This is a genomic window from Bradyrhizobium sp. BRP56 (assembly GCF_020194035.1).
Classification (GTDB): domain Bacteria; phylum Pseudomonadota; class Alphaproteobacteria; order Rhizobiales; family Xanthobacteraceae; genus Bradyrhizobium; species Bradyrhizobium australafricanum.
Genome location: NZ_JADYVV010000007.1, coordinates 56770 through 170827, shown reverse-complemented (window position 1 = coordinate 170827; position 114058 = coordinate 56770). Strand labels below are relative to the sequence as shown.

General features: G+C 60.2%; 94 protein-coding genes, 1 tRNA gene and 3 pseudogenes (1 of these 98 cut by a window edge). 37 read left to right on the top strand and 61 right to left on the bottom strand.

Features of this window, described 5'->3' with window-relative positions:
- Window positions 1-320: 320 nt before the first annotated feature.
- The 23 genes and pseudogenes from I6F38_RS07780 to I6F38_RS07670 form a co-directional block, all read right to left on the bottom strand.
- Window positions 321-515, bottom strand: a complete 195-nt coding sequence (locus tag I6F38_RS07780) for a 4Fe-4S binding protein (protein WP_075968854.1) — start codon at window positions 513-515, stop codon at window positions 321-323.
- 558 nt (window positions 516-1073) lie between these two features.
- The gene (gene ald, locus I6F38_RS07775) at window positions 1074-2186 is read right to left on the bottom strand and encodes an alanine dehydrogenase (RefSeq protein WP_018269904.1); all 1113 of its coding nucleotides are present in this window, start codon (window positions 2184-2186) and stop codon (window positions 1074-1076) included.
- A 205-nt stretch (window positions 2187-2391) separates the two neighbouring features.
- Window positions 2392-3438 (bottom strand): hydrogenase expression/formation protein HypE, encoded by a 1047-nt coding sequence (gene hypE / locus I6F38_RS07770; protein ID WP_016846853.1) that lies wholly within the window; start codon window positions 3436-3438, stop codon window positions 2392-2394.
- On the bottom strand, window positions 3435-4577 hold the full coding sequence (gene hypD, locus I6F38_RS07765) for a hydrogenase formation protein HypD (protein WP_225159794.1): 1143 nt from the start codon (window positions 4575-4577) through the stop codon (window positions 3435-3437). Before hypD ends, hypE begins: the two co-directional genes overlap by 4 nt.
- Window positions 4574-4810: a HypC/HybG/HupF family hydrogenase formation chaperone gene (locus I6F38_RS07760; RefSeq protein WP_075968855.1), complete on the bottom strand. Its 237-nt coding sequence runs from the start codon at window positions 4808-4810 to the stop codon at window positions 4574-4576. Before I6F38_RS07760 ends, hypD begins: the two co-directional genes overlap by 4 nt.
- A 1-nt stretch (window position 4811) precedes the next feature.
- Window positions 4812-7070 (bottom strand): carbamoyltransferase HypF, encoded by a 2259-nt coding sequence (gene hypF / locus I6F38_RS07755; protein WP_016846850.1) that lies wholly within the window; start codon window positions 7068-7070, stop codon window positions 4812-4814.
- Window positions 7067-8026 (bottom strand): hydrogenase nickel incorporation protein HypB, encoded by a 960-nt coding sequence (gene hypB, locus I6F38_RS07750; RefSeq protein ID WP_026192296.1) that lies wholly within the window; start codon window positions 8024-8026, stop codon window positions 7067-7069. The genes hypF and hypB overlap by 4 nt, the downstream gene beginning before the upstream one ends.
- Window positions 8026-8367, bottom strand: a complete 342-nt coding sequence (gene hypA, locus I6F38_RS07745; protein WP_016846846.1) for a hydrogenase maturation nickel metallochaperone HypA — start codon at window positions 8365-8367, stop codon at window positions 8026-8028. The genes hypB and hypA overlap by 1 nt, the downstream gene beginning before the upstream one ends.
- Window positions 8360-9451: a nickel-dependent hydrogenase large subunit gene (locus tag I6F38_RS07740; protein ID WP_016846845.1), complete on the bottom strand. Its 1092-nt coding sequence runs from the start codon at window positions 9449-9451 to the stop codon at window positions 8360-8362. Before I6F38_RS07740 ends, hypA begins: the two co-directional genes overlap by 8 nt.
- Window positions 9448-9843: a [NiFe]-hydrogenase assembly chaperone HybE gene (hybE, locus tag I6F38_RS07735; RefSeq protein ID WP_075968856.1), complete on the bottom strand. Its 396-nt coding sequence runs from the start codon at window positions 9841-9843 to the stop codon at window positions 9448-9450. Before hybE ends, I6F38_RS07740 begins: the two co-directional genes overlap by 4 nt.
- A 322-nt stretch (window positions 9844-10165) precedes the next feature.
- Window positions 10166-11029 carry a hydrogenase expression/formation protein gene (locus tag I6F38_RS07730; RefSeq protein ID WP_225159792.1) on the bottom strand — a complete coding sequence of 288 codons (864 nt, stop codon included), beginning with the start codon at window positions 11027-11029 and terminating at the stop codon, window positions 10166-10168.
- Window positions 11026-11472 (bottom strand): hypothetical protein, encoded by a 447-nt coding sequence (locus I6F38_RS07725; protein WP_225159790.1) that lies wholly within the window; start codon window positions 11470-11472, stop codon window positions 11026-11028. Before I6F38_RS07725 ends, I6F38_RS07730 begins: the two co-directional genes overlap by 4 nt.
- 199 nt (window positions 11473-11671) lie before the next feature.
- Entirely contained in the window at window positions 11672-11962 is a 291-nt protein-coding gene (locus tag I6F38_RS07720; RefSeq protein ID WP_225159788.1) for a HypC/HybG/HupF family hydrogenase formation chaperone, read from the bottom strand.
- Between the two features lie 16 nt (window positions 11963-11978).
- Window positions 11979-12560, bottom strand: coding sequence for a HyaD/HybD family hydrogenase maturation endopeptidase (locus I6F38_RS07715; RefSeq protein ID WP_016846840.1), 582 nt, complete (start codon window positions 12558-12560; stop codon window positions 11979-11981).
- Between the two features lie 11 nt (window positions 12561-12571).
- Complete coding sequence (gene cybH, locus I6F38_RS07710) at window positions 12572-13291, bottom strand: Ni/Fe-hydrogenase, b-type cytochrome subunit (protein ID WP_016846839.1); 720 nt, start codon at window positions 13289-13291, stop codon at window positions 12572-12574.
- A 4-nt stretch (window positions 13292-13295) separates the two neighbouring features.
- On the bottom strand, window positions 13296-15086 hold the full coding sequence (locus I6F38_RS07705) for a nickel-dependent hydrogenase large subunit (protein ID WP_028344288.1): 1791 nt from the start codon (window positions 15084-15086) through the stop codon (window positions 13296-13298).
- Window positions 15087-15097: 11 nt separating this feature from the next.
- Window positions 15098-16198 carry a hydrogenase small subunit gene (locus tag I6F38_RS07700; RefSeq protein WP_225159786.1) on the bottom strand — a complete coding sequence of 367 codons (1101 nt, stop codon included), beginning with the start codon at window positions 16196-16198 and terminating at the stop codon, window positions 15098-15100.
- Window positions 16199-17042: 844 nt separating this feature from the next.
- Window positions 17043-18305: a serine hydrolase domain-containing protein gene (locus tag I6F38_RS07695; protein WP_016846836.1), complete on the bottom strand. Its 1263-nt coding sequence runs from the start codon at window positions 18303-18305 to the stop codon at window positions 17043-17045.
- Window positions 18306-18419: 114 nt separating this feature from the next.
- Window positions 18420-19106 carry a hypothetical protein gene (locus I6F38_RS07690; RefSeq protein WP_016846835.1) on the bottom strand — a complete coding sequence of 229 codons (687 nt, stop codon included), beginning with the start codon at window positions 19104-19106 and terminating at the stop codon, window positions 18420-18422.
- A 646-nt stretch (window positions 19107-19752) separates the two neighbouring features.
- The gene (locus I6F38_RS07685) at window positions 19753-20733 is read right to left on the bottom strand and encodes a PDR/VanB family oxidoreductase (protein ID WP_028344265.1); all 981 of its coding nucleotides are present in this window, start codon (window positions 20731-20733) and stop codon (window positions 19753-19755) included.
- A gap of 11 nt (window positions 20734-20744) precedes the next feature.
- Window positions 20745-21497, bottom strand: coding sequence for a GntR family transcriptional regulator (locus I6F38_RS07680; RefSeq protein WP_016839803.1), 753 nt, complete (start codon window positions 21495-21497; stop codon window positions 20745-20747).
- 3 nt (window positions 21498-21500) lie between these two features.
- Window positions 21501-22550: an aromatic ring-hydroxylating dioxygenase subunit alpha gene (locus I6F38_RS07675; protein WP_018269897.1), complete on the bottom strand. Its 1050-nt coding sequence runs from the start codon at window positions 22548-22550 to the stop codon at window positions 21501-21503.
- A 237-nt stretch (window positions 22551-22787) separates the two neighbouring features.
- Window positions 22788-23065, bottom strand: a pseudogene (locus I6F38_RS07670) (DNA-binding protein).
- Between the two features lie 954 nt (window positions 23066-24019).
- Between I6F38_RS07670 and I6F38_RS07665 the strand changes: the two are divergent.
- The gene (locus I6F38_RS07665; protein ID WP_016839801.1) at window positions 24020-25336 is read left to right on the top strand and encodes a dicarboxylate/amino acid:cation symporter; all 1317 of its coding nucleotides are present in this window, start codon (window positions 24020-24022) and stop codon (window positions 25334-25336) included.
- 195 nt (window positions 25337-25531) lie between these two features.
- On the opposite strand, the gene I6F38_RS07660 is transcribed toward I6F38_RS07665, so the two are convergent.
- Window positions 25532-25777, bottom strand: coding sequence for a hypothetical protein (locus tag I6F38_RS07660; protein ID WP_225159784.1), 246 nt, complete (start codon window positions 25775-25777; stop codon window positions 25532-25534).
- Window positions 25778-26123: 346 nt separating this feature from the next.
- Between I6F38_RS07660 and I6F38_RS07655 the strand changes: the two genes are divergently transcribed.
- Genes I6F38_RS07655 through I6F38_RS07645 form a run of 3 tightly spaced genes read left to right on the top strand, consistent with a single transcriptional unit; the run spans window position 26124 to window position 29951 of the window.
- Complete coding sequence (locus tag I6F38_RS07655; protein WP_225159783.1) at window positions 26124-28796, top strand: PAS domain S-box protein; 2673 nt, start codon at window positions 26124-26126, stop codon at window positions 28794-28796.
- A complete protein-coding gene (locus I6F38_RS07650) occupies window positions 28793-29470 on the top strand; it encodes a response regulator transcription factor (protein ID WP_018269894.1) in 678 nt (225 codons plus the stop codon). Before I6F38_RS07655 ends, I6F38_RS07650 begins: the two co-directional genes overlap by 4 nt.
- Before the next feature lie 46 nt (window positions 29471-29516).
- Window positions 29517-29951 (top strand): response regulator, encoded by a 435-nt coding sequence (locus tag I6F38_RS07645; RefSeq protein ID WP_225159782.1) that lies wholly within the window; start codon window positions 29517-29519, stop codon window positions 29949-29951.
- Window positions 29952-30101: 150 nt separating this feature from the next.
- Here I6F38_RS07645 and glmS read toward each other — a convergent pair whose 3' ends face one another.
- Complete coding sequence (gene glmS / locus I6F38_RS07640) at window positions 30102-31928, bottom strand: glutamine--fructose-6-phosphate transaminase (isomerizing) (protein WP_225159804.1); 1827 nt, start codon at window positions 31926-31928, stop codon at window positions 30102-30104.
- Between the two features lie 1424 nt (window positions 31929-33352).
- On the opposite strand from glmS, the gene gmd reads away from it, so the two are divergent.
- Both gmd and I6F38_RS07630 read left to right on the top strand, forming a co-directional pair.
- On the top strand, window positions 33353-34438 hold the full coding sequence (gene gmd, locus I6F38_RS07635; RefSeq protein ID WP_225159781.1) for a GDP-mannose 4,6-dehydratase: 1086 nt from the start codon (window positions 33353-33355) through the stop codon (window positions 34436-34438).
- Window positions 34419-35462: a GDP-L-fucose synthase gene (locus tag I6F38_RS07630; protein ID WP_276573480.1), complete on the top strand. Its 1044-nt coding sequence runs from the start codon at window positions 34419-34421 to the stop codon at window positions 35460-35462. The genes gmd and I6F38_RS07630 overlap by 20 nt, the downstream gene beginning before the upstream one ends.
- Window positions 35463-35712: 250 nt before the next feature.
- On the opposite strand, the gene I6F38_RS07625 is transcribed toward I6F38_RS07630, so the two are convergent.
- From I6F38_RS07625 to I6F38_RS07615, 3 genes are all read right to left on the bottom strand, one after another.
- On the bottom strand, window positions 35713-36852 hold the full coding sequence (locus I6F38_RS07625; RefSeq protein ID WP_346657098.1) for an MFS transporter: 1140 nt from the start codon (window positions 36850-36852) through the stop codon (window positions 35713-35715).
- A gap of 737 nt (window positions 36853-37589) precedes the next feature.
- Complete coding sequence (locus I6F38_RS07620; RefSeq protein WP_016848000.1) at window positions 37590-38480, bottom strand: sulfite exporter TauE/SafE family protein; 891 nt, start codon at window positions 38478-38480, stop codon at window positions 37590-37592.
- Window positions 38481-39267: 787 nt separating this feature from the next.
- Entirely contained in the window at window positions 39268-42369 is a 3102-nt protein-coding gene (locus I6F38_RS07615) for a multidrug efflux RND transporter permease subunit (protein WP_225159780.1), read from the bottom strand.
- A 687-nt stretch (window positions 42370-43056) separates the two neighbouring features.
- Between I6F38_RS07615 and I6F38_RS07610 the strand changes: the two are divergent.
- From I6F38_RS07610 to I6F38_RS07590, 5 genes and pseudogenes are all read left to right on the top strand, one after another.
- Window positions 43057-43242, top strand: a pseudogene (locus I6F38_RS07610) (DNA ligase); the annotation flags it as partial.
- Window positions 43243-44171: 929 nt separating this feature from the next.
- Window positions 44172-44726, top strand: coding sequence for a hypothetical protein (locus I6F38_RS07605; RefSeq protein ID WP_225159779.1), 555 nt, complete (start codon window positions 44172-44174; stop codon window positions 44724-44726).
- Window positions 44727-45754: 1028 nt separating this feature from the next.
- On the top strand, window positions 45755-46132 hold the full coding sequence (locus tag I6F38_RS07600) for an NUDIX hydrolase (protein ID WP_016848005.1): 378 nt from the start codon (window positions 45755-45757) through the stop codon (window positions 46130-46132).
- 1023 nt (window positions 46133-47155) lie between these two features.
- Window positions 47156-49018 carry a reverse transcriptase domain-containing protein gene (locus I6F38_RS07595; protein WP_225159778.1) on the top strand — a complete coding sequence of 621 codons (1863 nt, stop codon included), beginning with the start codon at window positions 47156-47158 and terminating at the stop codon, window positions 49016-49018.
- Between the two features lie 302 nt (window positions 49019-49320).
- Window positions 49321-49599 (top strand): hypothetical protein, encoded by a 279-nt coding sequence (locus I6F38_RS07590; protein ID WP_225159777.1) that lies wholly within the window; start codon window positions 49321-49323, stop codon window positions 49597-49599.
- Window positions 49600-49623: 24 nt separating this feature from the next.
- Here I6F38_RS07590 and I6F38_RS07585 read toward each other — a convergent pair whose 3' ends face one another.
- Window positions 49624-49812, bottom strand: coding sequence for a DUF3606 domain-containing protein (locus I6F38_RS07585; protein WP_225159776.1), 189 nt, complete (start codon window positions 49810-49812; stop codon window positions 49624-49626).
- 105 nt (window positions 49813-49917) lie between these two features.
- On the opposite strand from I6F38_RS07585, the gene ligD (I6F38_RS07580) reads away from it, so the two are divergent.
- The gene (gene ligD / locus I6F38_RS07580; RefSeq protein WP_225159774.1) at window positions 49918-50838 is read left to right on the top strand and encodes a non-homologous end-joining DNA ligase; all 921 of its coding nucleotides are present in this window, start codon (window positions 49918-49920) and stop codon (window positions 50836-50838) included.
- Window positions 50838-51005 (top strand): hypothetical protein, encoded by a 168-nt coding sequence (locus I6F38_RS07575; RefSeq protein ID WP_225159771.1) that lies wholly within the window; start codon window positions 50838-50840, stop codon window positions 51003-51005. Before ligD (I6F38_RS07580) ends, I6F38_RS07575 begins: the two co-directional genes overlap by 1 nt.
- A 58-nt stretch (window positions 51006-51063) precedes the next feature.
- Here I6F38_RS07575 and I6F38_RS07570 read toward each other — a convergent pair whose 3' ends face one another.
- Complete coding sequence (locus I6F38_RS07570) at window positions 51064-51681, bottom strand: cell envelope biogenesis protein TolA (RefSeq protein WP_225159769.1); 618 nt, start codon at window positions 51679-51681, stop codon at window positions 51064-51066.
- Window positions 51682-51821: 140 nt separating this feature from the next.
- Here I6F38_RS07570 and ligD (I6F38_RS07565) point away from each other — a divergent pair, with 140 nt between their 5' ends.
- Window positions 51822-52769, top strand: coding sequence for a non-homologous end-joining DNA ligase (gene ligD, locus I6F38_RS07565; protein WP_225159766.1), 948 nt, complete (start codon window positions 51822-51824; stop codon window positions 52767-52769).
- A gap of 27 nt (window positions 52770-52796) precedes the next feature.
- Here ligD (I6F38_RS07565) and I6F38_RS07560 read toward each other — a convergent pair whose 3' ends face one another.
- From I6F38_RS07560 to I6F38_RS07545, 4 genes and pseudogenes are all read right to left on the bottom strand, one after another.
- A complete protein-coding gene (locus tag I6F38_RS07560; protein WP_225159764.1) occupies window positions 52797-53621 on the bottom strand; it encodes a ribonuclease HII in 825 nt (274 codons plus the stop codon).
- A gap of 332 nt (window positions 53622-53953) precedes the next feature.
- A pseudogene (locus I6F38_RS07555) lies at window positions 53954-54368 on the bottom strand (hypothetical protein).
- A gap of 13 nt (window positions 54369-54381) precedes the next feature.
- Window positions 54382-54582 (bottom strand): hypothetical protein, encoded by a 201-nt coding sequence (locus I6F38_RS07550; RefSeq protein WP_225159763.1) that lies wholly within the window; start codon window positions 54580-54582, stop codon window positions 54382-54384.
- Between the two features lie 437 nt (window positions 54583-55019).
- Window positions 55020-55952 (bottom strand): Ku protein, encoded by a 933-nt coding sequence (locus I6F38_RS07545; RefSeq protein WP_225159762.1) that lies wholly within the window; start codon window positions 55950-55952, stop codon window positions 55020-55022.
- Window positions 55953-56097: 145 nt separating this feature from the next.
- On the opposite strand from I6F38_RS07545, the gene I6F38_RS07540 reads away from it, so the two are divergent.
- The 5 genes from I6F38_RS07540 to I6F38_RS07520 all read left to right on the top strand — a co-directional run bounded on the left by I6F38_RS07540 (window position 56098) and on the right by I6F38_RS07520 (window position 60146).
- The gene (locus I6F38_RS07540; protein WP_225159761.1) at window positions 56098-56493 is read left to right on the top strand and encodes a hypothetical protein; all 396 of its coding nucleotides are present in this window, start codon (window positions 56098-56100) and stop codon (window positions 56491-56493) included.
- A 46-nt stretch (window positions 56494-56539) separates the two neighbouring features.
- Window positions 56540-56989 (top strand): hypothetical protein, encoded by a 450-nt coding sequence (locus tag I6F38_RS07535; RefSeq protein ID WP_225159801.1) that lies wholly within the window; start codon window positions 56540-56542, stop codon window positions 56987-56989.
- A 3-nt stretch (window positions 56990-56992) separates the two neighbouring features.
- Window positions 56993-57718: an SOS response-associated peptidase family protein gene (locus tag I6F38_RS07530; RefSeq protein ID WP_225159760.1), complete on the top strand. Its 726-nt coding sequence runs from the start codon at window positions 56993-56995 to the stop codon at window positions 57716-57718.
- On the top strand, window positions 57715-58821 hold the full coding sequence (gene dinB / locus I6F38_RS07525; protein WP_225159759.1) for a DNA polymerase IV: 1107 nt from the start codon (window positions 57715-57717) through the stop codon (window positions 58819-58821). Before I6F38_RS07530 ends, dinB begins: the two co-directional genes overlap by 4 nt.
- Before the next feature lie 551 nt (window positions 58822-59372).
- Window positions 59373-60146, top strand: coding sequence for a GIY-YIG nuclease family protein (locus I6F38_RS07520; RefSeq protein WP_225159758.1), 774 nt, complete (start codon window positions 59373-59375; stop codon window positions 60144-60146).
- Between the two features lie 72 nt (window positions 60147-60218).
- Here I6F38_RS07520 and I6F38_RS07515 read toward each other — a convergent pair whose 3' ends face one another.
- Window positions 60219-60752, bottom strand: coding sequence for a methionyl-tRNA formyltransferase-like protein (locus I6F38_RS07515; protein WP_225159757.1), 534 nt, complete (start codon window positions 60750-60752; stop codon window positions 60219-60221).
- Between the two features lie 152 nt (window positions 60753-60904).
- Here I6F38_RS07515 and I6F38_RS07510 point away from each other — a divergent pair, with 152 nt between their 5' ends.
- Window positions 60905-62494: a hypothetical protein gene (locus tag I6F38_RS07510; RefSeq protein WP_225159756.1), complete on the top strand. Its 1590-nt coding sequence runs from the start codon at window positions 60905-60907 to the stop codon at window positions 62492-62494.
- Window positions 62495-62920: 426 nt separating this feature from the next.
- Window positions 62921-64249, top strand: a complete 1329-nt coding sequence (locus I6F38_RS07505) for a HEPN domain-containing protein (RefSeq protein ID WP_225159755.1) — start codon at window positions 62921-62923, stop codon at window positions 64247-64249.
- Between the two features lie 114 nt (window positions 64250-64363).
- On the opposite strand, the gene I6F38_RS07500 is transcribed toward I6F38_RS07505, so the two are convergent.
- Window positions 64364-64840 carry a hypothetical protein gene (locus tag I6F38_RS07500; protein ID WP_225159754.1) on the bottom strand — a complete coding sequence of 159 codons (477 nt, stop codon included), beginning with the start codon at window positions 64838-64840 and terminating at the stop codon, window positions 64364-64366.
- Window positions 64841-65093: 253 nt separating this feature from the next.
- Here I6F38_RS07500 and I6F38_RS07495 point away from each other — a divergent pair, with 253 nt between their 5' ends.
- Window positions 65094-65783 carry a hypothetical protein gene (locus tag I6F38_RS07495; protein WP_225159752.1) on the top strand — a complete coding sequence of 230 codons (690 nt, stop codon included), beginning with the start codon at window positions 65094-65096 and terminating at the stop codon, window positions 65781-65783.
- Between the two features lie 56 nt (window positions 65784-65839).
- Here the strand turns inward: I6F38_RS07495 and I6F38_RS07490 are convergent, their stop codons facing one another.
- Together I6F38_RS07490 and I6F38_RS07485 are read right to left on the bottom strand one after the other, a co-directional pair.
- The gene (locus I6F38_RS07490) at window positions 65840-66955 is read right to left on the bottom strand and encodes a hypothetical protein (protein ID WP_225159751.1); all 1116 of its coding nucleotides are present in this window, start codon (window positions 66953-66955) and stop codon (window positions 65840-65842) included.
- A gap of 310 nt (window positions 66956-67265) precedes the next feature.
- On the bottom strand, window positions 67266-67745 hold the full coding sequence (locus tag I6F38_RS07485) for a hypothetical protein (protein ID WP_225159750.1): 480 nt from the start codon (window positions 67743-67745) through the stop codon (window positions 67266-67268).
- Between the two features lie 252 nt (window positions 67746-67997).
- On the opposite strand from I6F38_RS07485, the gene I6F38_RS07480 reads away from it, so the two are divergent.
- Both I6F38_RS07480 and I6F38_RS07475 read left to right on the top strand, forming a co-directional pair.
- A complete protein-coding gene (locus I6F38_RS07480; protein ID WP_225159749.1) occupies window positions 67998-68810 on the top strand; it encodes a hypothetical protein in 813 nt (270 codons plus the stop codon).
- Window positions 68811-68910: 100 nt separating this feature from the next.
- The gene (locus tag I6F38_RS07475) at window positions 68911-69678 is read left to right on the top strand and encodes a hypothetical protein (protein ID WP_225159748.1); all 768 of its coding nucleotides are present in this window, start codon (window positions 68911-68913) and stop codon (window positions 69676-69678) included.
- On the opposite strand, the gene I6F38_RS07470 is transcribed toward I6F38_RS07475, so the two are convergent.
- Genes I6F38_RS07470 through I6F38_RS07460 form a run of 3 tightly spaced genes read right to left on the bottom strand, consistent with a single transcriptional unit; the run spans window position 69638 to window position 72497 of the window.
- Window positions 69638-70297, bottom strand: coding sequence for a hypothetical protein (locus I6F38_RS07470; protein WP_225159747.1), 660 nt, complete (start codon window positions 70295-70297; stop codon window positions 69638-69640). The genes I6F38_RS07475 and I6F38_RS07470 overlap by 41 nt on opposite strands.
- A 32-nt stretch (window positions 70298-70329) precedes the next feature.
- Complete coding sequence (locus I6F38_RS07465; RefSeq protein ID WP_225159746.1) at window positions 70330-71352, bottom strand: transcriptional regulator; 1023 nt, start codon at window positions 71350-71352, stop codon at window positions 70330-70332.
- The gene (locus I6F38_RS07460) at window positions 71328-72497 is read right to left on the bottom strand and encodes a HipA domain-containing protein (RefSeq protein WP_225159745.1); all 1170 of its coding nucleotides are present in this window, start codon (window positions 72495-72497) and stop codon (window positions 71328-71330) included. The genes I6F38_RS07465 and I6F38_RS07460 overlap by 25 nt, the downstream gene beginning before the upstream one ends.
- A 244-nt stretch (window positions 72498-72741) precedes the next feature.
- Between I6F38_RS07460 and I6F38_RS07455 the strand changes: the two genes are divergently transcribed.
- The gene (locus I6F38_RS07455; protein ID WP_225159744.1) at window positions 72742-77973 is read left to right on the top strand and encodes a hypothetical protein; all 5232 of its coding nucleotides are present in this window, start codon (window positions 72742-72744) and stop codon (window positions 77971-77973) included.
- Window positions 77974-78015: 42 nt separating this feature from the next.
- On the opposite strand, the gene I6F38_RS07450 is transcribed toward I6F38_RS07455, so the two are convergent.
- The 3 genes from I6F38_RS07450 to I6F38_RS07435 all read right to left on the bottom strand — a co-directional run bounded on the left by I6F38_RS07450 (window position 78016) and on the right by I6F38_RS07435 (window position 80517).
- Window positions 78016-79554 (bottom strand): hypothetical protein, encoded by a 1539-nt coding sequence (locus tag I6F38_RS07450; RefSeq protein ID WP_225159742.1) that lies wholly within the window; start codon window positions 79552-79554, stop codon window positions 78016-78018.
- Between the two features lie 99 nt (window positions 79555-79653).
- Complete coding sequence (locus I6F38_RS07445; RefSeq protein ID WP_225159740.1) at window positions 79654-79830, bottom strand: hypothetical protein; 177 nt, start codon at window positions 79828-79830, stop codon at window positions 79654-79656.
- Between the two features lie 612 nt (window positions 79831-80442).
- Window positions 80443-80517 (bottom strand) — tRNA-Glu (locus I6F38_RS07435).
- Between the two features lie 581 nt (window positions 80518-81098).
- Between I6F38_RS07435 and I6F38_RS07430 the strand changes: the two genes are divergently transcribed.
- From I6F38_RS07430 to I6F38_RS07420, 3 genes are read left to right on the top strand one after another with little or no spacing between them, the layout of a single operon-like run.
- On the top strand, window positions 81099-81551 hold the full coding sequence (locus I6F38_RS07430) for a (2Fe-2S)-binding protein (RefSeq protein ID WP_028333166.1): 453 nt from the start codon (window positions 81099-81101) through the stop codon (window positions 81549-81551).
- Between the two features lies 1 nt (window position 81552).
- Window positions 81553-83868 carry a molybdopterin cofactor-binding domain-containing protein gene (locus I6F38_RS07425; RefSeq protein ID WP_225159738.1) on the top strand — a complete coding sequence of 772 codons (2316 nt, stop codon included), beginning with the start codon at window positions 81553-81555 and terminating at the stop codon, window positions 83866-83868.
- 54 nt (window positions 83869-83922) lie between these two features.
- Window positions 83923-84195, top strand: coding sequence for a hypothetical protein (locus I6F38_RS07420; RefSeq protein WP_225159735.1), 273 nt, complete (start codon window positions 83923-83925; stop codon window positions 84193-84195).
- 177 nt (window positions 84196-84372) lie between these two features.
- Here I6F38_RS07420 and I6F38_RS07415 read toward each other — a convergent pair whose 3' ends face one another.
- The 3 genes from I6F38_RS07415 to I6F38_RS07405 form a co-directional block, all read right to left on the bottom strand.
- A complete protein-coding gene (locus tag I6F38_RS07415) occupies window positions 84373-86103 on the bottom strand; it encodes a methanol/ethanol family PQQ-dependent dehydrogenase (RefSeq protein WP_225159733.1) in 1731 nt (576 codons plus the stop codon).
- A gap of 67 nt (window positions 86104-86170) precedes the next feature.
- Complete coding sequence (locus I6F38_RS07410; RefSeq protein ID WP_225159731.1) at window positions 86171-86818, bottom strand: Rieske 2Fe-2S domain-containing protein; 648 nt, start codon at window positions 86816-86818, stop codon at window positions 86171-86173.
- A 126-nt stretch (window positions 86819-86944) separates the two neighbouring features.
- The gene (locus I6F38_RS07405) at window positions 86945-87280 is read right to left on the bottom strand and encodes a hypothetical protein (protein WP_028333161.1); all 336 of its coding nucleotides are present in this window, start codon (window positions 87278-87280) and stop codon (window positions 86945-86947) included.
- A gap of 21 nt (window positions 87281-87301) precedes the next feature.
- Here I6F38_RS07405 and I6F38_RS07400 point away from each other — a divergent pair, with 21 nt between their 5' ends.
- Window positions 87302-88321 (top strand): RluA family pseudouridine synthase, encoded by a 1020-nt coding sequence (locus I6F38_RS07400; protein WP_225159728.1) that lies wholly within the window; start codon window positions 87302-87304, stop codon window positions 88319-88321.
- 216 nt (window positions 88322-88537) lie between these two features.
- Window positions 88538-89434 (top strand): RNA polymerase sigma factor RpoH, encoded by an 897-nt coding sequence (gene rpoH / locus I6F38_RS07395; RefSeq protein WP_024581019.1) that lies wholly within the window; start codon window positions 88538-88540, stop codon window positions 89432-89434.
- A 252-nt stretch (window positions 89435-89686) separates the two neighbouring features.
- On the opposite strand, the gene I6F38_RS07390 is transcribed toward rpoH, so the two are convergent.
- From I6F38_RS07390 to I6F38_RS07380, 3 genes are all read right to left on the bottom strand, one after another.
- Entirely contained in the window at window positions 89687-91174 is a 1488-nt protein-coding gene (locus I6F38_RS07390) for an arylsulfatase (RefSeq protein ID WP_225159726.1), read from the bottom strand.
- Window positions 91175-91336: 162 nt separating this feature from the next.
- Entirely contained in the window at window positions 91337-93007 is a 1671-nt protein-coding gene (locus tag I6F38_RS07385) for an arylsulfatase (RefSeq protein ID WP_225159800.1), read from the bottom strand.
- Window positions 93008-93137: 130 nt separating this feature from the next.
- Complete coding sequence (locus I6F38_RS07380) at window positions 93138-94064, bottom strand: formylglycine-generating enzyme family protein (RefSeq protein ID WP_225159799.1); 927 nt, start codon at window positions 94062-94064, stop codon at window positions 93138-93140.
- Between the two features lie 651 nt (window positions 94065-94715).
- Between I6F38_RS07380 and I6F38_RS07375 the strand changes: the two genes are divergently transcribed.
- The 4 genes from I6F38_RS07375 (at window position 94716) to I6F38_RS07360 (ending at window position 98553) form a co-directional block, all read left to right on the top strand.
- Window positions 94716-95123 carry a hypothetical protein gene (locus I6F38_RS07375; RefSeq protein ID WP_225159724.1) on the top strand — a complete coding sequence of 136 codons (408 nt, stop codon included), beginning with the start codon at window positions 94716-94718 and terminating at the stop codon, window positions 95121-95123.
- Window positions 95124-95555: 432 nt separating this feature from the next.
- Window positions 95556-96575: a hypothetical protein gene (locus I6F38_RS07370; RefSeq protein WP_225159721.1), complete on the top strand. Its 1020-nt coding sequence runs from the start codon at window positions 95556-95558 to the stop codon at window positions 96573-96575.
- Between the two features lie 178 nt (window positions 96576-96753).
- Window positions 96754-97563: an aminoglycoside phosphotransferase family protein gene (locus I6F38_RS07365; protein WP_225159719.1), complete on the top strand. Its 810-nt coding sequence runs from the start codon at window positions 96754-96756 to the stop codon at window positions 97561-97563.
- A 177-nt stretch (window positions 97564-97740) separates the two neighbouring features.
- Entirely contained in the window at window positions 97741-98553 is an 813-nt protein-coding gene (locus I6F38_RS07360) for an aminoglycoside phosphotransferase family protein (RefSeq protein ID WP_225159717.1), read from the top strand.
- Between the two features lie 146 nt (window positions 98554-98699).
- Here the strand turns inward: I6F38_RS07360 and I6F38_RS07355 are convergent, their stop codons facing one another.
- The 7 genes from I6F38_RS07355 to I6F38_RS07325 form a co-directional block, all read right to left on the bottom strand.
- A complete protein-coding gene (locus tag I6F38_RS07355; RefSeq protein WP_092087479.1) occupies window positions 98700-99062 on the bottom strand; it encodes a hypothetical protein in 363 nt (120 codons plus the stop codon).
- Window positions 99063-99784: 722 nt separating this feature from the next.
- Window positions 99785-100666, bottom strand: coding sequence for a L,D-transpeptidase (locus tag I6F38_RS07350; RefSeq protein WP_225159715.1), 882 nt, complete (start codon window positions 100664-100666; stop codon window positions 99785-99787).
- A 955-nt stretch (window positions 100667-101621) separates the two neighbouring features.
- The gene (locus tag I6F38_RS07345; RefSeq protein ID WP_092087508.1) at window positions 101622-101999 is read right to left on the bottom strand and encodes a VOC family protein; all 378 of its coding nucleotides are present in this window, start codon (window positions 101997-101999) and stop codon (window positions 101622-101624) included.
- A gap of 193 nt (window positions 102000-102192) precedes the next feature.
- On the bottom strand, window positions 102193-102813 hold the full coding sequence (locus tag I6F38_RS07340) for a peptidoglycan recognition family protein (RefSeq protein ID WP_225159713.1): 621 nt from the start codon (window positions 102811-102813) through the stop codon (window positions 102193-102195).
- Window positions 102814-102848: 35 nt separating this feature from the next.
- Window positions 102849-104054: a GGDEF domain-containing protein gene (locus I6F38_RS07335; protein ID WP_225159711.1), complete on the bottom strand. Its 1206-nt coding sequence runs from the start codon at window positions 104052-104054 to the stop codon at window positions 102849-102851.
- A gap of 690 nt (window positions 104055-104744) precedes the next feature.
- Window positions 104745-105356 carry a LysE family translocator gene (locus tag I6F38_RS07330; RefSeq protein WP_225159708.1) on the bottom strand — a complete coding sequence of 204 codons (612 nt, stop codon included), beginning with the start codon at window positions 105354-105356 and terminating at the stop codon, window positions 104745-104747.
- 115 nt (window positions 105357-105471) lie between these two features.
- On the bottom strand, window positions 105472-105876 hold the full coding sequence (locus tag I6F38_RS07325) for a response regulator (protein WP_028333151.1): 405 nt from the start codon (window positions 105874-105876) through the stop codon (window positions 105472-105474).
- Between the two features lie 160 nt (window positions 105877-106036).
- On the opposite strand from I6F38_RS07325, the gene I6F38_RS07320 reads away from it, so the two are divergent.
- Window positions 106037-106906 (top strand): SDR family NAD(P)-dependent oxidoreductase, encoded by an 870-nt coding sequence (locus I6F38_RS07320; RefSeq protein WP_050383660.1) that lies wholly within the window; start codon window positions 106037-106039, stop codon window positions 106904-106906.
- Between the two features lie 216 nt (window positions 106907-107122).
- Here the strand turns inward: I6F38_RS07320 and I6F38_RS07315 are convergent, their stop codons facing one another.
- From I6F38_RS07315 to I6F38_RS07305, 3 genes are all read right to left on the bottom strand, one after another.
- Window positions 107123-107971: an FRG domain-containing protein gene (locus I6F38_RS07315; protein ID WP_225159705.1), complete on the bottom strand. Its 849-nt coding sequence runs from the start codon at window positions 107969-107971 to the stop codon at window positions 107123-107125.
- 170 nt (window positions 107972-108141) lie between these two features.
- Complete coding sequence (locus I6F38_RS07310) at window positions 108142-108948, bottom strand: lytic murein transglycosylase (protein ID WP_076827939.1); 807 nt, start codon at window positions 108946-108948, stop codon at window positions 108142-108144.
- A 166-nt stretch (window positions 108949-109114) separates the two neighbouring features.
- Window positions 109115-109525, bottom strand: a complete 411-nt coding sequence (locus I6F38_RS07305) for an ester cyclase (RefSeq protein ID WP_225159704.1) — start codon at window positions 109523-109525, stop codon at window positions 109115-109117.
- 526 nt (window positions 109526-110051) lie between these two features.
- On the opposite strand from I6F38_RS07305, the gene I6F38_RS07300 reads away from it, so the two are divergent.
- Together I6F38_RS07300 and I6F38_RS07295 are read left to right on the top strand one after the other, a co-directional pair.
- On the top strand, window positions 110052-112856 hold the full coding sequence (locus I6F38_RS07300; RefSeq protein WP_225159703.1) for a CHAT domain-containing tetratricopeptide repeat protein: 2805 nt from the start codon (window positions 110052-110054) through the stop codon (window positions 112854-112856).
- Between the two features lie 170 nt (window positions 112857-113026).
- On the top strand, window positions 113027-113263 hold the full coding sequence (locus I6F38_RS07295; protein ID WP_026192271.1) for a hypothetical protein: 237 nt from the start codon (window positions 113027-113029) through the stop codon (window positions 113261-113263).
- 197 nt (window positions 113264-113460) lie between these two features.
- Here the strand turns inward: I6F38_RS07295 and rpoD are convergent, their stop codons facing one another.
- Window positions 113461-114058: the final stretch of an RNA polymerase sigma factor RpoD gene (rpoD, locus tag I6F38_RS07290; RefSeq protein ID WP_225159702.1), read on the bottom strand. Its footprint extends 1535 nt past the window's final position; the window shows 598 of its 2133 coding nt (coding positions 1536-2133); the start codon falls outside the window, past its right edge — the gene reads right to left on this strand; its stop codon occupies window positions 113461-113463.

Sequence of the window (114058 nt, the reverse complement as noted above, 5' to 3'; positions counted from 1 at the left end):
AGATGAAGCGGACGGTGTCTTCCGACAGCCCCTTCGGGGCCTTGTCGGACTCGATCAGCGTCTCAAACCCATATCGATACTGGTCGACGTCGATGCGCCGGACGCGCTCGACCGTCTCTTGTACAGCTACCATTGTCTACTCCGCTCCCACACGGAAAACTCTAGCCGACGACGATTGCCCAGCGCGACCCTCCAAGCTGATCGTGCAAGTCATGGCCAACGCGGGATCAGCGGGTGAGAGAATCAGGTCCCCAACCCAGAGAGCCGTCGCTAGAGTCTTCATCCTGCTTTGCGCCGGAGTTCCCCTCATCGGCGACCTCTTATGCCGGCACGCAGGTGTCGGGCACTGGGCAAACGACAGCGCATTGCGGCGCGTCAAAATGACCCTCACATTGAGTGCACTTGGCTGGATTGATCACATATATATCGTTCTTCAGGCTGATCGCCGCGTTGGGACATTCGAACTCACACGCGCCACAGACGGTGCACTGGGACGCGATTATCTTGTAGGCCATTACTGCGATTCCATAAGCAAAGTGCGGACCGCTTCTTGCTTTCAAGTCTTATGCCAAAGAGCTTGGGCTTGATTTGTCTCGGCTATTTTCCAAGGCATGTCGCCGCCTCAACGATTGTCGCAAATGCTACAATCGGCCTCACGGCAGCTTGATCGCGACGCATAGTTGGAGCGCAGGGTCGATCCGGCGGCGGTCGGCCGATCAGGCCACGTTCGTCAGCCCGGCTCGCCTCTCCACAGCACAGCCAAAAAACGTCGTGCCCGATCGCGCAGATAAAGGTCGCTTCGATGATCGCGGTCCTTCTGGGCGAGCCGCGGCAGGCAATGTTAATCCCCGCGGATTACCGGAAAATCTGCTTTCCCTGTAGAGGACGGAACTACTTCGGCTGGCATCACGGGGACGACCGAAAGCCAAGCGCGATCGTCTGATGCCCCCTCGGCTTCGGTCCGTACTCCGAAGAGACGCCAGCGGGGCTCGGCAGATCGAAATTGCCGAAAAAAAGCCACCCCGAAGGGTGGCCCAAGTCAGGGAGGAAACGCCCGTGTGGGCCTCTGGGAATCAGGCCGCAGCCTGTTCGATCGGAGAGAAGGGGAGCCCGAGACTCTCGGCAACCGCCTTGTAAGTCAGCCGGCCCCGATGGACATTGAGGCCCGCGCGCAGGTGCGGATTATCGAGCACGGCGGAAAAGCCCTTGTTGGCCAGAGCCAAACCAAACGGCAGCGTGGCGTTGTTCAGTGCCTGGCTCGAGGTTAGCGGCACAGCGCCGGGCATATTCGCGACGCAGTAGTGAATGATGCCATCCACTTCGTAAGTTGGATCAGCGTGAGTGGTTGGGTGCGATGTCTCAAAGCAGCCGCCTTGATCGATAGCGACATCGACGATGACCGCCCTTTTGCGCATTGAGCTCAGCATGCTCCGGCGGACCAGCTTCGGCGCGCTCGCTCCTGGAACGAGCACCGCACCAATGACCACATCGGCCGCAAATACCTCCTCCTCCACGGATTCGATGGTGGAAAATCTGGTACGAACGCGCCCTTCGAATAGCTCGTCCAACTCGCGGAGCCGGGGTATCGAACGGTCGATGATGGTGACCTCCGCGCCCAAACCGACCGCCATGCGTGCGGCGTGCGTGCCGACGACGCCGCCTCCGATCACCACGATCCGAGCCGGCTGAACACCGGGCACTCCACCGATCAACAGCCCTCGTCCGCCTGCACTGCGCTTCAGCGCACTACCCGCAGCTTCGATCGCAAGCCTACCTGCGACCTCGCTCATCGGCGCCAGCAGTGGAAGACCACCATGGGCATCAGTTACGGTCTCATAAGCGATCGCGGTGCACCCAGATTTCAGGAGCCCCTTGGCCTGCTCCGGGTCCGGCGCCAGATGCAGGTAAGTGAAGAGGATCTGGCTCTCCCGCAGCTGGCTCCATTCGGACGGTTGAGGCTCCTTAACCTTTACGATCATCTCGCTCGATGCAAATACCTCGCCTGCGGAATCGAGAATCGTTGCGCCGGCGGCGCGATAATCGTCATCGGTTGCACCAATGCCGGCGCCGGCATTGGCCTCGATCATCACGCGGTGGCCCGCTGCCACATATTCGCGGACGGCTCCAGGGGTAAGGCCCACGCGATATTCGTGCGCCTTGATTTCCTTGGGGACTCCGACCTTCATTTGAAAACTCCCTGCCTAGAGGGGTTTTTTAATCGCAAGAGCGCAACGATATTGCGAGGCTGGCGCCTAAATGGCGCAGGAATTCAGCGATCTTGGACTAGCTACGCAGGATTTCAAACAAGCAGATGCGAAGCGTATTGAGACGAGCATGCTCGCTGAGCTAATCATCGTTCCCTCATGCTCCCCGCAAATGCGCGTGGCGTGTTCAACAGATCCGAGGCAATTGTTCGCCTGACAACCAATCGACAATTCTTCCGCCGCCAAAACTGGTCGCCACTTGCACAAATTTGTGATCGTCAGCTACGGCCTCGCCAATATCGGCTGCATCGCATCCGAGCGGATGCCCCTTCATGGCCGCAAGCACGGCATCAGCCACACCAGGCGCGACGATCGCAACGAGCTTGCCCTCATTAGCGACATGGATCGGATCAAGCCCAAGGAGTTCGCAGGTTGCCGCAACAGCGGGCTTTACCGGAATGGCCGCTTCCTGCAGACGGAACCCGAGGCCAGATTGATGCGCAATCTCGTTGAGGGTGGCGGCAAGACCGCCGCGCGTGGGGTCACGCATCACGTGGATGCCGCGCCCGCCAGCCGCCACCATGACGGCCACCAAGTCATGCAGCGATGCGGAATCCGAGACGATCTCAACTTGAAGAGCGGCGTTCTGGCGCGTTGACATGATCGCCACCCCATGATCGCCAAGGCTGCCCGACACCAGCACACGGTCCCCGATCCTTGCTTTGTCGGCGGACAGATCGAGCCCATCGGCCAGAACCCCGATCCCGGTCGTAGAGATGAACAACCCATCCGCCTTGCCGCGCTCGACGACCTTAGTATCCCCAGTGATGATGTAAACGCCGGCACCGCGCGCCGCCGCGCCCATCGACTGCGCAATCGTCCTTAGATCCGAAAACCGAAAACCCTCCTCGATGATGAAGCTAGCTGACAGATAGAGCGGACGCGCGCCGGCCATCACGACATCATTGATCGTGCCGTGCACAGCCAATGACCCGATATTGCCGCCAGGAAAAAACAGTGGCGAGACCACATAGCCGTCGGTCGTCATCACCATCCTGCCTGCCGCAACCTCAAACGCCGACTGATCATTGCAGCGGGCGAGCCATTCATTACCGAAGGCTTGGTGAAAAAGGCCGGAGATCAATTGTGCCATGGCGCGCCCCCCAGATCCGTGGGAAAGATCAACGCGTCCGTTCTCGACGTCGAGCTTGCCATGATAATCCTTGACGCTCATGACAACCGCCTCACCTGATCATCGCGAACTCGGCCGTAGGTCCAATACGCAGCACAGGCGCCTTCCGAGGAAACCATGCAGGACCCAACGGGTGTTTCCGGCGTGCAGACGGTTCCAAACAGCTTGCAGTCAACCGGCCGCTTGGCGCCGCGCAGGATCGCGCAGCACTCGCATGCCGGATTGTCGGCGACACGCAGTTCGTGCATCGCAAAGCGCGCCTCGGCATCAAATCCGGCATAAGCCCGCTTCAGCTTCAGTCCGCTGTTGGGGATGAGCCCAAGCCCTCGCCACTCGAACTGTTCACGCAGTTCGAATACCTGCGAGACCTCGTCCTTGGCGCGACGATTGCCTTGGCGCGTCACCGCACGGCTGTATTGGTTCTCCACCTCGTAGCGGCCTTCGTTCACCTGCCGCACCAGCATCAGGATTGCCTGCATCACGTCGAGCGGTTCAAATCCCGCGATGACGATCGGCTTACCGAATTGTTCCACTAGGGGCTCGTAAGGCTGCGTACCGATGATCGTACTGACATGTGCAGGACCGACGAAGCCATCGATTGCGACCCCACCGATGTTGCGCATCTTCGGGTTCTCGAGAATGCTGTGCATCGCAGAGGGCGTAAGCACGTGGTTGCAGAACACGCTGAGGCCCCTCAGCCGCTTCTTTTCGGCAATCCGGACCATCACCGCCGTCGGGGGCGTCGTGGTCTCAAATCCGATGGCAAAGAAGACCACCTCCCTGGTTGGCACCTGTTCGGCGAGCCGGATAGCGTCGAGCGTCGAATAGACCATCCGAATGTCTGCGCCGAGCGCTTTGGCGCGCATCAGGGACTGCCCCTGCGACCCGGGCGCGCGCATCAGGTCGCCATACACGCACAGAGTGACCTCCGGACGCTCGGCGAGCCGGACCGCCATGTCGATCCGGCTCGCGGGCAGAACGCAGACTGGACAACCGGGCCCGTGGATCATGCGAACATTCGCAGGCAACAAATCCTCGAGGCCGTAGCGGGAGATCGCATGAGTGTGCCCGCCGCAGAATTCCATGAACCGGTAAGCCCGTCGCGGACCGGCTTCGGCGCCAATCGCCCGCGCGAGCCCCTGTGCGATGGTCTTGTCACGAAATTCATCGGCATATTTCATGATCGGGGTTCCCGCCCTGCACTGCCTAGTTCCTGCAGGAGCTCCAACGTGCGCTTGGCTTCTGTCGGGTCGATCTTGGATAGCGCGTAGCCGACATGGACAAGAACGTTGTCGCCGACATCGAGCTCCTCGACGAGAGCGATCGATATTTCCAAGCTGACCCCATCGATGGACACGATCGCCATATCGTCGGGAAGAATTTTCGAAATCTTTGCCGGGACCGAAAGACACATATCAGGTTGCTCCTTCCAGGGCTGACGACTGTTCGGCAGTCTGCAGAGCGGCAACCCAGGCCTGACCAAGGCTCAAACCACCATCGTTGGGCGGCAGTTTCCGTGGCACCAGCGGGTTGAGGCCTGCGCTGCAGCAACCGCGCTCAATTTCATCCGCCAGCACCGCGTTCAGAAAACAGCCGCCGCTTAGAACGATGGTATTGACGCCGGTTCTCCGCGCAGCGCGCCTGACCCAGTCGATGCAGGCGACGGCAAAGGTGCCATGAAACAGTCCGGCTCCGTCCGCGGTGTCGATGTTGTCTGCAATCAACCGCGAAAACAGCGGGCGAAGCGACAGCACGTCGCGGTCGATGGTCCAGCCCGCTTCGAGAATTGCAGTCCGCCGTACCAACGCCTCGAGCTTCATCGCGGCCTCGCCCTCATAACTCTGCAAACTTGCAACCCCCAGCAGCGCCGCCGCGGCATCGAATAACCGGCCCGCGCTGGTCGTCGTGGCTCCGCCCGCTTGATCGAGCAATGCTGACACACGCCCAGCCTGCCGCTGCGCAGCAAAGCGAGGCGCGATTTCATGACCCCGGCCGAGCGCCTGCAATACTGCGCTTGCCATACGCCACGGCTCGCGGGCTGCGCGATCGCCGCCAGGCATTTGCAGGGGCGCGAGATGCCCGATGCGTCGAAACCTCGTTCCTTCGCACAACAATAGCTCGCCACCCCAGTTACCGCCGTCGGAACCGAAGCCATGGCCGTCGAGCACCAAGGCAAGCGCAGGTCCGGCGTGCCCGTGCTCAGCGATGACAGCGGCAGCGTGGGCGTGGTGATGCTGGACGGCGACAAGCGCCCGGCCGCTTGCTTGCGCAAACCGGGTCGACGCCATATCGGGATGCATATCATGGGCAATGACGACAGGCTCCACATCAAGGGTCGATGTGAGGTGGTGGATCGTCTGCTCGAACACACAGATCCCTTCGGCCGTATCAAGATCGCCAATATGCTGGGAGACGAAGGCTTCGTTGCCCCGCGTGATGGTGACGGTTGACTTCAGGGCGCCGCCGACGGCGAGCACGACCGGCACAGACCTCGCAAGCCGGATCGGTTCGGGAACATAGCCACGTGCCCGGCGAACGAACTGAGGCCGGCTGGCCACCACCGACAGCACGGTGTCATCGGCGCGCGTCAGGATATCTCGATCATGGGTCACGACAAGGTCGGCAATCCCCTTGAGCCGCCGCAGCGCCTGCGCGTTGTCGATCACGAGCGGTTCGCCGCAAGAATTGGCGCTGGTTGCGACGATGACCGGGGCTGCCCCCGCAAGCCATGTTCCTGTCGAGTGAAGCGCATGAAAGATGAGGTGATGCAGTGGCGCTACCGGCAACATGACACCTACGCGCGATAAGCCAGGAGCCGTCGCGGGCGCCAAATCATTGCGCGAAGTTAAAAGCACGATGGGACGTGCTACGGATTCGAGCAGCGCAAGCTCTGCCGCGTTCGCTTCCGCGATTTCGTTGACACGCTCTATGGAACCGACCATGACCGCGAACGGCTTCTGGGGGCGCTGCTTTCTGCTGCGCAAACGCTGCACGGCGTCCTGGTTGCGCGCATCGCAAAGCAGCTGATACCCGCCGAGCCCCTTTATTGCCACGATTTGGCCGCCGGCAATCGCCGCAGCAATGGCGTTGACCCCATGGCTAAGCCGAGGACCGCATATCGGACACGCGATCGCCTCCGCGCGAAACCTGCGGCTCGCTGGATCGGCATATTCGGCCGCGCAGGCGGCACACAGCCTGAAAGCCTTCATGACCGTGTTGCGGCGATCATACGGAAGCTGTTCGGCGATCGTGTAGCGCGGGCCGCAATGGGAGCAGCTGACGAAGGGATAAAGGTAATGGCGATTTTCTGGATCGAATAGCTCGCCCAGGCATTGCCGGCAGGTCGCGGCATCGGCAACGATCCGAGTTGACAACCTGCCGCCTTCGCTCGTGTGAATCGAAAAATCTTGTGCCGCGAGCGCCCCGGTCCGCTGAACGCAGATGTGGTCGATACGTGCAAGTGGAGGCGGCTCGAGCGGCAAAGCAGCGACAAACTCGGACGCCCGGTTACCCTCGACTTCGATTGTGACGCCCTCGGGGCCATTGACGACGAATCCCGCCAATCCGTATCGCCTGGCAAGGCCATAGACGTAGGGGCGAAAGCCGACTCCTTGCACGGCCCCGCTCACGCGCACGCGCAGCCGTGTTCGGTCGCAGATGGCGGCGGCGCTCATCGCCTGGTGTCCTCCAAGGCGCGCCTTTGATGCGCTGCCTGCTCATCGATCCAACCGTAGAGTGAGCCAAAACCCTCGCCGGTCCGCGCCGAGACCGTGAGCACTTCGATCTTGGGATTGACGCGTCTTGCGTATTCGACGGTCCTGCCCAAATCGAACTCAAGCAGCGATGCCAGATCAATCTTATTGATCAGCATGAGCGAAGAAGCGGCAAACATATCCGGATATTTGAGCGGCTTGTCTTCGCCTTCGGTGGTCGACAACACCACGATCTTGCAGGCCTCGCCTAGATCGAAGGCAGCGGGACAGACCAGATTGCCGACGTTCTCGATGAAGAGAATACCGCGCGTGAGCGGCGGCAAGCGGCGATAGGCCTCACCAATCATGGCAGCATCGAGATGACAACACTTGCCGGTATTGACTTGAATAGCTGGCACGCCGGCCGAGCGAATGCGTTCGGCATCGTTCGAGGTCTGCTGATCGCCCTCGATGACCCCGATCGTCCAGCTGCGCTTGAGCTCGGACACGGCGCGGACCAACAGCGAGGTCTTGCCTGCACCAGGACTGGACATAAGATTAAATACGAGCAGTTCGTGGGCCATGAAGAGGGCGCGGTTTTCCGCCGCGATCCTGTTATTCTTGCCAAGGATGTCGCGCCCGACCTGAATGATATGCTCGCAGCTCTTACCCGCGACCTTCAATGCAGCCGGGTCGGCGCCGCGGCTCACAAACGCCTGCCCATCATGCGCCTGATGATGGCCAAGATGATGAGGGTGATCATGGCCATGGCCGGCATGGTGTGAATGCTGCAGGCCCTGGTCGCCATGCAGATGCACCTCATGGCGATCGCAATTGTCCTGCACATCGGGACGGCCGCGAACGCGACCTTGCGCATCATGCACTTCGGCGCGTTCAGTTGAAGACGCCTGTCCGCTGCAGCCGCATACGCTACACATCAATCGATCTCCAGCTCTTTCACTCGCATCTCCTCGCCTGCTGTTACCTGCAACTGATAGCTGCCGCAGCATGGACAGCACTCATCGCGCCGTGCAATCTCGATGCTCTTCGAACAGGTCATGCACCAGGCCACGCCGGGACATTCGATGATTCTAACAGCCGCGCCCTCGGCAATGGTCCGCGTTGCAACGACAGCAAAGCAGAACCTGATCGCTTCAGGCGCAACATGGCTCAACGCCCCGATCTCCAGACAGACGCTCCGCACCTGGGAAAACGATCGGCGATGCGCCTCCTCCTCGACGATTTCGACGATGCTTTGACAAAGCGCCATTTCATGCATCGTCAACTTTGCGAAACTTGAGTGTGAATCCGACGCAGGGATCAAGCGATTCAATCACCGCACGAACCGCTTTCTGATGTCGTCTCGTCGTCAGCCCCGCGCCCTGCAGATTCCGGACAAGTGGTCCGCGCCAATGGAAATTCCATTCCGTCGGCGCAAGACATTCGAAGCGGGATATCTGGCCCTGAGGATCAAGCTCGACCGCGTGATAGAGCCGGCCCCTGGCGCATTCGATCGCGGCCGCTCCTCGTCCAGGACCTAACCTGTAGCTTTCGATGATCCCAGGCTCGGCCGATTCGATATGAGCACCGGACTTGAGCCAATCGCATAGCTGCCGGATTTCTGCAATTCTGGCCTTCAGCCGCGCGACCGCACCCGACCGACCCAGCCAGAGCCGATCACGCGTCATTTGGCGCGCCCATGGACCCGTCTCGGGCGCATGCCCACCAAGATCGGGACAATGGCAAAATGTCGGGTCATCGCCGAGCAGCCGTTCAGTGATGTTGCGGTCGTCGGCAACGGACAGGAACGAGTGCGCGATCGAGATGGACCTCAGGTCGACTTCGTCAAGCGCTGCAATGCAAAGCGCGAACGGGCTACCGGGCCTCGGCGCGCCATCTTCATCCGGCATGCCGAGTGCCGCGAGCGAAGCCACAATCTGCGCTATAGCCTCACGCCGAATAGAGCCGCGTGCTGGCCGTGCGCCGCCCACAAGCATTGACAGTCCTCGTATGAGGGACCGGATCGCCGCCGCACTGACATTCGGCGTAGGAAACCCGACCAAGAGGCCCCGCAGCAATTCTGAGATGCGCTCGGCAACGACCAAGAGCATACGACGCTGTGTCGTCGCGAGGATGATCTTTTCGTCACGTGCCGCCTCGATCGCGGACAGCAATGCGGTTTGTTGCGCAGCGGCACATACTGGGAAGAGATGCGGCAGCGCCTTGAGCAACGCCGAGGCCGGTTTGCCGGCGAACAGCCGTGCCAGTGGCGGCCGGGCTCGCGGCAGGATCTCGACCGCGGCGATGACGTCGGCAGCAAGCGATATGGTGACATCGATTTTGTTGCGAGCGACGAGGCTCATGCGCACCGCTCCGTCATCATCTCGCGCAAGAAATGCCGGCGGTCGATCGGACAGAGACGTGGCGCTTCGGTATGATTTAGCGCTCGGCGGTTGGGCGGCCACATCGTGGCAAGGACCGCTGCTTCGGCGCGGGCGCCACCCATGTCGTTGCGTGAGATCGCCGAAAGCAGGGAGCAACAGGCAATCGAGCCCAATGATGCGATTTCGCTGCCACCAAGCTCAATGTTGCGGAATCGAACTCGCAAGCGCAGGTTCGATTTCGGTCCAGCATGCCGTTGGCGGTTGCTCTTGCGCAAGAAGGCGACCAACTTCATGGCCCAAGGCGCGCCCATCATGCTAACGGGCCCTGCCCTCTGCACGTGCGAAACCCCGATCGCTTGGACCCTGAACACGGATCGTTCAAGGTCGGTCGCGTGCGCACGGCTCGACCGGCGATATCGCAGTCGGCTGCTACGAGCATCTCCTCAGGTGCCGACACATCGGGGTTCTTGCTCCTGCGAAGGTCCTGTTCGCGCTCAAGCATCATTTTCAACCGACCCGAAGCCGGACATCGACGTGCGAAAGCCGAAGACGCTTTCAATTTTTGGGACGCAACGTACTCGCGCAGCAGTCTGTGTCGCCATCGCTCTCTGGTCGATTGTGCACGATCCAGCCAACGCCACGTCGGGCGCCGTCCGTGAGAACCGGCCGAATGCCAAATATTCTCCAAGTTCTTCACGTGACGTAAGCCTTCATGATTTCCTGCAGGCGTTCGGCGGAATCCTCGAAATCCTCGTCGGCAGCCAACGCAACAATCGGCACGCCGCCGATCTCAAGCGTATCCAGGATGATGTTGTCGATAGAATTGAAGAACTGCACTGACCACACATTCCGTGTCGCAGTCGCCTGCACTCGGCATGCGCCGTAGCCGCGAAAGATGAGCTGGACCGGACCATTGCCCACGCTCTGCTGGAGAAACGCCAGGTCGATGTCGTTCATCGGCAAAAGCGTGAGATTGATGACATGCGTGCGCATGCCAGGCCGCCAGGCGCGGGCCCGCTCGCGTGTTTCGGCGAGCACCGGCAGCACGTTCATCGCCCCATCCGGCGCGGTGCCGATCGCCAGATCGGTCGACGCCAGGTCCGTTGCGGCGCGCTGCACGATCTGCGGGATCGCCCCGACTTCAACATATTCGTGTGCCGGATCCGTCCCGATGCGCACGCGCCAGATTCCCGCAAGTACGGACTCCTGGATTCCCGCCTGAGAGCCATCTGGCAGCGCAACGACGCCGGCGACCTCGCCTTCCCCAAGCACTTCGGCAATCAGGTTGCGCTCGAGGTCACTGAGATTCGAAAGCCTGTACAGTTGCGTGCGTGCGCTACTCTTCTGGCCACAAGCGGCGGCAGCTGTGTTCGATAGCAGCGTGATGGCATTCGGACAGTTTTTTGCAAGCTCGTCGGCATCGCGCCAAGCGCGCCTGGCCAGCGTCGCCACAGCCGTTGGCTCGCTATGGACGATGTCGCGACTATCCGCATTCACGGGAAACCCGCCCACCGCCGCAGCGGCGGCTTCGTATCGAATACGCGCCGCCGTTTTCATGATGCGAAGTTCCGTGGGGCTCGCCGAGGGGCAATGCTATCGGCGGTGCAGTCGCCGCCGGCGTGTGGTCCGACGATCGGTGCCGAGATGCGGTCGACCTTGACCAAACGGATCTGGCTCTTGCCGACCCGGCGCAGTGTGCCGCGCTGATGGCACTCGATCTGCGTCGGCGGGCCACGCAGGCCGAGCCGCCCACCCAGCTCGCTACCGGCGCCGCGCGCGGTTGCGCCCCCTTGCATGGGCCGCCGGTGCGCCTTGATCTGTTCAGAAAGCGCGTTTGCGACGTGGTTGGCCCACAGCGAATTTACGGGACCCGCTGCCGACAGCAGCTCCACGCCCCAACTCCCGGGATCCTGCGCGGTCAGATGTGCACCGGCGTTCGCTCTCGCTACCTCGGACAGAGCGGGCCGCGCCAAATCATGCTGCGCCGGCTGGAATTTCATCAGACGCCTTTCCGATAATCTTTGGTTCTGCTCGGCGAGCTATTAGCAAGGCACATGCCAATCCATCGTCTCGCTGCAATCGCGTGCGCGCCCGGATCAGCAGGTGTAAGCGCTTGACATCTGCTGTGCATAGGTTGCCTACGATGCAGATTCGATTTGCGAGCAAGGCGCGGTAGCGCGATGTCTGTGCGCGGCGCCGCTACCGCAGGTGGTCGGGCAATTGCGGCTCACGACCGATCAAATCCGCAAAGAAGCGATCGCAGTCCTCGCCACTGAGGCCGGCCTCGAGCCCGTCGAGTGCTTCCGAGATCCGCCTTGCTTCGTCCTCCTCCAAGAGCCGCACCGCTGTGTCGATATGGACGAGGACCTTGGCGCCGACCGACGCGCCGGAGAGCAGCATGACTGAGACACGCCGCTGTTCATCGCCATACTCGCATAGCGCCGTGATGCCGTCGGTCTCAACCATCGTCATTGGTAAGCCAAGGCACATGAATAGCCGCGGGCCGCTAGATCGGCCGCTCCCTTTCATAATTGACATGGTCGATATTGTTCCCCAACAGCCGTTCTGATACAGGCAGCGGCGAAGCCCGCAGTTTCGCCGGCGAGCCCCACTGGGCCAGCAGTTTGCAAGCCAGTTCAATCGCGGGCGCGATCTGAAAGCGCACCGGTGCAGTCAGCGGACCGCCCCAACGCTCCAGGTCCAGCGGCTGACAGCCGATCAGAGCGAGCTCTCGCGGGCAGCGGTCAAGCAGGTCGGCTGCACTCAAGACCTCTTGAAAGCCGGTCTGATGCAGACTCAGCTTCTTGGCAGCGGTAAATTTCGGCACCTCGTCATTCCGCACAAGCATCAACTTCCCGGGCGAAAGTCCATAGTCGATGGCATCGAACACGATCAGGCAATCGGCCTGCTCAAGGAAGCTGACAAGGTAGAGCCCCTGCGTGCCACCATCGAGGATGGAGACGTTGTCATCGATGGTGTAGCGACGATGAAACTCCTCTACCACTCGCACGCCGAATCCCTCGTCGGCCCATAGGATATTGCCGATGCCGAGCACCAGGATCCTTTTCTTGCTCTCCGGAGTCAGCATCCGCTTCCCAGTCAATCGCGGAACTGACGCTGACCCGAAATCATCGAGGAGATGCTCCGCCCCGACATGATGTCTTCCCGGATCACCGCGTAGATGTGAACCAGCGCAAAGGTCACGACGATCCACAGCCCGAGATGATGCCACGTATGGACGTCCTGACTGTTAGGCCAGATTGCAAATACCCAGCCGAACAGCTTGTACTGCCAGCTGTCACGGCCCGCACCCTGTCCATAAAGTGCAAAGCCTGTGACGATCATGAACGTGATCGTCTGCGTGAACATAAAGAACATCGCAAGTTGAGCCAGCCGATTGTGCCCGACGCGCCTGTCGGGCTCAACTGCGAGAAACGCGTACCAGCGCATCTCATCGTACACTTCGCGCCAAATGCAGCTGCGCCAGAGCGGCACGCGAAATATTTGCATGGCATGCGGGTTTCCCATCAGGGCCCAGTAGATGCGCAGCAGGAAGCCGACGCCAAGCACATATCCCGCAGAGAAATGCGCAAAGCGGATATAGCCGAACAAGAAATTGCCGCTAGCCTCTCCCGGCGTCGCCGGTGTCCCGGTTCCAATGAGATAGCCGGTTACGCCCAGCACCAGAATGGCCGCCGCATTGACCCAATGCCACAGTCGCACCGGCGCTTCATAGACGTAAGCGGCGCCACCGCCGCCGCCGCTAACAGTTGGCGGCGCATCGACGGCGGTAGGGTTTTGCGGAGCCTTGTCGGCCATGTTCCTACCGAACATTGACTGAAGCCATTTCTTGGCCGTCAGGACTGATCACATGGGTTGAGCAGGCCAAGCACGGATCAAAGGAATGGATCGTACGCAAGATCTCCAGGGGCCGCTGCGGGTCCGCGATCGGGGTACCGATCAGCGAAGCTTCAAAGGCGCCAATATTGCCCTTGGAATCGCGAGGAGACCCGTTCCACGTGGTCGGCACGACACATTGGTAATTGTCGATCTTGGTGTCCTTGATCTTGATCCAGTGCCCGAGCGCGCCGCGCGGCGCCTCAGTGAAACCGTAGCCCTTGGCCTCGTTAGGCCAGCTTTCCGGCTTCCACTTGCTGACGTTGGCGGTCGCGCTATTGCCGGCCTTGATGTGGACGACCAGCTTGTCCTGAAAATAACGCATCTGATGTGCCGCCCACTGGCATTCGAGTGCCCGCGTCGCAGTACGGCCAAATGTCGAAAACAGCGCGCTCAGGGGAAGATTGAGCCCCTTGAGCAGTCTGTTGGTCGGCTCCTTGAATTCGGCTTTGCCTTGCGCATAACCGATGATGTATCGCGCCAATGGTCCGACCTCGACGGCGTGGCCGCGCCAGCGCGGCGCTTTGATCCAGGAATACTTGCCGCCTTCGTCGAGCTCCTTGATATCTGTTCTGCTGCCTTTGACCTTTGCCCCCAGCTCAAAGTTCGGCTCGGTGATGCCCTCCCAGGGATGCAGTCCGCTGAACTCGCTCGGGTATTTATACCATGAATGCGCGACGAATTCCTGGATCTGCTCGGGATCGCCATGGTCGATCGGCAAAATCTCCTCAAGATTGCCGCCAAGAATGACACCGCGCGGCAGCTTGAGACTTTTCGCGGAACAGTCGTTAGCGTTTTCAGGGATGTCGCCGTAGGACATCACGCTTTTGCTGGAAAGTCCGCCGCCATGCAGCCAGTCTTTATAGAACGAGCCGATCGCCGCAATGTCGGGCAGGTAGACCTGCTCGACAAACTCGATTGAACGGTCGATGACCGAGGACACCAGGTTAAGCCGCTCCATATTGATCGCACCGGCCGCACCAGTTCCATCGATATTGATCGCGCAGGCCACACCGCCGACCAGCCAGTTCGGATGCGGGTTCTTGCCGCCATAGACTGCTTGGATCTTGACGATCTCCTTCTGGAAGTCGAGCGCCTCCAAATAATGCGCCACGGTGATCAAGTTCACCTCAGGTGGCAGCTTGTATGCCGGATGACCCCAATAGCCGTTCTTGAACGGACCGGGCTGCCCTGATCCGAAGAATTTGGTGAGCCTGATCTGCAGGTCCTTGAAATAACCAGGGGACGAAAGCGGCCAGGGCGAGATAGACTGCGCCAGCGCCGAAGTGGACTTGGGATCGGCCTTGAGCGCAGAGATGACGTCGACCCAATCCAGCGCGTGCAGATGATAAAAATGCACGAGATGATCATGCACAAGCAGGCAAAGCTGCATGATGTTGCGGATCGAGTTCGCATTTTCCGGAATGGTGATCCCTAGCGCGTTTTCAACGGCACGCACCGAGGTGAGCGCATGGGTGCCGGTGCAGACACCGCAAATCCGCTCGGTGAACGCCCAGGCGTCGCGCGGATCCCGCCCGCGCAGAATGACTTCGATTCCACGCCACATCGTCCCGCTCGAGACCGCATTGCGGACCACGTTGTCCGCATCGAGGTTGGCTTCGACGCGCAGGTGGCCCTCGATCCTGGTCAGCGGATCGATCACAATTCGCTTGCCGGAACGATCGAGGTTGAACCCATTCGGTGTCTGGACCACCACCGTCGCCCCCTTTAAGTCGGCTTATCTTTGCGAACTGCGCGATCCGGCTTGTGGGTCAATCGCTTCACGGCCGTGATCGCCGCATGTGCGGCGACGGTCAGCCCAACCGCGCCGGCAGCGGCCATGCCGATCTGATCGGCGTTCTTCTCGATGCCGAACTGCTGGATGGTCGTGAGCCGATCGTAAAACGAACCTTTGTCCCAAAAGCCGTCTTCGGAGCAGCCGAAGCAGCCGTGGCCTGATTGAATGGGGAATGAAACGCCGCCGTTCCAGCGAAGGGCAGAACAGGCATTGTAGGTGGTCGGCCCTTTGCATCCCATCTTGTACAGGCAGTAGCCCTTGCGGGCGCACTCATCGTCCCACGCCTCGACAAATTGGCCGGCGTCGAAATGCGAACGTCGATAGCACTTGTCGTGGATGCGCTCGGAATAAAACATCTTTGGGCGTCCTTGGCGATCGAGCTCAGGAAGCCTTCCGAACGTGGTGATGAAGGTCACTAGGCCGGTCATGACCTCTGCGATGGGGGGACACCCGGGAACCTTGACGATCGGCTTGTCGGTGATCACCTTATCGATCGGTACAGCGCCTGTCGGATTGGGCTTGGCGGCTTGCACGCAGCCCCAGGATGCGCAGGTCCCCCAGGCAATGACCGCCATGGATGATTCCGCCATCCACCTGAGCCTCTCGACGAACGGCTTGCCGCCGTCAATGCAGAACATGCCCTCCTCATTCAGCGGCGGGTTGCCTTCGACGGCAAGCACATATCTGCCTTTGTACCTGAGACGGGCTTCCTCGAGGATGGCTTCAGCCTGGTGACCTGCCGCGGCCATGATCATATCGTCGTAGTCGAGCGAAATCATCGACAACAGGACGTCTTTAATTAGCGGATGGGCCGAGCGGATAAAGCTTTCCGAGCAGCAGGTACACTCGAGCCCGTGCAGCCAGATGACGGGCATACGCGGTTTGGTCTCTAGGGCATTGGCAATCCTGCTTGCGGCGAGCGGGCCGAGTCCGAAGCTCGAGGCTGTCAAACTGCAAAACTTGTGGAAACTGCGACGCGTGATACCTTGGCGTCTGATCACGCTGTAGAAAGTTTCCGTTGCCCCACTCATGAACCCCTTCCAAGTTTCTCGTCGGCCCTGACGAATTGCTCACATTCAGCAGCAAAAAATGGGCCACCGCCCGGCAAAAATCTGACGGTTACCAAGCCGCCACTCCGTGATTTGCAGTGGGATCGGCGAGCTAAGCGCAAGCTGCGCAACTGAGCGCGCTCACCGTGCCAATGGTGTCCGGTTTTGACCGTCGATGTCAGAACTCCAACAATGCAGCACAATGGCTCGTCCCTCGCGGCCAATGCGTTATACTCGCTCTTTAAGCACGGTCCCGACACCGGCCGACACGGCAATTGCCGCAGTTCACGCGGCACCGCACTGCTCACCGATTTCAATGGGACTTGTTCGCCATTCTCAGATGCAATGGAGGCCGCGATCGTCGCAACTGCGCAACGACACCAAAGTGGCAGTCACCAACAACCCGAACCGGCGACCAAGAACGGCGCGATAGCGAGCCCTCCGCGCCGCAGTACACCGCCTTCACCTTTCAGGGCGGATCGATCCAATCTGCCTTGGGTCAATGACGCGCGGTACCAAGCCCGCCGGGATTGCGGGCGCAAGGCTGGGCGCGTTTGAGAGCTTTCATCCAGAAACGTTCATCGTTCATCGCGCGAGCCAAGCGCTAGCGAGGCGATGGCTTGGCGCATCACGAAACCACACCTTTCTCCGGTGAGCTTCGCAGCGATGGCAGAGGCGATCTCGCTGTTTCCGTGCACTGGTCAGATTCTCGCGACGCGGATAGCAGACGACGGTGTGGTGTTTTAGTTTGATGTCGATCCGCAGCAGCAAGCATCACTTGCTAGCCATCCAATCTGTTCATCGAACTTTTCCGGCGGCAAGCGAGCTATCGCACTATGCCGGCATAGACGATATTCTGGACTTGCTCGCGGTAGTACTTGCGGATCTCTCCGGGCGCAGCCGTTCCAACCACCACGACCAGGCGCTCCTTTGGATCACAGAAAAATTGTGTTCCGTAAGCGCCGGTCCAGGTGAACTCACCTGGATTGCCTGGAACGGCCGAGAGACCCTCGCTTATGCGTACAGCCACTCCGAGCCCGAACCCAAAGCCGGCACGGTGCGGCTCCACATTAGCGACCTTGTTTTTGATCTCTGGCCCAAGGTGGTTGGAGATCATGTGATGCACCGTCCTGGGACCGAGAATGCGCTGGCCATCGAGTTCCCCGCCGTTTAGCAGCATTTGCCCAAAGCGAACATAATCACCAACTGTCGCGAATGCACAGGCTCCCCCGCAGTCAAACTTCGTCGGACTTTCGAGGAGCTCGATGCCCTGTGGCTTTCCCGTCAGTGGGTCGTCTTTAAATGGACGCGCGAGCCGCTCGCGTTGCGATCCCGACAAATGGAAAGTGGCATCCAGCATTCCGATCGGCTTCCACAGGTTGCTGGAAAGATACTCGCCTAGTGGCTGCTCGCTAACCTGTTCCACGACAGCGCCAAGCACGTCGGTCGAGAAGCCGTATTCGAATTCCGTTCCCGGTTGGTGCGCCAACGGCAGCTTGGTAATGCCTTCGATGAAAGCCTTCTTATCGCCCTTGACCGGTGGCGCTGCGAAATCCGGATAGAGACGCGCCACTTGGTCTGAGCTGTCCGGCGGCGCGCCATAGGTGAGACCTGATGTGTGGCGATAAAGGTCGTGGACGTAGATCGGGGAACTCTGCGCTTCGAATTTTAACGAACCGTCAGGCTGCGATACTCCCACTTTCATGTTTGCAAATTCGGGATAGTAATCCGTAAGTCTGGCCCTCAGAGGCAGGCGACCTTGTTCCATGAGGGTAAGCCCAGCAACCGCCACCATCGGTTTGGTCATAGACGCGAGCGCGAACATCGCATCGAGCCTCATCGAGGTTCCTTTTTCAGGATCGAGTTGCCCGTACGCCTTGTAGTGAATGAGCTTGCCGTCTCTGGCGATTGCAACCACTGCGCCCGGCACGCGCTTGGCTGCGATCTCGCTAGCAAAGAACTCGTCCAGTTTGGCAAGGCGCTGCTTGGAAACTCCGACGTCATCGGCCCTCGCCTCGGGCAAAGGCGCGGAGTGTGCTGAATTGAAGCTGATACCAGCGGCCGCCGCGGCTGCAACGAGCTTATTCATTGTGTCCTCGTTAAGAATGGACGGATCTGACTTGCAATACTGCTGCTCGGTTATGACCGGCCAGCTTGGCCAGTACGCCGAAGATGCTTCGATCCGGCTTAGTGCGCCTGCCCCTCACGTGCCTCTCCTGGCACATCGTTTGTCGATGAGAGTCAAAGTGAACATGACCGCAAAGGCGAACATTACCATACCGCCGGCAACCCAACCTGCCTCGCGCCAGCGCGATGCTTGGACGTAGTCAATGACATAAGCTGACAACACTTTGGTGCGCCCGGGAATGTTGCCTCCGATCATCATCACGACACCGAATGTGCCGATCGTATGAGCAAAGCCAACCAAACCAGCCTTGAGGAACTCCAGCCGTGCCAGCGGCAGGCCGACGGTAATGAAGGCGAACAACGCAGAAACGCGCTGACTCGCCACAACTTCCTGCGGGTGGTTACCCATCGCAACAAAGGCGCTACGGATAGGCTGCACCACCAAAGGGAGCGCCGAGAGGACCGATCCGACCACGATTCCCGCAAAGGTAAAGGCGAGCGTGTGCTCGCCCCAGAAAGAGGCGAGAAGCCCACCTGGTCCGTTCGGGCCGAGCAGGACGAGTACGCAGAAACCGAGCGCCGTGGGTGGCAGCACAAGCGGCAGCGCGACCATTGTCGCCACCGCCTCGCTCAAAACCGTTTTTGACCGTGCCAACCACCACGCGAGCGGCGCGCCAATCACCAGCAGGATCATTGTCGTCACGCTGGCGAGCTCGACCGTGAGCGCAACGGATTGCCAGATTTCTGGCGAAAGGGCATCCATGTGCGTCAGCCCACCGGCGAGAGCACGTCGCCATACCGGCGCAGCGATCTCGTCGTTTCTGCGAGCAAATGCAGAATCGCAAGGCTCATCGGAAACTCCTGTGACAGGGCAGCTTCGATCGGCCTGACGGCGGCCGCTTCTCAGCTCGCCATCCAGCAATCCCCGTGCCGCTTGCGAAATGTGGTAGGCTCTGTGTCCAGCGTGAGAAAAACGCGCATAACTGCCAGAGATACTGCGGGGTGAACCTAACGCGCTGTCAAGTTTCCGGCATCTTTGTTCTCAAGCAGACAGCGACGGCAGAATGAGACGGCAGAGCGGCCGCCCGAGATGCGCATCCGCAATGTCTCGATGCAAATCCTGACGTGGATGCTGCTTCGACATGTTGGTTGTTTGTTGGTGTCGCTCAAGGGCCGGCGTGTATAAGCGCAGAACTCCCGTCACAGCCCCATTGCGAGAATGGACGAGACCGGCTCTCGGAGTTCATTCCGTCCTCAACTTTCGCCTTGTCGAGGAGAAAGACGGGCCGCGGACCGCCATCCGGCAATCATGCGCCGCTGTTCTGTGAACGTAACAAACCATAAGCATACGTTAGTTGCCGAGTTCTGAGGCAACGATCTGCTACCTAAAACAAGGAGTCGCAGTGAACCTATAGCGCGTCCGGTCGGTGCAGTATATCGACGGTGATCATGCCGCGGGCGCGAGAAACACATGCACAGATCTTTTCGTTCGCGTGCTTTTGCTGCTCGCTGAAGAAAACGTCGCGGTGGTCAAGCTCACCGTCGATTTTGACGAGATCGATGGCGCAGACGCCGCACTCGCCGCGCCGGCAATCCGAAATCACCTCGTAACCGGCCCCATTGAGCACGTCCAGCAACGAGCGATCGCGCGGAATCTCGATCTCAATGGCCTGATCTGCAAGGCGCACCCGAAACCCCTCGGTCGGCAGTGAGCCGCTCGAACCGAAGGTCTCGTAACGTAGGTCGGATAGTGCGCGTCCTGCACCAGTCCAGGCCCGGCGCGCGGCATCGAGCATCCGGATCGGCCCGCACAAGAGGGTCAAGGCGTCGCGCGGCAGCGAAGCGAACAAGTCATCCAAATTGAGCCTGCGCCCTTCGTTGCCCGCATGGACAATAAGCCGCTTGTTCAGCAGGGGAGCGAGAACATCCAAATAGATGGCTTGCTCACGAGAAGTAACGGCATAATGCAGAGTGAAGTCGGCATCGCGGCGCGCCAACGCCAAAGCTGCCCCGATCAGTGGCGTAATGCCGATGCCGCCCGCGATTAGGCAGTAGTGCCGGCGCGCCCAGTCAATCGGCAGCAAAGAGGCCGGCAATGTAATGGTCAGTCGGGCGCCCGGCGCGAGCGACCACATGTACTGCGAGCCGCCGCGGGAGTCCTCCGCGCGCCGCACGGCGATACGATAGCCGGTTCGCTCGGGTTCGCCGACCAAGGAATAGGATCGCGTATCCGGGCGCCCATCGATAGTGACGGCGATATTGATATGGCTGCCGACCGGATAAGCCGCGCCATCAAAGTTTTCCGGTTTGATCAGGAACTCGCGGATCGAAGGTGTCAGATCGCGCGTCGCGACGAGCGTTGCGGGTGTCCAGCTTTCAATGAACCGCATGGAGATTTCCTTTAATCGCCCGCCATCCTGATGAGCGCCAGTCCTGGCAGCAGGTCAGAATGCGTCTTGTTCCTGAGCACCAGGCGCAGATTGCGCGCCGCCACTCGGGCGTGCTCGCGCATGATTGCCTCGGCCCGTGCGCCTTCGCGATTTTCGATTGCATCGATCACGACGCGATGTTGATCTTGTGCAATCAAGAGTGTGTGGCGCGCATCCGGCAGTGTCGATTGAGTCATCACAAAGCCGCTGGGCGAGGCGAATGGGAGCGCCGACGCGCGATCGACCTGCCGGATCAAGGGAGGACTGCGCGACAATTCGGTCAATAGCGCGTGAAAACGCGCATTGAGCGCGACGTAGGAGGAAAATGCCTCAACGGAGATTGGATCCTGCCGCACCAAGCCGTCGATCTCGTCAAGACATCCTTTTAGAGGCTCAAGATCGCGCGACGGAACGCCGCGCTCGGCGGCAAAGCGCGCGGCCAGCCCCTCCACCGTACCACGCAGTTCGATTGAATCCAGGACATCTCGCTCGGAGAATGCCTTCACCATGAAACCGCCAGAAGGGATCGCTTCCAGAAGTCCTTCCTCCTCCAGCCGAACCAATGCCATTCGCACCGGGGTGCGCGATGCGCCGGTCGTCTCCACAGCCTGCAACTCGGAGATCCGCTCGCCTGGCCGCAAGTCACCCGAAAGGATCAGGTCGCGCAAGCTGAGCTGGGCGCGTACTGTTTGCGAGACTGAACGATCGCTGTCGCGCTCGACCATGCTCTACTCCGCGGCCTGCTGACCTTGCGAGGGATTCTCGGCCTCGATCATGCGATCTATCAAGCGGCGAGCCCACATCGCGCCAGCATCGATGTTGAGATTATAGAAGACCCGGTCTGGATTTTCGTCGATTGCGCGCTGCTGCGCCTCGAGAATGACCTCGTCCTCGCGGAAGATGCCAGAAACGCCTTGACGGAGTTCGGTGGTCAGGCGCTGCTCGTTCAGGCGATAATTGCGCACGAAGGCCCAGAAATAATGGCAGCTCGTTTCCGTTTCGGGCGTAATGGTGTTGAGGACAATACCATTGACGCCGGCCGATCGGTTGCCTTCCGGCGCGCCTGTTCCGGCGGGCGCCACTCCGACGTCGATATTGATGGTGCACGGCGCCTCGAAACGAATGATTTGCCAGCGGTCCACCGGACCAGGTTTTTGCAATTGCTTGGCCCAGAACGGCGGGGCGCTAATCCCCTTCATCCAGCGCGTTACGGTAGCGGTCTTCTCACCATGGGTGACGTCAAACGGCGCTTCCGCGATGGCGTTATTGCCGATGCTGGCACCGTGCACAAACGTTTCATGCGTCAGGTCCATGAGGTTGTCGACAACCAGACGATAATCGCATTTCAGGTGAATGGTGTCACCGTCACCGGCCCAAGCGGAATCATCGTTCCAGTGCATATCCGGCACCAAGCGCGGGTCGGCCAGCGCCGGATCACCCATCCACAGCCAGACGAAGCGATCGCGCTCGACCACAGGATAGGCACGCACACAGGCGGAGGGGTTGATCGTCTCTTGCGAGGGCATGAAGGTGCAGCGGCCCTGCGCGTTGAATTTCAGCCCATGATAGCCGCAGACAACGCTGTCGCCCTCAAGACGCCCTTTTGAGAGCGGCACCAACCGATGCCAACAGGCGTCCTCCAGTGCCGCCACCTCCCCGTTGGCGCGCCGATACATCACAACGTGCTTGCCGCAGATCGTGCGCGGCAACAGCGCCTGCTTCACCTCTGCATCCCAAGCGGCCGCGTACCAGACATTCGTCGGAAAGCAATGGCTCATGTGCCGATTCCTCGCTTAGGGACACCGACTGTATACATAAATTTGAAGGGGGCCAAAAAGTGACGAATATGCGGGCTTACAATGGAATTTCTGTATACAGTAATGGTCCCAAGCGGCTCGGTCGGGCTCCGCTTCGGTGAAGATTTTTTGCGACGCACCAAAACTGCTAGCGGATGAATCCAAGCTCGCCATCGTGCACACCCGCTGCATCTAGTCCCTGCACTGTCGCAGCCTCGGCTATCGGCGAGATTCCTGGCCTGCGAAGGGACGCCGGATTGGGGCTTCTTGGCCGGCAGCACAGTTCCCTTGCCGGGATCAGACGTCGACGTCTTGGTGCCGAGATCGGCCCATGCTCTCAAACCATCCAGTGCGTAGATGACGCGACCGCGACCGCCGATCTTTCGATACGCTGGCCCCGTGCCATACGTGCGGTGCTTTTCGAGCGTGCGGCCGGATAGGCTAAGATAACGCGCAGCCTCCGGCGTACACAGGAACCGGGTGGATGGATCTGACATCAAATAGGCATTTGAGAGCTCCAGGTGAGAGGCCGGCCGCGAACGGCGGCACTATCGCGCCATCATCATGGAGAAGCGCGCTCCCTGGAGGGATACCGAATATCGATGAAGCGACTTTCGGCACCCCAAGTAGAAAGCGCTATTCGTGGTGGCAAAGCTCACTCCTATCTAGCGCTCGTCCATTATCTAGCGACCGTCCAGCCTACGACCTTGGACAATCATGGACATGGCAAGCTGATCGGGCGACCTTCACAATGCGGATGATGCGCAGAAATTCTGCCGAACCATCGGTCTTACCGGACCATACTGGAGCACATTCACCGCCATCCGATTGTCGTAACTCGATTCGAGCTCGCCCGTATATCTGCAGCAAGAATAAGTTGGTCTCGTGCTGCCTGGCAAAGAGTTCAGAGCAGAATGATCGAGTCGAGAACCCCATCGTAACGCTATCGGCTCGGCGAGCGCCGATGCCGATACGACCTCACATCGACCGGCCCTCTAGATGTCGCACGCTTCCATCGCCTGGATGCCTACGATCCAAACAATCAATTTTACCAATGTAACGTACTGTTGCATCAAGTCGCGCACTTGAAGGGTACTGATCACTCTAGGATTTCTATGCCAAGAGGTGCCTCGGGACACTTGCCAGCAAAATGCGGCATGACGCTGAGCAACGCCTTCTCGATCGACCTCACAAATGCCGTTCGAAGATTCAAAGACCTTGTCAGAAGACAGGTACTTATCCGATCGCGACTCGATCGACTGCAGGTTGGCTCTGGTGCGGATCTTGCTTGACGAAAAAAGATAACGTAACTGAACGCCTGCCTTTGGAATGACGCGCCGGCTCCCGGAATCGTCTTCAATTGGACACGGCTAAAATGACAGCCTCGTATGATGCCGTCGCCTCTAACGACGCAGCGGCTCGCATTCGAGTGTATTCGGGAAGGAAGCGTCATGACCACCATGGCAACTGCGGCGCCCGCGCGCGCGTCGCAGACTTGGTATAAAATTCTCTACGTTCAGGTGTTGATCGCGATCGTGATTGGCGCCATCGTCGGCTGGCTATGGCCGTCGGTCGCGACCAACGACTGGGTCAAGGCGCTTGGTGATGGCTTCATCAAGCTGATCAAGATGGTGATCGCACCGATCATCTTCTGCACCGTCGCATCCGGGATCGCACATATCCAGGATGCAAAGAAAGTCGGGCGCGTCGGCGTTAAAGCGCTGGTCTATTTCGAGATCGTATCGAGCTTTGCCTTGGTGTTGGGCCTTGTCATGGGCAATCTGGTCCAAATCGGCCATGGTCTTGCGGTCAAACCGGACGCTGCGGCGGTCGCCAACTACGTCAAGCAGGCGGAAGCCTCGAAGACCGTCGATTTTTTTCTCAATATCATTCCCGATACGGTGGTCGGCGCCCTCGCCCGCGGCGATGTTCTGCAAGTGCTCCTGTTCGCGATTCTGTTTGGCTTTTCGCTGATGGCGCTGGGCGAGCGTGGAGAACGACTGCGCGGCATGATTGACGACGTCGCGCACGCAGTGTTCGGCGTGATTGCCATCATCATGAAAGCCGCCCCGATCGGCGCGTTCGGCGCGATGGCCTTCACAATTGGCAAGTTCGGGCCGGCGGCGCTCGGTAATCTGATCGGACTGATCGTACTGTTCTATGCGACGGCCGCGATATTTGTGGTCGTCGTGCTCGGCCTGATCGCGCGGATCGTCGGCTTTTCGATCTTCAAGTTCATTATCTATATTAAGGATGAGCTTCTGATCGTGCTTGGCACCTCGTCCTCGGAAAGCGCGCTGCCGCAATTGATGGAGAAGCTCGAGCGGCTGGGCTGCTCAAAGCCCGTGGTCGGCCTCGTGGTGCCAACCGGCTACTCCTTCAACCTCGACGGCACCAACATTTATATGACGCTTGCGACATTGTTCATTGCCCAGGCACTCGGGGTCGATCTGACCTTTGGCCAGCAGCTCACGATCTTGCTCGTGGCAATGCTGACCTCGAAGGGAGCAAGCGGCGTCACCGGCGCAGGCTTCATTACACTCGCCGCGACATTGTCGGTGGTCAACCCGGCATTGGTGCCGGGCATGGCGATCGTATTTTCGATCGACAAGTTCATGAGCGAGGTGCGAGCCCTTACCAACATCACTGGCAATGGCATCGCCGCTGTGTTCGTGTCCTGGTGGGAAGGCGAGCTCGACGACGCGACCCTACATGCCCGGCTCGAGCAGCCCACCGCCGGTGCCGATACACGAAGCTCAAGGATATAGGCTCCAGGTCCTGTCCGTGATTTCAAGGCACGCTCGAACTGAGCGTAGCCAACTCCGAATTTTTCGCAGTTCAAATCGGCACAGCCGAATGAACTGCGAGCCGGAGTTCTTCTCGCGGAATCTGCGGGTCGTACCACGACTCGGTGTCGTGCCCCAACGCGATCCAGATGACGGCGTAAGGTCGGCCGGGGCAGACTATACGATTCCGACCGAACCTGGCCGGGCCTGACGGGCAAAGTTACTGGATCTATCCATGAAACGGCTTGGCGCGTGGCCAGCGAACTGGCCTCGTCCACCGATGCTGCGGCAGTGATGACTCGTGAACCAGATCGGCACCTTCACCAGGTCGAGATGGATCGCATTGAGCAAACTCACGGCGCTCCACTGCTTGTCGGCGCTCTTTAGATATTCAACGACGGGCGTCTCATTGTTCAGCGTCACGTCCTGGCAGACCCGCGGCTCGCAGCTACCCCGCCGCTGGACGTGCCTTGGCCGCATACAGTTGTGCTCGGCCGCGGCCTCCACAGCCGCGCGCGCCTGCCAAAGGGCTATCGCAGTGAAAGAAAACAGACATCTGAGCCTCGATTGTACGCACGTCGGCGCGCCATTTGGAAAGGTTTAGAACAACTATACCTACGTTTGTAATGCGCGTTTCTTCGGCACGTGCTGAGTTCAGCTGTAAGCAATTTACCCGGAACCGCTCTTGAGCGTGGAGCGGAAAGGATTGCCCCATTTTTGCCTAAAATGTTATAACTCTCCCGCCGGAGAAAGGCCGGACGGTCCAAGAATGTATAACCAGATCAATAACTTCAAACGTTCTGCCACGCAGTTTACTTTCGGCAGCATAACGCTGGCGGTGGTGACGCTAGCTTCCTTGTACCTTCAAACACATTTCGCTGCGACGGCGTTCGGCTATTTGCTGGTTATATTGCTGTTTTCATTGATCGGCAGCTTTATCGCCTCATCCGCGCTTTCGGTCTTAGCTATCGCTGCTTTGGCGTACTACTTTGCACCGCCGGCGTTTAGTCTGCGGATCGATGACCCTCAAGTTCTTCTGGTGGTTGTCGCATTCTTTACCGTCTCGATTGTCGGAACACACCTGATTGGAAAAATCCGCCAGGAAAGAGAGGCTGCGCATGAGACTGCGGCCGAACTCCGGCGCAGCACGGCCGATTTGAAGGACCGTGAAAAGCGGTGGCGCGCAATCTTTGAGCACAATCCGGCCATGTACGTCATGGTCGACGAAGCCGGTACCATCCTCAACGTCAATACGTTCGGCGCGACACACCTCGGCTATGCGCGCTCCGAACTCATCGGTCAATCCGTTCTGAGGCTCTTTCTGGAGGAGGATCGCGAGTTCGCACGCACATGCATTCGCAGATGCCTTGAAGATATCGGTCAATCGCAAACCTGGGACGCCCAAAAAGTCAGAAAAGACGGCGTGGTCCTGTGGGTGCGAGAAAATGCCAAAGCCATGCTTTGGGCCGATGACAAGCCGGTTGTCCTGATATCCTGCGAAGATATCACCGAAAAACGGCAGACGGAGCTTGCCCTACAGCGCAGCGAAGCCCATTTGGCTCAAGCGCAGGAGTTGAGCCACACAGGCAGCTTCGGCTGGAACTTCGCCACTGGCGAGGTTTTTTGGTCAAAAGAGCTTTTTCGAATTTTCCAGTTGGATCCGAAGACGATACCGAGGCCGCAACTCGTCGTCGAGCGCACGCACCCGGAAGATCGAGCTTCCGTCCAACAGACGATCGATCGAGCGATGCAAGACCCGCAGGAGTTCGAGCATGAATACCGATTGCTGCTACCGGACGGCTCGGTGAAGCACATCCGCGCGCGGGCGCGAGCGACGACAACCGCCTCTGGCGAAATCGAGTTTGTCGGGGCAGCGACGGATATCACAGTTACAAAGCAAGTAGAGCAGCAGCTACGCCGCAGCGAGGCCTATCTGGCCGAAGCCCAGCATCTCAGTCATACTGGCAGTTGGTCATGGGACGTCCACGGAGTCGATTTTGTGTATCGCTCCGCCGAAGTGAATCGTCTCTTCGGCTTCGACCCGCAAGAGACCGTGTCCATAGAGACTATTCGTTCGCGGATCCATCCGGACGACCTGCCGCGGCTTCAGGACGTGCAGCGACTTGCGAGAGACGGCAAGCAAAACCGCTTCGAATATGATTTTCGAATTTTGCTCCCGGATGGCTCGATGAGGCACATACATTCTGTGGCCCATGTCGTGGTTGGCAGCGACGGTAATATCGGCGAGCTCATTGGGACACATATGGATGTCACTGAGCAATACGCGGCCAGAGAACGCCTGGAAAGCACACTTGCTGCGCTGCGCGAAAGCGAGCAGCGCTTTCGCGACTACGCTGAAACAGCTTCCGACTGGCTCTGGGAGACCGGGCCAGACCATAAAGTCACTCACTTATCGGAACATACCAGCGCTGCGGGAATCCTGGCCACAGGCCTCCTGGGTCTGCCGCGTTGGGACATTGCTTGCGACTTGGAAGACGAACCTGAGAAATGGCGGCAACATCGTGCAAGGCTAGAGGCACATCTGCCATTTCGTGATTTGGTCTATCGCACTGTCAACCGGATGGGATGTCCGATCTACGTCCGGACGAGCGGTAAGCCATTTTTTGACGTAAGCGGCAATTTTCTTGGCTACCGTGGCGTCAGCACCGACATCACCGCTATTATCCGCGCAGACCAGGCCGAACAAGAGCTGCGGAAGGCACAGGCGGAGCTCGCGCATGTGACGCGCGTGACGACGTTAGGAGAGCTGACCACCTCCATCGCCCACGAAATCAACCAGCCACTCGCCGCGATTATCAGCAACGCCGACGCGTGCCTAGGTTGGATGGGCCGCAAAACTCCTGATCTTTCCGCCGCGCGCTCATCCGTTGAATGGATAATCGAAGACGCAATCCGGGCGAGCGAGGTGATCCGTCGCGTTCGCGCGCTTGCGAAGAAGGGCGAGATCGAAATGCTTCCGCTCGACATCAATGACGTCGTTAAGGATGTCATTGCGCTGGTGAATCGTGAGCTGGTTAGCCACCAAGTGACACTGAAAACCGAGCTGACGGCAGCGCTGCCGGCGGTTCTGGGCGACCGGATTCAGCTGCAGCAGGTGATGATCAATCTGGTGATGAACGGGATCGAAGCTATGGACGCAGTTACGGACAGGACGCGCGAACTGGTGATCCAGTCATCTAGGGACGATATGGAACACGTGCGGCTTGCGGTGACTGATAATGGCGTCGGCATCTCGGAGAATGACGCCGATCGGGTGTTAGACCCCTTCTTCACGACAAAATCGAGCGGCCTTGGCATGGGCCTTTCGATCTGCCGCTCGATTGTGGAAGCTCACGGAGGGCGTCTTTCAATCGTCCACAGGCAGGGACCCGGAGCGAGCTTTCGGTTTGACCTGCCGTTGCACAAGGAGGTGGTGTCGTGAACGAACGCTCAAACTCCCAGCGCGAAGGCAGCAGAGCCGAGGCATCGGCAAATGCGATTGTCTTCATTGTCGAAGATGATGTCTCGATGCGTCGGTCGCTTACAAACCTTTTTCAATCCGTCGGCCTGGACGTCGTTGCATTCGGATCGGCCCGAGAAATGCTGCAGAGCAAACTTCCGGACGTCGTTAGCTGCCTGGTTCTTGATGTCCGGCTGCCCGGCTTGAGCGGCCTTGAGTTCCAGACTGAACTAGCCAAGTCGAACATTCATATTCCCATCATCTTCATTACAGGCCATGGCGACATTCCCATGAGCGTCAGGGCCATGAAGGGTGGAGCGGTCGATTTTCTCACAAAACCGTTTCGCGATCAGGAACTGCTGGACGCTGTGATCGCGGCGACCGAACGCGATCGCAAAAGACGGGCAGCCGAGCAGACCGTCGTGAATCTCAAGTCCCTATTTGAGACCCTTAGCCCGCGCGAGCAGGCGGTTATGAAACTAGTCGCTACCGGCTTGATGAACAAGCAGATAGCTGCCGAGCTGGGGCTCGCCGAGATTACGGTCAAGATCTATCGGGGACACGTGATGAAAAAGATGCGGGCCCGGTCGCTGGCGGATTTGATCAGGATGACTGAGACGCTGGGACTCCGTGCTAACCGTCCCGAACAAACCTAAGTATGATTTTACAATTTAACCGCGCAAGCCCACTTTTCGCCCAGGGATGGCTAATGCCTCGGCAGTCGCTAGTCCCGCGCCAGGAGGGCCTGTCTTGTCCACGCCTTTGATTTCTGTCGTTGATGACGACGCATCGGTCCGTGCGGCGACAGAGAACCTTTTGAAATCGCGTGGCTACGTCGTTCAAACGTTTGTGTCCGCCGAGGAGTTCTTGAGGTCGCCGCGGTTGAACGAAACCTCTTGTGTAATCACGGATGTGCAGATGCCGGTTATGAGCGGCTTGGACTTGCTCGCGGAAATGCGGACCCGTGGCTACGGTGTGCCATTCATTTTCATTACTGCCTTCCCCAACGACCGCGTGCGCGCCTCAGCCCTGAGCGCAGGAGCGGCTGGCTTTTTGGGCAAGCCCTTCGCCGGACATACGCTGATCGAGTATCTCGATGCCGCACTGGAGGAGAACGGCGGCGGCGGAGACACATGACGCGATCAGCCTGGCGCCGGACCGGAGCCATACCCAGATCGCAGTCTCCATAATCTCCGGCAGAACGCGGCGGCGAGCCAGACTATTATCTGTCATGTTCTTGTATCCGCAGAACTTCCGCGGGAGAGCACGTCGACGTTGCTGCGACGTCTATTCGACAGTGACCGATTTTGCAAGATTACGCGGCTGATCCACGTCCGTCCCCATAACCACGGCCGTATGATAGGCTAGCAGTTGCACCGCGACGGCATAAACCATGGGCGTAAAGCTTACAGCCATGTTTGGCAACACAATGGTCATGAGCGTATCCACCGTCGCGTCCGAAGCGCCCTTCGCATCGGTGATCAAAATAATGTTACCGCCTCGAGCGGCGACTTCTTGCATGTTCGAGACCGTTTTCTCGAAGACGTCGTCGTAAGGCGCGATCACCACCACGGGCATAGTCTCATCGATTAATGCGATTGGTCCGTGCTTGAGCTCGCCGGCGGCATAACCTTCCGAGTGGATATAGGAGATTTCCTTCAACTTGAGCGCGCCTTCTAACGCCAGGGGCGCCGATGTGCCTCGGCCGAGATAGAGCACGTCGCTCGACTTTGCGATATCACGCGCGAGCTTCTCGATCTGTGGTTCGACCAACAGCGCCGCAGCAATCAGCCGCGGCACTTCGATAAGCTCGCGTACGAGCTTCGATTCATCGATCTCGGACAGCATGCCGCGCTCCTTGCCTGCTGCGACGGCAAGCGCCGCCATCACCGCCAGCTGGCAGACGAATGCCTTGGTGGAGGCGACGCCGATTTCTGGACCAGCCAGTGTCGGCAGCACGGATTCGCTCTCGCGTGCGATCGTTGACGTCGGGACGTTGACCACGGATATCGTGTGCAGGCCCTGGCTCTTGGCATAGCGCAACGCAGCCAGCGTGTCGGCGGTTTCCCCCGACTGCGAGATAACGATCGCGAGATCACCGTGGCGCAGAGGCGCCTCCCTGTAGCGGAACTCGGACGCAACATCGATTTCGACAGGCAGGCGCGCCAGCCGCTCGAACCAGTATTTGGCGATATAACCGGCATAACTTGCCGTGCCGCACGCCGTAATTGAGATGCGCTGAATGAAATTAAAGTCGAACGGTAGTGTGAGCGGCAGGGCTATGCGCTCGGCTGCCATATCGAGATAATGCGCCAATGTCTGCCCGACTGCTGTCGGCTGCTCGTGGATTTCCTTGGCCATGAAGTGGCGATAGTTCGCCTTGTCCACCAGGAGTGACGACACGCCAGACTTTGATGTTTCCCGATGCACGACAGCCCCGTCTTCGCCATAGATCATGCAGATCGTACGGGTAAGCACGGCCCAGTCGCCGTCTTCAAGATAGGTGATGGCATCAGTCAAGGGCGCGAGTGCGATCGCGTCCGATCCCAGATAAACTTCGCCGGTACCATGTCCGATCGCAAGGGGCGACCCCTTGCGCGCCCCGATCAAAAGATCCTCATGGCCTTTGAACAGGAATGCCAGAGCGAAAGCTCCGCGCAGTCGTGGCAGCGAGGCTTGTACCGCATCCCGCGGCGAGTAACCATTCTTGAGATACGATTCGACGAGATGCGCCACCACCTCGGTGTCGGTCTCTGAGCTGAAATGAGCTCCATTCCGCTCCAGTTCGGCCCGCAGTTCGCGGAAATTCTCAATGATCCCGTTATGAACGACCGCGACATTTTCCGTTGCGTGCGGGTGAGCATTGCTCTCGGTCGGTTTTCCATGCGTCGCCCAGCGAGTGTGACCAATACCGCTATGACCCGACGGCGGATAATCGCGCAGCCGCTCCTCAAGGTTTCTCAGCTTACCTTCAGCGCGCCGGCGCTCGATACGGAGACCTTCGAGCGTCGCGACGCCCGCGGAGTCATAGCCACGATATTCCAATCGTCTGAGCGAAGCGACCAATTGCCCAGCGACCGGACCACGTCCCAAGATGCCGACTATTCCACACATATCGATCAATGCAGCCCACGTTCAAGAAGCCAAATGCCCCCTAAAGGAGCATTTTCACGAATTTCGCGCGCCCGGTTGGGAATGGGTATCAAGTTCTGAATTTGATGCAGTTGCCTGTCACCGTCGCATTCACAGGCGTGAGTTCTATGTCTTTCAACCATTATCGCCTCGCCCAGCCACGCTCCGCCTTTGGTTGTCCGCTATCAAGTACAAACTGCGATGCGGCCGCGAATGGCGTGACTGCTTCGAGGTGGGCTCTATATGCAGGCGCGCTTGCGCGGCTTGGTGCGGCATCTAACCCCGGCACAAACAGATCCGTTGCTCGATGGCGACGATAACAACCGGCGTCGCAACAACCCCAGTGCGAGGATATATCGCGCAGGGCGTCAGGCTTCATAGATTGAGGACATTTGAACCAGATCGACAGACCCGTTGTCTCACAGTAAAACGTCATGTCTTATTTGGCTCATCGTCGCTAATGAGCCATTCACGGCTCTTCAGCTCAAACTCCCGATAAACGCGCGGCGACGCGGCCGATCCGGTTAGCAGCTGGTGTGGGGGCACTGAGTCCCCGCACCTCACCGAGGGTATCCACGAGAGGCTTGCACCGGCCGCGCTCCATTGGACAGAAGAATGCAGCCTCACGGCACTCTCCACATGGCCGGGTGTCGGCGTGTTTGCGCAGCCGCTCTAGGACGGCTTAAGACGCTCATCATACTCGGATGTAAGCTATACGATTGGCATCGAACACTCTATTGTACGGACGTAAGCTTTCGATATCGAAACGTTCGAAGAACTATACCGACGTTTGCTACTCTTCCTCATTTTGTCTTGCGTCTACCGTCCACTTCCTACGCGAGCTGCACTATTGGCAGAAGCGCAGAGGTAGATGCCCCTAGCGCCCAGATCGCGTGCTCTATTCGGAGGTGGGGCCGCTTTGTAGAATACGATATTGGTGTGCAGCTTCACTGTGTGCCGGCTTGCACGCCGTCATTCCCCATAAATGCGTCGACAACCGCACCTCAGCACATCGCTCTATTCGGCCGTGGCCGACCCACGCAAATGGATACAGCATGTACCTGGAGACGGATAAGGAACACAGACCGTCGGCATCCATCTCATAGGAAACATCGCTGGATCAGCGCGTCTAACTGGGTCTGCGTGTACGGCGTTTCGTCCAGCTCGTTTGCGCGGGTGTCAAGTGGGTCGCGCGTGTTAGCTGACGTTCCTTTTTGACTCTGAATGGTACGGTCGAGAATAAATCAATGTATATAGTGCGCATTTCTATATGAGGTGTATGACTAGAGTAACGATCGCTTTCCTTTTATTGCGGGTGGTGCGCGCTTGCGCATCTAGATCGTGAAAGGGCCCCGCAAATCGCGTTTCGAAAGGGCGCCCTCGTTCCGGCGGAACTAAGAGAAACAATGGCGGCTCAGGACTCAAAGCGGCGCGTTGCGCTGATCACCGGCGTGACCGGGCAGGACGGCGCGTATCTCGCCGAATATCTGCTCGGTCTCGGCTACACCGTGCACGGGATCAAGCGGCGGTCGTCCTCGTTCAACACCGCGCGCGTCGACCATCTCTACCAGGATCCGCACGCCGGCAACGTGCCGTTCCTGATGCACTATGGCGACATGACGGATTCGACCAATCTGATCCGCCTGGTGCAGCAGATCCGGCCGACCGAGATCTACAACCTCGCCGCCCAGAGCCACGTCCAGGTCAGTTTCGAGAGCCCGGAATACACCGCCAACGCCGACGCGATCGGCGTGCTGCGGCTCTTGGAGGCGATTCGCATCCTCGGCATGGAAAAGGAAACGCGGTTCTACCAGGCTTCGACCTCGGAGCTTTACGGGCTCGTGCAGGAGGTGCCGCAGAAGGAGACCACGCCGTTCTATCCGCGCTCGCCCTATGGCGTCGCCAAGCTCTACGGCTACTGGATCACGGTGAACTACCGTGAGGCCTATGGCATGTTCGCCAGCAACGGCATCCTGTTCAACCATGAGAGCCCGATCCGCGGCGAGACCTTCGTGACGCGCAAGATCACCCGCGCCGTTGCCCGCATCGAGGTCGGCCTCGAGAACAAGCTCTATCTCGGCAATCTCGACGCCAAGCGCGACTGGGGCCACGCCCGCGACTATGTCGAGGGCATGCACAGGATCCTGCAGGTGGACGAGCCCGGCGACTTCGTGCTCGCGACCGGCGAGACGCGGTCGGTCCGCGAGTTCGTCGAGCTGGCGTTTGCCGAGGTCGGCCGCAGCATCGAATGGCGCGGCAAGGGCGTCGAGGAGGTCGGTATCGACAAGGCGTCCGGCAACACCCTGGTGCAGATCGATCCGACCTATTTCCGCCCGACCGAGGTCGATCTTCTGATCGGCGACGCCAGCAAGGCGCGCGCCAAGCTCGGCTGGGCGCCGAAGACGCCGTTCGCGCAGCTGGTGAAGGAAATGGTCGCCAGCGATCTCGTCGAGGCCAGGCAGGACGCGGCCAATGGCAAGCACGGCGTTTGAGCTGAAGGGCAAGACGGTCTTCGTTGCCGGCCATCGCGGCATGGTCGGCTCGGCGCTGATGCGCCGGCTGGCGCGCGAGGAGGCCGATCTCCTGACGGTGTCGCGCAGCGAGGTCGATCTGCGTGACCAAACCGCGGTGAATGCCTGGTTTGCCGCGAAGCGGCCGCAGGCCGCGTTCCTCGCTGCCGCCAAGGTCGGCGGCATCGTCGCCAACAACACGCTGCGGGCGGAATTCCTCTACGACAATCTGGCGATCTCGAGCAACGTGATCGAGGCGGCCCATGCCAATGGCTGCGAGAAGCTGATGTTCTTCGGCTCGTCCTGCATCTATCCGCGCCTGGCGCCGCAGCCGCTGCGCGAGGATTCGATGTTGACCGGCCCGCTGGAGCCGACCAACGAGCCCTATGCCATCGCCAAGATCGCCGGCATCAAGATGGCCGAGGCCTATCGCAGCCAGTACGGCGCCGATTTCATCAGCGTGATGCCGACCAATCTTTACGGCCCCGGCGACAATTATCACCCCGAATACAGCCACGTCGTCGCCGCGCTGATCCGCCGCTTCCACGAGGCCAAGGTTTCGGGCGCCGGCAACGTCGTGGTGTGGGGCACCGGCACGCCGCGCCGCGAATTCCTCTATGTCGACGATCTCGCCGACGCCTGCGTCCATCTGATGAAGACCTATTCATCGCCCGAACTGGTCAATATCGGCACCGGCGAGGACATCACCATCGCCGAGTTCGCACTCATGGTCGCGGCCGCCGTCGGTTTTCGCGGTGAGATTAGCTTCGACACGTCGCGCCCGGACGGCACGCCGCGCAAGCTGCTCGACGTCGGTCGGCTGGCGAGGCTCGGCTGGCATGCCCAGACCGCGCTGGAAGATGGCATTCAGCTAGCGTATCGGGCATATCTCGCCGACAGCAAATGGACGGCACTGCTTGTCCCCGACAAGTGGCGTAAGCAGGCCCATCCGAGGATCCGTGCACGGGTATCACCTAGCTGGCCCCGTCGCTCGCGTAACGATTAACTTTGCCGCGCGTTGCCCAACGCTCTTCGTCAGCAGCGCTCGGTTGGACGTTCGATTCATCCAAGTGACACGCACATCCTAGCTACGGTTCAGCGAGCCAACTCGCAGGAACAGAGGAATGGTTGTGATCGAGAGTGCCGTTTTACTGCTATCAGGTTGGGATCTGATCGACTCTTAGCCTTGAACGCCGGCGCCGCAGCCGATCATTGGCTCGAAACGTGCCGGTGTCCTTTTCCTCTCGATCGGCGGCCTAGCGAGGTTCGGCCATAACCATCCGCGCCGACAGCGTGACGATGCACATGAGCGCGCCTAACATGCCGAACGCAAAAGGCAAGCCGGTCATGTGTGCGACGAGCCCGATGCTGGCGGGACCCATCAGTATACCGGCGTAGCCAGCTGTCGTGATGACCGCGATTGCAACGCCCACCGGCATCACCTTCTGTTTGCCGGCGCGGCGACACAGCACAGGTACAACATTTGAAATACCCAATCCAATAAGCAGGAACCCAGCCATGGCAATTACCACAACCGGCGCGGCGACCACAGCCAGGAAGCCTATCATGATTGGTAGAGTTCCGAGCATCAATGTGGCACGGTCGCCGATTCGCTCCACTACGGCATCTCCGCCGAGACGTCCCGCAGTCATCGCGATGGCGAAGAGCATACAGCCAAGACCTCCATGCGCCTCAGCGAGAAGATCTTGCCCAACGAGAAGCAAAGCGCTCCAATCAAGCATTGCACCTTCGACAAGAAACGTAATAGCCGCGAGCGCAGCTATTAGCACCACACTGCGATGGGGCAAGACAAACACTGGCCCCTGCTGCCTTACACTCGTCGCGGTCAACCGCGGCCAGGCCGACACAATCGCGATCATCATAAACATCGAGCAGACTAACGTTGAAAAAAGCGGACCAAGCTGAAGCGAAAGGAACAAAGTCACGGCGGCAGAGCCGGTGAATTCGCCGATGCTGTAATGGGCATGGAAGCCGGACATCAATGGACGGCCGGTGGCGCGCTCCAGTTCAATCGCATAGATGTTCATGGCTACATCGATCGCCCCCAGTGAAACGCCGAACGCAAACAGCGTGGCACCGAGCGCAAGAGGTGTTCCGGCGATAGCAAGCCACGGCAGGATAAGCGCGAGGCCGAGTCCACCGACGAAGATAATGGGCTTGCTGCCGTACCGCGCATTCGACACGCTGGTCAAAAGCATAGCGAGAACGGATCCCATTCCGAGACAGAGCAGCAGAAGACCGAGCATGCGGTCATCTACCGCGAGCCGCTCCTTGGCGAGCGGCACCAAAGGCGCCCACGCCGCGAGGCCAAATCCGGCAACAAAAAACGCAAGCCGCGTCCCAAGCAGGCCGGCTGCCCAATTGGCAGATGGTATCACAGGCACTCCTGAGAGAACGGGCTGGTGAGCGCGGCGCCCCTCATCCTGTGTGCGCCGCCTGCAAGCGGTCCGATGATGGCCTCACGTTGACATTTTTCATCCCTGCAAATGCGATGCCATCGCAAAAGCTCGAGCCACTCCCGGAGTGGCAAGCGTCAACGCGGAATGATCGTCAAGCCCCGGACACCGGTTTGGCCTATCTTTCTCGGATAGCTAGCCGTACGAAGGACACTAGTCTTTGCTTGTTTCCGACGGTTAGAGGCGCAACAGCTCGAGTTGCCTTTGTCGCAAAGCGCACAAAGCCGACGGCACCCGGACCTTGCGTTTACTTCGAGAAGAACACCACAGCTCGCGTGAACACGGCCGTCAGCTCCCCGGCAGCATTTGCTGTCAATCTGGAAGCTCTCACAAAACGCAAAGGCGCTGCGCTACGCCTGAGCTCAATACAACGAACATTCATGGAGGACCGGAGCTGACCGCGGGGAACTTCTACGCTATACCGGGGCATCGGATCGCGGCAGATCATCCGAACGTGACGGAAAATCAGAGCTGCGATTCCAAATTCCCGGTGTGGGAGCGCTGGGTTGTGATGGAGCAATCAACCAAATCCTCCCTGCCATTTATGTTGGCGCCAGAAGGGCAGCATCGGCGTCGCGTGCAGTCATCAATTACCTTTGCTATCTGGTTAGGTCCAGGAAGCGCGCGTTCGATAGCGAGCTGGTCGCCGGCATCCCTCAAGCGCTTATATCCGCGGAGCGCCGCGACTGTCGTTCTGACCAGGTCGGACTGTGCGTGGTAACGAATGAGTATAGCAAGCAAAAATCGATCAGTATTGTCGCCGTCATCACGCTGTAAGCCCAGCCGTTCTGCACGAGATCGAGCTCGATCAACACCCGTGACAGACCGAATCCCACGATCCAAGCATCAAAGCTCATGCAAATGCGTCGAAACATCTCCGGATCAAGCCGCCGAATGACGTAGGATCCCAGCGGGATGCCGAGCAAAACACTGGGTATAAAGGCATAAAGCAGGCTGCCGCTTTCGGAAATGAAAAGGCCGAGCTTGTAGTAGACAAAGGCAGTCGCGCTCGATTCCACTACGCGAACCAGGGCAAGACCGGCGCGAAATTCGTTTTTGACGAGGCCCTGGTTGTTAAACAGCATGGCCAAAGGCGGGCCGGAGATAGTCGTCACCGAATAGAGGATGCCCAGCATCGACCCGAATGGCAGACCGATCAGCCAGCTCGCTTCGATAGGGCGGCGCCAGCCCGCGGCTTGCAACAAGATCAGGGGCAAAATGATCGTGTACGTGGCGAATTTGATCCAGCCCGGCTGCAGTGAGGCCAACGCATAGCCCCCGAGCGCAATGCCTGGCAAGAGCCCAAGCAAGATGGGAAACACTCGTCTCCAAACCGCCGGCACACCCTTCAGATTGATGAAGAGGACGTAAACGTTGACGAAGACTTCGATGATAACAATGGCCGGGTTGAGAATGCGATTGGGGTAGAAAACCAGCGCAAGGGGTACAGTGAGCGACGAAAAACCGTAGCCAATGGCTCCATTTACAAAGGCCGCAAAACAAGTTGTTGCGGCCAAAAATAGCATAGCACCATCAAACTCAGGCATTTACTTAACCTTCCTAGTCCGGAGCGCGTCCGATCACACGTCAGCGAATCAGACGTGGACATTGGTCATCAGGATTGCGGCAGATTCCGCCCTCGCTTCGCAGCTCCGGCGACCTTCACATTGGCTTTTGGCCGTGGCCAAGCGCGCTAGTTTCTCTTATTATCGACTTCGGTTGTATGAAGCTGCGTTGTACTTCCCCTACCCGACCGCGATAACTCAGCTAATACGTGTCAGTCTATTTTTCGGCTTGTCGATCGCTGGTTTTCGTATCGAAGCCATGACTGCGGCGGTCGTAGATGCGAGGGGCTCCTGACGACCAGTTCCGAACGGTCCCCAGTGGACTTGAACTGTCGGCAACTAAACCCTAAGGTCGTTGCAACCCAGAGGTCGTCGTTTTCAACTAGCAATGCGAGGCGCTCAGACGGGAGTAAAGCAATTCGCTCCAGAGACGTTGGGATAATAGCAACATCACCTTTTCAGCGTTGACAAGTTCTTCGCCGGCCGCCTGACGCTCGCCAAGCTGGGCAGCATGTGGCGACGATCTCGTTACGCGAAAAGCATGAGGCCGTCCCAGGCTCTATCGCTGACCACACCGGCATCATGAAGCGGCCGCATTTTTGGCAGTGTGCAGCCCTTCTCCTCGGGCAAACGATGGGTCAAAACAGGCGCAGCAGTTGGACATCATCCTTGTACCCTCGTGAATTTCGAGTCGATAAAATCACCGCGGTCGGCGAACAACGCCCTATCCGGAGCAGCAATCGAGCGAACGCGGATTGATTAATCGTTACTATTTGGCCAGCTGGACATCAGCAGCGCCGGTGAGTTCAACCTCTGTGCCGTTCTTCCCGTGACCGGCGCTCGCGTCGGCTCGGTGATCGGACGCGATTGCGACATAGACCGCCGGCAGCACGAAGAGAGTGAAGAGCGTGCCGATAGACATGCCAGCGACGAGCACCAGCCCGATCGAAAAGCGACTCGCGGCGCCAGCTCCCGTTGCGGTCAACAAGGGTATGAGGCCCGTGACCATCGCCGCCGTCGTCATCAAGATTGGACGCAACCGGACGCGTGCCGCCATCTCTATAGCCGAGCGACGGTCAAGTCGCTCCTTGAGCTGCAGTTCATTGGCGAACTCAACCATCAAGATGCCATGCTTGGAAATCAACCCGACCAGCGTTAGCAGTCCGACCTGGGTGTAGATGTTGATCGTCGCCCAGCCCAAAAATAGCGGTATCAGGGCGCCGACGATTGCCATCGGCACGCTGATCATAATAACGAGGGGATCGCGCAGACTTTCGAACTGCGCCGCAAGCACCAAGAATATGACGATAAGGGCAAACGCGAAGGTAATGGCCAGTTGGTTACCCTCGTGCACATATTGCCGGGCGTCGGCAAGGAAGTCGTGGCTGAAGCCTGCGGGCAGTTTCTTTGCCTGCGCTTCCAGGAAGTCCACGGCCTGACCGATCGTAACGCCGGGCATTGGCACGGCTTGAAAGGTCGCGCAGTTGAGCTGGTTGTAGTGCGTGAGTGCGTTCGGATCAGTCGCAGTCTCCACCGAGACTACGGTAGACAGCGGAAGCATCGAACCTTTCGCGGTCTTCACATAATAGTTTCCGATCGCTTCCGGGGCCAAGCGTTGCTCGCGGGGCACCTGCGGAATCACTTGGTACGAACGGCCTTGCAGATTGAAGTGATTGACGTAGTTTCCGCCAAGTAGGGTGGCGAGCGCGTTACCAATATTCTGCATGGTGATGCCAAGATCGTTGGCCTTCGATCGATCGACCTTGATTCGTACCACGGGCTGATTGAACTCGAGGTCAGAATCGCTGACCATGAACAGACCGCTTTTGCGCGCGGCATCCTTCAGGTTCGACATCTGCTCATAGACGGATTGGAAACCTAGCGTCGAATTGATCACCATCTGCACTGGTAGCCCGTCCGTGCCTCCCGGAAGCGACGGCAGGCTAAACGCAAATGCGTTAATACCTTCGATTTTGGACAGCTCGACCTGGACAAGGGACTTTAGCGCGATCGATGACCGCTTGCGCTCATCCCAAGGCTTGAGCAACATGCCGGCCATCCCTCCCCGCGAGCCGCTAGTGCCGTTGAGCACGAAGCTCAAATCGGTCTCGGGAAACTTCTGAAACGCCTTTTCGAGCTTGGCGCCGTAATAGTTGAGGTAGTCGATGTTGGCGTATTTCGGCGCTTTGGTTAGCGCGAATACAATCCCTTGATCTTCCTCCGGCGCGAGTTCCTTGGAAGTGTGCATATAGAGAAAACCGACGAGACCCAGCATGGTCAGGGCGAACAGCCCGGTAATCGGACGATAGTCGAGCGAGCGGTCGAGCTTGCGTCCGTACCAGCGTGTCGTGGCGCCAAACACGCGGTTCACAACTCTTGCAAACCGCCCCTCCTCAGCGCTCTTCAGGCAGACCGAGCACATCATCGGCGACAGCGTCAAAGCGATCACGCCCGACACGATCACCGCCCCCGCCAGCGTAAACGCGAACTCGCGGAACAGCGCGCCGGTGACGCCCCCGAGAAAACCGATGGGCGCGTATACGGCGGCCAACGTAATCGTCATGGAGACGACGGGGCCCACGATCTCGCGCGCGCCTCTCGCAGCAGCCTGGAGGGGCGGCGCACCTTCTTCCAGATGGCGATGAACGTTCTCCACCACGACGATCGCGTCGTCGACCACGAGACCGATCGCGAGTACCATCGCAAGGAGGGTAAGGAGATTGAATGAAAATCCCAACGCCAGCATCATGCTGCAGACACCGATGAGCGACAACGGAATGGTAACGACGGGAATGATGACCGACCGCAGCGAGGCCAGGAATAGAAAGATGACCACCACCACTATCACGACGGCCTCAATGAGCGTCTTCTCCACTTCATCGATCGACGATTGAATGAATTTGGTGGAATCGTAGGCCACTTTCATCTTCAGTGCCGGCGGCAGGTTGCGTTCCATTTCTGGAAACAGCGCCCGAACACCTCGCACTATGTTTAGCGGATTGCCCTGCGGGCTCGCCTGGACACCGATGAATACCGCGTGCTCGCCGTTCATGGAGACGCTGACGTCTGTGGTCTGCGCGGCAAGCTCGACTGCCGCAATGTCCTCCATGCGTACAAAGCCGCCGTCATTCGCTTTGACGACCATGCGCTTGAAGTCATCGACACTCCGCAGGTCGGTGTTTGTCGTGACGTCGGAGATAGTGAAATAGCCCTTGGTCTGACCGGACGCGGCCTGGAAGTTGTTGGCAGCGATTGCAGCCGAAACATCTGCCGGCGACACGCCGTGCCCCGCCATTTTCGCAGCATCGAGCCATAGCCGCATCGCAAAACTTTGGCTGCCCAAGATGTCAGCCGCCGCAACGCCGTCGACGGTCGACATAACCGGTTGCACGACGCGCGAGAGATAGTCCGAGATCGCGCTGGCCGTCAGTTCCTCGCTGGAGAAGGCGATGTACATGACAGCGGTAGCCTGACCGCTTGACTTAGTGACGACCGGATCGTTCGATTCTTTCGGGATTAACGATTTGACTGAATTGACCTTAGACAGCACCTCGGTGAGTGCCTCGTTGGGATCGAAATTGAGCTTGATGTAGACTTGGATCGTCGACGCACCGAGCACAGATGAGGAAGTGACATAGTCGACGCCCTCTGCGGAAGCGACCGCCTGCTCCAGAGGAGTGGTGATGTACCCCTGGATCATGTCGGCGGAGGCGCCAGGATAGGAGGTCGTGATATTGACGACCGTGTTAGACAGTTTGGGATACTGCCGGATTGGCAGAACAGCGGCCGCGCGAAGGCCGATCAGCAAGATCAGTAGACTGACGACGATAGATAAAACCGGACGCTTGATGAAAAGCTCTGTAAATGTCATCTCGACTCGCATTCAAAGAGGGTGACGCAAACTCGCTAGCGAGTCGCGCGACAGCCATCGTTATTAAAGCGGCAACTGCGGCCAGGCCCCTGCTATAAGCGAAACTGAAGTGGCCGCTCTAAAGACTCGTATGTTCCCAAGCAGAGGCTCAGCCTTCCGCTTCTTCCATTCTCGCTGCTTATGATGAACGCCGACCCCGCTTGGCTGAGTGCGATCTCGAATACGGAGCGCCTTCGCAAGATAAGACCCAAGTCCTTTTTGCGCGTAATCAGCCTGAGGTCCGCCTCAGGATGTGGAGGTGGGCTCACGTGCTTCCATTTACTCTCGTGCTCAAGTCTGAATGGAGCGCAAAACCGTCTAGGTGAATCGCGTCAGTTCAAGGCTTCGACCCGTTCGATCGAATGATTCAGCTTTGAAATCGAAAGTATGGACAACCAGGCAGATGCTCAACTCTACAAAGGTAAGCGGGTGATATCGCATGGGCTACAAAGCCTATACCAAGGTTTGTTCTCGGTCCGACTCAAACTTCCACAGTATTCCCCCAGGCGGGTCGGGCGACGGTCCCGTCTTGTACGCGGCCTCGTGCCACTCAAGCTTCTTCTTGGGCTTTCTCATCATCCTTAGGTCGGCTCGGAAGCGATCGCCTGCGCCAGCGTGCAGGCGATATGCTCACGCATCATTGAGAGCTTTGCGCTGGACGGCAATGAATGTGGCGACATTTATGTTGGCCGGCGTACGGGTGACGAGATGTTCTACGCCGGCAAGGTCGACCACGGCTTCGACAAGGCCTCGGCCACCGATCTCCACAAACTACTGACGCCGCTGATCCGCAAGACCCAGGCCCACACCAAACGCATCGAGCATAAGGCGATCTAGGTTGCGCCGAAGCTGTTCGTCGAAATCGAGCAATCTTGTCAACTGCCGAAGGTAAGGGGCGACATTCAGCTCTTTCATGGTGTCGGGGAGGATCCATCATCATTACCTCACCGCGCTGCAGCTTCTGCAATGATACCCGCTGGCTCTGGGAGGTGAATCCGGCTCAGCCATACAAAGACCAACGCCTGCATGCGCGACGCACTGTCAGGATCCCGCGTCCAGTCTGTTGCAAACCCGACGATCACGGCTTTGTCCCGCCCTCGCCGCAAGAATTCAAGCCGGATCTGTATCGGCGCTAGGGCGCCTACTCATAATTCGCCGTGTTCGCTTTACCACTAAAACCAGTCATCGCCGGGCGACCAGGGCATGTCGGTGATGGGCGATAAGGCGACATCGCGAGCTATTTTTGATTTTGACGCGACGAACTCCTACGAATTTCTTTAAACATGCGTATTCAGATTGGTACGTTGCTTGCTTTGTTCAGGACCTCATCACCCACGATTATCTTCTGAGCGGACCTGCGTCGCTGCAAATGCAAAGTCCGCCCGGAGATCGCCGTGCGGCGAAACTATGGAACCGATGTAGACCGGGGTGTCGGTCTAAATAGCAGACTGCAGCGCAAAGGTGGCGATGCTGAACTGCCAGTCGAGGGGAGCGGTTGCAAAGGCCGTCGTGACTTCTGGTAAGTCCATCCTTGTACACGATAACGCCATTGACCCCGTCATTTCACGCGCACGACCTCATTAAACTTCACGTCTGATTCTGATCTAGAATGATGAGGTAGAACATGCAAAGGCGTGGCGCGGTGGTCGACCAGCCACTGAAATGAAATCAGGTCGTTCTTTCGTGCGTCAGAAGGGACCTAATTCGTTCTCACGATGAACCGTAGTTTGCTTCCGGAGCGTAGCTGAGGAGATTGGGGCGCAATGACGTGTATTGTTGGACTGGTTAATAAAGGCACTGTTTACATCGGTGGCGATAGCGCCGGTTTGGACTCGAACTACTCTCTCGTCGTCCGCAACGACAGGAAGGTATTCCGGAGCGGTGATTTCGTCATGGGCTTTACCAGCTCATTCCGGATGGGACAGCTTTTGGCGTTTGGCTTCCATCCTAACAGGCCGCGCGTGGGTGTCGATGTGATGACTTACATGGTCACCGACTTCATCGACGCCGTGAGAGCTCGAATGAAGTATGGCGGCTTTGCTAGGACGAGGGATTCTGCTGAATACGGCGGGACGTTCCTTGTCGGCTACGCCGCCCGGCTGTTCCATATCTCGGACGATTACCAGGTTGGAGAATCGGTCCATGGGTTCGATGCGTGCGGATGCGGTAATGCGATAGCGCTCGGTTCGCTGAGATCAACACGCGACTGGAATGACCCCAAAGCACGCCTCCTTGAAGCTTTGGGCGCCGCCGAGACGTTCAGCGCGGGTGTCCGCGGGCCGTTCTATTTAGAGCAGGCGGACTGCACAAATAATTGAACGATCCTTATCGTCCTCAGTCTATCCGACGACGTCATACGTGCCAGCCTGAACCTGTGTGCAGTTGAATTTGCTTGAGTGAAGGTGTTCCTGGGCAGTCATTCAGTTTAATTGCGGGTGATCTCCGCATTGTTGGACCGACCTGCATCTTAGCCAGAAAGTCCCTTGAGCATCGAAGTCCATGTGTTCGACTCAAAGTCGTGTCTTTGTCTCATCGTCCATGAGGGACAGTTACCGTCATCAGACCTTGTTCGGAGCAGGGCCCATTACGGCACCGGCTGGGGCTCGAAATGAGACGTTTTCACAAATCCGATATATGCCGTGATGACCACCATGAACAGCATCGCCGCGCGGCTGCGCGGTAAGCAGATCCGCGTAACCGCGGCGACCTTCGCTGTACCGGAGCCAAACCGGAAAAGATAAGTGATAAGGAGAGCAGCCCGAACCAAGGCAACCTTACCTGGGTTTGCATATGGTTCCGTGTCCGTCTTTTATCGTTAATTCGCCGTAGCAAGCAATGTGATACTTGCGTCCCACAATAGGCATCTCGTCTGCTTGAGAGAATGAAGGCACGTTAATCGAGAGCTTCTTTACGAGAACTTCCTCGTATCCACCATCTCTCTCCAAGATCACGCGCCATTTCCACTCCCCGCCCGGGCTTTCGTCTGCCATTGTGTTGTAGCGGAGTCGGATCAAATTGCTCATCGAGAGTACCTGAAGACCATGTCCGATACGAGAGATAGAGAAAATCTATCGCCATCGCCGATGGGAGGCGAGGGCTTGCCCAACCGAGAACGCCTCGCCGATGCCAGCTTGCTCTTCCTTGAAGCAGTTCAAAACTTAACTGCTCAAAGATCTTTCTCCAAGACATACGAAAGTTTGCGCGATAGATCGCTCAGGATCATGCAAGCTCGGCCCCACATCGTGATAGTCCTTTTGTGAAGAGAAGGAACGCGGTCCGCGTCACTGCTCTTAGCGGCCCAAGCGGCCTAAACAGATCTCGGATTGTGAAACCGATTTGAGGGGTTATGGCGAAATCCTCAAAGCTTGTCGTTGCGAAGAACGGGCGTGCGCTTCTTGTCAGACGCCGTCGCGACGGGCTCTGGATGTTTCCGGGCGGCCGCAAGCGTGCCGGTGAGAGTGACAGGGCGTGCCTTCGTCGAGAGGTTGCGGAAGAACTTCCGAAAATCAAACTCGGACCGTTGAAGCTCTGGAAGGAAGTGAAGGGCACGAACCGCCGATCTGGGCGCAAGATGAGCGATGCTGTTTTCGTGGCTAAGAAAGCGTCGGGCCAATTGAAGATTGGTGACACAAAGGAGATCGACAAGGCGGTCTGGCGCAAGCCGCGACGGATCAGGCTAACGCCGACGTCCCGCTACATTCGGGACAAGCTGTTTCCCAAGTGAACAATAGCCGGTTACTTGCACGTTGATTTCCGCTCAAGGCAACAAACTTCGCCGCATCGCATATTGGCTCTTACCATCGGACGGGATTACCTTCTATCTCTTTGTGAACTTGATCTCGATGCGCGACGAGACTCGCTCTTAGAGCTCGGTCATAGGGCCGCAGGCCCGACCAGGCAGGCGCATCGCCTTAAAGAGAAATGGCACCCGCAGGAGCGTGAGCAAAGCGACGCCGAAGGCGGCACGCGGGACCGAGTGCAGCGACGAGACCGGTTAAAAGGGCACCCGGGAACTGGGCAGTGATAGCGACGCCGGCATACTTCATGACGGCGGGCCCCTTTCCCGAGTGCCCCCGGCGAGGAGCACCAAAGCTCTGGCGCGAGGGATCGGAGCCGCACGGCGTGCGCCGTTGTGGCGTGAAGAAGAAGGGAGTGTTCGAAAGAATGGAGCCTACTGGTAGGGCTCTTACTTACCCGGCTTACCGGTGTCGGAAATGACTGAGACCTCGAAAGAGGAACGGGACCAGAGCATGCCGGGAAACGTCTCGAAATCGGGCGCCGCAGCCCGGTGGAGAGCACAGAGTAAGGTGTGCATGGTGAAAGCTGCATTGCCTGAATCCCAGTTTCCAGTCGCCAAAGGGCTGGCAGTAGCGAACGCGGCTGACACGCTACGCCACGCGGGGCGGATCGCACCGGCCAGTGCGAACTGCCACCAGTCCGCGTGGGACGACCACCATCCGTGGGTCAAGGAGACGAATGTGACACCTAAACACACCGCAACTCCCCGCACACGTAACTACGGGATCGCCTGCAACAGGTTCTTTCGAGGACCTGTATGGCGACGGAGCCGTCATAGTACCCAAATGCCCGGCGTAATGGCCGGGACAGCCGCCGCGAGGCGGACGATCATGCGTATAAGGCCGGGCGACCGGACCGAAAGCGCCTCCGATCGGGGGAAGGACGATGCCGCGAATAACGGCATGTGCAGTATGCGTAGAAAAGATTCTTCGACGGAGAGGTTCTGCTGATGCAGGCCGTTACCATCCAGAGAAGAATTGAATCACTGCCGACCTTGTCGCGGTCGGGCAAGCGCGTAAGTGGCCTTCACCGCCTGATGAGATCTCCGCGTCTCTTCGAGTGGGCCTACGAAAAGGTCTCCCGCAACAAGGGAGCCCTGATGCCCGGTGTAGACGGCAAGACCTTCGACGGCATGTCGCTGGAGAAGCTCGCCGACATCGCCAGGCGCGTGGCGGATGGCACTTATCGCTTCCGGCCGGTCCGGCGGGTTTATATCCCGAAGGACAACGGCAAGACACGACCGCTGGGTATCCCCACGGTGGAAGACCGGCTCGTTCAGGAGGCGGTCAGGATTCTACTTGAGGCGATCTACGAACCTGTGTTCCTCAATGAATCACATGGGTTCCGCCCGGGGCGATCCTGTCATACCGCACTCAAGCTCATCAAGAAGAGTTGGACGGGCTGCAAGTGGCTGGTCGAAGTGGATGTGCGTGGGTTCTTCGACAACATCGACCATGACATCCTGCTTGGGCTTCTTAGGAAGCGGATCGATGACGATAAGTTCATCGGTCTGATCGAGGGAATGCTCAAAGCAGGCTACATGGAAGATTGGGTCTACGGACGCACTTACAGTGGTACGCCACAGGGCGGCGTTGTCTCGCCCTTGCTCGCCAACATCTATCTGCACGAGTTGGATCAGCACATGCAGATGATGAAGGCGGACTTCGACAAAGGCAGTGAGCGACGTCCATTCCCGCGCTACGTGGCGTTGGAACGGCGCGTCCTCAGTCTCCGCCGGAAGATTGAACGGCTCCGTGCCGAAGGTGCGGATCGGGCCGAGATCGATGCTGCATTTGCGGAGATCAAAGCCGTCAATAAGGTGAGACGGAAAGTGCCTTCCGTCGATCCGATGGACCCCAACTTCAAAAGGCTCCGCTACTGCCGCTATGCCGACGACTTCCTCATCGGCGTGATCGGGAGCAAGCGGGACGCGTGCGAGATCATGGCCTGCGTCGAACGATTCCTGACGGAGACCTTGAAGCTCGCCGTGTCGCCCGAGAAAAGTGGGGTTCACGCCGCTTCAAAGGGAGTGACCTTCCTGAGCTATCGCGTCTCGACATACACATCCTACGGGGCTGGACGAAAATCCAGCCGCAAGGGACCGGCTGGACGGACATGGCGCGTAATGCGTCGGCCGACCACCGGCAATGTCAGCCTGCGGGTGCCGCGCAAGGAAGTCACCAAGTTCTGCAAGCAACACGGCTATGGCGATCTCGCCAAGAAGACCGGCAGTCCGCGCGAGCAGTTCCTGGTAACCAGCGACGTTGCAACCGTCCTCGCCTATAACTCAGAGTTCCGTGGGTTTGCGAACTACCATTCGTTTGCCGACGACATCAAGAGCGCCTTGGGATTGTTGGAGCTTGTCGTGTTCCGCAGTCTTGTGAAGACGCTGGCGATGCGACATCGGACGACGAGAGCACGAACCATGGCGCGTCTGTGGAAAGGCACGGACTACGAGGTTAGCTCCGTGGTCCGTGGTAAGCTTCGTAGTATCAAGCTGTGGAGACTGAAGCATCTGAACCGCGCCTACTGGACAAGTCCGACTATCGACAACGTCACGGCAGGTGCGTGGTGGGTCAAAAGCCCAAATGATCTGATCGATCGACTTAACGCTCGCAAGTGCGAAGCGTGCAGCGATACGACGGGACCATTCGAGATGCATCATCTCCGCCGGCTAGGAGACATGCGAAGCGGATCGCTGACGGTCTGGAAACGGTCCGGTTGGCGGCGCAAGACCATTGTTCTGTGTCCGTCATGCCGTGCAGCCGTCTCCGGTCGAGAGCATGCGCGTACGGAAAGCCGTGTGCATTGAAAAGTGCCCGCACGGTTTGGGGGGAGGCGTAGGGACATCCTCTTCGAGGTGTCCCGCGCCTACCCTACCGAGACGCTGCGCGGCTCGGTTCACGAGCCCGGTGCGGCTCCGGCCGCACGCGCAGACACTGAAAGACCTGAGTGCACGTGATGCAGGCAACCCTGCGAGAACCGCCTCGCATTTTCACGGAGTCTCAGAACGGGGAAAACGTTGTCCCTCTGCTGACAGGGAATCCCAGCCTTGTGCTAGCAGCCGGAACAAACGACGGGCCACGGGATTCGTCGTATTCGGAGTCCATTTCAATGCTGATGACCATTGAGCGAAAGCCGACAACACGGACACTGCGGGGATGGGCGATTCAAATGCTCCAGGAAGCGGGCGCCATCCGCGAGTGCGAGGAGCACGGTTGGATGCAGGACCGCGCCGATCCGCATGCACGAGAGCGCGCCTTCGATATCGCCCGTCACGACCCGCCAGCAGACGTCTCCCCTCAAGCAGCGGAGGCCCCGGTTCGCGACGTGCTGGACTCGATTGGTGATACCTGCCCAGAATGCCCCCCTGACGAGGAGGACCGACGCTAAGCACCGATGCCACCCGTCTCCTACTCAGCGGCCTAGCCGCCTTTCCACCCGCTTCCGCGTATTGCCGACCTTTTTGACAGCCTTCTTCACCGCCGGCGCCGACCTTCCGGTCTTCTTCGCCTCGTACTGCACCTCGTAGTCCTGCCCGCCGGCCACCCGTGCCCGGTCCTGCTTGCGTCCGCGGGACGTCTTCGACTTCTTCGCTGCCGCCATGGATACCTCCTGTTCGTGGCGTCGAGGCAACGCAACAAGGATTCGGCGGTTCCGGAACGATTCGAACTGTGCCAATTTGAATCAGCTGTAGCGTGGAGTTCTTCAGTGGCGTTTCAGCGTCAAAAAGCGGCGGCCATCGGCCTCAAGGCCCCCTTCCCCGGCTTTATCGAACCGGCCCTGGCCACCTCGATCGAGAAGGTGCCATCCGGAGAGCGCTGGATTCACGAAATCAAGCTCGACGGTTACCGTGTTCAGGTCCATCTGGCCAACGAGACGGCGAAGATCTTCACGCGGCGCGGCCACGATTGGACGCATCGCTTCAAGAAGGTCGCTCACGATGCCTGGCGGATCAAGGCGAACTCGGCGGTGGTGGACGGCGAGATCGTGGTACCTGCCGCCGACGGCACGACCGATTTCTCGGTCCTGCAGAACGAGCTCAAGGGCAAGTCGAAGAGCATCGTGCTCGTCGCGTTCGATCTGCTCTATCTGAACGGCCGAGATATCCGGAAGCTACCGCTCTTTCAGCGCAAAGCCGAACTCAAGAAGATTCTGAGCGGCACCGACATCCAGTTCAGCGAAAGCTTCGAGATCGACGGCCGCGAGATGTTCGCGCACGCCTGCAAGCTCGGCCTCGAAGGCGTCGTCTCGAAGGTCCGGGGCAGCGCCTATCCGACGGGACGCACGAATGATTGGGTCAAAAAGACCTGCGTACAGCGTGAGACGCTGACCATTGCCGGTTTCGCACTCGATGGGACGAAGTGGGACGGCATCTACGTCGGCCGGCGCAAGGGCGACGATCTGGTCTACGCCGGCAAAGTCGACCACGGCTTCGACAAGGTCTCGGCCGCCGATCTGCAGAAACGGCTTAAGCCCCTCATTCGAAAGACCCAACCATATACCAAGCGCATCGGTCACAAGGGCATCTGGGTCGAACCCAAGCTTCTGGCCGAGATAGAATATCGCGCGAAGTCGGCCGAGGGAAAGGTCCGCCACCCCTTCTTCCGGGGCCTGCGGGAGGACCTGTGATGGATGCGTTCGATCGCTTCTGGCAGTGGGCGAACAAGCCCCCCGAAAGTCCGCTGACGATTCCGGCCGAGCTGCGTCAAACGGTCATGGAGCTCGCTCCCGAGGACCGAGGGGACCGCACCACGGTGAACCGAGCCGCAGCGCGCGCACCAGACCCCGAACGATGAACGCTTGCCGGCGACCTCTGCCTTCCTCGGTGCCGCTGAGCAAGAACCCGTCAAGAAACTAACTCCGCGCACGCTGCAGCGCAGCTTCCAATCGCTCCCTCTCCTTATTCCAGCGATCGTCTTCGGTTTGCGATCTCTTCGCGAGAGCCTCAACCTCGGCCTGGATGGCGGCAGCCCGCTTCGCGTGCTCCTGCTCCGCCTTGTCCAGCGCAACCTGCGCCTTGTCGACCGCCTGCTGACGGCGCTCACGTTCTCTCTGCCTGGCGGCCTCCACCCTCGCCCGTTCACTCTCCCGGCGCCTCTCCTCCCGTTCGTAGGCAAGCGCAGCCTTCCGCTCTGCCGCCTTGTCGACCGGACGCGAGGAAGGCTTCTTCGCAAAATGGCCCTTCGATTTGCGGGCGGCTTTTGTCGATCTTCTGTCCCCGCCGAGATCGGAGGGCAGTTCGGCTTGCTCGCTGAAGGATCGGTCGGATCCGACCGGGCGCTTGAGAACGACGCCAGGCTTCTTCATGGCCGCAGCGATGACGTCCGGATCGTCGCTTTCCTTCGCCGCGCCCTGGTGGAAGAGATTGCTGTTGGCGCCCCAGGCTTCGAGGGCCGCTTTCATGGAAGGAGCGGCGATCGCCAGATCGAAGAAGCCCAGCGAAGTCTGAAAGGTTTTCAGTTTTCTCGCCATCGGTCTGATCCGCCCTCCTTAATCGAGCGTCAACGTCGCATGCCACGAAGCCTGCGGAACACGACGCGGCCCCGAAGCGTTCCCTAATCCTTGAAGGACGTCCATGCATTTCGCAACGTGCTCTTAAGGATTGGCCTCGAATGAGCCGGACGTCGACCCTGCCCAAGCGCCTGCAGCCGATGCTCGCTACGCTCACCGACGCGCCGTTCGACGATCCCGGCTGGGTTTTCGAGGACAAGTATGACGGCTTCCGGATGATCGCGGAAATCCGGCAAGGCAAGGTTGCGCTCTACAGCCGCAATGGCAAGATCATCAGCCGCAGCTATATCGAGGTCGCCAAAGCGCTGGAGGACGTGAAGGGCGATGCCGTGATCGACGGTGAGCTCGTCGCGATCGGAAAGGACGGCGTCTCGCATTTCCAGTTGCTTCAAAACGCGCTGCGCCATGAGGCGAAGCTTCTGTATTGCGCCTTCGACCTCATGTTCGCAGACGGTGAGGACCTGCGTGCGCTGCCGCTCCTCGAGCGCAAGAAGCGGCTCAGGGCCATCCTTCCGCGCCACAAGCTCGTCGCGTTCAGCAACCACCACAAAGGCAAGGGAACGAAGTTCTTCGCAGACGCCGAGCAGAGACATCTCGAAGGCATCATGGCCAAGCGCGCCGATAGCCCGTACGCGTCCGGACGCCGGACCGCCGACTGGCTGAAGGTGAAGACCGCGCAGCGGCAAGAGGTCGTGATCGCTGGGTTCACGGCGCCGAGGCGAACCCGGCCTTTCTTCGGCGCCCTCGTGCTGGCGGTACGCGAAGGGGATGCATGGCGGTACATAGGCCACGTTGGCACCGGCTTCAGCCACCAAGTTCTCGAAGAGCTTCACGGCAAGCTCATGAAGCTCAAAGCCGATAAGTCGCCGTTTCCCGGCAAAGTGAAGGACGAGCGGGTCACGACGTGGGTGCGTCCTTCGTTGGTGGCGGAGGTGAAATTCGCGGAGTGGACGAGCAACGGCGAGCTGCGCCAGCCGGTCTATCTCGGCCTGCGGTCCGACAAAAACGCCAAGGACGTCGTTCGCGAAAAGAACTGGTCGCGAAAATAATGCCGGCGAGACGAAGCGTAGACCTGTTCAGCCGGCGTCGCGCTCAGATGCCGAAGGCCATGGCGGCAAGGGCGGCAACCCGAGAACCTTACGTACGGGTCCGAACGATCGCCGGTGAGGAGCGCATGCGCCAAGCCTGGCGAGCGCCTCATAATGAGCCGGTACCGGGTAGCCCTTGTGATCCGCGAACCCATAACCGGGGTGTCGCACGTCGAGCGTCCGCATGACTTTGTCGCGCTCGACTTTCGCGAGAATGGAGGCGGCAGCGATACTGGCGGACTTGGCGTCGCCCTTGATGATGGCCTGCTGGGGGATGTCGATTTCCTTCAATCGCTTCGCGTCGATCAGCAGATGCTGCGGCGTCAAGTTTAGCCCCCGGACCGCACGCTGCATAGCCAGGATGCCCGCCCAATAGATGTTGATCGCGTCGATCTCCTCGACCTCAACGAACGCCACACACCAACTCTCCGCCTTTTCCTTGATCTCCTTCGCGAGTTCCTCGCGAGCCGCAGCGTCGAGCTTCTTCGAGTCGTCGATCCCGACGATCCGCGTGCCGGGTTTCAGAATCACGGCGCCAGCGGAGACCGGCCCGGCGAGAGGGCTCATTCCGGCCTCGTCCACGCCTGCGACGGCACGATGGCCGCTCTCCCAGAGAGAGGTCTCGAATCGGAGCATCTTGCGGAGGCGCTGCCCTTCGGACCTATTCTCGAAGCGGCGTTTATCGATTGAAGCCAGGATGGCACGCGCTCCCGCACGGGTGTCGGCCCGCAAGATCTGCTCGACGCTGGCCTCGAGCGGTCTTTTCTCGACGACATAGCGCTGACGCAATACATCGAGTGAGTACTGGGACATTACGGCCTTCGTGAAGATTGACTATTGGGGAGCATGTCAGTGAACTTTATGGCGATTGTCTGAAGTAGCTATACCGCCTCACCGACCGCGCAACGCCGTCTCAGAAGGAACCCGGCCAGCTCTCCCGCGCGGGTTCGGCCTCCATTTCCTCGCTATATTGTCGCGCCTCAGTAGAAGGACCCGTGCTCAGTCGCCGTCCCGAGTAGATCGGGGCCGGCATGGCCGCAAACAAGGTAACGGCGGTACGCTTGGGGCTGGGGAGGCAAATCGACAGTCCGGGACTATCAAACCGCTGCTCCCATTTGGCGGATTTTCTTCCCTCAGTCGCTACCTCAAGACGCGTTTGCTCTTGCCCGTTCGCGCGCCTCGCGCCGACGTTCACGTCTTTCGCGCCGTCGCTTGGCACGATCGGCGGGCTGCCGCAGCGGAGGAACAGGCGCCGGCGAGGTCGCACTCGTCTCCAGAACTGGAGGCGCCTCGGCCCTTTCCAAGGCCGTTGGCCGCGCTTCCATCAATTCGAGCAACGCCCGTCCTTTGGACGTGATCTTCCATCCTCCGCTTATCCGTTCGACCAATCCTTGTGAGAAGATGTCGAGGTCGGACACTCTCGCCGCGAGGCGCCTGGTCCGGTCCGCCCAGTCGCGGCCACTCGTTGCCAGGATGGCCATATCCCTTGAGGTCCTCCATCACGGCAAAGCCGTCCGGATAAGCTACCAAAATCTTCAGGACGGTGACTTGAAAGTTCACGCCCGCCCCGCGATCAGCGCCACATCGTCGGCGCGTGCGAGAGAGCGTCGCGACCAATCTGTTTGAGACCTTCGGGAGAGATCTCGCCTCTCGTCGCAGCCTCTAAAATTTTCGACGCGACGTGGGCACGTGCCCCGGTCTCGCGGTCCGAGACGCTTTCACAGACTTCATCGAGAACCGCGCGCAAAAGCGCGGTGGTTGCCGTGTCGAACATAAGCTGCCCCCATAAGGGAAAATCTAATCCTAGCGCGGTTTCGCACGCTTGAGGATTCAAGAATGTTAAGCTTGCCGATGGTGCGCTGCACCCATGGTTGCGTACCGCGACGATGGAAGCCCGCAAAATCGAACTGATTGGGCTGAAGGCGATGCTACCAAACACTCCCAAGGGAAAATCACGCAAATTGATAAACTTCCCAGCGGCGCGCAAAGCGCACAAGCCGCTATTTCAAATCGCGAGGTCGACGGCTCTATGCGCGGTTGCTTCGGCCTGGCGGTCCGCCGCCGTTCTGGCGTTGCGCACCGACCGGGCCGCCATTAGGCGGCTGACGAGATGACCTCGTATAACGTCGTCGAGATGGGAATCGCCATTCGCCGGGGCTGCCGCGGACGGCGAAGTAGTGGCCTTCGGCATCACCGAATGCTTCACGACTCCTAAGCCGACTTCCGCTGCGGCTTGGCCGCCGGCTTCTTCACCGTGGCCTCTTTCGCCGGCTTCTTGCCTGCGATCGGCATCAGCATTTCCTTCTGCCCAGTGGCCGCCTTGCGCGGCTTTTTGGCTGTCTTCTTCGGCGCCTCTGCCGGGCCCGTCGCGTCCCGTCCGATGCTCTTGCGCAGCGCGTCCATCAAGTCCACGACGTTCTCACCTCGAGGACGCTCTTTCGCTCTAATGGGCTTGCCGGCGCGCTTCTGATTGATGAGATCGATGAGGGCAGTTTCGTACTGGTCTTCGAACTTGTCCGGCTCGAAATGGCCCGCCTTTTGATTGACGATGTGCTTGGCGAGATCAAGCATGTCCTTGGTAACTTTGACATCCTGAATGTCATCGAAATATTCATCCGCGGAACGGACCTCGTACGGGTAGCGCAGCAGCGTGCCCATCAGTCCCTTATCGAGAGGCTCGAGCGCAATAATGTGCTCGCGATTAGTCAGCACCACACGGCCGATTGCGACCTTATTCATCTCGCGGATGGTTTCCCGAATGACGGCGAAGGCATCGTGGCCGACTTTACCGTCCGGACGCAGGTAGTAGGGCCGAATGAGATATCGCGGATCGATCTCGCTGCGGTCGACGAGCTCGTCGATCTCGATGGTTCGCGTCGATTCCAACGCGACGTTCTCGAGCTCCTCCTTGGTCACCTCGATGAAGGTATCGGTATCAACCTTGTACCCCTTGACGATGTCCTCGTTGTCGACCTCCTCGCCAGTGTCGGCGTCGACCTTGGCGTACTTGATCCGATGGCCGGTCTTTCGGTTCAGCTGATTGAACGAGACCTTTTCGGATTCCGACGTGGCCGGATAGAGCGCGACCGGACAGGTGACGAGGGAGAGACGAAGGAAGCCTTTCCAGTTGGCGCGTGGGGCCATCGCGGGGGAACTCCATTCTTGATGCCGGATTCAAGACAAACGCCTTGCCTTGGTTCCGACACCGCGACCCGTCCATCAGGCCGATTTTTCCATCTAGACCCTTGGACGGACTCGACATTTGTTCTTGTTATGTTCTAATTCGGGAATGACCGACCGACCCGCGAGCTGGCGCATGCCGACCCCGAAGCAGATGGAAAAGCTGGTTGCCGAAGCCGCCCGCAGGCCGAGCCCTTCGCCTCCGGCTCCGGATTCGCAGCCTCCGGCCGAATACTGGGAATCGGTCCTTAGAGACCCTCGCGCCGGCACGACCGAGGCCCAAATGCGGCAGCGGCGTCTCTCCGAAATTCAGCGCCACGTGCTGCGCGTCTCCTGCCGCCGCTGCGAGCGGACCGTGGAAATCCAGACCGCCGATGCTGTCCGATTGTATGGCGCCAACGCGCTCTGGAAGGACGTCGCACAGCGGCTGCTCGACAACACCTGCCAGCAGCGCACCGGCAGGCATGAAGAAGACGGGTGCTGGCCAGCGTTCGAGTCGCCGTAGTTGCTCAGGATTTGCCGATCCGATCTCTTTCCGCCTGGATGTGCGGATGGCCCCGAAGCATCACCCTACGCCCCTGTCGGGCGGCGATCGCAAGGCTCTGGCGAAAGAGCTCGGCAAGGCGCGCGCGATGGCCAACATTCTGGCTACCCAATCGGCGGAGATGCGGGCCAAGGGCGAGGCGATGATCCAGCAAGCCGACAGGCTGCTTTGCGAAAGCTGGAACGAGCGGATGTGGAGTGACGGCGAACCGATCGATCCGTCGCCGACCATCGACCAGGCTGTGAACGGAGGCTTCCCCTGGCTTGAGATCAGATGCGCGCGCTGCAAGACGCCGAGCGACGTCGATCTCGCGGCGATGAAGCACCCGCCGACCACCTTCGTGCACGATCTCGCCAGCCGGCTGCGCTGCCGCAAATGCGCCAGGGCGGGCCGGCGTCCATCCGCGACTCTGCTACAGTTGACGTGGCAGCCGCGCCACCCTCGAACCGAATCCTGACCGATGTGCAATCTCTATTCGATCACGACCAACCAAGCCGCGATCAGCGCGCTGTTCCGCGTCCTAAACCGATACGTTGGCAATCTGGCGCCGATGCCGGGGGTTTTTCCGGACTACCAGGCGCCGATCGTACGAAACGGGGCGGAGGGCCGCGAACTCACGACTGCGCGCTGGGGAATGCCATCGTCGTCAAAGGCGCTCATGGACGCCACGAAGAAACGAGCCGAAAAGCTGCAGGCCAAGGGCAATACCGTCGATTTCAAGGAATTGCTTAGAATGGAGCCGGACGGCGGCACGACCAACATCCGCAATGTGAAAAGCAAGCACTGGACGCGATGGCTGGGGACCGAAAATCGCTGTGTGGTGCCGTTCAACTCGTTCAGCGAGTTCAACAAGGCCGAGGGCGGTGACATCTGGTTCGCGCTCGATGAGACCCGTCCCCTCGCCTGCTTCGCCGGCATCTGGACCAACTGGACGTCCGTTCGGAAGGTCAAGGAAGGTGAGACGACCAACGACCTCTACGCGTTCCTCACGACCGAGCCGAACGCCGAGGTCGGCGCCATCCACCCCAAGGCGATGCCGGTGATCCTGACGACGCCAGACGAAGTCGAGACCTGGATGACGGCGCCTCTGGACGAGGCCCTGAAGCTGCAGCGGCCGCTACCGGACGAGGCACTCCGGATCGTTGCCCGCGGCGTCAAGGAAGATACGGCCGGGCTAGCGACGTGACCATCGAGGACGATGATGACCGGGCAGCTTCCCCGGGCCGCCAACGCAAGATCATCCATATCGACATGGACGCCTTCTATGCGTCCGTCGAGCAGCGGGACAATCCGGATCTCCGCGGCAAGCCGGTCGCCGTCGGCGGATCCCGCGAGCGCGGCGTCGTGGCGGCAGCCAGCTATGAAGCGCGCAAGTTCGGCGTCAGGTCAGCCATGCCATCGGTGACCGCGAAGCGGCAATGCCCAGACCTGATCTTCGTGAAGCCCCGCTTCGAGGTCTACAAGGCGGTCTCCCTGCAAATCCGTGAAATCTTTGCCGAGCACACCTCGATCATCGAGCCGTTGTCGCTGGACGAGGCCTACCTCGACGTGACCGAAAATCTGCAGGGCATTCCGTTAGCCCGGGACGTCGCGTTGGCGATCCGTGCGAAGATCAAGGAGGTAACGGGCCTCAATGCTTCGGCCGGCATTTCCTACAACAAGTTTCTGGCAAAACTCGCCTCCGATCACCGCAAGCCGAACGGCCACTACGTCATCACGCCGGAGATGGGTCCGGCGTTCGTAGAAAACCTGCCAGTCGGCAAATTCCACGGCATTGGGCCAGCGACCAGCGCCAGGATGAAGGCGCTGGGCCTCTACACGGGGCTCGATATGCGCAATCAGTCGCTCGAATTCATGCAGACAAACTTCGGGAAGGCCGGTAGCTACTACTACTGGATCTCGCGGGGCGTCGACAACCGTGAGGTCCGCGCTGACCGGATTCGGAAATCCGTCGGCGCCGAAAACACGTTCGTCACCGATCTCACCGACTTCGACGCGATGGTCGCCGAACTCGAACCACTCATCGACAAAGTCTGGCGATACTGCGACGGTACCGGCATCCGGGGTCGCACGGTGACCTTGAAGGTGAAGTTCAACGACTTCGAGATCATCACGCGCAGCAGATCCGTTCCCGTCGCGGTTTCGAGCCGCAGCGACCTGGAACGCCTATCGATCGCTTTGCTGGAGAACGAGATGCCCGTCCCCAAGCCGGTCCGGCTTCTAGGCGTCTCGCTTTCCTCGCTACAGGACGAATTACAAGTGGAGCCTCAATTCAACCTGCCGCTCTGATGAAACCATGGATCAGGGGCAATCTCGCTAGCCCCCACGACAAGCCGCACTGGTTCGTGGACGTGCTGGCGGTCAGCATGCGCGAGAAGGCCGTCTATCTTTGCGAAGTCACCCAAGGACCGCGCAACCACCGAGCCCATAGACCGGCTGACCCTCTGCCAAGGTTTCATGGCCAGTATCGTCAGCGAACACCGCCAGACAATCGGCGCGATCGCGCGGCCCAACGATGGAGGACAAGATGCAGCTCTGGACGATCTGTGAACTGATGCACCTGACGCGGAACGAACTGTGCGATCTCGCCGGCAGGATCGAAGGCGCCCTCTCGGGTTTCGACCCAGGCACAACACGCCGGCTGGACGCCCCTGACCAGCCTCGACAACATCCGGCGCGTGATGGTGAGCAGGGGCCTGCACTATTAGTTTCGGATCTCTGTGACCAACCTGATGTTGTCCCCAGCAAAGAGGACGGACGCAGATCGTCGAGCGATCCGAATTGGAGTACCCATAACTATCCGCCGGCAATTTCGCGCCCCCGCATCCATGGAGTAGGAAATGCTCGAAAGAGAGAAAGCGGTTGAGGCTTTAGCCGATACCTTGATGGGCCTCGGCGCTCCGTTTGCGTTGCCGGAGGACTGGATCATTCTCTGCGACAACGACGATCTGCGCCATATGCCGCAGGCAGCAGCAAAGAAGGTGCTGGCGAAAGCGAAAAAGGAGACGGCGCGCCGGTGGCTACGGGAGCGTTTTCACCCCAGTGAAATGGATATGGAACTCTCGGAAGAGTCCGAAGGTGGTGACGGCACCGAGGAATTCGACGACAAGCCGCTAAAGCAGCGAGCCATCAATTCGATCGATGATGTCGTGTCCTCGGTCAAATCACTGCGCGAGGCGCAAGCAAATATCCCAAGCAGTCCTTCACAATCAAAGGCGCATGAGGCAACGGTGGCGGCGCGTGTAGCGTACGGCTATCCAAAGGAGCGGCCAGAACGAACCGATTGCTTCGATGACGACGTACGTCGCCAGTGCCGACGAGTCATCAACAATATCTACAATAGCACGGTGAAGTTTTCCGGACCGGTGGTCTACGTGATCAGCACCGACAATCCGGAATTCGTGAAGATAGGATTTACGACCCGCCCTGAGCACCGATTGAAATCCTTGCGGACAGCTTCGCACGTCGAGCCTACGATTCACCTGACGATCCCGGGCACACGGACACTTGAAGGCGAGCTTCACGCGCGCTTCGAAGCGGCTCGATACAATCGCGAATGGTTTCGGCTGACGGACGAAATCAAAACGTTCATTGCCGCGGAAAGAGACGTCTGAAGCTCGAAGCATGGGCACATCCTGTCCGAAGCAGCACTTGCGGACCAATCACGGCCGCCTGGAGGTCGCGGATCATGGGCGATACAGATCGAACAGATGCACGGCGGGGCGACCCTGCACGTGGTGCGCCCACACTTCAATGGTTGGGAGCTCCGGGACCTCGGCTGCCAGACGATCGATCCGTTGAAAGATCCGCTCGAGATTGCCGTGGCCATAGATCAGGTAAATGGCTCGCTCATAACCTACCCTGCGACGAAACAGGGAGAGAGTCCGGATATCTTTTTCTATCCCTTCAGCGGTGGCCTTTTGCGACTTGACTTCAATGATCGTATGGTTGCGTCCCATGTCGCCTGGACCATGAACCAGCAAATCCGGCTTGGCATAGCTAGCGTCCAGTCGGGACAGGATGGGATGTGCCGCCTTGTCGACCTCGCCGTTCAAGCGGAAGGGCCCGTCGTCAGGCCAGCGCCGCCGCATCTGGTGGTAAAGCTCGTAACAGTAGACGCGCTCGCGATAGACAGGGCCGCCGCCGTGGATCGGCAATCGGAAATACTCATGGCCAATCTCCGCGGTCGCCGAAGCCAGAAAATTGCTTAGCATATTCATGACCGGCTGCCCCAGGACTCGTTTCGCGTTGGGTCCAAGCTAGGCGCCGCTTAGGAATTGCATAGGCCGATATGATAGACCAGGATTATCAAGGCGACGGACTTTCCAGAACCGGTTAGCGGCGCCCTCGGGAAATACACGGGTCAGCATGCATGGCGGTTGACGAGGCGATCATCGAAGCCGAAAGGGCGATTGACCAAGCTTTCGAAGCTTCGCCTCTGCTATCGCTTCCATCCAATCAGGCCATGTGGACTGTTCTTGCCGTTAACGAGGACATCTTCCTCAGATTGCATACCGAGCGACCGCATGAGGAGATGCACATGGTCGCCGACACACTGCTCAATTCCCTGACGCATCCTTTGCGGACGTGCATGCGAAGGTGGAGGGATAGCAGCAGCCCCGTTCGGCGTACCTACGTCCCCGACGATTACGGCCATGCATGGCAGTGGCTGAAGCTGGCCGAACAATACGATCAATTCTGCTCCATCTTTCCTCTCTGGCATCGCAAGAGGTTGAAGCTGTCGGTCAAAGGAAAACGCCTTTTGAGCGAATCCGTCCATAAAGATGACAAGACCTACGAAGCTTACAACCGACTGATCCGCAAGGAAGGACGAGATGATCCTGTTCTTGAAGATCCGCCTGCCGAACTGCTGCAGCTTCTGCGGGATCGGACGAAGCTGCGGGAAACGTGGTTTCGGCTCAAGTTTGATCGGGAAGTCGTAGCACGTCTGGTCGATTTTCACCGCGAGCCTACAGCGCGGCGTTTCACCCTCCCCGACGATTGGCGCTTTCTGAACTTCTCCCTCAAGGAGTACCGGACTGTCATGGTAACGATGCAATCCATGATGCACGGTTGGTACCTGGTTCGCACAATGGTCGCGAACGATGGCATGAGGGGCATGGGTTATCCATCGTCGGTCTGGCTTTTAGACAAGGACGACCTGGCTAATCAGCTCGCCGAATACACCAACGTTCCACGCCCATCACTCGAAGCCATTCTCGATCTTGTTACCTTCGGATCGAACGGCATACTCAATCCCGATGTCGCGACGCAGCCGCTTATCGGCCTCGGTAACAATCAGGTCGCCCTAGCGCCGTTCGTCTTTCTCAATCTGAACGTCGAGCGCAACCTTTGCACGCTACTTAATCAGATAAAGGAAGAGCGCGATCATTACTCCCGCCTTGTCGACATGAAGGAGGATGCGCTGATCGGCGAGATTCGACAGTTTCTCGCCGACACGGAGTTTGAAGTCATCACCGGAAAACTTCCAAGTACAGACGTTGATTGCGCGATCGTCGATCGGAACAATCGATGCTGTCTCTGCCTTGAGCTCAAATGGTTCATTGAGCCGGCTGAAATCCGGGAGATTGGCGATCGTACTAAGGACCTCAAGAAGGGCCTAACTCAGGCCAGACATCTCAACGAACTTTTTCGAGCGAACGACCAGCGATTGCGACAACTCCTCGGCATCAACTCCGCCTACGACTTCCTCAGCGCTGTCGGTTCGGTGAACTGGATCGGCATGGCGGACGTCCAGGACCCGTCCATCCCAATCGTGAAGGTCTGGCATCTGATGGGTGAACTGAAGGAGAAGGGCCTGCCTGCCATTATGAGCTGGCTGCGACAGCGCGACTATCTGCCTAAACCAGGCAGGGATTTCAATGTCGTTTCACTTCCCATCAAAGTCGGAGATTGGAGCGCCGACTGGTATGGCATAACGGCCCCGAACTCAGAGCACTAAGATGTGCTCACGACGATCGACAACGTCCGGCGCGCCATGGTGCTGCGCTCTCTGCACTATTATTGGAGTGCCTACCCCACAGATCTAAGTGGCGGGCCCGTATTCCTACGGGGCAGTTTGGCCAACATGGTCGAAGCTCTCAGCTTGCACACCCGTGCAGGTTGCGAAACAATGGCCTCTTTGAAAGACATACTTCAATTAAGCAAGGGCTCTTAGTTGGACCTTCCGCCGCCATTGTATTTTCTTAAGGACTAAGACCTTGCTTACGTATTCATCAAAAACGCAGCCATATTTGGACGCGATTGCCAAGGCTTACACGTCCGGTGCGGTCAACGATTGCCTGTCGGACGAACGAATTTCTCGTTCCCAACGTGTGGTGACGCACCGCGAAGCCTCAGTTGTGATCTCCGACTATTCGGGCCTGTGATGGCGACCCCCAAACAACCCGCACAGTTAAAGGACAAGGAGCTCGTCGAGTTCGCGACGACGTTCCTTCAGCTATGGGCCGCCTCGGCAAAGCAGGTGCTGAGCAATGCACAAGGACTCAAAACAATTCTGTTGGGTAAGGGCCCGTCTTATGCCTTCGGTCCGGGCGGGGGCGTCGAAATAACGGACGAGATCGGGGATGCGTTGCGCGGTTTCGTACTTCGTGCCGCAAAGCTTCTCGGCTCCAAGGCGGCGCATGAAAAAGCGATTTCTGGCATCGCTATGAACCAAGCTCACGAACATGTTGCTGGAGGTACGACACTAAACGACGCTGTCACCAGTCTTATCCAAGAGGTGTTCGCGCAAGCAAATTCTTCGTTCGAATATCTTGCGCCGAACTACCTCTTCCAACTGCATGACACGGTCAAAGACATTCGGATTGGACCGGTCAGGGTGCTTCGGACAAGCGACTTTTCTGCCGAAAGACAGGCGTTGTATCCGAACGACGGCGCTGAAATCGTTCCTTCGGAGCAATTCTATTTCCAACTTCAAGGACCCAAGGTCAAAATCGGAATGCGTCCAGTCTGCTGGCTTGTGGGAGTGGACGCCGTTGCTGAAAACGTCGAGGAGGAAGGTAAATGGCTTATTGATGTGGCTGTCAGCTTCCTGCGCCTCAATCATGCCTCTTGGCAGGGTCATTTCCCAGGAAATGGAGAAATTGAACCCCATCCGGCGCGTCCGTGGCGCCTTCACAACGAAGGTGTAAAAATTCAAGGACCGCGGATTTCCGCAGGCGGAAGCGCTGTTCCAACGTGGTACCTGATCGAGGACGCTGTCTTAAAAACGACCAATGACAGCAAGTTCGTCGAGAACGCAAAGCTCATCTTTGAACCACCGAAGAAGAGCCTGGCAGAGCGAGTCAGCCAAGGGCTCGGGTGGCTTACCCGCGGCCGCCAGGCTGAAGATCGTGCCGAACGCCTCCTGTATTTTTTTACGGCAATCGAGGCGCTTCTTTCCAATGATGACAAGACAGCGCCCGTCGTTCAGACGATCGCGCGACATGGTTCGGTCCTTCTGACAGACGACAATGCAGTCCGTCCAAAAGCTGCTACAAATATCAAGCAGCTCTATAGCCTCAGGTCGTCTCTCGTACATGCGGGCAACCGGTCCATGCTTTGGTCCGCAACGAATGGTGCACAGGCGCTGGCTGAACAAATGTTCTATGTCGTGCTGGACAAAGCCGATCTGAAGATGACGCACGCAAACTTCTGCGATGACTTGGCTGCGGCCAGCTACGGCGTACCGTGGCCTACACCCGTGACAGCCTGATGCCATCCCAGCCGCGCTTGCAGTTATGGTCGCAAGCACCGTAACAACCAAACCTCCCCTGCCGAGGGTGTCTCGACAGGGGATTGATCGGCTGACTAATCGATATTGAAAACGTTAGCTGCGATACGCCTCCATGCGGCGCGATCCATTGCGGCCTCTGCCAGGACGCCGCGCGGGTCGTTTGGCGGCCTTGGCCAGTTCTGCCTTGGCGCCAAGGATTTCGGCGATGACGGTCTCGGCCTCGGTGAGGAGACGTTTGCTCTGCTCCCCGCCGGTCAGGTCCCGCCATTTGAGCCGTGTCTTGTAAGGCTTCGCCGGCTTGAAGCTCTCGGTCGGTTCGAAGGTCTCGACCCTGAACACGATCGCCCGATTGACGGCAACACTGTCCTCGGTGAAGAGGTGCAGTTCGTGCTCGACCGCAAACTCCTGCGGCGTCTGCTCGGTGAGAACGATATCCCGATTGAGCATGACGATCCGGCCCTTGTAATCCTTTTCGGGCTTGAACTCTGGATTGGCTGCGGGATCGAACGGCTCGACGAACGCGACCTGTTCGACGGGTACCAGCTTCTTTCCGATGGTGATGACTTTCATGTGTATCTCCTGTTTGTGGGTTGAGGAGATTCCGGTGTACCGAAAGCGATTGATCCGCTGCACAGGAAGGGTTGGGAATCGAGGCGGAATGGTTGGGAATGTCTGTCAGTGAGGCGGGCAATGATCGTCAGGGGATGATAATCTGGCGGCTCGACTCAGGTGCGTCGACCACCAAACGATACGAGCTGCCACCCAACGGGTTTCTCGCATGCATCGCATTCATCCGCTTGCTGCGGCGTTTCCGGAAATGAGCATGCCTGTCTACGACCGGCTCAAGAAGGACATCGCCGCACGGGGACAGCGGCGACCGATTGCCTTGTATGAAGGGGCCGTTTGGGACGGCCGCGCGCGGCTTCGGGCATGCAGTGAGTTGGGCCTGCAACCAAAGTTTCGGTTCCTGAAGCCGAAGGACGAACCAATTTCCTATCTTCTGGTGCGGCATGACCGATATGGCGAGCCACACTCTCCCGAGAGGATGGCAGCTCTGACGACGCTCCGGCGCTTCTACGATGAGGATTGGGTCGCTTCGTTCAAGAAGCAACGCACGGCCTGGCTGCGCGAAGCGCGCAACGAGTTCCGATCGGTGGTGCCGCTGCGGACGCAGCCCTGTGCCGTATGTCAGCAGCATGCTGAATTCGTTCATGCCCACCACTCCGTACCGCTCAATGTGCAGTTCGAACTGGGGATCGAGAATGCGCTCCATGATTTCATCTGGCTGTGCCCGACGCACCACCGCCACATGCACATGATGATTAGCGTCTACATGACTGACACGAGGTCCGGCGACTTTCTCGACCAGATTCCGGATCGGGCGCTCGACCATTGGCATGCTGTCGAGCGCATCTTCCAGGCGGCTGTTGATCTGTTTCGGAGCATCGGCGGCATGCACCAGAACGGGCTCGGCTCCGACTATCCCTACTACGATTACGGCTGGTCGGGATAATTCCTGAAAACAAAGACTCGGCCCTCCCTCATGGCTACTGGGGATGCCGGACGCTATCACTTTTCTGCCGAAGGAGCTGTGCCGTTAGCGTCGTTGGCTCCCGATGGCGCCGCGGCCTTGCGATCTCGGAGGGTGCCTTCTCGGTAGGCCCGGATGATATCCGCATTGGGATCTGGATGCTCGACCAGCGTCCCCTCAAAGATGGTCGATCGCAGGCATTGCGCCGCAATCCGCTCCAGATCGAATAGGGGATCGTCGCCATATGTTTCGTAGTAGCGATGATATTTGTCAGAGTCGTACACGTCCGGCGCGCCGCCGTGGATCACCGAATTGCGTAGGCCGAGCAGGAGTCTGAGGCGCGGATACTCAAAGTTTGTTTCGCCATGCTTACTGATGGCATCGATGACTGCCTGCGTCGCCTGACCGACATCGCCGAAGATTGCGTCCAGCGTCATGAAGAGCCATGGGAAGCGCTCCGGCGCATCCAGAGGCCAGGCGCGGTAGAAATACTCGAGCGCCCGAACCTGCCGGCGGGTCTGCCCGTCAGAAGCGGACAGCTTGCCCGGCAGCATGGATAACCATGCATGATCGGACGTTCGAATGACAATATCCTCCGACATTCCAGGCGTATGCGCGTCGCTATAAGATGTTGTCATGCCGCCGTGCGCATCCAGCGTGCAGCGGCCGCCAAACATGCTACGCATGGAAAATTGGTGCCGGTACGCGGGAAGCGGTGTAAGCGCCAAAGCGCCCAGTATCGCCGCTTTCATCTTGTTGGAAGCCTGAAAAATCGGCGATCGGATTCCAAGCCACGCCGATGGCCTTTCCTTTCTGCCGTTCCAGTCGGAGACCGGCGGAAACTCTTCCGGATCAAGCCCCGCCAAACCTCCGATACCTGTTTTACTGTCACCGAGGGTTTTCGCCTGAACAAGAAAGAAGGGCGATGAATGGAAATCCTCTTCGACGCGTATAGGCACCAGCGGAAACAGTGTGAGCTCAAGCGGTGGATTGAAGATTGATGAACCGGCGAGAGCGTCCGCCAGAGCCGCCTTCGTTTCTTTCGATACGTGCTCGCTGTACGAACACTCGAACTTCCGCAAGAAGGTCTCGTTGCCGAGTTGGCCGTAGCTCGCCGTGATGAAGCTTGCAAGCTGGCTCTGAATGTCTCGCACTGACATAGATCTGAGGTATGCGGGCCCAGATTGACGAACGAACAGTACGGCACGCACCATCAGACGTCTTCGAAAGAACACGTAAGTACTGAGGCGCCTGTTCCAGAGAGGGGTTCCGGGTGGACCAAAGAGAAATCGGCTCTCAAGGCCGTCGTCCCCTCTCGTCCGATACATCGCCGAAAGGATCAGCTCGATGGCTTGTGAAAAGATTGTCTCTGACATCGCGCTAGAGTAGCGAAAACGATCGCCCTGCTAAAGAACCTATTAGTTTATATCACAACCCTGGGCAGACTCTTGCTCTCTGCGGCTTCTAGGTCGCACATCGCTCCTCGATCATCCCGTTGAGGAGATCGGCGGGCGCGTACCGATTGAGCGCATCCGCAATGGCCGCTTCTGAAACATAAATGTAGCGACCGCTAAGGAGCAAGCCGCAATAGGAGTCATCCAGGCTAAGCAGGTCGCCTCCCGGGATGGGATATCGCTCGGACACTTGCATCATGGTCAGATATTCGGTCTTGAGCACGATATCCCTCGGTTCGTTCAAGGTATATACGGCGGCCATCTCACGCAGTAGCCTTTGCGTGCTCTCTTTGGTCACCCGCCGAAACCACCGACGCAAATCGAAAAGCTCCTCAGGCTCCATGTCCAGAGATCGGGCCGAAGCGATTAGCTGCGGATCGAAGCGTGCATTTGATCGATCGCCAAATGGATGCTGATACTCGAACACAATCCTGGCGCCATTTTCTAGCTGGCGATCATTGATATCCGCCTGAAGACTTACCAAGCTCATTGCGGCCTCCCTCGCCTGCCGTTCGACGACAGATGGTCAGGCCAGGATATCTATGTCCTTGAGCACCCGAATTCAAACCCGAGGCTGAAAGCCCGCCTCGCGGTGGCTAGCTCCAATTCACTCGCAAGCGACCACGCGGGGCACTACGATTGGGCCCATGCGAAGGTGATGTGAAGCGACCGACAGAACGACGGATCAGATCGGTCCAGGCGGCTCAAAACGGGGCGCGCGACGCGGAAATGGAGACAGGCGATGACGACGGTCAGCCCCGAGATTAACGGAGTCCCTCTTTTCACCAAGGACGAGTGGGACGCTCACGCCGCGCACGTCACTCGAGAAATGCAGGAGTTCACGAAGCCGTTCATGACCCCCATTTCGAAAGTGATCGACGATGACTACGGAGAAGCATGGGGAACGGGAAGTTATATCGAACTGGACAAACGGCCTCATATTCTGACGAACGATCATGTCGCGCGAGCCTTGGAGGCGAACTCCTTGGGGCACCAGTTCATGGGCAATGATAGTGTCTATAGGGCGACGCAGCCGTTTCACTCATTTGACCTGCCGTTCGACGTCGCCGTCAGTGAAGTGGAGAGGCGCATTTGGAACAACCGGCCGCATAATAGCGCCGTGATCCCGGAAGAAAAATGGGCTCTCGCGCATCTGCCTTTGGAACGAGAACTGCTTTTCGTTAAGGGCTTCGCAGGCGCCGATGCACGATTTTTATTCGGTGCATTGTTCAGCCAAGCCACGTCCTACACCTGCCAAGAGGTTAAGCTCCCCTCCGACTCTCGTTTCCATTCCCGCTTCCATTTTGGATTAGACTACCGCCCCGATCTGGCCAAGCGGTTGGATGAGCGTGATCTCCCAATTCCGCGCGGGTTCAGCGGATCGCTGGTCTGGAATACAAGGTTTGTCGAGACGCATCTGAGGAAAGAAACCTGGACGCCAGAATCCGCCCAGGTTACCGGGCTTGTGTGGGGGTGGCCATCTTCCGCGGCATTCCTGGTGGCAACCCGCGCTGAATATATTCGCAGCTTTCTTCTGCGGGTTCTTGAGCAATAGGACGAAAAGCCAGACTGTATTATCTTGTCCGGACCATACGGAAGGCCGTTGGGGCGACCGCATTCTTGGAGAAAGCCCCACAAGGTAGAGATAATTTCTCATGAGCGATGACTTTGACGATCCCAACGACATGCCACCATATCGCGAACGCGCCGATATCGGAATGAACGAGCTTGTGGGCGCGCTCAACTCCTTTCAACTGATGGACGATCCGTATTTGAGCATGCAGATCTACAATCTGGCTCTCGTCGATCAATTCATCATGGAGCTCGAAGAAGAGGTGTTGCAGAAGCTTCTGCACGAGGAGCGCACACCCCCGGAAACGATGTTTCTGTCCGCACAATCGCAAATGTGGATATTCGCCGCTTATGAGCTGATGCGGACCTGGCGCGAGAGAGCAACCGACGTTCTTAATCTTCACAAGAACGGCGGCCTAAAACTCAAGATCGATGCACTAAGAAAGCCGCAAGGCTTCACGCATGTTGGCCGCGAGATCCGGGCGGATCAACTCCAGCGAATCGTGGACGACGAGAATGCAGTAGAACGTATCCGGGAAGATCTTCGCGTGGCGCACGTTCCGTTCGGCAATCTGGAGTATATTCGAATTGCCCTGGCTAAGCATCAGGTACCCGGAAAGGCGAAACAGATTGCCTATGCGCCCGGCTATGGGCGCATCAATCAATGGTGTGGGTCGCTTGACTATCAGCTTGAGCGCGGTCGGGTGATCCTTGGACAGATCAGCCGTCGCAATATTGCGGATGAATTGAGGGCGATGAGCGACCGCACCAGCGTCCCATCTGAAGATGACCTGAAATCCTTCGATGAATTCATGAAGGGGCCCAAACACGATCCGTTCGACGGCCCATAAAAATCCGGGCACCTGCGTGGTCGACACCCTGAACGTCGAAATGGCCGAGGATATTCTTCGGGTCGGCTTCGGTCATGCGGGGCAGATCCTCATGGTGGCAGCCGTTCCTAAGGAACAGGGGAGGCATTGCCGGATCAAAAAGCCCGGCAATCATGGCCGTGACATATCGAAAGGGCTCAAGGAACATGGGAGCGTTCAAAACGGTATCGCTGCCGTGCACGAACATATTGCGTATCATCGTAATCGAACGGACATCGGCGGCAACCAGGCCTTGCGCATTCGCGGCTTCGAGTAATTCGCCAAGCATCGCCGGCGGCATTGGCTTTCCTTTGCGCGTCGTGCGCCCCGCGAACTGATGGCCGATGCGCAGCCGTAGCGCCAACTCAAGACAAGGGAAAGTCTGGGCCGCAGCGAGCGTCAGAAAGTCGTAGGCGAAGTATGAGTAGATATAGGCGTTGCGGATACCGTCGTGACTGCGCCGAACGGATTCGGGGACATAATCGGGCAGCGCCAAGGCGCTCATATCGCCATGCAGGGCTTCGAGCGTGCTGCCGACGAAGCCGGCTGAGCCCGCGTAGTAGGGGTCCGGCGTGAGAAGATTGCGACCGTCTTTGAGCATATCAACCTCGGGATTGATCGGCCGTAAGCAACCTAGCTCCTTACGGAGTGGAATGAATTCTCCGTGAGGCGCCCAACTTCTGCCCGAACGCGCTCAACGGAAAGTCCGCTTACGCCAAATCTTTCAAACAGCGAAGCAACGAGCGGATGGAGCACCTCAGCCAGCTTTTCCTTGATCTCCTGAACCGTAACGGTCGTTTCGAGCAAGGCTTCGTCGCTGCGTGCCGCTCCACCTTCAAATATCAGGTCACTGGACGGGTTACCCCAATTGCGGAGGACGCGCCCCATCAAGCCCGAGTAGTGCGCACGCATGCGGACCTTGATGTCAGCCGCATCGCGCTTCATGAGCGTTGCAAGTTCCGCTGCATGCAGCAGCAATTCACCCATGCGCCAAACCGGTAGAGTGGTGTCAAAGATTGTTGCAGGCGCAAAGGTGTCTTGCGAATCTTCTTGATAGCCCCGGATAATAAGTGCGCGGCCGGATGGAGCGACACGCCAGAAATCGCAATGGGCAGGATCGCCCAAGGGACGGTTGGCACCTGTCTCATCCGTCGGCTTAAGCCAGCATTCGATGGTGCCATCTTGCTCGCGAGGTGCCAGTTCGTGCCGCGTGAGAAACAAGAACAGGGGCCAACCCGTGTGCCGAATGACGGCCTTCTCCAGAATGTCTTTAAATTTGTGCAGCTCGAAGGTTGGAAGATCGCCTTCGAGCGCGTAGTCAAATTGGTAGGAGCCATTGGGAAAGCGCCCCGGCGAATTGTCAGGAAGCTTTTTGGTCAATTCGCGCCAACGCGTGAGAGCGTCGGATACAAAGGCTCCCTGAACGCTGTTGGAGTCGCGCTCAAAGACGAGACCAACCACGCGCAAAATATCGAACACCTTGGCAAGTGTGAGCGTCTCCTCACCACGATCGAAGGCGACTATGGTTGGAATGGATACACCCGCCAATGCAGCATGCTCTTTTTGTGTGAGCTTCTCGGCGCGTCGGCGGCGGATCGCTTCCGCAACGACCGATTTCCAATTGAGAGCTTCTACTCTTCCAGGATTCGCAGGCATGCGCCCCTCACAATGTCAGAATACCGATGAACAAACCCATCGGGCGGCTCGCCGCGCGGGGGCTCGATGATGGGGGCAGCTTTTTTGACGCGTGCTTTGATATCTGTACGCGTTTGGTCCACCGTAGCCTGAGACAGGCCGATGCTTAGGCCGAATGAAGACAGCAGCGGCCACGTAACTTCATCCAAGTTGGGTTTCTTGCCATCGATCGAAAGCGCGATGTTTTGATCGAAGCCGTCATAGAGGGCCGTGTTCAGTATATCGTAGGCGGGCGAGAGCCGAAGGCCGTGCGGTGTTTCGAGCAACGAAAAATTCTTCAGATGAGCATCGCAGTTGCCGACGAGGACAAAGACGATCACACGGCGGAAGAATTTTGAAAGGTCAATTTCAGGTCGAACTGAATGTTTTTTGAGAGCCGTGGCGACCTCTTCATACGAAGCGTCGTACTTTCCGTTGAAGTCGGCTCCTCGCGGCTTAACGAGTATTTGTGCAAAGTCCTCGAGCCGCAGCTTTTGATTATCCTGCGTACGATCGAAGCGCGTGACGACCAGGCCCACTTCGTCGAGCTTGGAGACTTGCCCTTGCGTAAATGTGTTCACTTCATCGGCGCCAAGCAGAGCAGCTGCCCATCGCAAGCTTAGAGCTTCGTTGCGGACAAGACTGTCGAGCCGCTCCGAATTGAATTTCGCGATATAAGGAGCCGGACCGGTGGCGGCCGCTGGGGCAAAATGATCGCCCTCTCGGACAACAAGCAACTTGCGCTGCACGCCGGAGATCGTGCGGCCTGGGTTGGCCGTGGCTTCCTTGACCGGCGGAAGGTTTTGCGCAGCACCGTTCTTGTCGCGCACGCTGACGGCGCCAATACAGTCGGCGCCAAAACGTAACAGGAGCCCAAAGTCATCTTGCTCCTGAAGATGGGCGACGTGGGTTTGCTTGTCGCGAAGCCAGCCTTCGGGGCCGAGATGTTGAAAGAAGGGGTGCAACCCTTGCTTCCATTCATGCTCCCGGCGGCTGACGGGAAAGCAGCAGCCGATTTCGGTGTTCCAGTCAGCGTTATAGGTGAAGCGCGAACCTCCGGTGGCGGTTTCGTCCAAGGTTCCGACAACCTTGTCTTTAAACAGGATCTCTGCGCTTCTGATAGCCATGTTAAGCCCTGCCTTAGTCTAGAGAGATTTCCGCTGTGAAAATAAAATATAACTTCCTTTTTGAGAATTTTCCATCTAGGAATAAGCCATAGATTATTTTATACGATCTAAGGCTCAATTAAGAAGCTATAGCTTATCAGAATTGCTATATTCTTCAAGGACTTACCCGGGATCAGCGGCTCCTTAGGAGAGACGTTAGCATAACAAGCGTTGATCATCGAACAAATACGGAACAGAATGCGATATGCCTGAGGAAACGTACCAACCAGCCAAAATCGCAGCCCCGGCGGCGACGGGCGGGGCTGGGCCTCAGTTCGAGGCCAAGGTTGGGGCATTCTACGTTCTGCCGCTGCTGTCGGGGGGCGAGCCGCGCGGCCTCCCCGGGGCAACCGTCCGCAGCGTCGCCTTTCAGCAACGGGTTGCGGAACACCCGCTCGACGATGTGGTGGTCAAAGCGGTCAATCGGGACGGCTCCCCGGCGACGCTGGAGATCCAGGCCAAACGCAGCCTGACCTTCACCGCGTCCGACACGGAGTTTCGCGACGTCGTTGGACAAATCTGGGAGGCGGCGCAGAAGCCGGACTTCGCGATTAGCCGGTACGAACTCGCCGCGGCAATCGCGCGAACGACAACGCGTATCGAGCAAGCCTGCCAGGAAGTCTTGCACTGGGCCCTCCAATTGCCGGACGGCGCGACCTTCGCCACGCATATCAACCGGCCGACCTTCGCATCTGACGCAATGCGCAGTTTCGTCGACGTCTTTCGCGCCAACCTCGCACTGGCCGGCGCGCCGATAGACGACGAGACGGTCTGGCGCCTGCTTCGTCGCTTTCAGATTTTGGTTTTTGATTTTGAATCAACCGGCTCGGACTATGACCATCGGGCCCGCGAGCAATTGCGGTGGATACTCGCCCCCGACGAGGCTGATCGTGCCAACGACCTTTGGCCGGTTCTCATCGATCTTGTTGGCGCAAGCGCTCGCGCGGCCGGAGCGATGGATCGGGCTACAGTAGTCACGACGCTCGAGCAGCAGCATGGTGTTCGCTTCACGGCGCATCCTTATGTGCGTCCAGTCTATGAGCGTCTGTCGGAAGCTACCGAGCAGGCCCTCGATGAAATCGACGAAACCGTTGGTGGTGTCCGCCTTGCGCGGAACAGACTGATCGCTGAAGCGTACAATGTCCTCGAACGGAATTCGGCGGTACTGATTCAGGGTCGACCCGGCGTCGGTAAATCCGCGGTCATGAAGCATCTTGCGGCGCGTTTGCAAACGGAAGCCTGCGTCCTGGCTCTGCGCCGCGGCAGGATTATTTCCGGCGGCTGGCCGGTGATGGCTCACACGATCGGCTGGGGCGGCTCTCAAGCGGAGTTGTTCAATGAGCTCGGAGCGGGTGGCGGAGCGACACTGTTCGTCGACAACATCGATCAGATCGACGATCAAGGCGAATGGGCCACCGTTACCGATCTGCTGTCCCAAGCGACCCGCAGTCAGGGCTGGCGCATCGTCGCAACCTGCGGCGTCGAAAGTGATGACTGGAAAACGAAACTTCCCGCGCGCGTAAGAGCGGCCGGCATCGGCAGTCTGGTGGTGGCGGCCCTGTCGGTTGAGGAAAAGGCCGAGCTGTCGTCGCAGAACACGGCGCTAGCTCTGATCTTGGCCGATGGCCATCCGGCAAAGGGAATTGCTGAAAACCTCTTCTATCTGTCGCGCCTGGTCGAGCTCGGCGTCGGACAGGACGCCGGCATTGCAACCGAACTTGATCTCGCGCGCCTGTGGTGGCGCTATGGCGGCGGCCGATCCGAGGACGACCGGCGATTTGCGCGCCTGAAGCTGCTGCGCGCGATCGGTGCGCAAGCGATCTCGAACCCGTCGCAGGCGACGTTCAATGTCGACAATCTCGAGTCCGCGACCGTGGTTGAACTGTTGCGTCTCGAAAGCCTGCGTGAGGAAATCCGGGGCGCAAGCGTAACTTTCCGCCACGATGTGCTACGCGACTGGACGATCGGATTTCAGCTCTACGAGGATGCCAACCTATTGGCGGCGCAGCCAATGGAACAGCCACTGCCGGCTGTTTTGGCGCGCGGCTTGGAGATCGCGGCACGATTGGCGTTGGCCGATGATGCTACGGGGCAACGCTGGTTGGCATTGCTTGCGATTGCCGAACGCGAAGGCTGCCATGGGAGCTGGAAGCGGCCCATATTGCTGGCACTTCCGCGCTCGGAAGATTCCCTGACATTGTTTGTTGCACTGACACCCGTCTTGTTGGAATCGGGCGGGCGCCGTCTGCGCGAAATCATTCGACTCATGATTGCGGTCGAGTCTGAACCTCTCGCGGCCTTGATCGCACGGGTAAGGCCGGACATCGCTCTACCGGTGGCGGGCGGTGGCGACTTCATCGCGCCGAAAGGTCCCAGTTGGGTTCCACTCGTCATCTGGCTCACGATATCCGCAAAGTCTTTACCGACCGAACTCATCCCAGAGGTCGTCAAGGTATTTCAGGCGTGGCTAATGACCACGCACGGTCACAATCATCCGCTCAACACGCAGATTGTCGGGATTCTTTTCGATTGGCTTGCGCTCGTCGAATCGCACGTGACGCATCGCGTCTACAGAGATATCAGCGAGGTTCCGCCGAGCCTCAATATTGATCATCTGGACGACGTGCGTAGCGACATCCGGATGATCGTGTTCACTTTCGCAAATCTCAATCCAGCAGCGGCTGCACAATACCTGAGCGCCATCGATTCAGAATCGATCCGCCATCACGACCAGCAAACTGTTCTTAAATCGCCCGGAACGCTACCTGAGGGCGCTCCTGGGCCATTTGCAAATTTCGCGTTGGCGTCGCTGATCGAGAAGGACGATCCAGACCGATATTATTCGCGACGTCGCGACTACGGTCCGTTCCAGATTCACGAGCATGTCTTTCTAGATACGTCACCCGACGGCGGTCCGTTGCTCACGGTTCTGAACGCTTCTCGCGAGGACGGATTACGGCTTGTTCGCGGGCTCGTCGAGCACGCGACGCAATGGCGCCGCGAGCAATACCAAGAACAACGAAGGCCATTTCCACAAATCAATGTTCCATTTCCGGGCAACGCGAAGAGATTCGAGGGCGATCTCACCGTCTATCGTTGGGCACGGAACTCGGGTCCCTCGCTGATCGCAACAACGGCATTGAGAGCACTGGAAGCCTGGGGTCACCTCCAGATCGCGGCTGGACGCCCGTTCATCGAAATTCTTGATGACATCCTTGGTCCCGATGGCTCAAGCGTTGCGTTCCTCAGTGTCGCGGTTGACCTCGCTCTCTCGCATTGGCGGGCGGCCGCTGATGCAGCTTGGCCCCTGGCGGCCAATCCTCGACTGCTTCAATTGGACGAAGATCGCTTCCAGCATGACGTTTCTGGCGTCAATCATCTCCCTCGTAGGAGAAGTCAGCAGATTCAGGCTGCCATTCGCGTGGATCTCGATGCGCAACCGTCTCGATGGACGCGCTTGGCCGACATGATTGGGCGTTACGTGTTCCGCAAAGACGCTACTTGTCTCAGGCTTCTCCGGGCGGCTCTCGAACAGTCGCGTGACGATCTCAATGACCTGGCCGAAGACCATCCAAATCGGATTGAAGAACTTCACCTAACGGTCGCACGTGCCCTTCGCATGACGGAAGCTGAAAACTGGGAGACCGTGACGAGGACCTCGCAGGACGGCACACCAATCGAGGCCTATCAGTTTACCGATCCCCCCGAAGAGCAACGGGAAAGAGAAGATCAGGCGGCACGCGCAAACGCCAACCTTCAGCGCATGAATATTCGCCGTCGGATTCAGACGGCTCTCCTTGAACCCGACCAATCGACGCCCGCTTTGTTACAAGAAGCACTTGAGTGGGCAAAAGCGCAGCCATTGGAAGCTGGGCCGATGCCTGATGAAGAGGGTGAGAACTCAGGTGAAGAGAACAAAAGCTACGACGCCGAATGGAACCGGCGAGCGGTCGTGATGACTGCGGCGCTTGTCGCGCGCGACTACGAAGCCGCGGATCGCAATGATGCTTTAGCTTGGGGAACACCAATCCTACTGGCAGCATCAAAGCAAAAAATCAGGGAATATCAGGGCGATCAGATCGAATACAACACGACGGCGATTGCAACGCTCGGAATCGTGTCTCTTTTTCTCAAAGGCGATCCTTCCATAGCGCAGAGCATGATCTTGCGGGCAGCGGCATACGAACATCCCGCCGCGCAGGAGGCGCTCGGCCGGAACCTGCTACGCCTTGGCGAGGTCGACGAACGGCTTCCCCGATCGATTGCCCGCATCGTCATGGTTGCCGCCGTCCATCCGCGCCGAGTCCTGGGCCTTGAACAGCAGAAGGAAAACGAACGCCTTTACCGCGAAACGATCGATGCTGCCATTGATATCGAACAGCGTTGGCTCGACGGCGAAGGTGCTGAGCCTTCATGGCCCGAATTGGCGTCGTGGCCATCGGCACCGCGTCGAGGCATACGCCTAGGCAAGCATGGACATATCGAAGACGACGAAGATGACGATGAGCCGCCGAGCCACTATGTCGATGAGCACGCAATTGGTCGGCTTATTCAACATCTCATCCGCTTCACGGTCAGCGATGTGCCGATCTGGGTCAAAGGGTTGGCTGGTCATCTCATGGCGTGGACCGACGAAGCCAATGGCCCGCATGGAGAAGGTGTGCGCGAGCGCGACAATCGCCCGCATAACTGGAATATCGACTTCTTTGACTTCGCCGGCGTGTTGAGTGTTGCCCTCCCGCATTCGGAGGTGACCGACTTGTTTTTGAGTCGTATCGTGAAATTCAACGATGAAGCGTTTCACGATGCGATGGCGTCATTCCTTCGCGGGTATGACCGAGCCACGGTGGCAACGGACACGAAGGTTCCAGAAAATCCGGTCGCAGTTCGCGTGCTCCTTGCGGATCGCATCAAGCGCACTTGGAACTATCGGCGCCTGGGACGTGACAAGGAATTTACCAGCGAAACCCATGCTGGCGACGCTCTGAATGCGATGTTCTACCAGCCGTCGCGCTGGGCCAACACCGGACGTCCCACAATCCCAGAAAATTGGTCGGGCTTGCGGACAAGTATCGCCACACTCACCGATCTCGTGGTCGGAGCGCCAACCTCAGGCTATCTGGCCAGCTTGTTTTTGAACTTGGTCGAATCTTCGCATGACAAGGCACTCATTCCTTTCGTCGTTCAGGCCATGGCTTCCTGGTGTTCGGCTTACGGCGTCGACCGGAATTTCTGGGCAGAGAAGAACATTGGCAGCCGCGTTTGCACCTGGTTCGACGCTGTTCTTACCAATGACGCCACGGCGCTTGCTGCCTTTACTGACCGGGCAGACGAACTTTTCAGGTGCCTCGATATCCTCGTTCAGTCGAGCGTACCGCAAGCACGCATTCTCGAAGAGAAGATCGCTAACTCTGAAGACGGCCGCAAAAGCTGCTAGCTAGCTGGGTTGCCGCATGGCGAAACCGATCTCTACGAATTGTCAAAACACGCCTCGGCGGCGATTCCGCCAGATCTTCCAAGCGGATTGCATGAAACCCGTGCCCCGTTTGACCCGTCGTTGGACGCGCCTCCAGACTGGATGGGACCGCCAAGTAGATTTTCGACTGGGGGCCATCGGTGGCAGCCATCCTGTGACGGGCCCGACATGCACATCAATTCCGTAGGCGTATTGCTGCTGCTTGTACGGTGGTCCGCGATACAGGATCGCGACTGAGGTATCCGCGAGCCTGCGATAGATTCCGTTGTCTGTCGCGCAGCTATACAGCAGTGCCACGCCGAACTGTTGGCCATCAGCCTTTGCCACTACCGTTACGAACAGGGCGCGCTCATCCGGTTCGCCGACTTCGACGCTCCAACCGGCTTCACGCAATGGCCGAACCAAATCTTTGATGCAATCCTCTGAAAGGAGGGCCTTTCGCAAGAGCACGCCGTCATCCGTCGGCATCTCCGGCACAAGACGTCCGTGTTTCTGGTAACGCCGCTCCTCAATCAGCTTGAGGCTCATCTGCGCGTTGGCCTGCAGCAAGGCTTGCTGCCAGAGCAACTTGCTGTCCTCATTCATGTCGGGGAAGAACAGCGACACGACGTGGGTCTCGTCGTACCATGACTCAATCAAGGCCAACGTCGCCAGCGACACGATCAGCCGGCTGAAGTTGCCCGATTCCTGCCAGTCTGAATGAGTTCCGTGCGCGAACATGTGCCTATTGAGCCACGTTACGCCGTCATACTCGCCCGTCTTTTGAAAGAACGATTTTTGTAGCCAGCGTCGGAACGTCTCAAACGCGAAGATGCGCTCATCCTGACCAAGCAGGTAATCCTTGGTCAGATAGTCCGGAGGCACCCACATTCGTTCATAGTGAAGTCGTGCTGCGTTTTCGATGCAACGATCGATAACGCGATCGATCTTGACGCCTATGGGAAGCTCGCTTTCCGAGCCGGACACGATCCGCGTCAAACCTCCTTCGATGGCTGGAATGAGCGCGGAAATACTCGCGGCGCGGTAGCCGCTGTAGAAGGCCAGGTACGCCTCACGCGCCAAGGCACACACTTCTCGCAGGCTTCGTGCACCAGGCAACATCTGCGCAATACAGACGGCTTGGAACGACAAAGTGTACAAAGTCGATGTATGATAATTGAAGAGCTGGATGGCTTGCTCTCTCGTCCGGAGTTTTGCGTCGCCGAGAATCTTCTCCGTCTTGTCCCTTGGAATCCAGAAGGGAGAGAACCACTCCATTTTCTCCCACAACGTGGCCTTTGCTTCGGCTGCTTGCCGCCGGGCTTCCCAGTTCGGATCGCCTGTTAGCTGGACCTTCGGGAAACACGCCTTGACGTCGCCGACGGCAAGCACGACGGCGGGAGTCCTTGCGAAAATCCCGATCTCGCGCTCCTCCACGCTTGTCACGTCGAGGCCGCGTTCCGTGGCCCACAATTGAATCAGCTCAGGCGTCAACGCGCCAAGCGACGACACGTTGCATGCGCGGTGCCAGAGCGCTTGGAAGTGACGATCGAAATCTAACATCGTGAGAGCCTATCCCGGCTTAGATCATTGCTCTCAAGCCGGTTAATTATGAAACCTGCGGAATCAGCCTATAAAGCCATCCCGGCACGGTAAAGGCCACTACGAAGCCTTCTTCGCCTGAGCCATCGTACTGGCCACCATCCGCTCGCAGTATTCGTAGAGCAGGTCATCACGGCTTAAAGCACGAAGTGCCTCGACGTCAGGCGAGCCCGCGAGGATGTTGAGCATTTGCTCATGCGCGATCTGACTATGGCTCTCCACAAACCATTCGAACAATTCGAACGGATCATCTTCGGTTTTCGGGTCGCACTTCCATTAGTTCGACATGTTGGTGTCGAGGAGCGCCAGAAGTGAGCGCACCACTACTAGTCGCCGACGTCCGATCGTTGTCGTGACGATACGCCCAGCTCCTATCAACTCGTAAAGCTTCGTGCGTCCCAAGCCGGTCACTTCGCATGCATCGTCAATCGTGCAGGTGAGCCGCTGGGCGAATGGCATCGTGCTCGGCTCTGCGGCTTTCGGAGCGGATAGACTGACGTGTGACTGTTGTCCGCCAGTTTTCTCTCGTCGATTGTATCTCACGTGGCTCTCCTATTCGCACAAAGCTCGACAGGACAAGAGTTGATTGTGCGACGAGCAACGTCAATGCGAGCATCCGAGGGCGCTCGCGTACGACAGCGCACGTCAGCGGCGGTTTGAATATTTCCGGACACCAAGGGCGACGGAGAAATTCTTCGCGAATGCGCCAGCCACAGTGAGGCATCGCGCCGAAGCAATTTGGCAAATGTCGGCAGCAAATTCCGCAAGCGTTCGCCGCTGTTCACCAGCGTGTTATTCAACCATTATTCAACGAACGCGGCTGATGGCTAGCTAAGTGCTTGAGTTTGCTGGCGCTCCCTAGGGGAATCGAACCCCTGTTTCAGCCTTGAGAGGGCCGCGTCCTAACCGCTAGACGAAGGGAGCGTTGAGAGGCAAGGCAATAGCCTTGAAATCCGGCGGCCGCAAGATGCCTTGTGCATTGCGGCGGGGATTTTGTCACGCATGCTTTACGAACGCCCCCGGGGGCATCCGGCGCCATAGCGCTGGATTCCGGGTTCATCGCCGCGCGATGCCCTCTGCAATCGCGCACCCGGGAAGACGGGGCCGGGCGAGATGCCGCGCGTGCCTGTGCCCGGGCGCATCGCACCTGCACGCTACAGTGGCACCGCCCTCGCGATTGCATGATGGCCACCCTGAGATGTCATGTCGTCGTCGTGCACGGCCCTGCTTTCGCCAAATGGCAATGCAAAACACTTGGCTGTGAAGTCACCCGGCGTCCGTCTCTGCTAACATCGCAGCCCTTCACCATGCTGCGCCCCGCACGGCGCCGGACAAGCGAGAGGAGTGCTTGGAACAAAGCGCAAGCGCTTGACGGCCTTGGCGCACGGCAGATTTGGCTCACGAATATCTTGGCACAACAAACATCAGCGCGGTCGCAGGCCATGGAAGACGTTCCGCACCTCGCGCCGCACAGGTCAATAGCTTAAGCAGAGCGAGGACAGACCATGATCAAACTAAAAATCAACGGCCAGGAACAGAATTGGGACGGCGACCCGGATCTTTCGCTGCTCTGGTATCTCCGTGACGAAGCAGGCCTCACGGGTACCAAGTTCGGCTGCGGCCAGGCGCTGTGCGGCGCCTGCACCGTGATCGTCGACAAGGAGGCGGTCCGCGCCTGCATCACCTCGGTCTCCGACGTCGTCGGCCGCGAGGTCACCACCATCGAGGGGCTGCATCCGACCGGCGACCATCCGGTGCAGAAGGCTTGGCGCCAGGTCAACGTGCCGCAGTGCGGCTACTGCCAGGCCGGCCAGATCATGCAGGCCGCGGCGCTGCTGGACCAGAACCCGAAGCCCAGCCACGACCAGATCCGCGAAGCCATGGCGGGCAATATCTGCCGCTGCGGCTGCTACCAGCGGATCGAGAATGCCGTCCATCTCGCATCGACGGGGGTGTGACATGAATATCCGCACCAATCCCAGCAAGCTTCGCGGCTTCGAGAAGCACGTGAAGGTCGAGAACGTTTCGCGCCGCAGCATCCTCAAGGGGCTCGGCATCGCCGGCTCTTTCGTGCTCGCCGCGCCCGTGATGACGCGCCAGGCGTTCGCCTATGAAACCGGCGCCGGCAAGATGCCGCACGGCGTCGTGGTCGATCCGCGCGTGTTCGTCGCGATCACCCCCGACGGCATCGTCACCATCCTGGCGCACCGCTCCGAGATGGGCACCGGCGTGCGCACCAGCCTGCCCTTGATCGTCGCCGAGGAGATGGAGGCCGACTGGTCGCGCGTCCATGTCCAGCAGGCGCATGGCGACGAGGTCAAGTTCGGCAACCAGGACACCGACGGCTCGCGCAGCACGCGGCACTATCTGATCCCGATGCGCCAGATCGGCGCCTCGGCGCGCTCGATGCTGGAAGCCGCCGCCGCCAAGAAATGGGGCGTCCCGGTCACCGAGGTGAAGGCGCAGAACCACGAGGTGGTGCACAGCGCGAGCGGCCGCAAGGCAGGCTTCGGCGAACTCGCGGCCGACGCCGCGAAGGAGTCGGTGCCGAGCGTCGAGGGCCTCAAGCTGAAGGACCCCAAGGACTTCCGCTATCTCGGCAAGGGCCAGGTCTCGATCGTCGACCTGCACGACATCACCACCGGCAAGGCGCATTACGGCGCCGATGTCCGCCTACCCGGCCTGAAATACGCCGTCATCGCGCGTCCGCCGGTCACCGGCGGCAAGCTCAAGTCGTTCGACGACAGCGCGGCCAAGAAGGTGCCGGGCGTCGAGAAGGTGATGGAGGTCAAGGGCTGGCCCTGGCCGTCCAAGTTCCAGCCGCTCGGCGGCGTCGCCGTGATCGCGCGCAACACCGGCGCCGCAATCAAGGGCCGCGACGCGCTGAAGATCGTCTGGGACGACGGCGCCAACGCCAAATACGACTCCGTCACCTATCGTGCCTCGCTGGAAGAGGCCGCGCGCAAGCCCGGCCTCGTGGTGCGCAAGGAAGGCGACGCCGATGCGGCCCTGAAGAGCGCCGACAAGGTGATCACCGGCGAATATTATCTCCCGCATCTCGCCCATGTCAGCATGGAGCCGCCGGTCGCGGTTGCCGACGTCAAGGGCGACAAGGCCACGATCTGGGCGCCGGTGCAGAGCCCCGGCGGCACCCGCGAGGATGTCGCCAAGACGCTCGGGATTCCCGAGGACAATGTCACCGTCAACGTGACGCTGCTCGGCGGCGGCTTCGGCCGCAAGTCGAAATGCGACTTCGCGCTCGAGGCGGCATTGCTGTCGAAGGAGCTCGGCGCGCCGGTCAAGGTGCAGTGGACGCGTGAGGACGACGTGCATCACGACTTCCTGCACACGGTCTCGGTGGAACGGATCGAGGCCGGCCTCGACAAGAGCGGCAAGGTGATTGCGTGGCGGCACCGCAGCGTGGCACCGACCATCGCCTCGACCTTCGCCGCCGGCGCCAATCACGAGGCGCCGTTCGAGCTCGGCATGGGCCTGATCGACAACCCGTTCGAGATCGCCAACCTGCAATGCGAGAATCCGGAAGCCGCCGCGTTCACGCGGATCGGCTGGTTCCGCTCGGTCTCCAACATCCCGCGCGCCTTCGCGGTGCAATCCATGGTCGGGGAAATCGCGCATGCGACGGGCCGCGACCAGAAGGAGATGCTGCTGGAGCTGATCGGAAGCCCGCGGATCGTCAACCTGTCCTCGGTGAAGGATCCCTGGAACTACGGCGAGCCCTATGACAGCTACCCGATCGACACCGCGCGGTTACGCAAGGTGGTCGAGCTGGTCGCCGAAAAGGGCGAGTGGGGTCGCAAGGTGCCGAAGGGCCACGGCCTCGGCATCGCGGTGCATCGCTCGTTCGTCAGCTACATCGCGACCATCGTCGAGGTGGCGGTCGACGACAAGGGCAAGTTCTCGGTGCCGCGGGTCGACACCGCGATCGATTGCGGCACTTACGTCAATCCGGAGCGGATCCACTCGCAGATCGAAGGCGCTGCGATCATGGGGCTCAGTCTCGCCAAATACGGCGAGATCAGCTTCAAGGACGGCAAGGTGCAGCAGGGCAATTTCGACGACTTCCCGGTGATCCGGATGGACGAGTCGCCTGTGATCACCAACGTCTACATCGTGCCGCCCGGCGCCGACACGCCGCCGAGCGGCGTCGGCGAGCCCGGCGTGCCGCCGTTCGCGCCGGCCTTGATCAACGCGATCTTTGCCGCGACCGGAAAGCGCATCCGCGCCCTTCCGATCGGCAAGCAGCTGGAGACGTGAGGCTGGAACGTCAGGCAGGATAGGTCGTTCTCATCGATCCATTGGAGCAGATCGATGAGAACCCCACCTCAAACATTCGGGACGCTCGCGGCAACCCTGTCCGCGGGCGTCTTGCTTTTTGCGACACAGACGGCGCTTGCCCAGACCGCCTCGCCGCCAAGCGCGACGGCGACCCGTCCGGCGCGGGTGCTGCCCGACCAGAGCTCGGTTCCGAGCAGCGGCCCGCCAGCGACCACCGGCCAGACCACCGGCGAAGCCAGCCGCGACCCCACGATCAAGCAGATGAACGATGACGAGAAGCGGAAGGTCGATACCAAGGGCAAATAAAGCAAGCGCGGACCGGGAAGCGGCGGTCTCCCCATCCGCCGCTTCCCGATCGCATCGCCCCCTATCGGTGAGAAGCGTTTTCGAGCGAAACCAACACCGTTACGCTTGAAGAAAACGCGTCATAACAAGCCGGCGCTTCGGTCCTCATTCAATCAGGACCGAAGCTCAGATCGTGCCTTACTTCTTGTCGAGCGCGAACACCCAGATCACGCCGCCTTGCGGGACGTTGTTCTCGAAGCCCTTGACCTTGCCGGCCAGAGCATCCTGGATGCGTTGCGCGTCGACGCCCCAGCCCGACTGGACCGCGATGTATTGCGTTCCGTCGACCTCATAGGACATCGGCATCGCCATGATGCCGGAGTTGGTCTTCTGCTCCCACAACAGCTCGCCGGTCTTGGCGTTGAAGATGCGGAACATCCGGTCGTTGGTGCCGCCGGCGAGAACCAGGTCGCCCGCGGTCGCCGTCACCGAGCCGAACAGCTGTGAGGTCTTGAAGTCGTGCTGCCAGACCTTCTTGCCGGTGGCCGGATCCCACGCCTGCAACTCGCCGAAATGATCGGCGTTCGGTGCCGGCGTCAGCCCGATGTCCTCCGGCTTGGTGCCGAGCCAGAGCTGGCCGGGTACCAACGGCTGCTTCTCGCCTGTGAAGCCGCCGCAGAAGTTCTCGTTGGCGGGAACGTAGACGAGCTTGGTGCTCTGGCTGTACGCCGCCGACGGCCAATCCTTGCCGCCCCACAGCGACGGGCAGAACTCGACCCGCTTGCCGATCACCGGCTTGTGCTCGGGATCGACGATCGGCCGGCCGGTCTCGGCCTCGATGCCCTTCCAGACGTTGGTCTTCACGAACGGCCAGCCGGACACGTAGTTGATCTTGTCGGGCTTGTTCTCGAGCACCCAGAAGATGGCGTCGCGTCCCGGGTGGATCAGGCTCTTGAACGACCGTCCGTCACGCTGCAGGTCGACCAGCATCGGCGCATCGACCTCGTCCCAGTCCCAGGAATCGTTCTGGTGATACTGGAAGTGCTTCTTGATCTTGCCCGTCTCGGGATCGAGACCGATCACCGAGCTGGTGTAGAGGTTGTCGCCGGCGTGAGCCGAGCCCGGCCACGGCGCAGCGTTGCCGACGCCCCAGAGGATCGTCTTGTTGTCCTTGTCGTAGGTGCCGGTCATCCAGGCCGATCCACCGCCCGACTTCCAGTCGTCGCCGCTCCAGGTCTCGTGCCCGGGCTCGCCTTCGCCGGGGATGGTGAAGGTGCGCCAGAGCTCCTTGCCGCTCTCGGCATCGTAGGCGACGACATAGCCGCGCACGCCGAACTCGCCGCCGGAGCCGCCGACGATCACCTTGCCGTCGACCACCAGCGGCATCAGCGTCAGGTATTGACCTTTCTTGTAGTCCTGGACCTTGGTGTCCCAGACCACCTTGCCGGTCTTGGCATCGAGCGCGACGACGTGGTCGTCGGTGGTGGCGAAGTAGACCTTGTCCTGCCACAGGCCGACGCCACGGCTGGTCGGATGCAGCTGGAACAGATCGTCGGGAAGCTGCCGCTTGTAGCGCCAATACTCCTCGCCGGTCTTGGCGTTGAGCGCGATCACCTGGCCCATCGGGGTCGCGGCGAACATCACGCCGTTGTTGACGATCGGCGGCGCCTCATGGCCCTCGATGACCCCGGTCGAGAAAGTCCAGACCGGCTTGAGGCCCTTGACGTTGGAGGTGTTGATCTGGTTGAGCGGACTATACCCCTGCCCGTCATAGGTCCGGCGATACAGCATCCAGTTGCCGGGTTCGGGATTTTCGAGCCGCGCCGAGGTCACCGAACTGTAGTTTTCGATCGGCCCCGCGACGGCATAGGTCGAAATGAGGCACGTGAATGCGACACAACTCGACAGTAACCACTGCTTGCTTGTCATGAGATGCTACCTCCCTGCTCTGTTTTGATTTTTTCAGTTTAGGTCATGCAGAAATCCCGATGTGGCCTCATCCTCCCTGCTGAGCACCCACCTTTCCGACGAATGGCGCTGCGACCGTGATCGCGCCGTCGGCAACCGTCAGCGGCAATGCCGCGAGGCGACGTGGCGCCGGCCCGAACACGACCTGCGCATTCTGCCGCGGATCGTATTCGGAGTTGTGACAGAGGCATTTCAGGACGTTCTTGTCGCCCTGCTCTTCCTTCAACCAGGCAGTGATCGGACATCCGGCATGCGTGCAGATGACCGAGTAGCAGACGATGCCGTCAGGGGCGCGGGCGCGCGTGGCATCGTCGAGTTCGCTCGGATCGAGCTTGACCAGCACGACCTCGTTCAGCCGCGAGCCCTTGCGAACGACCGAGGTGTTCGGGTCCTGCGGCCAGGCGCGAATGGGCGGGCCGCCCAAGGTCAGATCTTCCGACTTGATGACCTGGCCCGCCTTGTCGCCCTCGGCGCGCACGAGCCGATCGGCTTTTTGCGGCCGCTCGTTGGCGCCGGGCTGTTCGTCATCATCGGCGGCCGCGGGCTCGATTGCGGCGAGACAGGCGCAGCCTGCGAGCGCTGTCAACACCGCGCGGCGCGTCGGGTCGGCGCACGAGCCCGACAGATCGGACTCACCAGACTGTTCGATGGAAGCGCTCGGGTTGGATCGCGACATGGCGCAAGCTGAACGTGCAACTCGGCCGAAAAGATGGCGGCACACCTTCTCGATGCGCGAACGCATGCGCAAAAAATACGCTGCAGCTTTCGGTTGATCGACTGCCGGGCTTCGCGATTGCTGCGATCAGGGTTCGTTGACGAAGCTCAGCCTGCCGACAGGTTTCAGCGTCTTTGCATCAAATGTGCGAATCTCTGTTGCACCGCCCACGTCAAGCGTGAGGACCAATCGTTCGCCGGCGACGCCAGTGGCGACGATGCGCGCGCCTTTCGGCAGCGCAGCAGTGACGTCGGAAACGGAAACGGGGCTTCCCTCGCTGCGATAAAGGCGGTAGCCGATGGCAATCAATACGACGGCCACGGCCAATGCCGAGGTCAGGCCCGCGATCAGCATCATGCGCCGCACCCGCGCGATCAGCGCGGCCTGGTCGGGGGTCGGTTCGGTCACAGCGGTGTCGGTCATCACAAGGCTCTATCTTTGCAAGTGTCTTCGCAACAAGTCTCTTCGAATGGCGGTCGGAAGCTGGAGGTCGTCGTCGCCGGCGACGAGGGCTCGGCCCGGCTTGACCGCGTGCTCGCGCAGCGCAGTCCCGAGTTGTCGCGGTCCCGGCTGAAGGCGCTGATCCTCGCCGGTTCCGTGACCGTCAAGGACGCCGTCGTCCGCGACCCCGCTTATCATGTCGCCAAGGGCGATACGATCATAATCGACGTGCCGGAGGCCGCGCCCGCCGAGCCGCAGGGCGAGGACATCGCGCTCGATATCGTGTTCGAGGACGACGACATCATCGTCATCGACAAGCCGAGGGGCCTCGTCGTGCATCCCGCTGCCGGCCACGCCACGGGGACGCTGGTCAACGCGCTGATCGCGCATTGCGGCTCGAGCCTGTCGGGCATCGGCGGGGTCAAGCGGCCGGGCATCGTGCACCGCCTCGACAAGGACACCACGGGGCTGATGGTGGTCGCCAAGAACGACCAGGCCCATCAGTCGCTGACCGCGCAGTTCGCCGACCATGGCCGCACCGGCCCGATGGAGCGCGGCTACATGGCGTTCGTCTGGGGCGTGCCGAACCGGCCCCACGGCACGATCGACGCGCCGATCGACCGCCACCCGCATGCCCGCGAGAAGATGGCGGTGCGCCAGGGCGGCCGCGAGGCGATCACGCATTTCGAAGTGCTCTCGAGCTTCGCCGGCCGCGACGGCAAGCCGGTCGCCTCGCTGCTGGCGTGCCGGCTCGAGACCGGGCGGACCCATCAGATCCGGGTGCACCTCGCCCATCTCGGCCATCCCCTGCTCGGCGACAGCGTTTACGGCGCCCACTTCAAGACCAAGGCCGGGCAACTCGGCGCGGAAGGTAAGGACACACTCACCGCCCTCGGCCGGCAGGCCCTGCACGCCTATCTGCTGGCATTAGAGCACCCCCGGACCGGAGAACTTTTGCACTGGGAGGCGCCTTTGCCGGAGGATTTGCTTCTTCTGCAACGGGCGCTGGAAGCGGCGGTATGACGCACCCCTTCCGGAAAAGCCGCGTTATGACAACAGGTTATACCTGCCACACGGGGACGTGACGTCAGCAATCCTTCCCTATCACGGACAGTTTGGTGTATGTTGCACCTGCGCTGAATATCCAGCGCGGAACATCGCAGCATGGCCGGCTTTAACCCAGCGGCCACCTGCCGGGCCCGCCGCTATCGGGGGCCTGAACCACTGGAGGGCGCTCAAATGGCCCGTACAGCTACGTTGCCGGTCCTCAATGGAGAATCCGGCCTCTCTCGATACCTCGCCGAGATCCGCAAGTTCCCGATGCTGGAACCCCAGCAGGAGTACATGCTCGCCAAGCGTTGGCGCGAGCATGACGATCGCGACGCGGCGCATAAGCTCGTCACCAGCCATCTCAGGCTCGTGGCCAAGATCGCCATGGGCTATCGCGGCTACGGCTTGCCGATTTCCGAGGTCGTCTCGGAAGGCAATGTCGGCCTGATGCAGGCGGTGAAGCGATTCGAGCCCGAGAAGGGCTTCCGTCTCGCCACTTACGCCATGTGGTGGATCAAGGCGTCAATACAAGAGTACATTCTGCGTTCCTGGTCGCTCGTGAAGATGGGCACCACCGCGAACCAGAAGAAGCTCTTCTTCAACCTGCGCAAGGCGAAGAGCAAGATCTCCGCCCTGGAAGAGGGTGATCTCCACCCCGACCAGGTCAAGCTGATTGCCAAGCGCCTCGGCGTGACCGATCAGGACGTGATCGACATGAACCGCCGCCTCGGCGGCGACGCGTCGCTCAACGCCCCGATCCGCGACGACGGCGAAGCCGGCGAATGGCAGGACTGGCTGGTCGACAACTCGCCCAACGCCGAAGCCCTGATGGCCGAGAGCGAGGAGTTCGATCATCGCCGCCAGGCCCTCAATGGCGCGATCGGCGTGCTCAACCCGCGCGAACGCCGCATCTTCGAGGCGCGGCGTCTGGCGGATGAGCCGATGACGCTGGAAGACCTCGCCGCCGAGTTCGGCGTGTCGCGCGAGCGCGTGCGGCAGATCGAGGTCCGCGCGTTCGAGAAGGTGCAGTCGGCCGTCAAGGGCACGATCGCCCGGCAGGAAGCCGCTCTCGAAGCCGCGCACTGATCGCGCAGCAGCGAGCCAACAGACACGAAAGCCGGCGGCAACGCCGGCTTTTTTGTTGTTTGCAAAGTGGTGCTCGGCACGCACCTCGATCCGGGGCGTGTAGCCATCAATCCGCCCGCCGACGAATGTCCGCATCAGCCTCGGGTGCGCCGATGTCGCCGCCCATGATGGCGAGAATGCTGGGCCAAGTGTTCGGGGTCGTGCTCATCCTCGATCTCCATGGCGTTGAATTGCGTTCCTGCATGTCGCTGTTCAAAAGCGAGTCATGTTCGCGGCCGGCGGGTTCGGCGATTTCACAAGGCTTGCCTTGTATTCCTCGACCGTCTTCAGCGCCGGGCCGATCACCCATTCGTACATCTCTCCGATGTTGTGTTCCTCGTGGGGGTCCGCTTCGATATTGAACACCTTGGGATAGCCGTTCATCGGCGCTGCGCTGGCACCGACTCCTCCCAATAGGGTCGCGCCGCCGGGGCCGCTACGGCCCGGCGCCACATCGACAAAATAGATGCGGAACTGCTTCCAGCGCACCGCAACGAGAGACGGGCCGACGAAGGTTAGGAGATGTTCGCGACGCCCGTTGTCGTTCCCGCCAAGCAGCAGGTCGGTCTGGTCGATGCCGTCGATCGGGCGATCATCCGGGACCTTGCCGCCGGTTATCCGCGCGAAGGTCGGGAAGAAATCCATGATCGAAAACATGGCGTTGGACGATCGAGGCCTTACTCGCTCCGGCCAGCGAATGATGGCGGCAGTGCGGATCGATCCTTCACTTATGTCCCCCAACGCTCCGCGCCACGGCCCGGACGAGCCCATGTCCGGCATGTCGCCGCCGAATGGGCGCGAGACGGGACCGTCAGGGCCATTGTCGGAGGCGAACACCGCGATGGTGTCGCGCGCGAGGCCGAGCTGATCGAGTGCATCGAGCATTCTGCCGACGATGGCATCGCCTTCCATCAGGGAATCACCGAACTGGCCGACGCGGGATTGGCCCTCGAACCGCTTTGACGGCAGGTTGGGAAAGTGCGTCCGCGATATCGGCAGATAGAGGAAGAACGGTTTGCCGACGGCCTTCTGGCGCCGCATGAAATCGACGCCGCGCTCCATCAGCTCCCAGTCGATCTCGCGCCGCACGTCCGCCGTATAGGGTTTCACCGCCTTGAGCGCCTCCCCACGCGCGGCCTCCACGATCTGTGGCCCCTTATCGATCGGGATATCGAGCGTCTTGGTTTGCCGAGCCTGCTCGATCATGAGGAAGGCATCCCAGGTGTCGCCAGGTGGGATGCCGTAGAATTCGTCGAAACCCTTGTTCTGCGGCTGGCTGTAAGGCTGGGCACCGAGATGCCATTTGCCAAAGATCGCCGTGGCGTAGCCTGCCTCGCGCAGCATTCCGGCCATGGTGATTTCTGTTGCCGGCAGCGAGATTGGAGTCCCCTCGACGGCAACCAGCGACAGACCGGAGCGAATGGAATAGCGTCCGGTCATCAAGGCGGCGCGCGACGGGGTACAGGACGGCTCGACCAGAAACTGCGTCAGCCGCAAGCCTTCGGCGGCAAGCCGGTCGATGCGCGGCGTCGGCGCCCCGCGCAGTTCGCCGCCGCCGTAAGCTCCGATGTCGCCATAGCCGATGTTGTCGGCGAGAATGAAGAGAATGTTCGGCTTTTGCTGTTGTGCTGACGCGGGAGCGACCATCATGGCAACGAACGATGCCACCATGCCGAAACAGATGTGCCTGCGCCGATTCATGCTCGATCTCCGGCGGTCGCCGTCATAGAGAGCTTCGGCCCAATCTTCGTTGCGAGCCTCATCTTGCGCTTCTCGTGGAGTTTCTGGATGCCCGGGGACAGGCGGCCGGCGCTTTCGGGCCGGCCGCTTGTGTTGTTCACAATCGCGACCTGATGTTTGCCATTAGTCGCTTCGGCCGGCCGTCTTCATGTCCTTCACTCGCTGCATGACCTGTTCCAGGTTGTAGCTGGCCGGGTCCTGCAGCGGCGGGAATTTGATGAAGGTCTCCAGGTGCCTCAGCCACAGCTGCTGGCCGATCGGCAGCATGTTCCAATCATAGACGTAGGCAGTAGACGGAGAAGCAATAGCCCCGGCCATGCCGAACAACGTCTTCAGCTGTGTACCAACGGAGGTTTCGAAAGGATCGCGCTTGATGTTGACGACCTGGGTCCAGGAGTAGGGCTGCACACCGGCAATGAAGCCAGCTGGTGAGTCCGACACCATCGCGAAGTACATCTTCCAGTTCTTGTAGCGGACCGCCGATGGCTCCTTGCCGGAGTAATACAGGAAGTGGTCACGGGCCGACTTGTCGGACTTGCCGCTCAGATAGTCGATCTGATTAACACCGTCGAGGGTGGTCTTGACCATATTAGGATAGCCGGCCTCGACCTGTTGCTTCAGTGCGTCGCCCTTGGGCCCGCCGGCGATCTCGACGAGGGTCGGGAGCCAGTCGAGGGCGGAAAACATTTCGTTCTTGACCGTGCCGGGCTTGATGACGCCCGGCCAGCGAATCACCATCGGAGCGCGCATGCCGCCCTCCCAGGTGCTCAGCTTGCCGCCCTTGAACGGCGTGACGCCGCCGTCCGGGAAGGTGATGGTCTCGGCGCCGTTATCGGTGGTGAAGACGACGATCGTGTTGTCGAGTTGGCCCAAGTCTTCGAGCTTCTTCAGTACCACGCCGATGTTGTCATCCATCTGCTTCATGCCGGCTTCGTTGACGCCCCAATCCTTGCCGCCAGGCTCGCCCACCATGGTCAGATACTTGTCCGGCAGCACGGTCGTGATGTGCATTCGCGCCGGGTTATACCAGACGAAGAACGGCTTGTTGGTCTTCTTCGGGTCGTTGCGATCGAGGAAGTCAACGACCTTGGCCGAGATTTCTTCGTCCACGGTCTTGGATCGCTCGAGAGTCAGCGGGCCCTCATCCTTGCAGGTCATGTTCTTTGCGGTGCCGTCCGAGGACTTGCAGGCGAGCATCGGACGCGGCGGCGTCAGGCAAACCGTGGTCCTGGGATCTACAGCGCCGGGGACCTCAGCCACGCCGGGGATCGGCGTGTTCTTGCATGGCGGCGCAAGGGTCTGCTGGGTCGCGGTTTTGTTGATGTCGGGGAAGCTCACCCCTTGCATGGCGTCGAGGTGATAGAGATAGCCCCAGTATTCCTGGAAGCCTTGCGCTGCCGGCAGCGACTCGGTGTGGTCGCCGAGATGGTTCTTGCCGAACTCGCCGGTGGTGTAGCCGAGATCGAGCAGGAACTTGGCAAGCGTCGGCGTCCCCGCCCGCAGATAGGATGGGCTACCGGGAATTTCCGGCAAGACCATGCCGACGCGAACCGGCTGCATGCCGGTTAAGAAGGCCGTGCGCCCGGCCGTGCAGCTCTGCTCGGCGTAATAGTGCGTGAACATCGCGCCTTCGTTGCCGATGCGATCGATATTCGGCGTCTCCCCGACCATCAATCCGCGGTGGTAGATGCTCGGCTGCATCCAGCCGATGTCGTCACCCATGATGAAGAGAATGTTTGGTTTTTGCTGGTTTTGCGCCAAGGCCGGTGTACTGACCGGCCCGGACAACGCCATCAGCATCGTCGTGCTGAGCAGCGAGGCGCAGGTCCCCTTGAGCCAGCCTGATGTCTTGCGGGGCGGCGTTCCAGTAGGGGGCGACGGCTCGTCGGGCAACGTAGAACTCAACATGGCTACGCTCTCCTGTTTATGATGCATTGGGAACTCCTCGACTGATGCATCGAAAGCCAAGATGACTCGTGGAAGTATCAACCGGCTCCGCGTGGCGCGCTGCCGGCCGGTAGCGTCGGCAGTAATTCGGCGCGCACAAATGCGAGCCGCCTTTGATGACCTTCCGTGGAATCTTCACGTTGGTTGTTCTTGGGTCATAGCTGTCGGCCTCACGCCCGCCGCGCGGATTCGCCGGGATGCAGCAGGCCTTCGTCACATCCGCCTCATGCCTGGGGGAATACCAGTCGGCTGTCCATTCCCAGACGTTGCCGATCATGTCGTAAAGGCCGTAGCCGTTCGGCGGGAATGCGGTGACTGGCGAGGTGCGTTCGAAACCGTCGGCATTGGTGTTTTGGTGCGGAAAATCACCCTGCCAGGTGTTAGCCATGTGACGGCCGCGCGGCATGAATTCGTCACCCCACGCGTACTCGGCGTCATCGAGTCCGCCGCGTGCCGCAATCTCCCACTCCGCTTCGGTCGGCAGTTCCTTGCCAGCCCATTGCGCGTACGCAAGCGCGTCGTTGAAAGCCACGTGCACGACGGGATGATGATCGAGCGCATCGATGTTGCTATTCGGTCCGTAGGGATGCCGCCAGTCAGCCCCCCTGGCGAAGGTCCACCACTGGCTGAAGTCGCGCAGGCCGACCGGGTGCCGTGGCGGCAAGAACATCAGGGAGCCCGCATAAATCATGTGCGGTAGGATCCCGGGATAGTCTCTCGGGTCGGGCGCAATCTCGGCCACGGTAACGTGACCTGTAGCCTTGACGAACTTTTCGAACTGCTCGTTTGTGACAGGATGGCGATCCATCCAGAAGCCATCGACACTCACCCGAAGTGCCGGCGCCTCCTCCGGATAATGCCTGTCCGATCCCATGCGGAATGTCCCGCCGGGTACGCAGATCATCCTGTCGATATCTGACGGACCATCGCAAATGGCGATATCGCGCGCGCGCCTGGACTTCGCTCGCAAGGCGTCACCTCCCAGCCGATCTTTTCCACGCTATGAGGCAAAACCCTCACGTGATATCGGACCGTGGTCCGACATCCCGATCTGCGCGCTCGACCTCTGTTCGACCCACGGATGCCGCGGCGCCGCAATGGCCGCCCTGAAGTTGATACAGGTGACACTCACTCGATTAAGGCGATCTTGATCTAGATCAAAGCGGGACTGCCTTCGGGAGCAGCATTCCGGAAGCGCTGGACGTATGCCCATCAATCCGCCTGCCGACGAATGCACGCATCAGCCCCGGGTGCGGACAAACAAGGCGCTTTTGGTCATGTCGGCTACGGGGCCAGTTTCGGACCTTCCCGACAGGCTGCAGTGTCTTCGTGCAACGCTACCTGTTCCCCGGATGCGTCAGGTGACGTAGAATGTCACGGCCCTTGAAGCGGGACGTGCCGAAATCACCGTCCGGGCAAACGAGCAGCACAGGTGCTATCGGCAGGCACACGCTCTCCTAGAGGCCGTTCTTTTTTCGGTTTCACACCACCGTTCACCACGAACTTTGCGCGCTGCATTTGCGGCCGCTCGTTCGGTAACGTCGGGAGAAAAGCGATGAGGAAGGTCGATCGAAGGTCCGCACTGGGAATCGCGTTGGCAGCGGTTTCGACTGCCATGATCAAGCCCGCCAAGGCTCAAGCCACGGGCTACAAGGATACGGCGCCTTGGCCAGGTGTCGTGGTGCGTGAATATGAAGGCGAGACACCATCCCTGATCCCAGGATTTAAGACGGTCTCAATGCGCGATGTCATTATGCAGCCGGGATCGAAGACCATGGGCCCCCCGATGATGAATGCCATGATCTGCCATATCACCGAAGGGGAGCTTCGGCTTGAACAGGAGGGAAAGACCTTTACGGGCAAGAAGAATTTTGTCTGGACCTGTAATAAGGAAACAAGAGAGCAGGCGTACAACGATGGGAATGTGGTCGCGATCATGCGGATCACGGATCTGAAGGCCTAAGGCTCTTTTTCTTCGCAAGAGATAGCAAGAGACAGATTGCAGGAGCGGATGGCGCACGCGACGACGCGCCATCCGTGCAGGACCGCTTCGGGTCAGAAGGCGATATTTCTGAACTCGGATCGGGTTTCCGCTTCGTCCCCGAAAGCAGGCGTTCTAGATTTTGATGGAGTACGCGGCCCTACTCGCGCACTGCCGCGCTTCGCCGCGACATCGCGATGAAACCCAAGCCGCGCACGCTCATTCCGCCGATAACCACGGAGTGTCTTAGGGCTTCGCCTTCACCGACTTCGACGGCACCTTCAAGTCGCCGACGGGAAATCTGAGGGCGACGATGAACCGGCATAAACTCCAAAGCGACCCATTGATACGCGGATATTTCAATCCGGGTTCTACCCGTTCCGCAGTCGGTCTCTCCGTTGGGAGATAGTCAACATGGCATCACCTGGAAAAATCCAGGAGTACGGATCGCAGGCACCGGATACGATTGCGGCGAAGTTATTCAACTTTGAAGTCGGCAAGTTCGCCATCAAGCCGGAACATTCCAATTGGCTGATCAGTGTCGTCGCTCCAAAATTGAGGAGCGGAGGAAGCCTTACAATCATAGGACTTGCGAGTCGTACCGGCAGCGACGATTTCAACATGGAATTGTCGCAGAATAGGCTGCGGGCCGTAATCGATCTGCTTCGCAAGCAAGTGCCCAACAATTTCAAAGTTGCGCTCGAGGTGGCGAAAGGGGAACGCGCGGCCAAGTATGCAGGCGAAATGGATGGGGTGGAAAACGAAGCCTGGCGTGGTGTGATCATCTCGGTTTGGAATAAGCCAAATCCACCACCGCCACCGCCGCCTCCTCCGCCTCAACCGAAACCTCAATTTTATCCGGAGGAACGCAAGTTCTTCAAGCGTTGGCTTGGCTTCGGCGTCAAGTCTGGCGGACAGTTGTTGATCGGCGGCATCGAGAGCACGACCGCGTACGTCGTGAACCTGGGAGATTTGGAGACCTTCGATCTCCAGATTGTCAGCAGCCGGTGGGGACTGGGTCTTGGAGGCAGCGGAGGGGCCGTTGCCGTTATCGGCTTTGGTTTCAGCGTTCCATATGAGTTGCACCGTGAACCCCTGAATGACTGGGGCGTCAATGTCGCATTTACCGAAAAGCTGATCTCGAAATCGGCGCTACAATCGATCCACAACAGCAAGTACTTCATCGATGGCTTGAAAAACGGCAGGTACGTGGCACCCGCGCTGAATACGCGAAACACCTTCACGGCTATTGGCTTGCTTCAGAACGTGAGAAATGCACTCCACACGCTGTACGGAGGATTCGAGGCAGCCAAGGGCTCGGGCGTCATTGTGCTCGACTTGCCGTTTTTAGGTGTGGGACTTGAATTGTCCGCTTTCTTGACGCGAGGAACCATGTACGTCTCGAATCCTTCCCATTGGATTGAACCGAGCTGAAGGCTCGGACGAGACTCGCCCAAGCCTTACCGCTACCGAGGGACTTCCGGTTCACCTCGAAGACCCGGCGTTCTCGATGGTCACGCAGGCCGTCAGCGACGGTGTCCGGCCCCCCGCGACGGAGGGGGTTTCTTTTTGCTCGCCGCCGGTGTTTGCTCTGCACGGCGGAGAACGGGGCATGCGGGGATCGCTGGGGGAAAAGATCGGTGAAGGCGTCTTCGCTGATGTCCACGCCTGGGCGCCCGGTCAGGTCGTCAAATTGTCCAAGCCAGGTATCCCGCAGTGGGTCGTCCGGCACGAGATGCAAATGACCCGCGCGGTCTTCGCCGCCGGCGGCCCGGCGCCGGAGGTGCTCGGCGAAGTCACCCTGGACGGTCGCTTTGGCATCGTGCTGCCGCGGTTCGATGGGCCGACCCTGACGCAGGCTACGCGCACCGGCGCCATCACGCGTGAACAAGCGGGCGCAATCCTTGCGAAGCTCTGCCGTGCCGTTCACAAGACGCGACCGCCGCCGGACGCACTCTCGTTGCGCGAGGCGATGGACGCCCGATTGCGGTTCGGCGGCAGCGTGCTTCCGGAGCGCATCACCACCGGCGTCCTCGCGCTGATCGAGCACCTCGCGCCGGATGACGTGCTGTGCCATTCCGATCTTCACCCCGGCAACGTGATCATGACGGCGCAGGGTCCGAGACTGATCGACTGGCTCGGCGCGGCTCGTGCGCCCGCCGCCTACGAGATTGCACAGTGTCATGTCCTGATTGCCGAGCTTGACCCGGAACACGCCGGCGATCCGGAGCGGGCCACGGTCAATTCGGTTCTGCAGGCGGAGTATGCGCGGCTGGCCGGCATAGCCCCTGCGGCGCTGACAGCGGCGATGCAGCCCTATTTGCCGATCGTCCGCGTCTTCCTCCTGCTCGGCGGGGCCATGCCTGAGGTGCGGGAGCGGCTGATCCAGCGCGTCGAGGCGGCCCTGCTCTCGGCGGGGTGATTACTCCCGGTCATCCCGCCCACGGCAAGGCTACGCCGGGGCAACATACTCGCTCGGCCGCCGAAGCTTCGGCGAAGGCGGCACGCCCGGCCATGGCCGTTCGAAGAGCGGCGTCGCTTCGCTCCGCCTATGACGAGTGACCATAGGGTGAGGGTCACAGCAACACGGAGGCTAAAGATGCAGGGATCGCTGGGGGAAAAGATCGGTGAAGGCGCCTACTCCGAAGCCTACGCCTGGGCGCCGGGGCAAGTCGTCAAACTGTTCAAGCCCGGCTTGCCGCGGCGGATGCCCTGGTTCGAGGTGCATATGATCCGCGCCGTCCACGCCGCCGGCGCTCCGGTGCCGGAGGTGTTCGGCGAGGTGACCCTGGACGGGCGCTTCGGCATCGTGCTGCAGCGCCTCGACGGACCGACCCTGCTGCAGCTAACCCGAACCGGCGCGGTGACGTTCGAACAGGCCGGCGCGATCATCGCGGCTCTTGCCATGTCCATTCACAAGACGCCCCTGCCGCCGGAGGTCCTCTCCATGCGCGAGTATATGGAGGCTCAGTTGGAGCACGACGACGGCAAGCTCCCGAAGCACATCGCCACTGAAATCCTCGCGCTGATCGATCGCTTGCCGCCGGGCGACGGGCTTTGCCATACCGACCTGAGCCCCGGTAACGTGATCATGACAGCGGACGGCCCAAGGCTGGTCGACTGGGTCAGCGCGATGCGCGGGCCCGCCGTCCTCGAGCTTGGGTTCTTGCGTGTGATCCTGTCCGAGCTCGGGCCGGAAGTCGCCGACAATCCGGAGCGGCCGCGCGCGACCAATGCGGCGGCGCAATCTGAATATGCCCGGCTGGCCGGCATGTCTCTCGCGGATCTGACGGCGGCAATGGAGCCGTATTTGCCCATCGTCCGCACCTTCGCCGTTCTCGGCAACGCGGTGCCTTCGCTGCGGGAGCGGCTGATCCAGCGCATCGAAGCGGCACTGCGCTTGGAGGACTGAATTGTTTTGGTCGCGCGTATGGCTCCGGTCTGGCCGCCAGATCGGAGCCATTTCATTTTGCCGGTCCGTGCGTTTGATCGGCCAACATGATGGTGACCTCTCTCCGCACGCTTCACAGCGCTCCGTCGCAATTCATCGAACGGCGCTCAATTGCCTGGCGTTTTCGAACCTTGCTTGGGCCTCTGAGAGGGCACCGTCGATGGCGAGTCCCAGTCAATCATTTTCAAGCAAATGAGGAGTTCGACATAGCTTTGTACTTGCCCTGACCCCGCCATGAGTTCGCAACTTTCTCGCGGTCCCGCCGGGACAGTTAGCCAGATCGAGTTTAGCTGCTGCCGCGCAACCGCCTCGTCACTCACGCACTTGCTCGCGTCCTGGGGAAGCCCCGACGCTTTATCGTCAACGGACACGTCCGCGCAAAGCGACTTGATGTCGAAGTTGGGAACACTGTCTGAAATTTGTACGGGCGGCTGACCAACGAGCGATAATGCCAAGAGCGCTGCCTTCATGAGATCTCCCTCCCCGTCCGGTGCGCCCAGCTGGAAGGCGGATTGAGCTGGGACTGACGCGGCTTTGGAGGCTGTAGCGGCCACCCTCCGCCCACGACGTTACATTGGGCCTTTTTCCCAATTTCTATCCACTACGAACCGCAATGCTGCGGCGCGCTACTACTTTTGCGCATGCGATTTGCCCGCCCGTCTGTTGGTTAGGACGAGTTCGGGATGGCAATTGCCGCGGGCATTTGCCGATTTACGATGTGCTCAGTGAGACGCGATCCCTAACGCGAAAGGGCGGCCGTGACCGCGGTCCCTGCGTGCTGGTGCTCTTGGCCATCGCGATAGTGTGGGGGTTGTAGCGCTGATCATCCGAGCAGAAGAGCGCCCCCGCCGACGACGAAGAAAACGATCGCTAGACCTGTCAGGCCGTACTCGACGCCATCCATCCCGATCGACCATCGAACGAGGAACCAAGCAAGCCCCAGCTCAGGGGGTGCCGGGGCTGGAAGGCTGTTGCGGCACAGCCTCTACTCACGACGCTACGACTTTCCCGAATTTGATCCACAAGAAACCGCTGTTGCTGCAGCGCGCTACTACCAATGCCCCACGCACGCGATCATACGGTCTCATACAGCGCACCGACGCCTGGCATGCCGCAGGTTACGGTGCGGCCACCCAGCCCATTTTGAACGGGGCTGCTTCTCAAGTTGTAGATCTGGGACAGAAGAATTGAGTTACTGGGCGTCGGCCATCTTCGGTCGAGAAGCCTGCGGTTGCGCGTTGACTGCCGAGGGCCGGCTCGACGGCGACGCCGGTTCCTGCGATGAGACGGCGGCGTCGGGCGGCGCGTCCGGGGATGGTCGATGGGCAGCTGGTGCCGGAAGCACGATCACTTTCGCGCCGACTTTCACCCGATCATAGAGGTCCATGACGTCGTCATTGGTCAGCCGGATGCAGCCGGACGAAACGCGCTTCCCGATCGTATCGGGCTTGTTGGTGCCGTGAATTCTGTATTCGGTATCGCCCAGATACATCGCCCGGGCACCGAGCGGATTGCCGGGACCGCCCGCCATGAACCGCGGCAGATAAGGCTGGCGCGAAATCATCTCTGCTGGCGGACGCCAATCCGGCCATTCTGTCTTGCGGGCCACGACCTGTTCACCGGACCATGTGAAACCTTCGCGGCCGACACCGATGCCGTAGCGCATCGCCTGCCCGCCGTTCAGAACGAGATAGAGGAATGTGTTTCCGGTATCGATGACGACGGTGCCCGGCGGCTGGTGACTGACGTATTCAACCACCTGCCGAGCAAATTTTCCGGGAGCGTCAGCGGCTTTTGGTGTTTCGATCCGGGGCGCGGGGACCGGGATCGGAACCGGAGCTGGCGCTGGCGCTGGAGCCTGAACCGCCGCCGCTACGTGAATGGGAGTCGACGGCGCAGGACTAGATGGTGCCGGCACCTGGTGCGCGGCTTGCTTCCGTATCGGTTGAACGCCCGCTGGCCGCCACAGCAAGCCGTACCCCAATGCGGCAGCGGCCACGACGCCAACTACAACTCTTCCGGCCACTGGTAGCGCGAGCGTCTCGGTCTTTCCACGTTTGGCCCGCTTACCCATACCTCTCCCCTGATCGCTGTGCCCGGAAGGGGTATCCGGCAAATTTTAACAAGCTTCGAAGCGATGTCGCTCAAGCTGGAAATCGCCAAGCGTCGTTAACGCCAGCCCCTGTGCTGCAACACCCATCGTCCACATTCGATCGCCGGTTCGGGCAAAGCAAGGGCCGCCCAAAGGCGGCCCTCGCGCAAAGGTGCAACATCACTTCAACGTATAGGTACCAGTCTGGTGATTGCAGTCTTGAAAGGTTCCCTCTTTGATGACCGGGAAAGGCCCTAAGGGTTGTATCGTTGCGGTCATGACCATGCCGTCGTACTTCCCAGTCCCCGCGACTGTCTCTCTGGTTACCTTTCCTTCTGACGTCGAGAAGTACGAAAGTCGCTTATCACCGTCTCGGTCAATGGACTCGCAGACCGTGGTGCCAGTAATCTTCCCACCAAGAGACGCACTAACCCCTGCGCACCGGAATGTATCTTTGTCGAAAAGCCCACCCGGAGGATTGCTTCGGATAGAGCCGGTATGCTCATAGCTTCGCGCGATGTGGGTCTTGGAAAATGAGATAGTGTTGCTCGTGCCCGACCAGCACGCCGTGTAATCGAAGTTGCCTTCTTTTGGGAGCTCGGCGGCGAAAGCAGACGGTGCCAACGCAAAGACGATCAACGCTAAGGGATACCTGCATGCGCTTTCCATAGTACCCTCCGTATGGATTGGCAGAACGAACGATGCCAACGCGAGCGTGAGGGGACGCATTGATCCAGATCAATGGATGAAGACGAGGAAATGTCCGCGATGGGTCAAGGCTGCCCTGGCCAGTCCGTAGGATAGGTAGAGCGCAGCGATACCCATCATCCCACCGCGCAGCACAAGCTTGATGGGTATCGCTTCGCTCCACCCATCCTACGAAGCGGACAAAACAGGCGCTCTTGGCTATTTCGGCTAGGGTCCAAAAGCAGACGAATTATTGCGCTTCGGCGCGGAGACGGGTTGGCCAACCGACACGGACCAACGTTTCATCCGGGTCAGAGACCGCAAATTCGTACATCCCCCACGGCTTGTCTTCGGGTGATTGCTGAAATTCGCGGGCCGCAGCATCAACACTCTCGAGGTAAAGATAAAGCCCAAAAGGGTTTCTGCCCGGCGTCAGCCATCCCTCGACCGCGTCCGTCAGATGTAGATATCCGCCCTTCCCGTTCGACAGCATGCGATAGGTGTCGGGCTCTCCCGGAGCAGGCCTTTCGCCGTCCGGGCGCGCAAAGCCCAGCCGATTGTAGAACCGCTCCGACGCATCAAGGTCATTACATGGCAGGATCGCGATCAAAGCTCCGGAAGGGCTCATTTTGGTGCACTCCGACGTCACGCAACAACTTGCGTCCGCTCTTCTTAATGTCTGAAAATTTGTCACCTTTAAGGTGGGAGTTGGGGTTGGGACAGCCAGATGACCGCTTCAGAAGGCGATATCGCCGAGGTCGGGTCGGGTTGCAGCTTCGTCGCCGAACGCCGGCGTCTCGGATTTTGATGAGTAGGCCGCCCTACTCGCCCCACTGCCGCGCCATGGTGGCGAGCGCGCAGCCCTCGCAGTAGCGGGCATCCTTGAAGTCGATCCAGTTGTGGGCGTAGACGCGCTCCGGCGGGATGCCGTAACGCGCGCGCAGCAGCTTCACCAGCACCCGCCAGGCCGCGACCTGTGCGTCGGTCGGGCCCGTCGTGACGTCGGGGTAATTGCCGGCGAACTCGACGCCGATCGACGTGTCCTTGTTCACCTGGTGATAGGTCTTGCTGTTGTCGATGTATTTGTTGTCGTTGCGATCGGCGCCGTCTGTGTGGGTCGGAACGAGGTTGTCGGCGACCGCCCAATAGACCGTGCCGTCGGTTTCGACCCAGACCATGACGCCGCGCCGGGTCGGGCTCTTGTGCTGCGCCTCGGCGCCATATCGCGCCGAGCCCTGCGGCCCCTCGGTCTGGTGCACGATGATGTTGCGCCAGGGATGCGATTTGGCGACGTCGCCCCAGGGCGCCAGCCAGACCATCTTCAAGCCGGGAATCTCGGGCGTGCCTTGCGATCGCGCGATGGTCGCGAGATCGGGCGTTTCCGCCGATGCGGCAGCGGACAGGACCAGCACAAGAAGTGCGGTGAGCAGGCGAGGCATCATCACGGAAGATCCGGTGTCGTCTCTCGTTAGCACGCTCAGGCGCGCTTTCGCAGGCTCGCCTCGACCGTCTCGGGCGCCGGCTTCGGCTCGTAGGTCGCGTAGCCGTTCTTGCCGCCCTTCTTGGCGTCGTAGAGCGCGTGGTCGGCGGCGGCGACCAGGCGATCGGGATGCAGGCCGATCTCGCGGGTCCATTGCGCGACGCCGATCGAGACCGCGATCGGAATGTCCCTGCCGGTGCACTGCTCGGCATCGGCGCGGCAGACCTCGAGCACGCGGCGCGCGATCATCGCGCCTTCGCGCAGCGTCGAGGACGGCAGCACGATGCAGAACTCGTCGCCGCCGGTGCGGGCCAGCATGTCGCCCGGGCGGAGCCGCGTCTGCGCCATCAGCGTGAAGTGCTGCAGGCAGGCGTCGCCGGCGGCGTGGCCATGGGTATCGTTGATGCCCTTGAAGCCGTCGAGGTCGATCACCAGCAGCGCGAACGCCTCGCCGTTGCGGTCGGAGCGCGCGCATTCCTCGGTCAGCCGCTGCAGAAGATGGCGGCGGTTGCCGACGCCGGTGAGATCGTCGAGCAGCGCGAGGTCGGCGACCTCGTTGCGCAGCCGATCGATCGCCATCAGCAGGAAGCCGAAATTGAGCGCCATCGACAGGAACACCATCAGCAGGATCACCAGCGACTGCCCCGCAGAGAAGCGGACGAAGGAGAACTCGCCGGGCTGCAGCAGCGCGCCGACGGCACGCAGCGCATAGATGCCGATCAGCACGGAGGCGACGATGCCGGCGAGCCGGGCACCGGGGCTGACGCGGCCGTTCTCGGACGACAGCAACAGCTTCAGCGTCAGCGCGAACGGCGTGACCTGGGCGATGGTGTAGACCAGGATGCGCATCGGCATGCTGTCATAGGCGAAGATGAAGGTGCCGAGGCCGGCGAAGGCCAGCGCCGCGGTCAGCAGGGTGGCGCGCCAGGTCGCGGGCTTGTCGTAGAACCGCTCGATGCCCATCGCGGCAAGGCCGGCGGCGAACACCATCAAGGTCCCGGCCGCGAGCAGCGGCAGCAGCGAGTCCGTCAGCATCACGCGAAGCATCGCGCAGCTGGCGCCGGCTGAGGCGACCAGGGCCGACGCGGTCCAGAACCGCGCCGCGCCGAAAGCAGGATAGCTGCGCGCGACATAGCCCCAGATCAGCCCGAGCGCGAGAAAATTGATAATGAATACCGTCCAAAGCGTCGGAACGCTCAACATCGCCCCTGTTCGAGAGCCGTATCGGCTCGCCTCTCCTGAAATGACCGTCTGCCCCCTCCGGGCGTTTCCTCAAATGACAATCCCCGTTGTCTTACGGAACAGCATGCGGCCGCGCCGCTTAACGGAGCGTCACCCACAACGTGCCAATCCGCGCCGTGGTTTTGAATTGATGAAGATCTGCGCATCCGCCGTTTGCGCATCGTTAAGCATGACGGATGCGACGACGCCGCGACGCGCGAGATGCGCAACGCTTTGCGAAAAAGCTGGCGAAAACGCGTAACAGTTGTGGATAACACGATGACGGCGCCGTGACAGCACGCGGCAGCAGCCTCCGAATCTGCTGAGTTTGATATCGAGGATGTTGCGAGGCTGGCCCTCCGCCAAGCATGCCTCGGAGTCGCGTTCAATCCATGAAACCCTGAGAGGATACTATGGCTAAGAAAGCGAAGAAGGCGAAGAAGGCGAAGGCGAAAAAGGCCACCAAGAAGAAGGCCGCCAAGAAGTAACGAATTCCAGCCCGGGTAGCGGCTCTTGCCCTGCCCGGGCACCCGGACCGGGACGACCGGTCGCAGCGACGTCAACCTCGAATTCACCACCCTAAATCGATCGGCCCCGAACCGGCGGGGCGCAAGGCAGCAGGCGCAACGCCTGCTTTTTTATTGCCTGCGTCCGGGCGCGACGGCCGCGACGTCAGCGCTCCGCCAAGGCGAGCCTGGCGCCGAGCAGGGCAAAGCCCGCGGCAAAGCTTCGCCGCAGCCACGCCATCACCTTCGGCCGGGTGATGACGCGGTCGCGCACCGAGGCGGCGAACAGCCCGTAGACCGCGAACACCGCAAAGGTCATCGCCATGAAGACACCGCTGAGCTCGACCATCCGCGCCAGCGGGTGCGGCTCGTCAATGGCGATGAACTGCGGCAGGAAGGCCAGGAAGAAGATCGACAGCTTTGGATTGAGGATGTTGATCAGGATCGCGGTCACGATCACCCGCCGGCGCGAGCGCGGCTTGATCTCGGTGTCGACGGCGAGCGTGCCGCGCTCGCGCAGCGCCTGCCAGGCCATGTAGAGCAGATAGACGACGCCGCCCCATTTCAGCGCCGCGAACGCCACGGCGCTGGTGTGCAGGATGGCGGCGAGCCCGAGCATCGCCGCGATCATCTGCGGCACGATCCCGAGCGTGCAGCCGAACGCCGCCGCGACGCTCGCCCGCGCTCCCCGGGTCAGCGCCACCGCCAGCGTATAGAGCACGCCGGTGCCGGGCGAGGCCACCACGATCAGCGACGTCAGCAGAAAGGACCAGGTCACTTTAAATCCGTCACTTCAAACCCTCGGCGGGCGGGACATGGTCCGCCAATATCACGGCGACGGGGACGGCGGAAGCGGCTGCCGGCCTCCGCTCGGCGCCAGCGTCGACACCCCGTTATGACGACCTGCGCCATCCGCGATGCGAAAGCTCCGACGCCTTCATCTCGGCGACCCGGATCACGTCCAGCGGCGCCCAGGGCTTGGCCCAGAACAAGGCGCCTTCGGGCAGGCGCTGCCGCAGCGGCTTGCCCGAGGTGACGATCACGTCGAGATCGGGTCTATACTTCTTCGCGGCATAAGCGAGCTCGATGCCGGTCATGTGCCCGGCCAATTCGACGTCGGTCATCATCAGCACCACGTTGTCGCCGTTGCCCTGCAGCACCAGCTCGGCGGCCTCGGCGCTCTCGCAGGCGATGACGTCGAACTCGCTTTCCTCCAGCAGCAGCCCGATCATCTCGCGCTGCATCGGGTCGTCCTCAACCACCAGGGCCTTCGCACGGTAGGGCTTTGACTGTCCCATGGGGGTGGCTCCCTTGGTTTGAATGCTTCGGTTCGAGCGCGTAACATAGATTAAAAGCCGAAAATCACTGGATGGTTCAATTCCAATTTGAGAAAAGCGTGGGAACGCCTTGTTCCCGCATGGCAACCACCACCCCCCGTTGAGATGGAGCCCACCCGACATGACCGCGATCCCTGGATCCGCCGCTGCCGTGACCGGAGCCGCCAGCGGCATCGGCCGCGCGCTCGCGCATGAACTGGCGCTGCGCGGCTGCGATCTGGCGATCGCCGACCGCGACGAGGCCGGCCTGCAGGCCGCCGCCGCGGAGATCGCCAAAGCGAGCCCGCGCAAGGTCACCGTGCATCGGCTCGACGTCAGCGAGCCGGACCAGATCACAGCGTTCGCGGAGGCCGCCGTTGCGGCGCATCCCTCGCTCAACATCGTCGTCAACAATGCCGGCGTCGCGCTGCTCGGCGAGTTCGGCGAGTTCGATCAGGCGCAGATGGAGTGGCTGTTCAACATCAATTTCTGGGGCGTGGTGCACGGCACCCGCGCCTTCCTGCCGCAGCTTTCGCGGCAGCGCGAGGCGCATATCGTCAACGTCTCCTCGATCTTCGGCATCATCGCCCCGCCCGGCCAGAGCGCCTATTGCGCGGCCAAGTTCGCGGTGCGCGGCTTCTCGGAAAGCCTGCGCCACGAGCTTGCGGTGGCGAACAGCCCGGTGCGTCTGTCCGTGGTGCATCCCGGCGGCGTCGCCACCAGCATCGCGCGCAACTCGCGCGCCGGCACCGGCGTCACCGACAATGCCCGCCGCGCCGAATCGATCGAGCGCTTCGACGCGCTGGCCAGGACCACGCCGACCGCGGCCGCGCAGCGCATCATCGCCGGCATCGAGAAGAACCAGCCGCGCATCCTGATCGGCAAGGACGCATACTTCATGGACCTGCTGCAACGCTTCCGCCCGGCGACCTACTGGAAAACGATGCAACGGATGATGGAGAAGACGGCGGCACGGCGGATCGCGCGCGATGCCGCGAGGGCGAGCCAGTAGCGCAATGGCGCGGCGTAACCCGCGTCCCGGCGAAAGCCGGGACCATAACCACAGGATCGGGTTGTTGAGCACGCCGGGGCCACAGCGTCGTGCAACAACCGACATTTGTGGTTATGGGTCCCAGGTCAAGCCCGGGACGACACCGGGGATGCTGCGCGGCCTGCGGGTCATACATATGCCTGCGAGTTTACACCTGCGCGTCATCGCGACACGAGATTACCCGCCCAGCTGCTTCTTCACCCCGAGTGCGAGCCGGAACAGCGGGTCGCTCCGCTCCGAGGGATAGAGCGCGCTCCTCGTCACCTGCGGGAAATTGTCGTTCTTCCAGAACGACGCCGGCGCAAACGAGAATTTTGCGACCAGCCGCCGGCCGAAATCCATCTCGTAGGGAAAGTAGTTTTCTTTCTGCTCGGTGCCGGACATCTCCGGATACTCGCCGAGCAGATAACCCTCCTGGATGTGCGGGCGCACCGCCGACGGCGGGCAGACGCTTGAGAGCCGCACGATCTGCAGGCCGGCCTCGGCGCTCGCGGTGATCGCGCCGCTCAGATTCGGCACACCGAGCACATAGAGGAAGGCGGTGCCGGTCTCCGCCAGCGAGGCAAAGGAGGCGGCGATCCGGATCGAATGGGTGACGTCGAGCAGCGGCGTGGTGCAGACCTCGTAATGCTGCAGGATCGACCAGCGCAGGATGCGATGCCGCTTCAGCCGCTCGAGCCCGAGCAGCTTTTCCCTGGCGTATTCGGCGATCAGTATCCGCTCGGCGCGTTGCAGCGCATCGAACCGCCCGACCAGGGTCGCCTGATCGGGATTGCCGCGGCCGCCGCGAAACAGCGTCGGCTTCAGCGACGAGTTGCGCTTGATGTTCCTGTAGTCGGCGCCCTGGCCGCGAAACAGCAGCACATGATCGCGGTTGAGGAATTGCAGCTCGGCGATCTTGGTGGCGAGTTCCAGATAAGAACCGACGCGATGGCCCGGCCCCTCCCGCACCGCCGAGTTCTTCGCGACCTGGCATCCGCGGCGGTCGAAGAACGACCAGATTTTTTGGCTGCCGATGGTTTCCATGGAGACACCAGACTTCTCAACCTGTCATTCCGGGGCAGCCCGCAGGGCTGAACCCGGAATCCATTTCTCCATGCGTGATGCGGCCCGATGGAAGCAATCCATCGTCCCGCATTTGCCGAAAGATGGATTGCTTCGCTCCGCTCGCAATGACGGACAAGGCCGCCGCGCCTTCACCGCCCCACGAGCTGATCGGCAAAATACCCGATGGTCTTGCGATAGATCACCGCCCTGTTCCACTCGCGCATCGCCTCGAAATTCGCGGTGCCCTCGCCATAGGGCGCGCCCATCTTGAAGCCGCTGGTGTGCAGGAGGTTCGCGGTCGAGGCCAGCACGTCGGCGACCGAGTGGCGCAGGTCGACATGGCCGTCGCCGTCGAAATCGACGCCATACTTGATGTAGGACGACGGCAGGAACTGGGTCTGGCCGATCTCGCCGGCATAGGCGCCGATCATGTCGTTGAGACGGAGATCGCCGCGCTGCACGATCTTGAGCGCGGCGAGCAGCTCGCCCTGGAACAGGTCGGTGCGGCGGCAATCATGCGCCAGCGTCGCGAGCACGCGAAACACCGGCAGCTTGCCCATGTCGCCCTTGCCGAAATCGGTCTCGAGCCCCCAGATCGCGACCAGGATCTGACGCGGCACGCCGTACTGCTGCTCGATCTTCGAAAGCAGCGCGGCGTGCCGCTGCAGCATCGCGCGGCCGCCATTGATGCGCCCGGGCCCGACCCGGGTTGCGACATACTGCTCGAACGTCTTGTTGAAGGTGTAGCGCTGCCGGCGGTCGAAGGCGAGCACGCCGCCATCCTGCTGCACGCCGCCGAGCGCCGCCGAGATCACGTCCTGCTGGATGCCGGCGCTCGCCGCCTCCTGCGAGAACGACTGGACGAAGGTCGGAAAACTGCCGCCGCAGCGCGCGGCATAGGAGGGGGTGGCAAGCAGCAAGGCGCCGAACACAACCGCCAAACGACACCTGAGCATGCAAAAATCCCCTGCTTCGATTGGCCGATCATGCCATGGAGCAAACGAGGCAGTCAAAGCGTCGGCACGACACTCCATCCTCGGCGGGCAGCTACGCGCCTCAATCCATGTTCGCACGGTGAATGACCACGGCGCATCCATCAACCGATCGGCACGTAGCTAAAGCTCAACCCTTGAGCTGGCGCTCCAGGTCCACAAAATCGATCTCCGCCCAGCGCTCGGAGATCCTGCCGTCCCTGATCCGCCAGAACGTCATGCCGCGGAATTCGACGTGGCGGCCGGTTGGCTGGATGCCGCGCCACGGGCTGCGGTGCCGGCCGCGCCAGACGAAGCGGCCGGCGACGATGTCGCGCTCGGCCACCAGGCATTCCGCCACCGCCGAGAGGTCGGCGAAGGTCTCGTGCATCGCCGCCGAATGCGCGATCACGTCCTCGGCGCTCAGCCGCTTGCCCGCCGCATGGTCGAAGAAGTCGGGCGCCAGCTGCGCGCGGATCGCCTCGGGATCGAGGCGGTTGGTCACGGCGTCGTAATGCGCGAGCACGAGCGCCTTGTTGGCGTCGATTGTGGCGTTGGACATCGGCGGTCGGCTCTCGAAGGAAAGGTTGTAGAAAGAGAGGGATGCGCCTCATACGCGAATCGGACGGGATGGCGCAAGTGACGATGGTCAGAAAAAGCTCAGCTTTCGGCCGTCGTTCGTTTGCGCGCCTATACGAAAGACGGCTGCCGGGAAAGTGCGCCGGCGTGCGCGGCTCCGCCACCAGCCATTCCCTCTCCTCTGCCCTCGCTTCTGCGCGAACGGCGCGCCGGGCCTACCAGCGGTAACATCATCCGATGGTTGACTGGCGGTGGCATGCAGGCGGCGGTGCCCCGGGCGAGCGACGCACCGCACGGCAAGCATTTGAGAATGCGACGCATGAACGCCGAAGCCACCGGCCGCGACCAAGAAGCACGGGCCGGGCAAGCCGCTTCCGCCGCCAGGCGGCCGGTTGCGCTGTCTTGTTCATGCAAAGCCGCGTCGCTAAAGCCAGGCGCGCCGGCTGCAACGCCGCCGTCATTTGGGGACGCCATCCGATGACGCGTTTGGGGATGAGGATGTGCTGCCGATGACGATCGCCGGAGGTTTCGCACGCGCGCGCAGGGCTGCCGCATCGATCGGTGTCGGGCTCGCGCTCGGCGCTGTTTTGAGCGCAGCGATCGACGGTGCCGCCGCGCAGAACGCCCCCGCCAAGCGCGCGCCGGCGCAAGGCGCCGGCAGCACGCAGGCGATCGCCGCTCAAATGAAGAACGCCGTCGCGCTGACGCGCGGCGGCAAGTTCGACGCAGGCTATGCGCAGCTGATTGCAGCACTGGATGCCGCAGACAAGCTCGACGACGCCCAGTTCGTCATGGAGCAGTATTTCGACGCGACCGCGACGCTGCGCGCGGTCAAGCGCGACGATCTCGCCGAAAAACTGTTCGTGCGCGCGTTCCAGAGCAAGGCGGCGGCGCAACGGCCACCCGGCAATGCCGACGTGCTGCTGATGTACGCGATCCTGCTGTCCGACCACGCCAGGATCGCCGAGGCCGTTCCGCTCTACAAGAAGGCGATCGCGGCGTTCAACGCCTATTGGGGCGAAGGCTCCGAGGAATCGCTGATCGCGAGCGACAAGCTCGCGGTCGCGCTGTCCGCCAACGGCTCGGCGGCGTCGGCGACCAATTTGGGCCGGCACAATTTCGAGCGCGCGGAGAAGGCGCTGGGGCCCGACCACCGCACCACCTGGAAGCTCGCCAACAATTATGCCGACATGCTGCGCGAGATCGGCGCGCCGGCGAAGGCGCTCGAGCTCGATCTGTTCGCGATCGAGAAGCGCGCCAGACATTATGGCGAGAACCATCTCAACACGCTGGTGACGGTCAACAACGCCGGCCAGGATTTCCTCAATCTCGGCCGCTTCGACGACGCCCGCCGCTACTTCCGCCGCCACCGCGCGATCGCGGCCGCGATGGCGCCGAAGGATCCAAGCTTTGCCGGACAGGCCGGCGCCTGGCTGTTCTACACCGACATGCTCGCCGCCGGCGATGCCGCGATCGCGCCGGCTGATCTGGCGCGGCTGGAGGCGATTGTCGCCAATGAGGCGAATTTTGCCGATTTCCTGCGCATCAAATCCGCGGTGCTGGCTGCCGGCCAACGCGAGCAGCGCGGCGAGCGGGACAAGGGGATGCGGCTGCGCGAGACCGCGCTGGCGATCTCGACCCGCGCCTTCACGGCGCAGCATCCGATCAGCTTCGAGATCAAGCTCGGCATCGCGACCGCGCTGATCTCGACCGATCCGACCCGCGCGGTGCAGGCCTTCGCCACGCTCGACCGCGAGATGTTCGACTGGATGAAGCGCGAGGTCGGCACATCGGGCGATCGCGCCGTCGCCGAAGCGATCCGCGCCCATGCCGATCATCTCTTGTTCGCGTTCGGCCGCTTCGCCACCGGCGCCGGCTCCGCCGTGACGCAGCCGGCCTTTGCCGCCGCCGTGCTGCGCTGGAAGACGCTCGGTGGCGCCGACGCCACGGCGCTGCGCCAGCTCGAGACGGAGGTCGCCGGCAAGGACGAGGAGACCGCGACGCTGCTGCGGACGGCGCTCCGGCTTAACGGCGAGAAACAGGAGCTGTTCTCGTCGGGCAATATCGACGACTGGGCGAGGTCGGTGTGGGGGCGGCAGGACGCCGCCGAGAAGGCGCTGCAGAAGCGGCTCGATGCGATCGGCGTCAAGCTGCCGCAAGACCCGATCCGTCCGTCACAGCTGCTCGGGCCGCAGGAAGCCGTCGTCAACTATTTCATCACCCGGCAATGGAAGGCGGATCGCCAGGCGAAAGACCCGTTGGCGGCGACGGTGCTCTACGCCATCGTCGAGACCGCAACGAGCGCGCCGCGCGTGGTCGATCTCGGCGATCCCGGCCGGATGGTCGACACCGGCGTGCGCACCGAGATCGCGCGCCTGCGCGCGACGCGGGCTACCGCGCCTGATCCCGACGCTAACGCGCCCGACGTCGAGGGCCGCTTCCAGAACCTCCGGGCGCGGCTGTTCGCGCCGCTGGAGCCGCTGCTGAAGGACAAGACCACGCTCTATGTCGTGCCCGACGGCTTCCTGTTTGCCGTGCCGTTCGCGCTGCTGCCCGGCAGCGGTGGCGGCCTGCTGGAGGACAAGTTCACGATCCGGATGCTGACCAGCCCCGACGCGCTGATCGCGATCCATGCGCGCGAGACGCTCGATCAGCGAGGGGCGATGCTGCTCGCCGGCGGCATCGAATATGGCGAGCCGGGGCCGATGCCGCTGCCCGCGACCCGGACCGAGATCGAGGCGATCGCAAAACTCGCCCGCACCCGCGGCGCGCCGGTCGAGATGCTGACCGGACGCGGCGTCAGCGAAGGCACGCTGCGCGCGGCGATCGGCAAGGCGCGCATCGCGCATCTGGCGACGCACGGCTTCTATCGCGACGGCACGGCCTCCGGCCTCGACACGCTCTGGCAGAGCGGTATCGTGCTGTCGGGCGCCGGCGACAGCCGATTTCCGCTGCGCGACGAGAACGACGGCTATCTCTATGCCTTCGAATTGATGGATTGGGACCTGTCCGGGCTCGACCTCCTGGTGCTGTCGGCCTGCGAAACCGGTCGCGGCGACGAGAGCTTCGTCAGCGGCCTGCGCGGCCTGCCGACCGCGCTCGGCATCGCCGGTGCGCGCCGCGCACTGCTGACGCTGTGGCCGGTCGCCGACGAGGGCACCGCGAACTTCACCGTGCGGTTCTACGAGCACCTCGCGGCGGGCCTGACTTATTCGGATGCGCTGCGCCAGACGAGGCGCGATGCGCGCGACGGCAAGGTCGCGGGCGCGGGCGACGCCAGCGTGTGGGCGGCGTTCGTGCTGTTCGAGGGCTGAGCCGTATATGTCGTTGATGTGACCGGACGGGCGCCGCGAGCGCAGGCCGGGCCGAACTGCGCCCGGCGTTGCGCAAGGGCCGCACGCAACCCCATCGCGCAGGGCAGACCGGCGCGCGGGCGCAGGCGATTTGCTTTGACAGCGGCGCCCCGATCGAGGACAAGCCGCGCATGCCGAAAAAACCCGGGACCAATCCCAAAGGCGAATTCGCCTTCTTCAACGTCTTCTATGAAGACGGCTCGCAGCGCTCCAATCGCCGCGTGCCGTCGGAGCTCATTGGCGGGCTCGACGGCGATGAGCCGGTGCGCGCCTTCCTGCGCGAGCAGGACCGCGAGATCGCCGAAAAGGGCGGCCGCCCGCCGCTCGAGATCAAGTCCATCGAGCGCGTCGGCGCAAAGAAGAAGTAGCGGCGTCCACACAACTCTATCCACGTCATCGCGAGCGCAGCGAAGCAATCCACCGTGCTGCAGGCGCAGTATGGATTGCTTCGCTGCGCTCGCAATGACGTCGGAGCCGGATCAAAATGAAAACGGCGGGCCCAGAGGCCCGCCGTTGTTGTTTCGATGGATTGCCGGGTCGAGCCCGGCAATGACAATCGGAAATATTAGTTGTCCAGGAAGCTCCGCAGCTTCCGCGACCGCGACGGGTGCTTCAGCTTGCGCAGCGCCTTGGCTTCGATCTGGCGGATGCGCTCGCGGGTGACCGAGAACTGCTGGCCGACTTCTTCCAGCGTGTGGTCGGTGTTCATGCCGATGCCGAAGCGCATGCGCAGCACGCGCTCCTCGCGCGGGGTGAGCGAGGCCAGCACGCGCGTGGTGGTCTCGCGCAGGTTGGACTGGATCGCAGCGTCGATCGGCAGGATCGCGTTCTTGTCCTCGATGAAATCGCCGAGATGCGAATCCTCTTCATCGCCCACAGGCGTTTCGAGCGACAGCGGCTCCTTGGCGATCTTGAGGACCTTGCGCACCTTCTCCAGGGGCATGCCGAGCTTCTCGGCGAGCTCTTCCGGGGTCGGCTCGCGGCCGATCTCGTTCAGCATCTGGCGCGAGGTGCGGACGATCTTGTTGATCGTCTCGATCATGTGCACGGGGATGCGGATTGTGCGAGCCTGGTCGGCGATCGAGCGGGTGATCGCCTGCCGGATCCACCAGGTGGCGTAGGTCGAGAACTTGTAGCCGCGGCGATATTCGAACTTATCGACC

Excerpts from the sequence above, each read along its gene's own strand:
- I6F38_RS07425 (WP_225159738.1), top strand. The coding sequence starts at position 81,553 with ATGAATATCCGCACCAATCCCAGCAAGCTTCGCGGCTTCGAGAAGCAC.
- hypA (WP_016846846.1), bottom strand. The coding sequence starts at position 8,367 with ATGCATGAAATGGCGCTTTGTCAAAGCATCGTCGAAATCGTCGAGGAG.
- I6F38_RS07300 (WP_225159703.1), top strand. The coding sequence starts at position 110,052 with ATGACGATCGCCGGAGGTTTCGCACGCGCGCGCAGGGCTGCCGCATCG.
- I6F38_RS07295 (WP_026192271.1), top strand. The coding sequence starts at position 113,027 with ATGCCGAAAAAACCCGGGACCAATCCCAAAGGCGAATTCGCCTTCTTC.
- I6F38_RS07390 (WP_225159726.1), bottom strand. The coding sequence starts at position 91,174 with ATGAATCGGCGCAGGCACATCTGTTTCGGCATGGTGGCATCGTTCGTT.
- I6F38_RS07780 (WP_075968854.1), bottom strand. The coding sequence starts at position 515 with ATGGCCTACAAGATAATCGCGTCCCAGTGCACCGTCTGTGGCGCGTGT.
- I6F38_RS07380 (WP_225159799.1), bottom strand. The coding sequence starts at position 94,064 with ATGATCTGCGTACCCGGCGGGACATTCCGCATGGGATCGGACAGGCAT.
- hypB (WP_026192296.1), bottom strand. The coding sequence starts at position 8,026 with ATGTGTAGCGTATGCGGCTGCAGCGGACAGGCGTCTTCAACTGAACGC.
- I6F38_RS07325 (WP_028333151.1), bottom strand. The coding sequence starts at position 105,876 with ATGGGACAGTCAAAGCCCTACCGTGCGAAGGCCCTGGTGGTTGAGGAC.
- glmS (WP_225159804.1), bottom strand. The coding sequence starts at position 31,928 with ATGTGTGGAATAGTCGGCATCTTGGGACGTGGTCCGGTCGCTGGGCAA.
- I6F38_RS07450 (WP_225159742.1), bottom strand. The coding sequence starts at position 79,554 with ATGTTAGATTTCGATCGTCACTTCCAAGCGCTCTGGCACCGCGCATGC.
- I6F38_RS07510 (WP_225159756.1), top strand. The coding sequence starts at position 60,905 with ATGGCGGTTGACGAGGCGATCATCGAAGCCGAAAGGGCGATTGACCAA.
- I6F38_RS07535 (WP_225159801.1), top strand. The coding sequence starts at position 56,540 with ATGGCCCCGAAGCATCACCCTACGCCCCTGTCGGGCGGCGATCGCAAG.
- I6F38_RS07605 (WP_225159779.1), top strand. The coding sequence starts at position 44,172 with ATGACGTGTATTGTTGGACTGGTTAATAAAGGCACTGTTTACATCGGT.
- I6F38_RS07715 (WP_016846840.1), bottom strand. The coding sequence starts at position 12,560 with ATGCTGACTCCGGAGAGCAAGAAAAGGATCCTGGTGCTCGGCATCGGC.
- I6F38_RS07430 (WP_028333166.1), top strand. The coding sequence starts at position 81,099 with ATGATCAAACTAAAAATCAACGGCCAGGAACAGAATTGGGACGGCGAC.
- cybH (WP_016846839.1), bottom strand. The coding sequence starts at position 13,291 with ATGGCCGACAAGGCTCCGCAAAACCCTACCGCCGTCGATGCGCCGCCA.
- I6F38_RS07410 (WP_225159731.1), bottom strand. The coding sequence starts at position 86,818 with ATGTCGCGATCCAACCCGAGCGCTTCCATCGAACAGTCTGGTGAGTCC.
- hypF (WP_016846850.1), bottom strand. The coding sequence starts at position 7,070 with ATGAGCGCCGCCGCCATCTGCGACCGAACACGGCTGCGCGTGCGCGTG.
- hypD (WP_225159794.1), bottom strand. The coding sequence starts at position 4,577 with ATGAAATATGCCGATGAATTTCGTGACAAGACCATCGCACAGGGGCTC.
- I6F38_RS07370 (WP_225159721.1), top strand. The coding sequence starts at position 95,556 with ATGGCATCACCTGGAAAAATCCAGGAGTACGGATCGCAGGCACCGGAT.
- I6F38_RS07415 (WP_225159733.1), bottom strand. The coding sequence starts at position 86,103 with ATGACAAGCAAGCAGTGGTTACTGTCGAGTTGTGTCGCATTCACGTGC.
- I6F38_RS07665 (WP_016839801.1), top strand. The coding sequence starts at position 24,020 with ATGACCACCATGGCAACTGCGGCGCCCGCGCGCGCGTCGCAGACTTGG.
- ald (WP_018269904.1), bottom strand. The coding sequence starts at position 2,186 with ATGAAGGTCGGAGTCCCCAAGGAAATCAAGGCGCACGAATATCGCGTG.
- I6F38_RS07550 (WP_225159763.1), bottom strand. The coding sequence starts at position 54,582 with ATGTTCGACACGGCAACCACCGCGCTTTTGCGCGCGGTTCTCGATGAA.
- rpoH (WP_024581019.1), top strand. The coding sequence starts at position 88,538 with ATGGCCCGTACAGCTACGTTGCCGGTCCTCAATGGAGAATCCGGCCTC.
- I6F38_RS07600 (WP_016848005.1), top strand. The coding sequence starts at position 45,755 with ATGGCGAAATCCTCAAAGCTTGTCGTTGCGAAGAACGGGCGTGCGCTT.
- I6F38_RS07590 (WP_225159777.1), top strand. The coding sequence starts at position 49,321 with ATGCTGATGACCATTGAGCGAAAGCCGACAACACGGACACTGCGGGGA.
- I6F38_RS07375 (WP_225159724.1), top strand. The coding sequence starts at position 94,716 with ATGAGGAAGGTCGATCGAAGGTCCGCACTGGGAATCGCGTTGGCAGCG.
- I6F38_RS07740 (WP_016846845.1), bottom strand. The coding sequence starts at position 9,451 with ATGAGCCTCGTCGCTCGCAACAAAATCGATGTCACCATATCGCTTGCT.
- I6F38_RS07515 (WP_225159757.1), bottom strand. The coding sequence starts at position 60,752 with ATGAATATGCTAAGCAATTTTCTGGCTTCGGCGACCGCGGAGATTGGC.
- I6F38_RS07575 (WP_225159771.1), top strand. The coding sequence starts at position 50,838 with ATGGATGCGTTCGATCGCTTCTGGCAGTGGGCGAACAAGCCCCCCGAA.
- I6F38_RS07340 (WP_225159713.1), bottom strand. The coding sequence starts at position 102,813 with ATGATGCCTCGCCTGCTCACCGCACTTCTTGTGCTGGTCCTGTCCGCT.
- I6F38_RS07405 (WP_028333161.1), bottom strand. The coding sequence starts at position 87,280 with ATGACCGACACCGCTGTGACCGAACCGACCCCCGACCAGGCCGCGCTG.
- I6F38_RS07355 (WP_092087479.1), bottom strand. The coding sequence starts at position 99,062 with ATGAAGGCAGCGCTCTTGGCATTATCGCTCGTTGGTCAGCCGCCCGTA.
- gmd (WP_225159781.1), top strand. The coding sequence starts at position 33,353 with ATGGCGGCTCAGGACTCAAAGCGGCGCGTTGCGCTGATCACCGGCGTG.
- I6F38_RS07485 (WP_225159750.1), bottom strand. The coding sequence starts at position 67,745 with ATGAGCTTGGTAAGTCTTCAGGCGGATATCAATGATCGCCAGCTAGAA.
- I6F38_RS07500 (WP_225159754.1), bottom strand. The coding sequence starts at position 64,840 with ATGAAAGTCATCACCATCGGAAAGAAGCTGGTACCCGTCGAACAGGTC.
- I6F38_RS07730 (WP_225159792.1), bottom strand. The coding sequence starts at position 11,029 with ATGAAAACGGCGGCGCGTATTCGATACGAAGCCGCCGCTGCGGCGGTG.
- I6F38_RS07305 (WP_225159704.1), bottom strand. The coding sequence starts at position 109,525 with ATGTCCAACGCCACAATCGACGCCAACAAGGCGCTCGTGCTCGCGCAT.
- I6F38_RS07695 (WP_016846836.1), bottom strand. The coding sequence starts at position 18,305 with ATGAATAAGCTCGTTGCAGCCGCGGCGGCCGCTGGTATCAGCTTCAAT.
- I6F38_RS07585 (WP_225159776.1), bottom strand. The coding sequence starts at position 49,812 with ATGGCGGCAGCGAAGAAGTCGAAGACGTCCCGCGGACGCAAGCAGGAC.
- I6F38_RS07620 (WP_016848000.1), bottom strand. The coding sequence starts at position 38,480 with ATGCCTGAGTTTGATGGTGCTATGCTATTTTTGGCCGCAACAACTTGT.
- I6F38_RS07685 (WP_028344265.1), bottom strand. The coding sequence starts at position 20,733 with ATGCGGTTCATTGAAAGCTGGACACCCGCAACGCTCGTCGCGACGCGC.
- I6F38_RS07645 (WP_225159782.1), top strand. The coding sequence starts at position 29,517 with ATGGCTAATGCCTCGGCAGTCGCTAGTCCCGCGCCAGGAGGGCCTGTC.
- I6F38_RS07335 (WP_225159711.1), bottom strand. The coding sequence starts at position 104,054 with ATGTTGAGCGTTCCGACGCTTTGGACGGTATTCATTATCAATTTTCTC.
- I6F38_RS07365 (WP_225159719.1), top strand. The coding sequence starts at position 96,754 with ATGCGGGGATCGCTGGGGGAAAAGATCGGTGAAGGCGTCTTCGCTGAT.
- I6F38_RS07630 (WP_276573480.1), top strand. The coding sequence starts at position 34,419 with ATGGCAAGCACGGCGTTTGAGCTGAAGGGCAAGACGGTCTTCGTTGCC.
- I6F38_RS07480 (WP_225159749.1), top strand. The coding sequence starts at position 67,998 with ATGACGACGGTCAGCCCCGAGATTAACGGAGTCCCTCTTTTCACCAAG.
- I6F38_RS07540 (WP_225159761.1), top strand. The coding sequence starts at position 56,098 with ATGACCGACCGACCCGCGAGCTGGCGCATGCCGACCCCGAAGCAGATG.
- I6F38_RS07675 (WP_018269897.1), bottom strand. The coding sequence starts at position 22,550 with ATGAGCCATTGCTTTCCGACGAATGTCTGGTACGCGGCCGCTTGGGAT.
- I6F38_RS07595 (WP_225159778.1), top strand. The coding sequence starts at position 47,156 with ATGCAGGCCGTTACCATCCAGAGAAGAATTGAATCACTGCCGACCTTG.
- I6F38_RS07530 (WP_225159760.1), top strand. The coding sequence starts at position 56,993 with ATGTGCAATCTCTATTCGATCACGACCAACCAAGCCGCGATCAGCGCG.
- I6F38_RS07310 (WP_076827939.1), bottom strand. The coding sequence starts at position 108,948 with ATGCTCAGGTGTCGTTTGGCGGTTGTGTTCGGCGCCTTGCTGCTTGCC.
- I6F38_RS07615 (WP_225159780.1), bottom strand. The coding sequence starts at position 42,369 with ATGACATTTACAGAGCTTTTCATCAAGCGTCCGGTTTTATCTATCGTC.
- I6F38_RS07320 (WP_050383660.1), top strand. The coding sequence starts at position 106,037 with ATGACCGCGATCCCTGGATCCGCCGCTGCCGTGACCGGAGCCGCCAGC.
- I6F38_RS07655 (WP_225159783.1), top strand. The coding sequence starts at position 26,124 with ATGTATAACCAGATCAATAACTTCAAACGTTCTGCCACGCAGTTTACT.
- I6F38_RS07760 (WP_075968855.1), bottom strand. The coding sequence starts at position 4,810 with ATGTGTCTTTCGGTCCCGGCAAAGATTTCGAAAATTCTTCCCGACGAT.
- I6F38_RS07700 (WP_225159786.1), bottom strand. The coding sequence starts at position 16,198 with ATGAGTGGGGCAACGGAAACTTTCTACAGCGTGATCAGACGCCAAGGT.
- I6F38_RS07495 (WP_225159752.1), top strand. The coding sequence starts at position 65,094 with ATGCCTGTCTACGACCGGCTCAAGAAGGACATCGCCGCACGGGGACAG.
- I6F38_RS07560 (WP_225159764.1), bottom strand. The coding sequence starts at position 53,621 with ATGTCCCAGTACTCACTCGATGTATTGCGTCAGCGCTATGTCGTCGAG.
- I6F38_RS07460 (WP_225159745.1), bottom strand. The coding sequence starts at position 72,497 with ATGGCTATCAGAAGCGCAGAGATCCTGTTTAAAGACAAGGTTGTCGGA.
- I6F38_RS07350 (WP_225159715.1), bottom strand. The coding sequence starts at position 100,666 with ATGGGTAAGCGGGCCAAACGTGGAAAGACCGAGACGCTCGCGCTACCA.
- I6F38_RS07465 (WP_225159746.1), bottom strand. The coding sequence starts at position 71,352 with ATGCCTGCGAATCCTGGAAGAGTAGAAGCTCTCAATTGGAAATCGGTC.
- hypE (WP_016846853.1), bottom strand. The coding sequence starts at position 3,438 with ATGAGCGTCAAGGATTATCATGGCAAGCTCGACGTCGAGAACGGACGC.
- I6F38_RS07420 (WP_225159735.1), top strand. The coding sequence starts at position 83,923 with ATGAGAACCCCACCTCAAACATTCGGGACGCTCGCGGCAACCCTGTCC.
- I6F38_RS07680 (WP_016839803.1), bottom strand. The coding sequence starts at position 21,497 with ATGGTCGAGCGCGACAGCGATCGTTCAGTCTCGCAAACAGTACGCGCC.
- I6F38_RS07545 (WP_225159762.1), bottom strand. The coding sequence starts at position 55,952 with ATGGCCCCACGCGCCAACTGGAAAGGCTTCCTTCGTCTCTCCCTCGTC.
- I6F38_RS07475 (WP_225159748.1), top strand. The coding sequence starts at position 68,911 with ATGAGCGATGACTTTGACGATCCCAACGACATGCCACCATATCGCGAA.
- I6F38_RS07470 (WP_225159747.1), bottom strand. The coding sequence starts at position 70,297 with ATGCTCAAAGACGGTCGCAATCTTCTCACGCCGGACCCCTACTACGCG.
- I6F38_RS07720 (WP_225159788.1), bottom strand. The coding sequence starts at position 11,962 with ATGTGCCTTGGCTTACCAATGACGATGGTTGAGACCGACGGCATCACG.
- I6F38_RS07725 (WP_225159790.1), bottom strand. The coding sequence starts at position 11,472 with ATGAAATTCCAGCCGGCGCAGCATGATTTGGCGCGGCCCGCTCTGTCC.
- ligD (WP_225159766.1), top strand. The coding sequence starts at position 51,822 with ATGAGCCGGACGTCGACCCTGCCCAAGCGCCTGCAGCCGATGCTCGCT.
- I6F38_RS07520 (WP_225159758.1), top strand. The coding sequence starts at position 59,373 with ATGCTCGAAAGAGAGAAAGCGGTTGAGGCTTTAGCCGATACCTTGATG.
- I6F38_RS07385 (WP_225159800.1), bottom strand. The coding sequence starts at position 93,007 with ATGGCGTTGTCCGGGCCGGTCAGTACACCGGCCTTGGCGCAAAACCAG.
- I6F38_RS07690 (WP_016846835.1), bottom strand. The coding sequence starts at position 19,106 with ATGGATGCCCTTTCGCCAGAAATCTGGCAATCCGTTGCGCTCACGGTC.
- I6F38_RS07360 (WP_225159717.1), top strand. The coding sequence starts at position 97,741 with ATGCAGGGATCGCTGGGGGAAAAGATCGGTGAAGGCGCCTACTCCGAA.
- I6F38_RS07505 (WP_225159755.1), top strand. The coding sequence starts at position 62,921 with ATGGCGACCCCCAAACAACCCGCACAGTTAAAGGACAAGGAGCTCGTC.
- I6F38_RS07345 (WP_092087508.1), bottom strand. The coding sequence starts at position 101,999 with ATGAGCCCTTCCGGAGCTTTGATCGCGATCCTGCCATGTAATGACCTT.
- I6F38_RS07570 (WP_225159769.1), bottom strand. The coding sequence starts at position 51,681 with ATGGCGAGAAAACTGAAAACCTTTCAGACTTCGCTGGGCTTCTTCGAT.
- I6F38_RS07315 (WP_225159705.1), bottom strand. The coding sequence starts at position 107,971 with ATGGAAACCATCGGCAGCCAAAAAATCTGGTCGTTCTTCGACCGCCGC.
- I6F38_RS07455 (WP_225159744.1), top strand. The coding sequence starts at position 72,742 with ATGCCTGAGGAAACGTACCAACCAGCCAAAATCGCAGCCCCGGCGGCG.